94 protein-coding genes and 4 pseudogenes (1 of these 98 running past the window's edge) are annotated in these 115343 nt (G+C 62.6%); 48 read left to right on the forward strand and 50 right to left on the reverse strand.

From position 1 onward, the window contains the following. Positions 1-484: 484 nt before the first annotated feature. The 3 genes from L6D64_RS14705 to L6D64_RS14715 all read left to right on the forward strand — a co-directional run bounded on the left by L6D64_RS14705 (position 485) and on the right by L6D64_RS14715 (position 3349). Positions 485-694 (forward strand): hypothetical protein, encoded by a 210-nt coding sequence (locus L6D64_RS14705; protein WP_176508874.1) that lies wholly within the window; start codon positions 485-487, stop codon positions 692-694. A 189-nt stretch (positions 695-883) separates the two neighbouring features. Continuing rightward, on the forward strand, positions 884-2038 hold the full coding sequence (locus tag L6D64_RS14710) for a hypothetical protein (protein ID WP_176508873.1): 1155 nt from the start codon (positions 884-886) through the stop codon (positions 2036-2038). A 150-nt stretch (positions 2039-2188) separates the two neighbouring features. Continuing rightward, complete coding sequence (locus tag L6D64_RS14715) at positions 2189-3349, forward strand: AlbA family DNA-binding domain-containing protein (RefSeq protein ID WP_176508872.1); 1161 nt, start codon at positions 2189-2191, stop codon at positions 3347-3349. A gap of 190 nt (positions 3350-3539) precedes the next feature. On the opposite strand, the gene L6D64_RS14720 is transcribed toward L6D64_RS14715, so the two are convergent. Next, positions 3540-3755 carry a helix-turn-helix domain-containing protein gene (locus L6D64_RS14720; protein ID WP_176508871.1) on the reverse strand — a complete coding sequence of 72 codons (216 nt, stop codon included), beginning with the start codon at positions 3753-3755 and terminating at the stop codon, positions 3540-3542. Positions 3756-3788: 33 nt separating this feature from the next. On the opposite strand from L6D64_RS14720, the gene L6D64_RS14725 reads away from it, so the two are divergent. Beyond that, positions 3789-4049: a hypothetical protein gene (locus L6D64_RS14725; RefSeq protein WP_236192484.1), complete on the forward strand. Its 261-nt coding sequence runs from the start codon at positions 3789-3791 to the stop codon at positions 4047-4049. Positions 4050-4080: 31 nt separating this feature from the next. Then, positions 4081-4278: a hypothetical protein gene (locus L6D64_RS14730; protein ID WP_236192485.1), complete on the forward strand. Its 198-nt coding sequence runs from the start codon at positions 4081-4083 to the stop codon at positions 4276-4278. Between the two features lie 414 nt (positions 4279-4692). Here the strand turns inward: L6D64_RS14730 and L6D64_RS14735 are convergent, their stop codons facing one another. After that, positions 4693-4830 (reverse strand): hypothetical protein, encoded by a 138-nt coding sequence (locus tag L6D64_RS14735; protein ID WP_176508870.1) that lies wholly within the window; start codon positions 4828-4830, stop codon positions 4693-4695. Positions 4831-5121: 291 nt separating this feature from the next. Here L6D64_RS14735 and L6D64_RS14740 point away from each other — a divergent pair, with 291 nt between their 5' ends. Together L6D64_RS14740 and L6D64_RS14745 are read left to right on the forward strand one after the other, a co-directional pair. Further along, positions 5122-5325: an MbcA/ParS/Xre antitoxin family protein gene (locus L6D64_RS14740; protein WP_176508869.1), complete on the forward strand. Its 204-nt coding sequence runs from the start codon at positions 5122-5124 to the stop codon at positions 5323-5325. A 114-nt stretch (positions 5326-5439) separates the two neighbouring features. Beyond that, positions 5440-6270, forward strand: a complete 831-nt coding sequence (locus L6D64_RS14745) for a hypothetical protein (protein ID WP_176508868.1) — start codon at positions 5440-5442, stop codon at positions 6268-6270. A gap of 310 nt (positions 6271-6580) precedes the next feature. Here L6D64_RS14745 and L6D64_RS14750 read toward each other — a convergent pair whose 3' ends face one another. Continuing rightward, entirely contained in the window at positions 6581-11227 is a 4647-nt protein-coding gene (locus L6D64_RS14750) for a PIN domain-containing protein (protein ID WP_176508867.1), read from the reverse strand. A gap of 496 nt (positions 11228-11723) precedes the next feature. Between L6D64_RS14750 and L6D64_RS14755 the strand changes: the two genes are divergently transcribed. From L6D64_RS14755 to L6D64_RS14765, 3 genes are all read left to right on the forward strand, one after another. Further along, entirely contained in the window at positions 11724-12056 is a 333-nt protein-coding gene (locus tag L6D64_RS14755; protein WP_176508866.1) for a hypothetical protein, read from the forward strand. Further along, positions 12046-12315 carry a hypothetical protein gene (locus tag L6D64_RS14760; protein ID WP_176508865.1) on the forward strand — a complete coding sequence of 90 codons (270 nt, stop codon included), beginning with the start codon at positions 12046-12048 and terminating at the stop codon, positions 12313-12315. Before L6D64_RS14755 ends, L6D64_RS14760 begins: the two co-directional genes overlap by 11 nt. A gap of 1219 nt (positions 12316-13534) precedes the next feature. Then, a complete protein-coding gene (locus tag L6D64_RS14765) occupies positions 13535-14329 on the forward strand; it encodes an OBAP family protein (RefSeq protein WP_176508864.1) in 795 nt (264 codons plus the stop codon). A gap of 15 nt (positions 14330-14344) precedes the next feature. Here the strand turns inward: L6D64_RS14765 and L6D64_RS28555 are convergent. Together L6D64_RS28555 and L6D64_RS14770 are read right to left on the reverse strand one after the other, a co-directional pair. Beyond that, a pseudogene (locus L6D64_RS28555) lies at positions 14345-14449 on the reverse strand (hypothetical protein); the annotation flags it as partial. 2 nt (positions 14450-14451) lie between these two features. Beyond that, a complete protein-coding gene (locus L6D64_RS14770; RefSeq protein WP_176508863.1) occupies positions 14452-14901 on the reverse strand; it encodes a tautomerase family protein in 450 nt (149 codons plus the stop codon). Positions 14902-14976: 75 nt separating this feature from the next. Here L6D64_RS14770 and L6D64_RS14775 point away from each other — a divergent pair, with 75 nt between their 5' ends. Both L6D64_RS14775 and L6D64_RS14780 read left to right on the forward strand, forming a co-directional pair. Beyond that, a complete protein-coding gene (locus L6D64_RS14775) occupies positions 14977-15966 on the forward strand; it encodes a GlxA family transcriptional regulator (RefSeq protein ID WP_176508862.1) in 990 nt (329 codons plus the stop codon). Positions 15967-16041: 75 nt separating this feature from the next. Beyond that, a complete protein-coding gene (locus tag L6D64_RS14780; protein WP_176508861.1) occupies positions 16042-16584 on the forward strand; it encodes an AAA family ATPase in 543 nt (180 codons plus the stop codon). A 45-nt stretch (positions 16585-16629) separates the two neighbouring features. Here the strand turns inward: L6D64_RS14780 and L6D64_RS14785 are convergent, their stop codons facing one another. Beyond that, entirely contained in the window at positions 16630-17442 is an 813-nt protein-coding gene (locus L6D64_RS14785; RefSeq protein WP_371870321.1) for a hypothetical protein, read from the reverse strand. A 630-nt stretch (positions 17443-18072) separates the two neighbouring features. Between L6D64_RS14785 and L6D64_RS14790 the strand changes: the two genes are divergently transcribed. The 6 genes from L6D64_RS14790 (at position 18073) to L6D64_RS14815 (ending at position 24277) form a co-directional block, all read left to right on the forward strand. After that, complete coding sequence (locus L6D64_RS14790; RefSeq protein ID WP_176507205.1) at positions 18073-19092, forward strand: ABC transporter substrate-binding protein; 1020 nt, start codon at positions 18073-18075, stop codon at positions 19090-19092. Positions 19093-19128: 36 nt separating this feature from the next. Continuing rightward, positions 19129-20154 carry an aromatic ring-hydroxylating dioxygenase subunit alpha gene (locus L6D64_RS14795; RefSeq protein WP_176507206.1) on the forward strand — a complete coding sequence of 342 codons (1026 nt, stop codon included), beginning with the start codon at positions 19129-19131 and terminating at the stop codon, positions 20152-20154. Positions 20155-20220: 66 nt separating this feature from the next. Then, a complete protein-coding gene (locus L6D64_RS14800) occupies positions 20221-21075 on the forward strand; it encodes an ABC transporter ATP-binding protein (RefSeq protein WP_176507207.1) in 855 nt (284 codons plus the stop codon). A gap of 85 nt (positions 21076-21160) precedes the next feature. After that, positions 21161-21889, forward strand: coding sequence for an ABC transporter permease (locus L6D64_RS14805; protein WP_176507277.1), 729 nt, complete (start codon positions 21161-21163; stop codon positions 21887-21889). 16 nt (positions 21890-21905) lie between these two features. Further along, positions 21906-23336 (forward strand): amidohydrolase family protein, encoded by a 1431-nt coding sequence (locus L6D64_RS14810; RefSeq protein WP_176507208.1) that lies wholly within the window; start codon positions 21906-21908, stop codon positions 23334-23336. After that, positions 23333-24277: a PDR/VanB family oxidoreductase gene (locus L6D64_RS14815; RefSeq protein WP_176507209.1), complete on the forward strand. Its 945-nt coding sequence runs from the start codon at positions 23333-23335 to the stop codon at positions 24275-24277. The genes L6D64_RS14810 and L6D64_RS14815 overlap by 4 nt, the downstream gene beginning before the upstream one ends. A gap of 109 nt (positions 24278-24386) precedes the next feature. Here L6D64_RS14815 and L6D64_RS14820 read toward each other — a convergent pair whose 3' ends face one another. From L6D64_RS14820 to L6D64_RS14845, 6 genes are all read right to left on the reverse strand, one after another. Next, the gene (locus L6D64_RS14820) at positions 24387-25703 is read right to left on the reverse strand and encodes a serine hydrolase domain-containing protein (protein ID WP_176507210.1); all 1317 of its coding nucleotides are present in this window, start codon (positions 25701-25703) and stop codon (positions 24387-24389) included. Positions 25704-25723: 20 nt separating this feature from the next. Further along, entirely contained in the window at positions 25724-27577 is a 1854-nt protein-coding gene (locus tag L6D64_RS14825; protein WP_176507211.1) for a DUF1302 domain-containing protein, read from the reverse strand. 174 nt (positions 27578-27751) lie between these two features. Further along, positions 27752-28186: an acyl-CoA thioesterase gene (locus L6D64_RS14830; protein ID WP_054886088.1), complete on the reverse strand. Its 435-nt coding sequence runs from the start codon at positions 28184-28186 to the stop codon at positions 27752-27754. Then, entirely contained in the window at positions 28187-29350 is a 1164-nt protein-coding gene (locus L6D64_RS14835; RefSeq protein WP_176507212.1) for an iron-containing alcohol dehydrogenase, read from the reverse strand. 43 nt (positions 29351-29393) lie between these two features. Next, a complete protein-coding gene (locus tag L6D64_RS14840; protein WP_176507213.1) occupies positions 29394-31181 on the reverse strand; it encodes an acyl-CoA dehydrogenase C-terminal domain-containing protein in 1788 nt (595 codons plus the stop codon). After that, complete coding sequence (locus L6D64_RS14845) at positions 31178-32416, reverse strand: 3-hydroxyacyl-CoA dehydrogenase (RefSeq protein WP_176507214.1); 1239 nt, start codon at positions 32414-32416, stop codon at positions 31178-31180. Before L6D64_RS14845 ends, L6D64_RS14840 begins: the two co-directional genes overlap by 4 nt. Before the next feature lie 100 nt (positions 32417-32516). Between L6D64_RS14845 and L6D64_RS14850 the strand changes: the two genes are divergently transcribed. Then, the gene (locus L6D64_RS14850; protein WP_176507215.1) at positions 32517-33416 is read left to right on the forward strand and encodes a LysR family transcriptional regulator; all 900 of its coding nucleotides are present in this window, start codon (positions 32517-32519) and stop codon (positions 33414-33416) included. Positions 33417-33518: 102 nt separating this feature from the next. Next, positions 33519-35477 carry an alkyl/aryl-sulfatase gene (locus tag L6D64_RS14855; protein WP_176507216.1) on the forward strand — a complete coding sequence of 653 codons (1959 nt, stop codon included), beginning with the start codon at positions 33519-33521 and terminating at the stop codon, positions 35475-35477. A 37-nt stretch (positions 35478-35514) separates the two neighbouring features. On the opposite strand, the gene L6D64_RS14860 is transcribed toward L6D64_RS14855, so the two are convergent. Continuing rightward, positions 35515-36852, reverse strand: a complete 1338-nt coding sequence (locus L6D64_RS14860; RefSeq protein ID WP_176507217.1) for a DUF1329 domain-containing protein — start codon at positions 36850-36852, stop codon at positions 35515-35517. Between the two features lie 148 nt (positions 36853-37000). Between L6D64_RS14860 and L6D64_RS14865 the strand changes: the two genes are divergently transcribed. Beyond that, positions 37001-37963 (forward strand): LysR family transcriptional regulator, encoded by a 963-nt coding sequence (locus L6D64_RS14865; RefSeq protein WP_099814091.1) that lies wholly within the window; start codon positions 37001-37003, stop codon positions 37961-37963. Here L6D64_RS14865 and L6D64_RS14870 read toward each other — a convergent pair. From L6D64_RS14870 to L6D64_RS14890, 5 genes are all read right to left on the reverse strand, one after another. After that, positions 37948-39258 carry an MFS transporter gene (locus tag L6D64_RS14870; protein WP_176507218.1) on the reverse strand — a complete coding sequence of 437 codons (1311 nt, stop codon included), beginning with the start codon at positions 39256-39258 and terminating at the stop codon, positions 37948-37950. The genes L6D64_RS14865 and L6D64_RS14870 overlap by 16 nt on opposite strands. 64 nt (positions 39259-39322) lie before the next feature. Continuing rightward, a complete protein-coding gene (locus L6D64_RS14875) occupies positions 39323-40486 on the reverse strand; it encodes an acyl-CoA dehydrogenase family protein (RefSeq protein WP_176507219.1) in 1164 nt (387 codons plus the stop codon). A 15-nt stretch (positions 40487-40501) separates the two neighbouring features. Further along, a complete protein-coding gene (locus L6D64_RS14880; protein WP_176507220.1) occupies positions 40502-42049 on the reverse strand; it encodes an AMP-binding protein in 1548 nt (515 codons plus the stop codon). A gap of 403 nt (positions 42050-42452) precedes the next feature. Beyond that, the gene (locus L6D64_RS14885; RefSeq protein ID WP_176507221.1) at positions 42453-43076 is read right to left on the reverse strand and encodes a dTMP kinase; all 624 of its coding nucleotides are present in this window, start codon (positions 43074-43076) and stop codon (positions 42453-42455) included. Positions 43077-43217: 141 nt separating this feature from the next. Then, the gene (locus tag L6D64_RS14890; RefSeq protein WP_176507222.1) at positions 43218-43970 is read right to left on the reverse strand and encodes an SDR family NAD(P)-dependent oxidoreductase; all 753 of its coding nucleotides are present in this window, start codon (positions 43968-43970) and stop codon (positions 43218-43220) included. A 103-nt stretch (positions 43971-44073) separates the two neighbouring features. Here L6D64_RS14890 and L6D64_RS14895 point away from each other — a divergent pair, with 103 nt between their 5' ends. Together L6D64_RS14895 and L6D64_RS14900 are read left to right on the forward strand one after the other, a co-directional pair. Next, positions 44074-44997: a LysR family transcriptional regulator gene (locus L6D64_RS14895; RefSeq protein WP_176507223.1), complete on the forward strand. Its 924-nt coding sequence runs from the start codon at positions 44074-44076 to the stop codon at positions 44995-44997. A gap of 198 nt (positions 44998-45195) precedes the next feature. Further along, on the forward strand, positions 45196-45738 hold the full coding sequence (locus tag L6D64_RS14900; RefSeq protein ID WP_176507224.1) for a hypothetical protein: 543 nt from the start codon (positions 45196-45198) through the stop codon (positions 45736-45738). A 40-nt stretch (positions 45739-45778) separates the two neighbouring features. Here L6D64_RS14900 and L6D64_RS14905 read toward each other — a convergent pair whose 3' ends face one another. The 3 genes from L6D64_RS14905 to L6D64_RS14915 form a co-directional block, all read right to left on the reverse strand. Next, positions 45779-46414 carry a hypothetical protein gene (locus tag L6D64_RS14905; protein ID WP_176507225.1) on the reverse strand — a complete coding sequence of 212 codons (636 nt, stop codon included), beginning with the start codon at positions 46412-46414 and terminating at the stop codon, positions 45779-45781. Between the two features lie 171 nt (positions 46415-46585). Then, on the reverse strand, positions 46586-47086 hold the full coding sequence (locus tag L6D64_RS14910; protein WP_176507226.1) for a peroxiredoxin: 501 nt from the start codon (positions 47084-47086) through the stop codon (positions 46586-46588). A gap of 93 nt (positions 47087-47179) precedes the next feature. Further along, complete coding sequence (locus L6D64_RS14915; RefSeq protein WP_176507227.1) at positions 47180-48673, reverse strand: aldehyde dehydrogenase; 1494 nt, start codon at positions 48671-48673, stop codon at positions 47180-47182. A gap of 302 nt (positions 48674-48975) precedes the next feature. Between L6D64_RS14915 and L6D64_RS14920 the strand changes: the two genes are divergently transcribed. Together L6D64_RS14920 and L6D64_RS14925 are read left to right on the forward strand one after the other, a co-directional pair. Then, on the forward strand, positions 48976-50355 hold the full coding sequence (locus tag L6D64_RS14920; RefSeq protein ID WP_176507228.1) for an APC family permease: 1380 nt from the start codon (positions 48976-48978) through the stop codon (positions 50353-50355). A 156-nt stretch (positions 50356-50511) separates the two neighbouring features. Continuing rightward, positions 50512-51699 (forward strand): MFS transporter, encoded by a 1188-nt coding sequence (locus L6D64_RS14925; protein ID WP_176507229.1) that lies wholly within the window; start codon positions 50512-50514, stop codon positions 51697-51699. Between the two features lie 46 nt (positions 51700-51745). On the opposite strand, the gene L6D64_RS14930 is transcribed toward L6D64_RS14925, so the two are convergent. Beyond that, positions 51746-52117, reverse strand: coding sequence for a hypothetical protein (locus tag L6D64_RS14930; RefSeq protein WP_176507230.1), 372 nt, complete (start codon positions 52115-52117; stop codon positions 51746-51748). Positions 52118-52547: 430 nt separating this feature from the next. On the opposite strand from L6D64_RS14930, the gene cprA reads away from it, so the two are divergent. Further along, on the forward strand, positions 52548-53696 hold the full coding sequence (gene cprA / locus L6D64_RS14935; RefSeq protein WP_176507231.1) for a cationic peptide resistance protein CprA: 1149 nt from the start codon (positions 52548-52550) through the stop codon (positions 53694-53696). A gap of 69 nt (positions 53697-53765) precedes the next feature. Here cprA and L6D64_RS14940 read toward each other — a convergent pair whose 3' ends face one another. The 8 genes and pseudogenes from L6D64_RS14940 to L6D64_RS14975 form a co-directional block, all read right to left on the reverse strand. Then, positions 53766-54731 (reverse strand): 2-hydroxyacid dehydrogenase, encoded by a 966-nt coding sequence (locus L6D64_RS14940; protein WP_176507232.1) that lies wholly within the window; start codon positions 54729-54731, stop codon positions 53766-53768. 17 nt (positions 54732-54748) lie between these two features. Continuing rightward, positions 54749-56033 (reverse strand): annotated as a pseudogene (locus tag L6D64_RS14945) (MFS transporter). Between the two features lie 63 nt (positions 56034-56096). Next, the gene (locus L6D64_RS14950) at positions 56097-57047 is read right to left on the reverse strand and encodes a sugar kinase (protein WP_176507233.1); all 951 of its coding nucleotides are present in this window, start codon (positions 57045-57047) and stop codon (positions 56097-56099) included. Then, a complete protein-coding gene (locus L6D64_RS14955; RefSeq protein WP_176507234.1) occupies positions 57040-57819 on the reverse strand; it encodes an AP endonuclease in 780 nt (259 codons plus the stop codon). The genes L6D64_RS14950 and L6D64_RS14955 overlap by 8 nt, the downstream gene beginning before the upstream one ends. 71 nt (positions 57820-57890) lie before the next feature. Continuing rightward, positions 57891-58913, reverse strand: coding sequence for a LacI family DNA-binding transcriptional regulator (locus tag L6D64_RS14960; RefSeq protein WP_176507235.1), 1023 nt, complete (start codon positions 58911-58913; stop codon positions 57891-57893). A 263-nt stretch (positions 58914-59176) separates the two neighbouring features. Further along, positions 59177-60415 carry a cytochrome c gene (locus L6D64_RS14965; protein WP_176507236.1) on the reverse strand — a complete coding sequence of 413 codons (1239 nt, stop codon included), beginning with the start codon at positions 60413-60415 and terminating at the stop codon, positions 59177-59179. A 12-nt stretch (positions 60416-60427) separates the two neighbouring features. Continuing rightward, complete coding sequence (locus L6D64_RS14970) at positions 60428-62212, reverse strand: GMC family oxidoreductase (RefSeq protein WP_176507237.1); 1785 nt, start codon at positions 62210-62212, stop codon at positions 60428-60430. A gap of 3 nt (positions 62213-62215) precedes the next feature. Then, positions 62216-62962: a gluconate 2-dehydrogenase subunit 3 family protein gene (locus tag L6D64_RS14975; RefSeq protein ID WP_176507238.1), complete on the reverse strand. Its 747-nt coding sequence runs from the start codon at positions 62960-62962 to the stop codon at positions 62216-62218. Positions 62963-63188: 226 nt separating this feature from the next. On the opposite strand from L6D64_RS14975, the gene L6D64_RS14980 reads away from it, so the two are divergent. Together L6D64_RS14980 and L6D64_RS14985 are read left to right on the forward strand one after the other, a co-directional pair. Then, positions 63189-64040, forward strand: coding sequence for a LysR family transcriptional regulator (locus tag L6D64_RS14980; protein WP_176507239.1), 852 nt, complete (start codon positions 63189-63191; stop codon positions 64038-64040). A 99-nt stretch (positions 64041-64139) separates the two neighbouring features. Next, the gene (locus tag L6D64_RS14985; RefSeq protein WP_176507240.1) at positions 64140-65135 is read left to right on the forward strand and encodes an aldo/keto reductase; all 996 of its coding nucleotides are present in this window, start codon (positions 64140-64142) and stop codon (positions 65133-65135) included. Positions 65136-65297: 162 nt separating this feature from the next. On the opposite strand, the gene L6D64_RS14990 is transcribed toward L6D64_RS14985, so the two are convergent. The 18 genes and pseudogenes from L6D64_RS14990 to L6D64_RS15075 all read right to left on the reverse strand — a co-directional run bounded on the left by L6D64_RS14990 (position 65298) and on the right by L6D64_RS15075 (position 88566). After that, positions 65298-66362 (reverse strand): lipocalin-like domain-containing protein, encoded by a 1065-nt coding sequence (locus L6D64_RS14990; RefSeq protein WP_176507241.1) that lies wholly within the window; start codon positions 66360-66362, stop codon positions 65298-65300. Beyond that, the gene (locus L6D64_RS14995) at positions 66352-68799 is read right to left on the reverse strand and encodes an ABC transporter permease (RefSeq protein ID WP_176507242.1); all 2448 of its coding nucleotides are present in this window, start codon (positions 68797-68799) and stop codon (positions 66352-66354) included. The genes L6D64_RS14990 and L6D64_RS14995 overlap by 11 nt, the downstream gene beginning before the upstream one ends. Further along, positions 68796-69455 carry an ABC transporter ATP-binding protein gene (locus L6D64_RS15000; RefSeq protein WP_176507243.1) on the reverse strand — a complete coding sequence of 220 codons (660 nt, stop codon included), beginning with the start codon at positions 69453-69455 and terminating at the stop codon, positions 68796-68798. Before L6D64_RS15000 ends, L6D64_RS14995 begins: the two co-directional genes overlap by 4 nt. A gap of 366 nt (positions 69456-69821) precedes the next feature. Further along, positions 69822-70595: an IclR family transcriptional regulator gene (locus L6D64_RS15005; protein ID WP_176507244.1), complete on the reverse strand. Its 774-nt coding sequence runs from the start codon at positions 70593-70595 to the stop codon at positions 69822-69824. Positions 70596-70663: 68 nt separating this feature from the next. Continuing rightward, entirely contained in the window at positions 70664-72121 is a 1458-nt protein-coding gene (locus L6D64_RS15010; protein ID WP_176507245.1) for an amidase, read from the reverse strand. Continuing rightward, entirely contained in the window at positions 72118-73428 is a 1311-nt protein-coding gene (locus L6D64_RS15015) for a citrate-proton symporter (RefSeq protein WP_176507246.1), read from the reverse strand. The genes L6D64_RS15010 and L6D64_RS15015 overlap by 4 nt, the downstream gene beginning before the upstream one ends. 82 nt (positions 73429-73510) lie before the next feature. Next, positions 73511-74686 carry a M20 aminoacylase family protein gene (locus tag L6D64_RS15020; RefSeq protein ID WP_176507247.1) on the reverse strand — a complete coding sequence of 392 codons (1176 nt, stop codon included), beginning with the start codon at positions 74684-74686 and terminating at the stop codon, positions 73511-73513. A gap of 142 nt (positions 74687-74828) precedes the next feature. Beyond that, on the reverse strand, positions 74829-75179 hold the full coding sequence (locus L6D64_RS15025; RefSeq protein WP_176507248.1) for a hypothetical protein: 351 nt from the start codon (positions 75177-75179) through the stop codon (positions 74829-74831). 392 nt (positions 75180-75571) lie between these two features. Further along, the gene (locus L6D64_RS15030) at positions 75572-76213 is read right to left on the reverse strand and encodes a hypothetical protein (protein WP_236192487.1); all 642 of its coding nucleotides are present in this window, start codon (positions 76211-76213) and stop codon (positions 75572-75574) included. Then, entirely contained in the window at positions 76210-76563 is a 354-nt protein-coding gene (locus tag L6D64_RS15035) for an AHH domain-containing protein (RefSeq protein ID WP_236192488.1), read from the reverse strand. Before L6D64_RS15035 ends, L6D64_RS15030 begins: the two co-directional genes overlap by 4 nt. A 72-nt stretch (positions 76564-76635) precedes the next feature. Beyond that, positions 76636-77787, reverse strand: a pseudogene (locus tag L6D64_RS15040) (RHS repeat-associated core domain-containing protein); the annotation flags it as partial. A 98-nt stretch (positions 77788-77885) separates the two neighbouring features. Next, entirely contained in the window at positions 77886-78317 is a 432-nt protein-coding gene (locus tag L6D64_RS15045; RefSeq protein ID WP_176507250.1) for an NTF2 fold immunity protein, read from the reverse strand. A 1-nt stretch (position 78318) separates the two neighbouring features. Next, positions 78319-80565: an RHS repeat-associated core domain-containing protein gene (locus L6D64_RS15050; protein WP_236192490.1), complete on the reverse strand. Its 2247-nt coding sequence runs from the start codon at positions 80563-80565 to the stop codon at positions 78319-78321. Between the two features lie 404 nt (positions 80566-80969). Beyond that, a complete protein-coding gene (locus L6D64_RS15055; protein ID WP_176507251.1) occupies positions 80970-81407 on the reverse strand; it encodes an NTF2 fold immunity protein in 438 nt (145 codons plus the stop codon). Then, positions 81385-85611 (reverse strand): RHS repeat-associated core domain-containing protein, encoded by a 4227-nt coding sequence (locus L6D64_RS15060; protein WP_176507252.1) that lies wholly within the window; start codon positions 85609-85611, stop codon positions 81385-81387. Before L6D64_RS15060 ends, L6D64_RS15055 begins: the two co-directional genes overlap by 23 nt. 4 nt (positions 85612-85615) lie before the next feature. Next, positions 85616-86077, reverse strand: coding sequence for a DcrB-related protein (locus tag L6D64_RS15065; RefSeq protein ID WP_054886857.1), 462 nt, complete (start codon positions 86075-86077; stop codon positions 85616-85618). A gap of 39 nt (positions 86078-86116) precedes the next feature. After that, complete coding sequence (locus L6D64_RS15070; RefSeq protein WP_176507253.1) at positions 86117-86704, reverse strand: hypothetical protein; 588 nt, start codon at positions 86702-86704, stop codon at positions 86117-86119. 11 nt (positions 86705-86715) lie between these two features. Further along, the gene (locus L6D64_RS15075; protein ID WP_176507254.1) at positions 86716-88566 is read right to left on the reverse strand and encodes a type VI secretion system Vgr family protein; all 1851 of its coding nucleotides are present in this window, start codon (positions 88564-88566) and stop codon (positions 86716-86718) included. Positions 88567-88833: 267 nt separating this feature from the next. Here L6D64_RS15075 and L6D64_RS15080 point away from each other — a divergent pair, with 267 nt between their 5' ends. The 16 genes and pseudogenes from L6D64_RS15080 to L6D64_RS15155 all read left to right on the forward strand — a co-directional run bounded on the left by L6D64_RS15080 (position 88834) and on the right by L6D64_RS15155 (position 109328). Beyond that, positions 88834-89859 carry a hypothetical protein gene (locus L6D64_RS15080; RefSeq protein ID WP_176507255.1) on the forward strand — a complete coding sequence of 342 codons (1026 nt, stop codon included), beginning with the start codon at positions 88834-88836 and terminating at the stop codon, positions 89857-89859. 71 nt (positions 89860-89930) lie between these two features. Further along, the gene (locus tag L6D64_RS15085; RefSeq protein ID WP_236192491.1) at positions 89931-90419 is read left to right on the forward strand and encodes a hypothetical protein; all 489 of its coding nucleotides are present in this window, start codon (positions 89931-89933) and stop codon (positions 90417-90419) included. A 47-nt stretch (positions 90420-90466) separates the two neighbouring features. Then, complete coding sequence (locus L6D64_RS15090; protein ID WP_176507256.1) at positions 90467-90784, forward strand: hypothetical protein; 318 nt, start codon at positions 90467-90469, stop codon at positions 90782-90784. A 47-nt stretch (positions 90785-90831) separates the two neighbouring features. Next, positions 90832-92970, forward strand: a pseudogene (locus L6D64_RS15095) (ImcF-related family protein); the annotation flags it as partial. Beyond that, positions 92967-93875: a type VI secretion system-associated protein TagF gene (gene tagF / locus L6D64_RS15100; protein ID WP_176507257.1), complete on the forward strand. Its 909-nt coding sequence runs from the start codon at positions 92967-92969 to the stop codon at positions 93873-93875. The pseudogene L6D64_RS15095 and the gene tagF, both read left to right, overlap by 4 nt. Continuing rightward, positions 93872-96364 carry a type VI secretion system membrane subunit TssM gene (gene tssM / locus L6D64_RS15105; RefSeq protein WP_176507258.1) on the forward strand — a complete coding sequence of 831 codons (2493 nt, stop codon included), beginning with the start codon at positions 93872-93874 and terminating at the stop codon, positions 96362-96364. The genes tagF and tssM overlap by 4 nt, the downstream gene beginning before the upstream one ends. Before the next feature lie 144 nt (positions 96365-96508). Then, the gene (locus tag L6D64_RS15110) at positions 96509-97027 is read left to right on the forward strand and encodes an Hcp family type VI secretion system effector (RefSeq protein ID WP_176507259.1); all 519 of its coding nucleotides are present in this window, start codon (positions 96509-96511) and stop codon (positions 97025-97027) included. Between the two features lie 95 nt (positions 97028-97122). Further along, a complete protein-coding gene (tssA, locus tag L6D64_RS15115) occupies positions 97123-98220 on the forward strand; it encodes a type VI secretion system protein TssA (RefSeq protein WP_176507260.1) in 1098 nt (365 codons plus the stop codon). Positions 98221-98328: 108 nt separating this feature from the next. Continuing rightward, positions 98329-100845: an excinuclease ABC subunit UvrA gene (gene uvrA, locus L6D64_RS15120; protein WP_176507261.1), complete on the forward strand. Its 2517-nt coding sequence runs from the start codon at positions 98329-98331 to the stop codon at positions 100843-100845. A 205-nt stretch (positions 100846-101050) separates the two neighbouring features. Beyond that, positions 101051-102805: an L-lactate permease gene (locus tag L6D64_RS15125; protein ID WP_176507262.1), complete on the forward strand. Its 1755-nt coding sequence runs from the start codon at positions 101051-101053 to the stop codon at positions 102803-102805. 353 nt (positions 102806-103158) lie between these two features. Then, complete coding sequence (locus tag L6D64_RS15130) at positions 103159-104808, forward strand: MFS transporter (RefSeq protein WP_176507263.1); 1650 nt, start codon at positions 103159-103161, stop codon at positions 104806-104808. Then, positions 104805-105947, forward strand: coding sequence for an HlyD family secretion protein (locus L6D64_RS15135; protein WP_176507264.1), 1143 nt, complete (start codon positions 104805-104807; stop codon positions 105945-105947). The genes L6D64_RS15130 and L6D64_RS15135 overlap by 4 nt, the downstream gene beginning before the upstream one ends. Positions 105948-106058: 111 nt before the next feature. Then, the gene (locus L6D64_RS15140) at positions 106059-106691 is read left to right on the forward strand and encodes a hypothetical protein (RefSeq protein ID WP_176507265.1); all 633 of its coding nucleotides are present in this window, start codon (positions 106059-106061) and stop codon (positions 106689-106691) included. A 322-nt stretch (positions 106692-107013) separates the two neighbouring features. Then, the gene (locus L6D64_RS15145; RefSeq protein WP_176507266.1) at positions 107014-108312 is read left to right on the forward strand and encodes an MFS transporter; all 1299 of its coding nucleotides are present in this window, start codon (positions 107014-107016) and stop codon (positions 108310-108312) included. Positions 108313-108422: 110 nt separating this feature from the next. Further along, positions 108423-108728 carry a hypothetical protein gene (locus L6D64_RS15150; RefSeq protein WP_176507267.1) on the forward strand — a complete coding sequence of 102 codons (306 nt, stop codon included), beginning with the start codon at positions 108423-108425 and terminating at the stop codon, positions 108726-108728. A gap of 48 nt (positions 108729-108776) precedes the next feature. Further along, positions 108777-109328, forward strand: coding sequence for a YbhB/YbcL family Raf kinase inhibitor-like protein (locus tag L6D64_RS15155; RefSeq protein ID WP_176507268.1), 552 nt, complete (start codon positions 108777-108779; stop codon positions 109326-109328). A 1-nt stretch (position 109329) separates the two neighbouring features. Here the strand turns inward: L6D64_RS15155 and L6D64_RS15160 are convergent, their stop codons facing one another. Next, positions 109330-110262 carry a LysR family transcriptional regulator gene (locus L6D64_RS15160; protein ID WP_176507269.1) on the reverse strand — a complete coding sequence of 311 codons (933 nt, stop codon included), beginning with the start codon at positions 110260-110262 and terminating at the stop codon, positions 109330-109332. 124 nt (positions 110263-110386) lie between these two features. Here L6D64_RS15160 and L6D64_RS15165 point away from each other — a divergent pair, with 124 nt between their 5' ends. Beyond that, positions 110387-110647 carry a DUF2790 domain-containing protein gene (locus L6D64_RS15165; RefSeq protein ID WP_176507270.1) on the forward strand — a complete coding sequence of 87 codons (261 nt, stop codon included), beginning with the start codon at positions 110387-110389 and terminating at the stop codon, positions 110645-110647. A gap of 1 nt (position 110648) precedes the next feature. Here L6D64_RS15165 and L6D64_RS15170 read toward each other — a convergent pair whose 3' ends face one another. Further along, positions 110649-111344, reverse strand: coding sequence for a tRNA (adenine(22)-N(1))-methyltransferase (locus tag L6D64_RS15170; RefSeq protein WP_176507271.1), 696 nt, complete (start codon positions 111342-111344; stop codon positions 110649-110651). A 140-nt stretch (positions 111345-111484) separates the two neighbouring features. On the opposite strand from L6D64_RS15170, the gene L6D64_RS15175 reads away from it, so the two are divergent. The 3 genes from L6D64_RS15175 to L6D64_RS15185 form a co-directional block, all read left to right on the forward strand. Beyond that, on the forward strand, positions 111485-111844 hold the full coding sequence (locus L6D64_RS15175) for a RidA family protein (protein ID WP_176507272.1): 360 nt from the start codon (positions 111485-111487) through the stop codon (positions 111842-111844). A gap of 59 nt (positions 111845-111903) precedes the next feature. Next, entirely contained in the window at positions 111904-114000 is a 2097-nt protein-coding gene (locus tag L6D64_RS15180) for a TonB-dependent receptor family protein (protein ID WP_176507273.1), read from the forward strand. Positions 114001-114209: 209 nt separating this feature from the next. Beyond that, positions 114210-115343 carry the 5' portion of a peptidase U32 family protein gene (locus tag L6D64_RS15185; RefSeq protein WP_176507274.1) on the forward strand. Its footprint extends 867 nt past the window's final position, so the window shows 1134 of its 2001 coding nt (coding positions 1-1134); it begins with the start codon at positions 114210-114212; its stop codon lies beyond the right edge, outside the window.

A 115343-nucleotide genomic window follows, 5' to 3' on the forward strand; every position in this document is an offset into this window, starting at 1 on the left:
AACTCTTCTCTCAGGCTCATGGTATCTCTCGCGTTCCAAGGCATGGTCGTATTCCCGGCAAATTTGCTTACCGGAAAGTGTCAACCATGTCCCCGTACACGTGTCCACCATGTGTCCGGTCCATACAGCTCTCAAATAAGAACTCCGTCCCGCAAAAAATTTTTATAGGGCAAAATCTGAAAATACTGCCAAATATGTGATGTCTGTCACAGTTTTCGGGGATTTTCTAACGTTGCCCTGGCCTTGGCTGCGGAGACGAAGGGCTGCCCGGTTCGTCAATCGAACACCGTTTCCTGGCGTATCTCGGAACGAGACTTCGTGGCTGGCGCATTGATCGATCAGCGATCCGGGGAGAGCGTCTACCGTGAAGTCTGGAGCGTTCCACTTTCAGCATTCCAGCCACGGCTTCCATGGAGATTCTGCACTGAAGCTGGGAAGCCGGTGGCTACAGAGCTCGCTTACCACGTTGTAGAGGGATGAGGTCATGAAGCGAACTTTACAGGGCATGGCTGAGGCTGGAGAACCGCTCCTCACGCAAGCGCTGTTGGCTATTCGAGCCTACAACCAGGCTGAGGCGCAAGGGCGCCCAGAAGAGGAGCTCAAGCGTCTTCGACTTAAAGCGGATCATCTGTATAACACGGTGATCAACTACCAATTGCATAAAACCGGTTGCCTCGATCAGACGGAGCACTGATGTTCAGACGCTGACCTCTCGGCGCTGCTGAGACGCTGTCGAGCACCATCTTCGACGTCGATCTGTAGGTAGCCTGAGAGGTTGTGTGAGCTCGAAATTACAAAAGAGTCCAGCTGGAGCACAAATGTACTCCAACGCCGATTCAGCTTGTCACTGACTGATCTCACATTGGTCACTCAAGGAAATTGCATGTACAAGATTGTCACGTATCCAGTCCGTGAGCTGTTCGACCGAGTCTGGACGACCCCGGTCTTGCAGTTGGCTCGGGAGATCGGCGTTTCGGATGTTGCACTGAGCAAAGCATGTAGGAAGGCCGGTATTTTGCTACCGCGTCGCGGGCATTGGGCAAAGACCGTCGAAAAGCGCCCTAAGAGGCCGACCCCACCCGACTCAGCCGAATCGATCACATTCAGGGTACTGGACAGGTCTGTGTTTCCGCCGACGCCGCCCAAAGCACCGGGCCGCCCCCATCCTTCAAAACTCAATGTGCCAACCAAGCTGACTGATCCGCACCCGCTCGTGCGTGAATGGCTTCAGGCTGTAAGGGCTGCCAAGGATTTTGAAGGGCGGGTGGAGCTGCGCCGCGTGCGTGTGCTGTACACCAGGATTTCGCGTGACATGGTCGATCGCGCCGCGCTGCTCTTGGACACCCTTATCAAAGACGCCGAAAAGAAGGGATGTTCCTGGGCAGTGGATGATCATAACCGCACGACGGTCACGTTCGATGGGGAAACTGTTTATGTGACGCTGCGAGAGCGTGTGACCAAAGCAGTGAAACCGCCGCCACCTGAGCAGAAGCATAAACGTCATCGCACTCGGGAGCCGGTGCTTTGGCTGGGGCCGAGGGAGATTTACCTGTATAGCTCGACTGGCGAATTCACCCTGATTGCCCAGGAAAAGCCTGACCTTGGATCACAATCATCTTGGACTGACAGTAAAACCGGTCAGCTTGAGAACAAGCTTCATCTGTTCTGCAATGGTCTCTCGAGGCTCATAGGGCGTATGCGGGCCTATCGAGCAAGCATTGAGGCAACACGCAGGGAATACGAGGAATCTGCTCGAATTCGTCGCGAGGCACTCATGGCTGCAGCGCATCAACGTAACCTGCAGAGGCGCTTGTTGGAGGATATGGAGCGGTGGGAGAAGTCCAAACGCCTTCGCGAGTTCATCGATGCCGTAGCAGCCGACGCCATCGGCGGTGGCGAGGAGAAAGGAAGCCAGACCTCAGCCTGGGTGGAATGGGCGAGGGCGCAGGTCGATTTGATCGACCCTGTTGGAAATCCAGCGACCACCTCGTTGGAGCCATGGGACGAATTGGTTCTTGAGTATCCGGCCAGAAAATAGGAAGGGCCCTGGTGACGTTGAGGCTACGGGTGAATGATGCCAAGGGGGCGAATAGGATGGTTGGGCCAAGGCGCAGGTATTTACCGCCTGGCTTTGGTTCTGAGCTCCGTGTTCAAATCGTGCTCACACCCATTTGACCCGAGGGTTTAGATGATCGACTTGCTTAACAGGCTGCGCTACAAGAGCGAGAGCACCGATATCGATTTCAAATCTGCCCAGTATCGTTTCAATGGCGGCTCGGAGGCTGATAAAGCGGAATTGCTCAAAGACATCCTGGCAATTGCGAACTCCTGGCGCGATGGCACAGGCTACATCTTGCTGGGATTCAAGGATCAGCGTCCCCATCCTGCCGCGGTGGTCGGCATTCAGGACAGCATTGATGACTCTCGGATACAGCAGTTCGTCAACAGCAAGGTAAAGCCTAAGCTGACGTTTCGCTACGAGGAGCATCTGTTTGAAGAGAAAACCATAGGTATCCTCATCATCCCAAAACAGCGTCGTCCGTTTTACCTTACAAGCCCGTACGGTAAGCTCAAAAGCAATGTGGTGTATGTCCGCCGGGGCAGCAGCACGGATGAAGCAGAGCCGATCGAAGCCATCGAAATGGCAAAAGAGGACGACGGTCGCGACGAGGTGAGCATCGAGCTTTCCCTAATGACGCCCCAGAACGAACCTCTTCCTCCCACCTTGGCACATACCTATCTGCAGTTCATCGAGAGGCTTCCAGATTTCAAAAGACAGCGTCAGCCGCGGGGCCCTTTCGATATGCCCGAGGTGATGGGTCTCGACAGGGGCAATCGTGATTTCTGGCGGGAGTATGGTAAATACTCTGAGGTTTTCAATGCGTGTATCGCGCTGCGATTCGTCATGACCAATCGATCCGGCATACAGCTGTCCCACGCCAAGCTCGAAGTGACGGTCGAGTCCGTCGACTCCCAAGCTTATGAAATGATCGCTTATCGCGATCTGCCCGATGAGCCGAAGTCCACCTGGAGCATTCCTGAGGTCGTCCCTGTAAACAGTCATTGGGGTAACTCGCAAGAAGCCCTGAGAATCGATGAAAGCGGCCCGACCCCCGCATGTCATATCCGCTTCGGTTCTTTGTTACCAGGTGAGCAGGGACGATCGGAGTTGCTCGCCATTCTTCCAAAAGGCCCTGGAAAATTACGCCTGCATATGCGTGTTTTGGGCAGCGAGCTGGCTAGTCCGATCGAAAGCTCCTACTTGATAGAGACCACAGGTGAGACTCTTCGCCTCGACTTTGAAGGCTACAGGCAATTTATTGTCGCACAGCAGACTGAGAGCTCATAGAGGAGTGCGTGCTTCCCAAATGGTCATGACATACGCTACAAGCCCACGCAAGCGCACTGGGTGGTGTTGCACGCAGGCTCCAGGACGTAGATAACCTGAGTAGTAAAGGGATGCCCGCTGCTAGGCGGGCAACAGAAATGTTGCCCGACATTGAAAAAGGCAGTGCGAGGAAAGGCAGGTCACGAGCACCTCAGCGCTCCGCTTTCTGCCAGATGTCATTCACGGTCGAGCGCGCAATACCAAGCATCTGCGAAATCTCCTTTTTCGACTTTCCGGCAGCCTTGGCCTCCAATACGGCTTGGATTTTCGCTGGGTCAGTGCGCCGCCCTGGCCGTTGAATAATCAGGACACCGTCCCGGTAGTGGTCTGAAAACTGCTGGGCGCTTACCTGGGCGTGAATGAGCACGCCGTATCAGGTCGCTTTCCAATGGAGTGAAGCATGTCCGACGTCAGCACCGTCACCGGGAAACTTGAGGTTGTGGGCCCTTCGAATGATAAGCCTGACGGCTCTGAATACACCTATCTGCGGTTCAGCCAGACAGATGGCGGCACCAAGCTGATGAAAAAAGTGGGCGTAGGGCAATTGATCGAGTCGTACCTTCGCCCTGGTATGGAAGGGCAGTTTTTTCTTCGTCAAACTTGGCCGGCTTGGGCACGTTCTGTTTGCAGTCAAAACTGCCGACGGGCAGCGAATTTATGAAGAAAATGGTTTTGCCAGCTGGATCAAAAAAATGCGCGTGAGCGCCTCTGTGCTGCTGCTTCTGTTCCTGCCCCTCAGTATTGTCGGCCTCTTGATGGGCGGGTATCTGGGGATCATTGTCCCGATCGTCTTCATCTACATCATGTGGAAGCTTGCCGTGTCCTTCCCCAAAGTGCTGAATGAAAAGTTTCTGCGGGGCCACCTCGACCGGCAAGGCTTTGCCGGCTGAAGAAACACAGGGCCTAGTGATGGGGCCGTTCCCCAGCACCGGATAGGCCGCATAAGAAGCAGAGGAGGGTGCCGGTGATTCCGGCCCGGCCTTCGTTTGAAGGCTCGCAAGATGCCCTTTGAGCCGGTTGCGTTCTCAAGTACTGATTAGCTTCATTGGATCGGCACCAAACCGTTCAGATGAATCGAGGACTTATTTTCGCATCGTGCGCGGCAGGTACTTCTTCACCACGCTCCTCAGGCTTGGATACCTGTGCGAATCAGCGGTTTTCTGGTTGGGGAGGGGAGCCATGCCTCTACGACTATGCAGACTGTACTGCGACGGAAGTCAAAGGAACCTTCGAATGGTCACAAGCATTGAGTGTGCTGCATCCTAATTTTATTACGGTAACTGTCGAGCGATCTCATCGAGCATTCATACCGTAACGCCATGCTCGTTGTGCTCGACGCGGATGAGGTGTGCAGAGGTTGCGCCTTCCTCACTATCAGTCAGTAGCACCTGCTGTTGCTGGCGGATGTGGATCAACGCTGCGGCGATCGCTTGCCTGAGCATTCGGGCTATCCATAACTTCCGGCTATATGCTCGGTTTGCGTGATTCCACTCAATGTCGTATAGTCAAATGATTGTAGCCTCTTCGGTGAGTTTTGACCGCCATGACTGGAGCCATTAATTCTGCAGAGCGGGGACGATCTCAATTTATCGCTTAATCGACGTCTCAAAGCTACCGGGTACTATGCGGGCATATAAATCTCCTTGCGCTGCTGGTCTTGGAACATGCCTGAACTTCATCAGTGCGCTATTCTCCCAAGAGGTGAATGCTCAAAGGTGAAAGAGTAGTTCTGCATGAAAATAGAAACAGATTTTGAGGAGCTCATTCGGCAACAGGCCGAGCAGGTGTTTGGCAGCAAATTTAAGGCGTATGTTTGGCTGACTCGCCCTCAGGTCGAGATCGGTAGCTTAAGTGCGCTGGAATGTGCAAGCAATGAGGTTGGATATCTGCAGGTAAAAGCGCTACTCGATCGACTACATCACGGTTATGCCTGTTGATGTACGTAGTGGTTTCGGCCTGGTAGACCCGATGGCTCAAAACTACATCCAACTCCAGCCATTAAGCTGTGCTTCGCACCATCTTAACTTTTCAGGCGAGGCCACCCGAACAGCATGAAACACACTGACTACTCTAACTTGCAAAACGAGTTATCTGCTACTGCACGCTCCTTGACCGAAGCCAGCTTGGGCTCCCTTTACGGTCGCAGCGACGTCGAGGCTAAAAATAGTGAGTGGGCCCGGTTTTGCTTGCGTCATCGGGCTGTAGAAGAAACTTTTGATACTGCCTTTGCTCGCGTTGAGCTTCCACAAATTGACGGGCCTACGGAGTTTCGCATTGCGGCCAGCTTTGCCGGTGGTAAACAAATGAGCTGTACGCTATTTATCCTCATGCTGGGCGATATCGTCCCGCTCCCCATTACCTCCTGCCAAGTGGGTACAATCACGACCTTGAGGGAGGGTTATGCCTTAATAATCCCTGCCCCTGATGACGTCAGGTGGACAGATGATGTCTGGCCTACCTCGATGGATAAACTACATGCCTTTGTTGCTAATATAACTAACTCGCCAGGATTTCTGCAGAGCTGGGTTATGGATGGAAACCGCGAGTCTAACAAATTGTTGATGTTGGTAGTGACCCGAGGCGATGTTTGCTACGGTTTTCTGTTGGGATCGCCAAAGACTGCAGGATATCGTCAGACTCGTGTGATCCCTATCTTCTTCGAGCAAGTTGGGGAATTCACATGCGATTCGTCCGTCCTGATCGAGCTAGCCCTCAATATCAAGAGCCTTGAGGCGCTACTCAGACATGCGCGACAATTACTGTCGGAGCCTAGTTCTGCACGGCAAGACTGCCATCTGCGTGATGCACTTGGTGAGCTGACTAATGCCCTGGAGAGGGGCGCCAATCGGTCTCATTCGCCCGATGTCGGCGCGACTCCTTAATATTGTCGAGCACTTTTAATGGCAGGCTCAGTGTATGGGGCGGGTGTGATTCTGTTGCGGACTCCAGCTGGATCCTTCCTATTTGAAGTGAGTTTAATTGTCAATAAGTTATGTGAGCGCAAGTTTCAAGCACCCTGAAATTAATGTGTCTTGTGTCTGAGATTATGATTTCCAGCGAGAATACCCATGCGAGCTTGAATGTCCGGCACAGCATAGAGAAGCACGATTATGTCTTGGTCATGCGCTACTTCCCGGTCTGCCTCGGTCGCAGCCCTCGATCCATCGTTCAAGAGCGCGACACATCAAAGGCTTAGCGATCTCCGGTTTTGATGTGGCCTGCCGGATCCATGGGATCATCACCTGACGGCGCCTCAAGCCTTACATTACCGGTTGCCTCGACCAAAATGCCTGCTTCGTCTGTGACAGTTTCAAGCTTCATAAGCGCCGTCAGGTAGCTACGGTTGTCATCATGCCGGTACGTCGGAGCTAATCTGGCGCAGACGTCATGAATTTCCAACGTGACCTGCTGGAGAGGGTGCTCGGCAGCGGCTTTAGCCGCTACCAGTTGCTGCTTGATACACGACAAATGTGGCGCGCCAAACCCTGGGATACGCTCGCTCAAACACTTCAGGCACCACTCAACGAAATTCGCTGGACAGTCAGCGTGTTGGAACAGCGGTTCGACCAGGTATTTGATGAGCTCCAGCATGGCGACGAATGTACAGCGCCCTGTGCTGAACATCTTGCTGACAAACTCCATAACCGTTATCGCTGCCAGGCCGAACACCACCCCAGGGAACACAAGGTACTGACGCAGACTGTTGATCCCGGCGTTCGCGAAGGCCACCCCCTGATCCATCATGGCGACAAGATCCGAAGAGCTGATCGAAATGAAGTGACGCCGGGCCATGATCATCCGGATGAGCGCGCGTGAATACTCAACGGAGCTCAACACCCCCTGGCGAACCATGCCCTTTAGTAACATTTGAGGCGAAGCAGCCGGAATATCGAGTGTTTGAGCAAGCTGGCGAAGCCTGCCATCGAGTGACAGCAGCCCCGCCTGATTCTCATGGCAGAGTGTCAGGCAAGCACGCTCTTGAGGATCGAGCACATCTTCCAGTCGTTGCAGGACAGGCGTCGGATCAACAGGGCCATACGCCGGTACGACGGTGCAAAAATTCGAGATGGCGACATCCATGCCTTCGAGGAACGCTAACTCCCGAGCATGAGCCTCCTCGCTTTCTTCATGGAAACCGAGCTGCCCTTCGTGTGAATACAAGGTGCCGCTTTTACGGAACACAGTCGCCGCCTCGATCTTGGCACGCAACGCCTGATGCGTATAGGTACTGACATACACCTGGGAGAGGTTGCCCAAGACATCTAGCAGCCCATGCGTGGCCAGCTCTGTCAGCATCGTGAGATCTACGACCCAAGTCGACCCTGCGAGCTGCCCAGGAAAGACATCATGGGCAAAGCCCGCATCCGAAGAGACCTGCAGCCAAGGGCCATCAGGAATCCATCCCCGCACAACATCAACAAAGTCGCGCCCTAGGTGCTTGGCCACCGCACCCAGGGTGATAGGGTGTTCCTCGTAGATTGCCAGTAGCTCGGTGACTTCCGTTCGCTGATGTTCGAGCTGCTCGATAAAGGCGGAGAAGTCCATGTCACCGTTCTCGTCCTCAGGAAGGGTCATGGACACAAGGCTTTTGCTAGGTGCGAGCGAATTCCTTATCACGCTGTGCGAAATTTCCAGCAGACGATGCTGGATGGAAGAAATCTGCTTGATCTCAAAATGCTGAGCACCCAGCAGGTTCTCTACGCTAGCGGTCTCGCCAGTACGCAATCCGATTAAACTCTCGGCGAGCGCAGAGTCTGCGGGAATAAATTCGGTTGAACTGTTTGGATAGCTGAAGCCCTCCAGATCGAGGGTGACCCGTCGAGGGCTGCCTTGCTGATCGACCAACACAATCGACGTCCCTGGCGCGATGACTGCCGGCGCGCGCTCGATATCGCGAAGTTCCTCTGCCATCTCTTGGGAGAGCGTCAGCATCACTTGAACGTGGGTAGCCGCAGCTTCGACGTCACCCTGAGCGCAGCGCATGGCCAGAGTGATCCGATCCAGCCCTTTCTGAACCTGGCCGTATCGCAGTTCAATGCCGGCCAGTTGCAGAAGCGTCTTAGCGCTGCCTTCGAGCAATACGGGGAGTTCCGCTACCAAGGCCTTGAAGTCCATGACACCTTCACACGCAGCCACGCGCAGGAACATCAATCGAAACCGGGCACTGTCAGGAGACTCTGCAACGTTGAGTTCCATGACTTCGCGCATTCGCGCCCAGTCACCCGCGCGGTTGTAGAGGAACAGCGCCTGCTCACGGGCATCAGCTGAGCTGCGCCAAGTGGCAGGCATGGATTGCAGAAGATCACGTGCTCTAGCCTGCCGACCAGTCAAGCTGTAGCAATGGAGTAAATCGACATGCAAGGGCGTGAAGGCGTCAACGGGAAGCAGCCTTTCAAGGATAACAACCGCTTCACCATGGCGCTGAGCTCTAATCATCGCCCGCGCACCGAGGGAAAGCTCTTGAGGATCTGTGGCGTCAGGTGCTAGCTGGGCTACCCGATCCACAAAGCGATTGGCAAGCTCGGCATCGCTCTCATAAGCGCGACTAGCAAAATACAGGTCAATGATGTCGCTGCTCTGGGGCGTGACACCTGCATGCTCCAGTTCCTTGCGAACCGTCTCGCAGTCACCAGCTTGCAGTGCCAGATCCCAGTGCAAATGCTGCAGCATGGTGGCGATTCGGGCCGCGACGTCCGAGTGCGTCCGTCGCGCGACTTCCTCACGAGCAAGCTGTAGCAGATCTGTCCGCGACTGCGCCATGCAAGCGTGGCCAAATCGCAGCAGGGCCTCGACCGGCAAGTCAGCAAGGTGAGCCAGGAATCGTTTCGTGACCTCCGCCCAACGGCTCAAATCACACAGGGCTTCGATCTCGACCCGAACCATGATGTCGGAAGCGAATACGCCTTTATGGTGGGCCTCTTGAATCAGCTGCAGGGCTTCATCAGCGCGCTGAAGCAGTACCATTGCATAGGCCAGGTGAGCGACCACATCACTCACCGTCTTGGGACTCTGCGCAGCCCAGAGCGTAGTGGCGCGATCATCAAAACGCGCCATGGCGTCCTGCAACACCTCTACATGCTCAGGCAACATCGACCGGCAATTGACCCGCACGGCATCAGCCGTGGCCAGTCGAATGGCGTAACGAAGGTAGCTTTCGTCGATAAAGAACGAGCTATCTGTCTTGCTCAGTGCAATGCGTATGACGCGAATAGCGCCTGCATCATCGTCACGTCCGGCATACGAGGACGCCACCAGTTGCCACGCCGCGGCCTTATCAATGAAGGCGCTGGGCACATCGGCCTCGTTCAGCTGTTCACCCGCGATGATGCGAGCGTTGGCCATCGCAGCCCAGACGATAAAGGACTCAGGAAAACGCTCGCTCAACGTTTCTCCGATCGCAACCGCCTGTGTAACCTGACCTCGAAGCATTTGGGCACGTATCGCCGCAGCGGCAATACGATCATCGGAATCACAAAGCTTGGCAGCATCGTCAAAATCGTCCGCCGCGTCTTCGTCCTCACCCAGGTGCCACTTCGATAATCCGCGAAGCAGATACCATCTGGCCTTTTGGTGATCATCGAACTCGTGAAGATCGCTCTCCAGAAGCTCCAGTTGCTTGAGGCAGTCCTGGAACCGGTGGGCCCGTTGCCATTCGGTAATCCGGTCGAGCTGTCGCGAGTAAGGCGAGACGGAAGTCGTGTCGCGCGCCGAAGGCAGCTCATCCGCGAGCAGCACTTTTTGCGAATTTTTTCCATCCCCAAGTAAGGGTCTGAGCGCGTCCAAGAGCGGTTGCAGCTTGCGGTGGGTCTCGGCGGCCAAGGGGAGGGCGCCCGCTTGGTCGACCAGCGAGCCGGGGCCGAGGTTATTACGTTTCGCAACTTGAACCGCCTGGTACCCCTCCCAGAGCGCTCGCGCTTGGCTGAACTCAAGGGCAAGTGCCCCCAAATGTCGCTCCGCCGAGTCCAAGGTAATCTCGCCGGCCACCCCGTTCAGCTCGGCGCAGGCAAGCTGGAGCGCGGCCCAGACATCTTTGCTGTCGCGCGAAGGGACGAACTTGCTGATCAGTTGCTTCTGGTTGTCGACTTCAACGGTGCGATCAGAATCCAGGTCATGCGATAGAAACTTGAGGTGCAGCGCAAACGGAAACAGCTCAACCTTGTCCACTTCGGCGCCTTTTTGTAACTCAACAGCGCGCCGAATCGCGGCGTAGGCCTTGCGGTTGCTTTCGTTGCTGAAGCCTTCGGCATGCACGCGCTTGTACCAGTCATCTGGCGTCCCGGAACTCACCGCAAAACGCACCACTTCCTGGGCAGCGTGCATGGCGGTGTTGCTGGAGGCGTGGTAGACGATCAGGATGTCATCAACGTTGCGCCGGAAGCCCGGCTTGCAGAAGTCTTCCCAGGCCAGACCCACGGACTCATTGAAAATGGGGTTGTCCGTCGGCTTCAGCGATCGCTTCATCTGCAACCGCTGGGTGGCGACTTGGCCGGTATCCGGATTCCAGAGATCGATTACCAGGTCATCGGTGTCGTGATCGAAAAGACGTCCCTGGAAGAGCAGGCGGGTGATCACGTAGCCATCGCGGGCACCCGGACACTGCGAGCCCAGGCACAAAGCGAGCAGGCGAACAGCCTGCACGCGGCGCTCGAATGAACCACCGCGATCGCCGGTGGATACGGGGCTTGCTACCTGTTTCCTGCGATTCTTGACTGGCTTTTCCGGCTTTTCCGGCTTTTCCGTCTTTGCTTGGGATTTCGCCGGGTTTTGGTCTGCTGTACTTGCCGGATTTTCTTGGGCTGACGCTACCCGTGGGGGCTGTTTCCTTGGAGCCTTGGCCATGCTTGGTTCGCAACGGTGATTGGACGCCTTATTTTACCGATCTGGGGGGCTGATGCGTAGAGCCTAGCAAGGGTAGCGTCAGCCTTACGATGTAGGTCGCAGATAACCCCGAGCGGGCAGTACTGCTCCAAAGAAGCTTGATTTAGGCATAAATTGGTGGTGCTGGCGGGTGTTTCTTCTCATTTAAGTAATCGGGCCCAGGTGCTAAGCATTTAGTCGTGAAAGAAACCACCAATAGATGACTAAAACGACGATTGTTGCCGATTTTGTGATGATAGGGGGCGGGGCAGCGGAGGCCTCATAGGCCTGCACAATGGTCTTGTGCGAGCTATCTCAGCCTTTATGAGCTGCCGCTATAAGCCACTGAAGCTACTCTGGGCCAGGAATGGGGCAGTTGCATTTGATTCAACAATCGTTCTTAAGAGCTGACAGGCGGCAGGGCATGCTCGCTTGGTGCGCTACAATTCGGAGAGGCACAAGAGGAGTCGACTCAGCGATGAATGCCGTGAACCGCCTCGAAGCGATCCGCCTCGCTCAGCAGCGCATAAGCGAACTGGAGCAGGAAATAAGTGTCCTTCAGAAAGGTGAGGGTGCCACGTCTGAGTCTAGTTTCTCAGAACAGCTCGCCAAGCTGATGAAGAGATACAGGATCAGCGCGGAGGAGGTGATTGCGCTTCTGATGGCCAGGGGAGATCTGGATCAACGTGCGCTCAGCTTGACCACAGTGCTCAAGCTCCATTACATCCTAGGCCTGCTGGACGTGGAGGCGTCTCACAGCTCGGAGAAGCCTTTCCGGATAAGGGGATGGGTGAACGTCAATGTCCAGTAAGCGCAACCGAGCTCTGAATGGGCTGGTAAGAGAGGGCTTTTTCGACGTAGAAAGCGTTGCGCGCCTGTTCGACATCAACGGTGCAATTGCCAAGGAATATGGTAATGCATGTGCAGAGTTAGCGGAGCCTAGGGTTGCCAGCATGGTGCGTTTCTTGGCAGACCTGGACAGTTTGGCAAAACAGCATAATGTAACGGCGAGGGAAATCATCCTGTTACTGGATGCTGACTATTTTAAGCGAAAGAAAAATCAAGGATAGGCGGGGCCGCTATCAGTGCGGAAAAAAATAACTCGACTAAATATTCATTTAGTCGAGTTGGGTCGCGCACTCACAAAAAAGAAGGGCAGTTTGGTACTTATTGCTCGGCAATGCAACCGACTGTCTTTATCCAAGGGCTCTCTGATTTCTAGAGTTATCGGTGGATGGTGGATGGTGACACACTCAAGTGTTCAGGCGGCCTGGAATGGAGCCTTGAGGGTACAGAATGCTTGGCGTGAACCTGCTGCTCCAGCCAGAATCAGCGGGTGGAATGACTGAGACAGAGCCATACGGCGCGATGATCTTGACTGATTTTCTCGTTTATTGAATGAGCAAAACGCGCCTGGCTGAGGGGTTATCAAGGTTAAATGAAAGCATCTATTGGGATTGATCTGGGCACTTAGGCTACTGAATGCTCGTGGCGCCTGTGCAAATCAGAGCCTAATGCGATTGGGCAAACCCAGCTAAACAATAATCTCATGCTTTATTTTCCCTTGGATAATCATGAGCTGCCTGAAACGGATTTCACTGATATTGCCTGTTGGGAACCGTACAGGATTACAGAGCAATCGCGGTCACTGGAAACCATCGCGTCTAAATTTCTTCTTGATGCTGTGAGTTCAAAATTTCTTCTGATTTCACAGATCCGACCTCTGGTCAGAAAAAAGGAGTCCGCGACGGTGTTTGTGTTGTTATCAATGAGTAAGCCTACGTAGGCTTCGCAAGTTATCAGAAATATCAAATCCCCAGGCACAGTTGCTCAACGCGGGACTGCTGCAACGCGGAGACGCAAATCAACACCTCACAGACGAGATTGGTCGCGCTAAGAAGCAAGCTTGTACCCATGGCATCAGTTGACAGATGTGTTGAATGGATCTAGCGGCTGCGAGAGTAATCCGAGCAGCAAGATGGATCGGAATGAGGCAGAAAAACGGCGTAGGTCGATTTACTTCCGAAATTAGGGTCAGAAAGGCTTCCGTGTACTGATAGCGTGTGGAGCAAGGCCTGAACACTGACTCAGGAAATACAGCCTGGCTTTGTTTTGAAATCTGCCTGACCCACGTCCCGCTCGCTGCATACGAATGTGCGCATAATGCATATTATGTTAAATGACGTAATGCGCTTAAACGGGTTGGAGCAAATCCAGCCATTCGTCCATTGATCTGTCCGCTTGCCCGCCCTGGGTTGTCCTCTAGGAACAACAGCCAGAGACACGCTCATGCGCCACTTAATCAAATCGATATCCCTTCCCCTTACCTGCACTGTGCTGTGGGCTTGTTCCGCTGCCGAGACGAAGTCGCCTGTGGAGGCTCCAGGCAGGCCCGAGTCGGCTAAAACGCAACTGCTTGAGGCCGGCACTGCGACGCTGCAATCCAAGCCACCCATTGAAGCAATCAACGCCTATCTGGATGGCTTTCACTTCTACAACGGCCACCCGGATGTGCAGATGGAGGCTCACCACTATTGCTCAATTCTGAATGAGGATGTCATTCAGTGCGTCATCTTTGACGGCAACACCAAAGGCGCCAAGATCATGGGTGTCGAGTACATCATCGATGAGCAACTCTTTGCTTCGCTGCCGGCCAAGGAAAAGGCGCTGTGGCACAGCCATGGCTATGAGGTCTCCTCTGGCCAGTTGATCGCTCCAGGCATACCCGCACCTGCCGAGCATGCCCTGATGGAGCGCCTGGCACATACCTATGGCAAGACATGGCACACCTGGCATACCGACCAGGACAAAGCGCTACCTGTCGGTATGCCGCAATTGATGATGGGCTTCACCGCCGATGGCCAGGCTGACGCGGCGATGGTCGAGCAGCGCAATCGGCGCTTGGGCGTGGATACGTCCAGGAACAAGGCGCAGCGGGCCGATATTCGAATACCGGCACGTGATCCCGGCGCGGATGGTTGGCAGCATGGCAATGTCATTCAAATCACCGATCCAACCGGTGCTCACCTGCACCGGCCCGCGGCATCGACACCAGAGAAAACAAACGGTCGCTCCAGCCGGTAGCGGGACGCGCTGGCGTCAGGCCTTGCTCAACTCGCCGATCTTCTCCAGCCGTGCACGCACGATGTTGCGGCTGATGTTCAGCAGCTGAACCAGCGACCGTCCGTTCTGGTAAATCGATCCTGTTAATTGCGAGCGTGATGAAGATGTTCAAACCCTACCTTTGCCTCGAAGTCAGCAAGGTTCATGACCGCCCCGTTTGCGCCCCAGGTGCCGTCCGCTACGTCCTGTATGACGATTGAAGTGGCCACTCGTTGGCCGAGCTCATTACCCAGGCTGCAGCGGATCGCTTTATCGAGCTGCCCGACGTAGCGCCTGCGCAAATCAGGCGTGAGTACGCCCGCGGGGACCAGCACGGTTGCGTAGCAGGGCACCACGTGCTCAGGCTGCAGCCCGCCGCATGTCCAGGCACCGGGCTCGACCGCCTCGACGATTACCCAGCAGAAGAATCTCGTTTCCGGGCGATTGGGGATGCCCTCGACCTCGACGGCGACATCCGTAACGCCTTGAGCGAGCCGCTGACGAAGGTCGGGGTCAATGATCGGTGCCGGGAGCTTGATGGTGATTTGAGGCATTGCATTTCTCCGTTTCGAAGGTTGCATTAGGCCTTGGTCGGCCCTACCATCCCAGTGTCCGATCAGGCATTTTTCATGCGTATCCAGCCACCGCTCGATTTCACCCTGGTGATACTTGAGAAGGCGTTTGCTTCCAGCGTATCGCTCACCCTCGACATCCTTTCGACTGCGGCTCGGCTATGCGCACGCGCCGGCGTGCCTGAACCTTCGTGGAGGGTTTGCTCCCCCTCGTCGAGCCTGGTGGAGTTGAGCAACGGCATGGTCGTCAACGCACAAGCCCTCCCCTCGCCCCAGCTCACTGACGCTTCCGTTTGGCTTGTCCCAGGCCTGGGGCTGGCAGACCCTGACGAAGTGTTTTCAAGGATCAGTCAGCCAGACGCCTTGCAGGCAAGCCAAGCCATTGCCCGGCACGCCAAGCGCGGCGGCCTGATCGCGGCATCCTGTTCTGCTGTGTTCCTGCTGCACCAGGCAGGTGTGCTCGCGGGTCGCCAGGTGACCGTTTCATGGTGGCTTGCCCCGTTACTGCGTACCGTGAATCGGCAGTGCAACGTCCAGCCCCAGCGCATGCTGATCGAGGACGGTAACCTGATCACAGCAGGCGCGGCCATGGCCCAGGCGGATCTGGTTCTGTACCTGTTACGCCGGCGATACGGCGTGGAGATGGTCGATAAGGTTGCGCGTGTACTGCTCCTGGATGCTCGAGATGCCCAAGCCCCCTACGTCGCCCATGGCCTGTTCAGCGACGGCAACGACCTCATCGCCCGGATCATTGCCCTGGTCGAGGAGGCGCTGCCAGACGTGCCCAAGGTTACGGAGCTGGCCGCACGGTTGGCACGGTCGGAGCGCACACTTGCCCGCCAGGTCAAAGCGGCGTGTGGGCGCAGCGTTCAGGACGTGATCCAGAGTGTGAGGCTTGAGAAAGCTCGACGCCTGCTCGCGGGGTCGCGCATGAGCGTCGACGACATCGCATCGCAGATCGGCTATCGAGACGCTACGGCCCTTCGCCGTCTGATGCTGAAATACACCGGGACAACGCCCAGCCAGTTCAGGCCACGCCAGCGCTGACGCAGTTGACCGCGTCGCCCGTTGCCGTAGAATCGCGCGCCCGAAATTCCAATCTGCCTGCGAGAGGGAGCTTCAGTGCAACGGGTGATGATCATTGGCCAGCCAGGGGCCGGGAAAAGTACCCTGGCGCGCAGGCTTGGCGAGCGCACAGGCTTGCCGGTCGTGCATATCGACACGATTCATTGGCAGCCAGGGTGGGTCGAGCGCAGCCGGGACGAAAAGACCCGTCTTTGCCATGAGGTCGAGGCCCGTGAGCGCTGGATCTTCGAAGGTGGGCATTCGACCACCTGGAACAGCCGGCTGGCCCGCGCTGACCTGTTGATCTGGATTGATCGCTCGGCGCCGCTTCGATTCTGGCGCGTCCTGCTCAGAACGCTGTTGAACCGCGGTCGATCCCGGCCCGACTTGCCGGCCAACTGCCCGGAATTGCTGGCCAACCTGCCGGCGTTTTTCAGGTTCATGTGGCAGACGAAAACCTCGTCGCGCGAGGCGATGAAGCGATTCGTGGCAACGGCCCCATCGGGCTGTCGCGTGGTTTGCCTGCGGACCAACCGGGATACCGACCTTTTCCTCGCGACGCTGGGCACGCAGCCTGACCAGGTCAAGCAGGATCGTTAGATCCCGGCGCGCGCTTGTCTGGCGGCAAGCGCGTGCCAGTCGGCGTTAAAAATGCGCTTTGAACAATACACTCAGCGCATTCTGGTCGGTTGGAAACCCGTGGCTGTCCTCGATCCCATATTTGTCCGACCAGTAATCCCATTCCACCCCTGCGTATAACCGCTTGGCCGTGTACCCCAGCGCCTTGCCGACGTCGTACTTGATCTGCGGGTTGAAGTGAAAACTCTTGGCCACGTAGTTCGAGGTGCCTTTGCGCCCGACGTCATTCACATACCATTCAAGGTACCCGTCAAACAGAATGTCAGAACGGCCCAACGGGAGGGTCATCGCCCAGGTCGGATTGATCTGCCACTGCCCCGCTGCCTTGCCGGTGATGCCATCGGGCTTGCGATAGTAGGTGTTGAGCGAGAAGCGATCGAACCCTGGCAGCAGCAGGTCCACCGCTGGCCCAAGCAGGTATCGGCGAATGCGCCCCTCGCCACGCTCGTAGGTGGCGGCGATCAGCACATCCTTGATCACGCCGTAGCGCAGGTTGTGCCCGCTGATCTTGCCCAGCGACAGCCGCGGTGAAAATTCCCCGTAATAGGTATAGCCCTCGCTGCCGGACAATCCGTTCGACCATTTGTTGTCGACGAACAAGAACACATCACCCCAGGTCCAGCCGCTGGCATGTTCGTAGGTGATGGTTTGCTGGATGTCGTTGCCGGTGCCATCGACCTTGTAGTTGTGGCCGTAGAGGTAACTGAGGCTGTTGTCGCTCCACATCAGTGGAGCGGCCTGGGCGGTGGCAGTGGCCAGGCTGCAGAGCGGCAGCAAGCCGTGGCAGAACCAGGCGAGAGGGTTGAGTTTCATGGGCATCCCTTGGGTCGAGGTCGGTGAGGGTTACCGGCAAGGGATAACGGACAGACCTCGTCTCTGGCCACGCAGCAACGCATGGCGCCACCCTTGCCGGGTGCGCGGCATAAAGCCGCCAGAGCAATGTCCCGTGCCTGGTTTGGGCACTGACCGCTTCTACTCAGGCCTCCCCTTGCAGGGCGCGTGCCAGTCGATCGAATACAGCTGACGGTACCGATTGTGGCCAATCAAGGCTGACAATGAATACCATCGCCACTGACATTGCAGCACCTTATTGGCGCTGTCAGCCGCCTGCATGCACCGTTGCGGCCCACTGCCCTGCCCCGGCGGCATGCGCCAAGCCGCCATTGGCCGGGAATGAGCGGCTGGTGAAAGCTGGCACGCTTCTGGCTAATCAGACTTCCGAGTAGAAGCGGTCAGTGCCCGAACCAGGCACGGGACATTGCTCTTGCGCCCCTGACCGGGCGTACATCCGAGTGGATGATTGCACGCGGGCTGTCGGCCCTGGGCAAGAGAGCAGCGTCGACCGTGAACGCTCGCTCTCCTCCCGTTGCATTGCTTCTCCACTCGGGCTTCTCGCCGAGGGGCCAGCCAGGCCCCCCGACGGATTTCGAATCGAGGTGGAGAACAATCATGAAAAACCGCTTTGGCTTGACTCAACCGCTTCGCTCTTTGCTGGCAGGGCTCGGTGTGCTGCTGGCGGGCGCGCCACCGGCCATGGCCGGCGATCAGGTCGTGCTGCTGACCTCCTGGTACGCCCAGGCCGAACAGGGAGGCTTTTACCAGGCACTGGCCGAGGGCTTGTACGAGAAAGAAGGGCTGGAGGTGACCATCCGCATGGGTGGCCCGCAGGTCAATGGCATGCAGTTGCTGGTCAGCCGGCAAGCCGACTTCATCGTCAACTACGACCTGCAGATCCTCAAGAGCGTGGAGCAAGGCCTGCCGGTGGTGGCGGTGGCCGCACCGTTTCAGGGGGACCCGCAGGGCTTGATGACCCACGCCGACGTCTCCGGCCTGGACGGGCTGAGCAACAAGCAGGTCCTGGTATCGACTTCCGGCCAGCAGACCTGGTGGCCCTGGCTCAAGGGCAAGTACCAGCTGCAGGACAGCCAGGCCCGCCCTTATACCTTCAACCTGCAGCCCTTCCTGGCCGGTGCCGACACCACCCAGCAGGCCTACGCCAGCTCAGAGCTGTTCCAGGCCATCAAGGCCGGTCAACAGCCCAACTTCTTCCTGTTCGCCGATGCCGGTTACCCACCCTACGGTTCAACCGTCGCCACCCGCCAGGACCTCATCGAGCAGCATCCACAGCGCGTCGCGGCGTTCGTGCGCGCCTCGCTCGAGGGCTGGAAGCGCTATCTGGACAACCCCGCCGCAGGCAATGCGCTGATCAAGCGTGACAACCCCAACATGACCGATGAGCTGCTGGCCTGGGGCGTCTCGACCCTCAAGCAACACCAGTTGCTGACCCGCGGCGACGCGGCTGTCCGCGGCATTGGCACCATGAGTGACGCGCGCTGGCAGGCGACCCGCGATTTCATGGTCGAGGCTGGCCTGCTTGGCGCTGGCGCGCCCTGGCAGAAGGCCTACACCACACGCTTCGTGCAGGACCTCCATGTGTTGCCCGACAGCAACCAGGCTGCCAGCCGCTGACCCGTTCAGGCACTTGAAACCCTAAGGAACCGAATCATGTTGGTCACCAAACAACCCGTATTGCGTCGCTTCTGGTACGCCCTTCTGCCGATGTCCGCCCTCGACGACGGGCCAAAGCCCTTCACCCTGCTCGGGGAAGCCCTGGTGCTGTGGAAGCGCCCCGACGGCACGCCGGTAGCCATGCGCGACCGCTGCTGCCACCGCACCGCCAGGCTGTCCAAAGGCTTTGTCAGCGAAGACGGCAACATCGCCTGCGGCTACCACGGCTGGGAGTACGACTGTACGGGCGCCTGTGTGAAGATCCCGCAGAACCCGACAGGTGCAATCCCTGCCGGGGCAGCCGTCAAGGCTTACCACTGCCAGGCCCGTTACGGCTATGCCTGGGTGGCCCTGGACGATCCGCTGCAGCCGATCCCCGATTTCCCCGAGGATGGCGCCCCCGGTTACCGACGCATCTTCCAGTTCTACGAAGAATGGAAAACCAGCCCGCTGCGGGTCATGGAAAATTCATTCGACAACTCGCACTTCTCATTTGTGCACAAGGCCAATTTCGGTTTGTTCGACCAACCGCAACCGGCCAGCTACGCGTTCCGCGAAACCGACTACGGTTTCGAAGCCGAGACCCGCGTGCCAGTGCGCAACCCCGAGGCTAGCTTCGCCATCACCGGCAGCCGTGCGCCGATCACCGAGCGCCACCTGGTCAACCGCTATTACCTGCCGTTCTCGCGACGCTTCGGTTGCATGTACCCGGAGAGTGGCATCCATCACATCATCTACAACTGCGCCACGCCGATCGATGACGGGCGCCTGATGCTGGTGCAGTGGCTGTACCGCAATGACAGCGAAGCACAGTGCTCGACCCAGGCGCTGATCGACTGGGACGCGGCGATCACCGCCGAGGACCGCGACATTCTCGAGGCCACTGACCCCGACGCCTGCGTCGATACCCGTCGGCGCGTCGAGCTGCACATGCCCTCCGACAAACCCGGCCTGGTGATCCGCCGGCAATTGCTGGGCCTGCTCGAAGCCCATGGCGAAAGCGAAGTGTTCGCCAGCCATTGAATGCCGTTCAGCGCCCCGGTGCGCCGGGGCCTCTGCCACCGCACATAGCCAAATGGGAACGCGCCCATGTTGATACAGACCCTGTCCGAAGCCGACGCCGGCCCACAGGCACGCTTGCCTGCCGATACCATAAGCGCCGAGACGCCGCTATACGCCAACCAGGTGGAAAAGACCTACAGCAATGGTACCCACGCCTTGCGCCGCGTCAGGCTGGCGATCCAGCGCGGCGAGTTCGTCTCGTTGCTGGGCCCCTCCGGTTGCGGCAAAAGCACGTTGTTGAAGATGTTCGCCGGCCTTGAACAACCCTCCGCTGGCCATGTGCGCTGGTGGGGTAAAGAGACGCCCGAGCGCGCCCCGCAGGGTGATGGGACAAGCCAGCGCCTGGCGATGGTGTTCCAGGAAGCCACCTTGATGCCGTGGGCCAGGGTGCAGGACAACGTGCGGCTGCCCCTGGACCTGGCGGGTGTGCCTCGCGCGCAAAGCCAGCCCAGGGTGCAAGCGGCGCTGGAACGGGTTGGCCTGGGGGCATTCGGCGCCGTTTACCCGCGCGAACTGTCTGGCGGCATGCAGATGCGCGCATCGATTGCCCGCGCACTGGCCACCGAGCCCAACCTGCTGTTGATGGACGAGCCGTTCGGCGCGCTTGACGAATTCACCCGCAACAAACTCGACAGCGACCTGCGCCGCCTCTGGGCGGAGCGCGACCTGACGGTGGTGTTCGTCACCCATAGCATCTTCGAAGCGGTCTTCCTGTCGTCGCGGGTGGTGGTGATGGGCGCCCGCCCCGGTCGGGTCATCGCCGATGTCGCCATCGAAGGTCCGCTGGAGCGCGACGAGGCCTATCGGACTTCGCCGGCCTTCATCGCCCAATGTGCCCACCTGTCCCGGCTGCTGGCCCAGGCCAACAGCGAGCACGCCTGAGAACCACGCCATGAACAGACTACCCGCTCCCTGGCTACGCCACCCCGGCGTACTGCGCATCGTTTTACCCCTGCTGGTCGGCGCCGTGCTGCTGAGCCTCTGGCAACTGGCATGCATGGCCTGGCAGGTACCGGCCTACCTGGTGCCCTCCCCTGCGGACATCGGCCGCACCCTGGTCAGCGATGGCCCGCTGTTGCTGGGCGCGCTGTGGATGACCCTGAAGATCACCTTCCTGTCGTTCGGCCTCGCCGTGGTCATCGGCACCCTGGCGGCATTCCTGTTCGTGCAGAGCCGCCTGGTCGAAGCCAGCCTGTTCCCCTACGCCATCCTGCTGCAGGTGACGCCCGTGGTAGCCATTGCGCCGTTGATCATCATCTGGTGCAGCGACACGACACTGGCGCTGGTGATCTGCGCCACCCTGGTGGCGGTGTTTCCGATCATTGCCAATACCGTGCTGGGGCTGCGTAGCGTCAACCCCGGCCTGCTCAACCTGTTCCGCCTCAACCGCGCCAGCCGCTGGCAGGTGCTGCTGCGCCTGCGCATTCCCAGCGCCCTGCCGTGTTTCTTCGCCGGCCTGCGAATTGCCAGCGGCCTGGCCCTGATCGGCGCGGTGGTCGCCGAGTTCGTGGCCGGCACGGGCGGCAGTGGCGCGGGGCTGGCTTACCAGATCCTGCAGGCGGGCTTTCAGCTCAACATCCCACGCCTGTTCGCCGCCCTGGTGCTGATTGCCCTGACCGGCGTGGCGCTGTTCAGCCTGATGGCCCTGCTGGCTCGCCTGAGCCTGCGCCACTGGCACGAAAGTGAACTGGGTTAAGCCCATGGAGAACCCGATGAAGCATCCAGACAGCTGGCTGATCCGTAACGCCAGCGCCATTCTCACCGGCCTGCGCGGCGCCGCAGCGCGCCATGCCGGGCCCGATATTCGCATCACCGACGGGCGCATCGCGGCCCTCGGCGCCTTGCAGCCACAACCCGGCGAGCACGTGCTCGATGCCACCGACTGCGTCGTCTACCCGGGCTGGGTGAACACCCACCACCACCTGTTCCAGTCGCTGCTCAAAGGCATCCCGGCAGGCATTGATCAGAACCTCGGCGCCTGGCTGGGCGCCGTGCCTTATCGTTACCGCGGGCTGTTCGACGAGCACAGCTTTCGCCTGGCCGCGCGCATCGGCCTGGTGGAATTGGCCCGCTCCGGCTGCAGCACGGTCGCCGACCATCATTACCTGTACCTGCCGGGCATGGCGTTCGACAGCGCACAGATCCTGTTCGAGGAAGCCCAGCAGCTGGGCCTGCGCTTCGTGCTGTGCCGCGGCGGCGCGACTCAGGTGCGCCAGGCCGAGGGGCCGACGAGCGCAGGGCCGGAAACCCTTGGGCAGTACCTGGACGACGTCGAACGCCTGGTCCGCACCTACCACGACAGCGCCGCCGATGCCTGGCGCCGCGTGGTGATGGCGCCGACCAGCCCGCCCTATTCGATGCCACCCGAACACCTGCGTGAAACGGCCCGCACTGCCCGCAAGCTGGGCATCCGCCTGCACAGCCACCTGAGCGAAACGGTGGAGTACCAGAACGAAGTCCAGCGCCGCCATCAATGCTCGCCCGTTGCCTTCTGCGCCGAACACGAGTGGCTAGGGACCGACGTCTGGTTCGCTCACCTGGTCAAGCTCGGTAGCGAGGAAATCCAGCTGCTGGGCGCAACCGGCACCGGTATCGCCCACTGCCCGCAGAGCAATGCCCGGTTGGGCAGTGGCATTGCCGATATCGTCGCCCTGGAAGCGGCGGGCGTGCCGATTTCGATGGGTGTGGACGGGGCGGCGTCCAACGAAGCCTGTGACATGATCAGCGAAACCCATGCCGCCTGGCTGATGCAACGCGCCAAGGGTGGCGAGCGGGCATTGCCCGGCTACGCCGGTGGCACAGGCGAAGGCGGCGCGCAGTCCGCCAGCGTTGAAGACGTGGTGCGCTGGGGCACGGCTGGCGGGGCCCAGGTGCTGGGGCTCGAAGCGCTGGGTACCGTGCAGGTCGGCATGGCGGCCGACCTGGCGCTCTACCGGCTGGACCAGCCCCGCTACTTTGGTTTGCATGACCTGGGTATTGCGCCAGTGGTCGGTGGTGGGCGGCCGACCTTGCGGGCATTGTTGGTCGGCGGCCAGTTGCGGGTGGAAAACGACACGCTGCCCGGCATCGACCTCGCCGAACTGGGCCACCAGGCGCGTGAAGCCGTGGTGCGCCTGCAACGGGCAGCGGGGGTACGGGCATGAGCTGGGTACCCTTGCAGGTGCGAGCCCTGCGCCTGGAAGCCGAAGATGTGCTGGGTATCGAACTGGGCGTTGCCGGTGGCGGTCCGCTGCCCTTCAGCTGGGCTGCCGGCGCCCATGTCGATCTGCGCCTGGGCAACGGCCTGGTCCGCCAGTATTCGGTGATCAGCCTGCCCGAAGACGACCACCTGAACCTGGCGATCAAACGACAGCCCGCTTCCCGGGGCGGTTCGCAATGGCTGCATGAGCAGCTGCGCCTGGGCGCCTGCGTCGAAGTCGGCAAGCCGCGCAACCTGTTTGCCCTGCAGCCAGGCAGCGGCCCGGTGATCTTGCTCGCCGCAGGCATCGGTATTACGCCGTTGTTGCCCATGTACCGGCAATGCCAGCGACAGGGCCGCGCGGTGCGCCTGCTGTATTTCACCCGCCACGTGCACGGGGCACCGCTTGTACCGCGTCAAGGGCCACAACCAGAAGTGTTCCCGGGCCTGCGCGCTGCGCAGATCCAGGCGTACCTGGCTGAGCACCTGCCCGCCTGGCAGCCTGGCGCCAGCCTGTATTGCTGTGGGCCTGCCGGCTTCATGAGCAGCGCCGAACAGATCGCCCTGGCCCTTGGCTGGCCTGCCACGGCGCTGCACCGTGAACACTTCAGGCCTGCCGAGGTGCCAGCCCAGGCTGATGGCAGCTGTGTTCTGGTGCTCCAGCGCAGTGGCCTCGAGGTACAGCTTCGCGCCGGCGAAAGCCTGGTGCAGGCTGCCGCGCGAGCCGGGGTGGAGCTGCCTGTTTCCTGCGGCATGGGCATCTGCGGTGCCTGCGTGTGCCGGGTCGTCGAGGGTGAGCCGTTGCACCGTGACGACTGCCTGAGCGAGGCCCAGCGCAGCAGCGGCGAATGGATCGCACCCTGCGTCTCGGGGGCTCGCAGCGCTCGCCTGGTGCTCGACGCCTGACCGCGCCCAGCTGCGCTGATGGCCGGTGCCATCCACCGCGGCACCTGCTTCGCGGGTAAACCCGCTCCTTCAGAGGGCGCGTCGCGAGGAGCACTGTTTGACGCACTGTTTACGAAAGGGCCGCCAACACTGCGCTCACCATGCTGTTGAAGGTGATCGGCGAGTCCACGACGCGCGCAGGGGCTTTCACTTGCTCGTCGGCTCGCGTGCCGCGCCGGGCCTGATCGACAGTGGCCGACAGCTTGACGATCACCAGTTCGCGGCGGGGGTTGATGTAGATTTTCTGCCCGAAGCGCCCGCTTGCTTCGACCGAGCCGTCGCCGTCGTTTTTCTGGAACCAGTAATTGCGGTAGCCATAGCCAGGGCGGACGGGGCCGAGGTTGCCTTGGGCAAAGACCGCCGGGTCCGCAGGCTGGAAGGTGCTGTGCACCGCCTGGTTGAAGCTGTCGCCCTTGGCCTCGCGGGCCAGTTCGCGGCGCACCAGTTCGGCGAAGCGAGCGGTGTCGCGCAGGTTGCAACTGATGCCGCCACTGGCCATCTCGGTGCCAAGCGGGTCGACCTGCACGTAGGCATCGTCCTCGGCGAAACGTGACCACAGGCGCTGCTCGACCAGTTGCGCCCAGTTCAGCCCGGTAATGCGCCGCAATGCCCAGGCCAGCGCTTCCGGCGAGCCGTTCTGGTAGAAGAAAGGTGCATGACTGCCTGGGTTCGGCGCCTGCTGCACCCGCAGCAGGAAGCTGTAGATATCCCCGGGCATGCCCTCAGCCCGCGGTATCAACCCGGTGGCGGCAAACAGGCCGAGGTCCGGCGGCATCTGTGCTGGGTATTGCACCGCCACCTGCATGTCGAGGTTGGCCTGTACGGTCGCCTCGCCAAACGGCGTGCCGCTCAGTTCCGGCACGTAATGCGCCAGCGTGCGCTGCGGGTCCAACGCCCCCGCGGCGATCAGCTGGGCAGCAATCAGGCCGGTGACCGACTTGGTCATCGACGCCCAGATATGCGGCTGGCCAGGTTGGAAACCTTCAAGATAGCGCTCGTACACCACCTTGCCGCGGTGCAGCACGATCAGCCCGTCGGTGCTGGTCTGCTGCAGGTAATCGGCCAGCGTCAGCGCTTGCTCGCCAGCATCGAAGGTAACCTGGTCGAGCGCCGCCCCGCTGCCTTCGGTCAAGACCAGCGGTTTAGCCGCACGGCCGATGGCACGGGTCGGCGACACCTCGCGGGCATGGCGCATCGACCAGCGCAAGTAGGGTGGCTGAAAGGCATTGGCCTGGGTCACACGCGACTCCGGCGCTGGAGGAAAGCCTTGCATCACCCCCTGCCCGGGTGGTGCCGCCACGGCCAGGGCTGGAGCCAACGCCCCTGCCAGCATCAGGGCAAGGCCGGGCAGGTTGGGCGTTGGGTGCTGCAGAGTGCGCTTGGTCATGGTCCTGCTCCTTGGTTGCATCAGAAATTGGCGCCCACGCTGAACGCCACATAGTCACGGTCACCGCGGGTGCCGTAGTCGCCGTCGAGGTAGTCGGTATAGGCCAGGCTTGCCCAGTACTGGCTGGCCAGGCTGAGGTCCACGCCCAGGCTGATCGAGCGCGAGCCTTCGTTGAAAGCCGAGCCGTCGGCGGGTGAGTAACCCTTGACGTCATGGGCCCAGCCAAGATTCGGGCGAATATCAAGGCCCGGAACAAGGGTCGGGTAGCTCCAGGTTGCACGCAGCCGGTAACCCCACGAAAAGGGCGTTACGAAACCTTCGCCATTGCAGTCACCCGGGCTTTTCGAGATCGCCAGGCACAGGCTGTTGTCAGCCAGTTCACCGTTGCCGTAGGCACCGGAGCGACCGTAGCGCGGGCCGAAGCGCCCCTCCAGCCCGCCGACGTAGGTAGCCCCTGCCTCGCCCATCAGCACCAACTGGTTGGCGCCCATGACCTGGCTGAAGGTCTGCACGGCCGACACCTGGGCCTGGGTCACCTCCTTGCGCCGGTAGCCGTCGAATGGGGTGTTGTCGGTCGCAGGGCGCAGGCCATCGGCGTTCAGCGGGCTGCGTCCGGGCGCATTGAGCAACGATTGCAATATATCGTTGCCGTTGAGTTGTACCGGCATGTTCGGGCGGTAACTCAGCTCACCTTGCACCGCGGTACCGTTACGCAAGGTGGTGGCGAAGGTGACCCCGTACATGCGGATATCTTCGGGGTATTGCGCTCGATACTGCGATGTCCCCATGCGCAGGGCACCGGCCAGGGTCTGCCCGTTGCCGGATGCCAGAAAGGTACCGCAGTTGGCCAGCGCCACGCCGACATTGCCGCAGAGCTGCCTGGCGAAGCCGGTATTGGCGTAGTAGCGGCTGCTGACGGTCCCCACGTAGGGGAAGCGGCTGTGGTAATTGGCGGCGAACACGCCGAATTCGGTATCCAGTGGTTCGACGTACCAATGCATCGACAAGCCCCATTGGCCACTGTTGCGCGCATCCTGGTCCGCACCCCGGGGCACGCGCACGCCCTCCTCCGTGAGCATCACATCGAACGGAGCCAGGGCCTGTGCAACGGCCGGGTTGGTCACCATCTGCCCGCCGACATCGAGGCCCGTGCAGCCCTCAGGCATGAAGTCGTTACCGGAAAAGAACGTTGCGCAGTTGTCCAGCCGGGTCTGCTCCCAGTCCAGCTGATAGAAGGCGTCGAACGACAACGCCTGGTTGAGGTTCTGTGTGACATACAGCAGGTTGACCGGCGCCAGGGCGTCTTTCACCTCCGAACCGGGCCGCCGCAGCGCGGCCTGGTTGAACGGGTTGACGACATTCAGCCCACCCTGGATGAACAGGCTTTCGCCCCAATTGACCACCTGCTTGCCCAGGCGCAACGAACCGGGCTCACCGTCGATATCGTAGAGGGCATAGGCAAAGGCATCGAGCAGCTCGGCGCCAGCCGTTTTCGCCGATGCCTGACGGTTGTGGTCATCGATATCGACGGCCCGCTGGTGGTGGTCGCGCTGCGCGGTGTCATACCAGTAGGTGCCACGCAGGAACACGCCGACGTTGTCGCGGCGCAGCTCCAGGTCATGGGTGCCCTTGAACACCGCCGAAAACACGTCGCCTGCGCGGTAGTTGCGCCGCCCATCGTTGCCGTTGGCCGCCTGCAACTGCTGTTTGTCGGGGTTGGCGGTGCTCACGGCCGTACCGAACGACAGGGCCGAGTCGAAACGACCCTGCAACGGCCCAACGTCGAACTGCACGCCCGCAACGGGGCTGGCAAGCAGGCAGCACGCAGCCGCCAGCGGCGCACGGCGCCGGCAGAAGAGAAGGGTTGCGCTCACTCTTAACCTCTTTTGGTCTTATTAGAGAGGGAAATGATGGGTTCAGCGCGGACGCGCCGGCCGCCCAGGCCGGCGGTGTCGGTGACGAGGAGTATCAGGCAGGTTTGCCGACCCTCACAAATAGCGTCTTCAGATCAACGCCATGCCGATTCGTTATGGCGCGGGGTTGTGCCGTCAAACCGGCAGCAAGCGCTCATAGGCGCTGCGCAGCTTGGCCGGAATGGCAACCGGGCGACTGCTGCTGCGGTCGACGAACACATGGATGAATCGGCCTGCCGCACAGGCTTCAGGTTCACCCTCGACGAACACGGCCAGGGCGTATTGCACCGAACTGTTGCCCAGCCGCTCCACGGCAATGCCTACCTCGATGCGTTGCGGGAAGGCCACGGCGGCGAAATAGTCGCAGGCAGACCCTGCCACGTAGGCCACTACCGGGTCGCGGTGGACATCCAGGCCGGCATGCTCGATCAACCAGGTATTCACGGCGCTGTCGAAAAACCCGTAATAGACAACATTGTTCACATGCCCATACAGGTCGTTGTCGTGCCAGCGCGTGGTGATCGTCTGGAAGTGGCGATAGGCGCCGCGCAGCGGGCGCTCCCTGGCCATTCAGAACGCCGCCTGGTAAAGGGCCAGGGCATCGGCGAGGCTCACCTTGCGCGGGTTGTTGACCAGCAACCGTTGCTGTTGCAGGGCGTCCTCGGCCAACAGCGGCAGGCTGTTGCGCGGCACGCCGACATCACGCAACCGATTGGGCAGGCCGCAGCGGGGTGCCAGCTGTTCCAGCTCATCGATGAATTGGCTGCACAGCTGATGGGAGTCGCCAGGCACCAGGCGCTCGCCCAGCAGGGCTGGCGCCAGCGCCGCATAATCGGCAAAGGCTTCGCGCCGGTTGAAACGCATCACATGGGGAAGCACCAGGGCGTTGGCCAGCCCGTGCGGCACGTGGTAGCGCGCCCCCAACGGGTAGGCCAGCGCGTGCACTGCCGCCACCGGCGCGTTGGCGAAAGCCTGCCCGGCGAGGCAGGCACCGAGCAACATGGCCTGGCGCGCCGCCAGGTTGCCACCGTTATGCACCGCCTGGTCGAGGTTGCCGGCCAGCAGCGTCAACGCTTCGCGGGCCAACAGGCTCGATAGCGGGTTACGTTTGAACTTGCTGGTGGTGGCCTCGATGGCATGGACCATGGCATCGATACCGGTGGCAGCCGTGATTGCCGGCGGCAGGCCCAAGGTCCGCTCGGCATCGAGCAGCGCCAGGTCGGGCAACAGCAGCGGTGAGATCACCGCCATCTTGGCCGCCTCGCCCGTGGTGATCACCGCCACCGGGGTGACCTCCGAGCCGGTCCCGGCGGTGGTCGGCACCTGGATCAGTGGCAGGCGCTGGCCCCTGGCCTGGTCGATGCCGTAGACCGCCTCCAGCGGTTGGTCACAGCCCGGGTGTGCCAGCAGCGCCACCAGTTTGGCAACGTCCATCGAGCTGCCACCACCGAAACCGACAATCAATTCCGCGCCGATATGGCGCGCCCGCCCGACGGCGGCCAGCACGCAGGCATGGCTGGGGTCGGCGCTGACTTCGCTGAAAATCGCCACGCTCAGGTGCGCCTGGGTAAAGCCTGGCAACACATCATCGAGCATGCCCAGGTTGGCGATGCCCGGGTCGGTGACGATCAACACGCGGCGCACGCCGCGTTGCTGGCACAGCTGTGCCAGGCGGCCAACAGCGCCGGTTTCGCACAACAGTTGGGGGGTAGTGGCAAAACTGAATGGCTGCATGTGGGTGTTCCTCTTGTTCTTGTGAGTGAACAACGGCGCAAGGTCAGAACGCGAAGTGCGCCTGATCCAGGCTCATCAGGCACTGCGCGCCGCCGCGCAACGCCTCGCAGTGGGCAGTGGCGCGCGGCAGCACCCGCCGCCAGTAGAACGCCGCGGCCTGTTTCTTCGCCTGGTAAAAGGCACTGTCCTGGCTGCCGGCGGCCAATGCCGCACTGGCGGTTTCGGCAGCCCGCAGCCACAGGGCGGCCAGCACCACGTAACCCGAGTAAGCGAGAAAATCCACCGACACCGCACCGATCTCCTGCGGGTCACAGCGGCAGGCGTCGATGACCTCGGCACTGAGGTTTCGCCATTCCTGCAGGCGCTGGGCAACCGCCTGTGCCATCCCGGCCAGCGCCTCGGCGCGGCAGTTGCCGGCCGCATCGAGCAACTCATCGATCAGCAGGCGCAACTGCTCGCCGCCATCGCCAAGCAACTTGCGGCGAATCAGGTCCAGTGCCTGGATACCGTTGGTGCCCTCGTACAGCTGGGTGATACGGCTGTCGCGCATCAGTTGCTCCATGCCCCACTCGCGGATGTAGCCGTGCCCGCCGTAGAGCTGCACCCCCAGGCTGGCGACCTCCTGGCCGACATCGGTGAGAAACGCCTTGACGATGGGGATCAGCAAAGCCGCCCTGCGCCCGGCAGATGCCCGCGCCTCGGGCTGTGCGGCGCCGTGCTCCAGGTCCAGTGCCTGGGCGGCAAACGCCGCCAGCATTCGGCAGCCCTCGCTGAGGGTTTTCTGGGTCAGCAACATGCGCCGCACATCCGGGTGACAGATGATCGGGTCGGCCGCGCACTCGGGCGCCACCGGCCCGGCCAGGCTTCGCGACTGCAGGCGCTCGCGGGCATAGGCCAGTCCACCCTGGAACGCAGCCTCGGCAATGCCCAGCCCCTGCAAGCCGACCTGGAAGCGTGCATCGTTCATCATGGTGAACATGCAGGCCAGGCCCTGGTTGGCCTCCCCCACCAGCCAGCCGCGGGCGCCGTCGAAGTTCATCACGCAGGTCGCCGCCCCCTTGATGCCCATCTTGTGCTCCAGCGCGCCGCAGGCGACCGCGTTGCGCGCCCCCAGGCCACCGTCATCGCTACATTCGAACTTGGGCACCAGGAACAGGCTGATGCCACGCACGCCGGCCGGCGCATCCGGCAGGCGCGCCAGCACCAGATGGACAATGTTTTCGGTCAGGTCCTGGTCGCCGCCGCTGATGAAGATCTTGCTGCCGCTGATGCGGTAGCTGCCATCGCCCTGCGGCTCGGCACGGGTGCGCAGCAGCGCAAGGTCGGTGCCGGCCTGGGGCTCGGTCAGGCACATGGTGCCGGCCCATTCGCCGCTGACCAGCTTGCTCAGGTAGTCGCGCTTGAGCGCCGCGCTGCCATGCCGGTGCAAGGCCAGCACGGCGCCCTCGGTCAGGCCGGAATAGATACGGAACGACAGCGACGCGCCCATCAGCATTTCGTGGAAACAGGCCGCGACCATTTGCGGCAGGCCCTGGCCATCGTGCTCCAACGGGCCGGTCATGCCACCCCAACCCTGCTCCACATAATGTCGGTAGGCCTCGGGGAAGCCATCGGGCGTGCGCACGCCGCCTTGCTCCAGGCGGCAGCCTTGTTCATCACCCTGGCGATTGAGCGGAGCAACCACCTCGCCGGCAAAACGGGCACCTTGTTCCAGGATGCCATCGATGGTTTCGCGGTCCAGCTCATTGCCCAGGCGGGCACAATGCGCCGTCACATCGAACACTTCGTGCAGCACGAAGTGCATGTCACGCAGGGGGGCCCGGTAGTTCATGCGCGGCCCTCACGTACGTCGGCCAGCTGTTTGCCAGCTGCCACCAGATGCACCAGCAGGCCGGCTGGCCGCCAGTGTTCGCCGAACAGCCCTTGCAGGCGTTCGAGCCGCGCCAGCACCAGGCTCAAGCCTTGCTGGTCGGCCCAGCGCATCGGCCCGCCGACGGCGGCCGGGAAGCCATAGCCGTGCAGGTAGACCCGGTCGATGTCGGCGCTGCTGCTGGCTACAGACGCCTCGAGAATCCTGGCGCCCTCGTTGACCAACGCCAGCAGGCAGCGCTCGCGGATTTCGTCGTCGTCGATCTGGCGCCGGTGCATGCCCAGGTCCTGGGCGACCTTGAGCACCAACGCATCGACCGCGGGGTCGTGCTCGGCCTCCCGGCTACCCGGGGCGTAACGGTAGTAGCCCTGGCCGCTTTTCTGTCCGAAACGCCCTTGTGCGCACAGGGCATTGTCGACCTGGGCCAAAGGTGACTCCATGCCCTTGCCGGCCAACTGGCGCGCTCGCCACTCCAGGTCGATGCCGATCACGTCATACATGCGAAACGGGCCCATGGCCATGCCGAACGCCTGCAGTGCCTCATCCACCTGCCGTGGCGTTGCGCCTTCGAGCAGCAGCTTGCGCGCCTCGGCCACGTAGCTGGCGAGCATGCGGTTGCCAATGAAGCCTGGGCAATTGCCGGCCACCACCACTTCCTTGCCCATGCGCTGGCCGAGGGCCTGCGCGGCATCGAGCACGGCAGGCGAGGTACGCTCGCCGCGCACGACTTCCAGCAACTTCATGACATGGGCCGGGCTGAAGAAATGCAGCCCCAGCACCTGTTCTGGCCGACGGGTCACGGCTGCGATGGCGTCGATGTCCAGGGCCGAGGTGTTGCTGGCCAGGATGGCGTCGGCCTTGAGCGTACGGTCCAGGGTGCGGAAAATCTCCTGCTTGAGCGCCAGGTTCTCGTACACCGCTTCGATCACCAGGTCCACCTGCGCGAGGTCGTCAAAGGCGGTGACCTGGCGTACCCGCGCCAGGCAGGCATCGGCCTCGGCCTGGTCGATACGCCCCTTGGCCACCTGCTGCGCCCAGGTCTGCGCGAGCATTGCCAGGCCGGCTTGGGTGGCGCTGGGGTCGTTATCCAGCCACAACACCGCAAGGCCTGCTCGGGCCAGGCTGATGACGATACCGCGGCCCATGGTGCCGGCGCCGATCACCGCCGCCTGCTGAAGGGTGTAGGGAGTACTCACGGGTGACGCTCCTGATGGAGGTTGAGAAGGCATTTGCCTCACCCTAGTCAGGCGCCTACTATTTTTGAAATTGTCATTCTCCATCCCATGTATTTTTCGCATGAATATCGCCAACTTCGATCTCAACCTGTTGCGCGTGCTGGACATGCTGCTGCGTGAACAGAACGTATCCCGTGCTGCCGAGCGCCTGGCCCTGACCCAGCCAACCGTGAGCAATGCCCTGGCGCGCCTGCGCGACCTGCTGGGCGACCCCCTGCTGGTGCGCGTCGGCCGGCACATGCGCCCCACTCCACGGGCCTTGGCCCTTGAAGGCCCGATCCGTGCGGCCCTGCAACAGATCGAGCAGACCCTCGGCGCCGGTGACAGCTTCGATCCGCGGCTCAGCCACCGGCAGTTGCGTATCGCCCTCACCGACTTTGCCGAGCAGCTGTGCATGCCCGGCCTGCTGGCCACCTTGCAAACCCAGGCGCCCCATTTGCGCGTGGACGTGCAGCACCTGGCCCCCAGCCTGCCGGCCGAAGCCCTCGACCGTGGCGAGCTCGACCTGGTGCTGGGGCGCTTCGATGAGGTGCCCGCCCGTTACGAGCGGCGCCACTGGCGCAGCGAAACCCTGCACGTGGCCGTGCGCCAAGGGCACCCCGAGGTGGACGGCGCGCTCGATCTGCAGGCCTTCCTGGCGCTGCGCCACCTGTGGGTGCACGGAGGCCAGACCCGTGGCATGGTCGATCAATGGCTGGCCGAACAGGGCCTGGCCCGGCGCATCGCCTACACCACGCCCAACTACCTGCAAGCGGCGCACCTGGCCGCAAGCTCCGACCTTTGCGTGGTGCTGCCCACCGCCCTGGCGCGGCATTTCGCCCGGCTGCTGCCCTTGCAGGTATTCGACCTGCCCTTTGCCCTGCAGCCGTTCCAGCTGGAGCTGGTGTACCTTGCCCATCGCCAGCACGACCCGGCGCTGGCCTGGCTGGTGGCGCGCATCATGGAGGTTGGCGCCGGCTGAGCCATCGCATCGCGGCATGGCTAGCCATGCAAGAGTGGTATTGGTTGGTCGGCAAGCTCTGTCCTTAGAGTGATCGCCCTCGCAACCACAAGGACCCCGCCCATGCGCCTACGATCACTGCCCTGCCTGCTGGCCCTGGCCCTGCCCTTAGCGGCGCTGGCCGAGGGGCCGGCCAAGGACGCCACCGAACTCACCCGCCAGAGCAATCAGCAATGGCTGCAGCGCTTGCCCTTTGCCGACCGCAGCGACTTCGACAATGCCCGCCGGGGCCTGATCGAGGCCGTCGATCAGCCCGTGGTCAATGCCGATGGCAAGCCCGTCTGGGACCTGCAGCGCTACGCCTTCCTCAACGGCGAGGCGCCGGCCACCGTTAACCCCAGCCTGTGGCGCATCGCCCAGCTCAACAGCATTGCCGGTCTGTTCAAGGTCACCGACCGCATCTACCAGGTGCGTGGCCTGGACCTGGCCAACATGACCCTGATCGAAGGCGAGCATGGCCTGATCGTGATGGACCCGCTGCTGTCGGTGGAAACCGCCAGGGCCGGGCTGGCCATGTACTTCCGCCATCGCCCGCAACGGCCAGTGGTCGCGGTGATCTACACCCACCCGCACGTCGACCACTTCGGCGGTGTGCGCGGGGTGATCGACGAGGCGCAGGTCAAGGCCGGCGAGGTGCAGGTCATCGCCCCGCAGGGGTTCTTCGAACATGCCGTCAGCGAAAACGTCCTGGCTGGGCCTGCCATGAAGCGCCGCGCCCAGTACATGTATGGCGCACCGCTGCCACGCGGGCCACGCGGCCAAGTGGATGCCGGGCTGGGCAAGGGTGTACCGGCCAACGCGACGGTCAGCCTGATTGCCCCGACCCGGCTGATCGAGCAGCCTTTCGAGACCCTGCGCATCGACGGGGTCGATATCGAATTCCAGCTCACCCCGGGTACCGAAGCGCCCGCCGAGATGAACCTGTGGTTGCCCCAGTTCAAGGCCCTGTGCATGGCCGAGAACGCCTCCCACGTGCAGCACAACGTGCTGACCTTGCGCGGCGCCCAGGTGCGCGATGCCAAGGTGTGGGCGCACTACCTGGACCAGTCGCTGTTGCGCTATGGCGAGCAGGCCGAGGTGGTGTTCGCACAGCACCACTGGCCGACCTGGGGTGGCGCCGCGATCCGCGAATACCTGGCCGATCAACGCGACATGTACGCGTTCATCGACAGCCAGACCTTGCGCCTGATCAACCGTGGCCTTGGCCCCACCGAGATTGCCGCAGAACTGACCAGCTTGCCGCCACGGCTGGCGAGCAAATGGTACAGCCGCGACTACTATGGCTCGCTCAGCCACAACGTGCGGGCGGTGTATCAGCGCTACATGGGCTTCTATGACGGCAACCCGGCGACCCTCAACCCGCTGCCGCCGAGCGACGCCGGTGCCCGCTACGTCAAGGCCCTGGGCGGTGCCGAGCGGGTGCTGGCCCTGGGCCGTGAGGCCTATGACGCGGGCGACTACCGCTGGGTGGCGGAGCTCACCCGCCACCTGGCGTTCGCCGAGCCCGACAACCGCGCGGCGCGCGAGCTGCAGGCCGACGCCCTGGAGCAACTGGGCTACCAGAGCGAGAATGCCACCTGGCGCAACGCCTACCTGACCGGCGCACAAGAGCTACGCAACGGTGTCGCAGCAGCCGCCAGCAAGGGCGGCAGCGCCGACGACCTGGTGCGCGCCCTGACCCCGACGCTGTTCTTCGACTACCTGGGGGTACGCGTGGATGCCGCCAAAGCCGCCGCGCAGGACCTGACCATCAACTGGCATTTCACCGACCTCAACCAAGACTACGCCTTGACCCTGCGCAACGGCGTGCTTACTCACCGCGACCTCACCCGCCATGGGCAGGCCGATGTCGAGGTGAGCATGAGCAAGGCTACCCTGGACCGTATCGCCCTGAAGCAGACCGGCTTTCTCAAGGAAGCGACCATGGGCGATATCGACATCAGTGGCGAGCGGGTGAAATTCATGCGCTTCATGGCTGGGTTGGACGAAGCGGATGGGCGCTTCAATATCGTGACGCCCTGATCCGCCTGTGGCCGCTCACGCGCTCGGCAACGTGGTGTCAGCGCAGCCCTTGGCTGCGCAGTGCGCCGGGTGAGAAGTAAGACGCGCTGGTGCGCACATCGAAGGTGTAGGGCCTTGGCTGTTCGTTGGTCAGGCCCGACAGCTGGTAGCGGCCAGTGCGCAGGTCGTAGATCGCCTCCATGGCATTGACCAGCGCCTGCCCGGTGACATGGTAGTAGCTGTGGGCCTGCGCCGTGCGCCACAACCTGCCCTGGTGATCGAAGAAATCCGCCTCGACGATGGCCCAGCTGTCCTCGTCCAGGTAATAGCGCCGGCTGGCATAGATATGCCTGGCCCCAGGCTTGAGCGTACCCACCACTTCCCACACCCGATGCAGCTCGTAGCGCGTGGGTTGCGGGTTGACGTGGCCCGGGCCGATCAACGCCGCATAACCGAGCAGCGGCGATGCCAGGCGATAGCTGTTGTACGGCACGTGCAGGGCCTTCTTGCCCACCAGCGTCCACTGGTACAGGTCCGGCGCGCCATTGAACATGTCGCGGCTGTCGGCAGTGCGCAGGCCGGCCGTGCCCGGGGTGATGCTGTCATAGGCCAGTGCCGGGGCACGACGCACCCGCCGCTGGCTGCTGCTGTACAGCCACGACAGGCGTGGCTGCGCCACCTGGTCGAGGGTTTCGTGCAATACCACGGCATCACCGGCCAGGCGCGACGGCGCGGTCATACGGTAGCTCAGGTAATACAGCACATTGCCCGCCTGGCCATCCTGCAGCACGTCGGGGCGGGCGAAAGTCTGCTGCAGGCTGATCGTGGCGTAGCGGCCATCGCCACGCGGGGTAATGCTGTCCGAGGCCAGGCTGTAACTGCCGTTGCGTGGCCGGGTAAGGTGATTCCACAACACCTGCAAGCCATTGTCTGGCCGGGGAAAGGCCAGCACGCCAGAAAACCCCTGTACGCCATTGCCATCGTTGACCAGACGAGCATTCAGGGCATTGTGCCGGGCCCACTCACCCACTTGGGACGGCACCGCGACACTGCGGTGCGAGGGGTACACCGGCAGGCGAAACGACTGCGGGTAGCGCTTGAGCAAGGCCACCTGCCCCGCCGTCAGCTGATCCCGGTACTGGGTGTAGTTGCTCGCGGTGATCACATACAGCGGCTGCTCATCGGCATAGGGGTCCAGCGGCGTGCCATTGACCGCCAGCGACACCTGCCCTGCTTGCAGGCCGCCGCTCCAGGCCGGAATGCGGCCGTCGCTGCTGGCCCCGCGTTCGGCCCCCACCGGCGTCAGGTCGGCACGCAGCGGCGCAGCCCCGACGTGCAGGGCCAGGAAGCTGGCGTTGATGAGCAGGATGCAGCGCAGCAGGTCGGCAGGTTTCATCGGGTTTGCCTCTTTTTTTTGTGTTGTCGCGGCCAGGCTTGCCCTGGCCCGCCCTTTCGGGGTGATACTAGGAGCCGCGCTTCGAACCCCACAAATAACGTGTTCGGATACGTGCCATATCAGTTCGGCATACCTTGGAACCGCTGCAATGACCCTGAAACAGCTCCGCTACCTGATCGCCATTGTCGAAGCTGGCAGCTTCTCGTCGGCCTCGCGCCGCGCCTACATTGCCCAGCCGGCGCTGAGCCGACAGATCAGCCTGCTTGAAAGTGAACTGGAAATGCAGCTGCTCGACCGCCAGCACGACGGCATTGCCCTGACCGATGCCGGGCGCCAGCTCTACGAAGTCGCCCGCCAGGTGGTGCAGAAGCTCGATTCGGTGAAGGACGAGCTGAAATCCAGCCGCGGCGACCCCAAGGGCCAGGTGGCCATTTCCATCCCGGCCACGGCCGCCGACCTGCTGCTGCCGGAAATCGTCAGGCGTGCCGAACAGCGCTTCCCGGGGGTGTCCCTGACGGTGTGGGACGGCCTCAGCCGCGAAGGCGGCCAGGCCATCGAACTGGGCAAGGTGGACTTTGGCGTGGTGCCCAACGCCGAGGAGCTCGACCATGTCGAGGCCGAGCCGATCTTCACCGAGGCGCTGTACTGGGTGGGTGCATCAGCGCCGGGCGCACCCGACACCATCACCCTGGCCGAAGCCACCGCTACCCGCCTGGTGCTGCCGCCGCGGGCACTGCACTTGCGCCGGCGCATCGAGCAAGCCGCCATGGAAGCCGGCGTGCCCCTGAGCGCAGCCTACGAACAGCAATCGGCACCCGGTATCGCCAGCCTGGTACGCGCCGGCCTGGCGGCGACCATCAGCAACTGGCCGCCCCTGAGCGAACTGCTCGAACCCACGGCAGCACGGCGTATCGTCGAGCCGCGTATCAGCCGTACCATCGCCTTGGCACACTCACGGCACAAGCCCTTGTCGTTCGCCGCCGGCTGCCTGCGCGACCTGGTCCGCAGCGTGCTCATCGACCTGGTCAACAGCGGCCGTTGGCGGGGCGAACTGATCGGCAGGGAGGCCGAGCCGCTCGAGTCGGTGCTGGGTGTTCAGCTGGCGGTCTGAGCACGCGCCCGGCTGGCAACGGCATCCGCCTCACGCAAGCGCAACAGGGTGCGCTGGGGGTTCAAGGTCGCCAGGCCGACCAACCCGGCCACCAGCAACACTGCGCCGCATACCACGAAGCCTTGGGCATAGCCCGCCGGGTGTTCGGCCCCCGCGCCCTGCACCAGCAAGCCGGTCACCACCGGCGCAGCCAAGCCGGCCAGCGAGGCGATGCCGTTGCCCATGGCGAGAATGCCACCGCGCTGGGCTGCCGGGGTGAACTCGGCAAGCATCGCCGGGCCAACCGAATACATGACCAAGGCCAGCCCCCCACTGAAGGTCAGCGCCGCAACCCGCACCGCGGTGCTCAGCCCGGGCAGTATCAGCGAAGCCGACAACAGCCCGCCCAGTATCAGGCACACCGAAACGAACACGCCGCGTGCTACCCGCGAAGGGTGGCCACGACGCATCAGGCGCTGGGACAACCAGGCCAGCAGCAAGCTCAGCGGCGTGGTCACGACCACGAACATGACGAAGATGCGGCCGGTCTGCAGCGGGTCGATACCCAGGCCCACCTGCAGGTAACTGGGTACCCAGGTCAGGGTCAGGGCCAACGACCAGTTGGCGGCGAAGTGGCACAGGTAATTGCCCAACACACTGAGGTCGCTCAACAGTCTGCGATAAGGGACTGGTGCGGCTTCGGCCGGGTGCTGGCTGGCGCGCAGGCGTTCGAGGGTACCCTCCTGACCGAGCCGCCACCAGAGCAGGCACCAGACCAGGCCGATCAGCGCAAGGATGATGAAATTGGTCCGCCAGCCGTAGTGCAGGCTGACCCAGGGGATCATCGCCCCGGCGACCAGCAGCCCCATGGCACTGCCAGCGTGCAACAGCGCCACCGGCAGGTTGCGCCGGTCGTTGGGGAACCACTTGTACAGCGCATGGGTGGCGACCGGCGAGGCCGGCCCCTCACCGATACCCAGCAGTACGCGGCAGGCAACGATGGCCCACAGTGAGGTGGCGAACAGCATCGGTAACTGAATCAGCGCCCAGAACAGGCCCATGCCCAGCAGCAAGGTGCGGCTGGGGCGGCGGTTGGCCATGAAGCCACCGACCACGGCGGAGAGGGCAAAGAACCAGTGCAGGGCGCCGCCGATCAGGCCGAACTCGGTGGCCGTGAGGCCCAGCTCGGCGCTCATCGGCACCGCCACCAGGCCGATCACCACTTTGTCGAGAAAGTTGACCAGCATCAGCAGCGCCAGCAGCGCGGCCACCAGCCAGGCAGTTCGGGGGTTGGGCAGGGAAGAATGCGCAGTCATGGCGAGTACTCTTGTTATTGTTCTGGGGGTTGCCAAAAGGGCCGCCGCAGCGGCGGCCCATGGCTCAGGCAGGCATCAGCACGCCTTTGGCGATGGTGTTGCGCTGGATCTCGCTGGTGCCGGTGAGGATACGCATCATCCGCGTGGCACGGAAAATCCATTCCACCGGGTGGCCCTGCATCAACCCGGCGCCGCCATGCACCTGCACCGCCTTGTCGGCGATGCGGAAGGCGGCCTCGGACACGAACAGCTTGCACATCGGCGCCTGGGTGCGGATATCGCCGCCGGCGTCATTCACCTGTGCCGTGGCGTACACCATGCTGCGCGCCGCGTGCAGTTCGGTGGCCATGTCGGCGATCATGTGGTTGACCGCCTGGAACATGGCGATCGGTTGCCCAAACTGCTTGCGGCTGCGCGCATGTTCGATCGACAGGTTCAGGGCCAGCCCGGCCATACCCAGCAGTGTCGGGCAATGCAGCAGGCGGTTGAGGGTTATGCGCCCCATCGCCAGTTTGAAGCCCTGCCCGGGTTCACCGATCAGGTTGGCCGCCGGCACCCGCACCTGATCGAGCACGATGTCAGCGTGGGCACCGCCACCGGACATCACCGCATAGTCACTTTCGATTCGCACCCCCGGCGCCTTGAGGTCGACGAAGAACGCCGAGATCCCTTGCGCGCCCTGCCCTGGCCCGGTCACCGCCAGCAACACCGCGAGGTCGGCGTAAGTGGCGCCGGAGATGTACCGCTTGCTGCCGCTCAAGACATAGTGGTCACCGTCACGGCGGGCCTGCGTGGCAATGGCGGTCGCATCCGAGCCAGCCTCGGCTTCGGTCAGTGCAAAGCACACGGCTTTTTCGGCACGGCACACCGGTTTCAGAAAGGTCTCGACCTGGAAGGGGCTGGCCACCTTGAACAGATGGCCGACCCGCGGCGGCCCGGACAGCTCACCCAGTACATGCGGCGCGAGCATGGAGCCGGTGAGCACCGTTGCCTCCTTGACCGCGCACAGGTCGGCCACGTTGAGGCCGGCCCCGCCCATGCTTTCCGGCAGCATGATGGTGTACAAGCCTTGCTCGCTGGAGCGCTTCCACACCTCCTGCAGCACCGCCTGCGGATGCGGGCGCGCCCAGCTCAGCTGCGCCTGGCTTTCCAGCGGGCGAACCTGGTCGCGGACAAAACCCTCGATCGCTTCAATGATCTGTGCAGCCTTTGCACTTGGTTGATACATCTTGATGCTCCCTGGTCAGATACGACGTTCGCTGTGTTGCCAGTAGGTGTCCCGGACCAGGCGGCGCACCACCTTGCCATTGGGGTTTTTCGGCAGTTCGCTGACAAAATCGACGCCGCGCGGCTTCTTGAAACCGGCCAGCGCACGCCCGCACCGCTCGATGAGTTCGGCGGCCTCCAGCTGCGCCCCTGGCTTGAGCACCACCACCGCACGCACCGCTTCGCCCCACTGTGCGTCGGGCACGCCGACCACCGCCACCTCGAACACTTCGGGGAAGCCATGGATCACCTGCTCGACTTCGCTGGGGTACACGTTGAAGCCACCGGAAATGATCATTTCCTTCTTGCGGTCGACGATGAACACGTAGCCCTGGGCATCGACCGTCGCCAGGTCGCCGGTGAGGTAGTAGCCGTCACGCATGACTTCGGCGGTGAGCTCCGGCGCGCGCCAGTAGCCCTGCATGACGTCGGGCCCCTTGACCACGATTTCACCGACCTCGCCGGGCAGCACATCCTCGAACGCCTCGTTGACCACCCGCAGGTCGGTCTCGAAATAGCAACGCCCGCAGGAGGCCAGGCGCTGATAGTCGCCATCCTCCACCAAGTGGTCCTGCTCGGTCAGCACCGTCACCAGCGAGCATGTCTCGCCGGCGCCATAACCTTGTGCGAGGATCGGCCCGAACAGTTCGATGGCTTTTTTCACCAACGACGGCGCCATGGGTGCGGCGCCGTACATGACCAGCTTCAAGCTGGACAGGTCGAAGCGCTCGACGCCCGGATAATTGACCAGCCGGTTGATCATCGCCGGGACCAGGAACAACCGCGTCACCCGTTCACGCTGGATGGTCTCGAGCAACAGGCGATCGTCGTAGCGGTCCAGCAACAGGTTGCAGGCACCCACCGCCAGCAGCGGCATGATCTGCATGCCGCTGGCATGGGTGATCGGCCCGACGTGGGCCATGACGTCGCCCGGCGCGGAGCGCCGCGTGGGGCTGGCAATGCTCTTGCGCACCAGCGCCTTGCGGTTGCCGAACGACAGCATGGCGGCCTTGAGCACGCCCGAACTGCCGGAGGTGTAGTGCAGCACGGCCAGGGCGTCGTCGGCCGGGTCCAGGTGCAGCGCTGCTTCGCTGCCGCGCTCAAGCAGCGCGGCATAGCCCAGGTCGCCGCCCTCACCCTCCAGCACGATGACCTGGCGCAGCAGCGGCAACTGCTCGCGCCGCGTTGCCAAGGCCTGGGCAAAGCGGGCGTCGGTGATCACCGCGACGCTGCAGGAGTCTTCCAGTACCCGGACCACTTCGTCCACGGACAGCCGCGCATTGATCGGCACCTTGACCATCGCCGCCTTGTACAGCGCGACTTCCGCTTCGACCAGCTCCACGCGGTTGGCGGCGAGGATCGCCACATGCTCGCCCACGCTCACGCCCAACCTAGCCAGCCCTGAGGCCAGGCGGTTGCTGCGGCGTTCCAGCTGGGCGTAGGTCACACGGTTCTGACTGTCGGCCACGGCGATGTGGTCCGGCCAGTAGTGGGCACTGCGGGTGATGATCTTTCCAAGGTTCACGTTGTTGTTCTCGTCGACAGGAAGACATCGACGATGCTAAACAGCCGTGCACAGCCAGGCCTAATACAGGATTCAGATGCCGGCCATAGCGATATTAGCTGGCGTAAAGCTCCTGCCGACTCGCGCTGCCTGAGGTGCTGGCTATGGCCCCTGTACCGCCTTGCCCGCCGGGGCTAGCCAACGCACATTGCCCCAACAATGGGTACTGCACACCCAAGCCAAGGCGGCGCGGGCCATGGCGCAGAGGCATGAAGATGGCGACCGGAAACAGGCAGCAGCGGGCTTCGAGGAGCATTGCCGTATCACCCACTTTGTGGTGTTTCACCGGGCTACAGCAATTGCTGTTCCAAGGCTCAGGCAGGCGTGGCGCCAGGTACAACTTTTTTTGCAACGAGGAAGAATCTCAAGGACGCCGCGTGCCCAGCACGCGCTGGATCTCGGCAACCACCTGGCTGGTCGCCTGCGCGATCGTGCCTTCGTTGCGGCACAGCATCCAGCCATGCTCCGCCACCGCCCGCTCGAACGCGTCGGTACAGGCGATCTGTTCATCGAGTTTGTGGATCACCGTGCTGCCCAGCCCACGGGTGCGTGCCGCCGCCCTCGCCCACGACGTATCCGGTGAGGTGACAACCCCGACATGCAGGTCTGGCACCTGCACACTGCGCGCCCTGTTCATGTGCAGAATCTCGGCAAACGGGACTGTGCGGCGAAACGCGGCATCGGAGGGGTACCAGCGATCGATCAGGATGATGCTGTCCGCAGGTTGCCTGGGCAGCACGTGTCGGGAAATCCACGCACGGCTGTCGGCCAGGCGTGCACAGACCTCCAGCTCCAGGTCCTTGCTGGGGTTTCTCGCCAGCTGGTTAACCAGCGCCATGGTTGCACCCCGGAAGGGGTCGCTCTTCTTCTCGCAAAGGCGCACCACCTTGCGCTTGTCTTCCCGCAGGGCTTGGGTAATGGCCTCCAGCAGTGTGGTCTTGCCGGTGCCCTTCGGGCCATCTAGCGCAACAAATAGCGGACGTTTCATTCTTCGGTACGGTGGGCAGCTGGTCTGGATAAGGATGGTCATGATGCACTGAAAGCCAGCCACGGTCTCGCTTGTCAGCCTGATGGCGGTTTTCAGGCAGGAGTACAGGTGTACTCCGCCCGTGTTTCGCCTCGATGAGGCTCAGATCTGCGCCTGGCCACCGTCCACGAACAGCTCGGCGCCGTTGACGAAGCTGGCATCATCGCTGGCCAGGAACACCGCAGCATTGGCGATTTCGACCGGTTCCCCTACGCGGCCCAGCGGCACCTGCGCTGCCAGGTAATCGAGCAGGCCCTGCTGTTGCGCGGCATCCGGCCCGGCGAGGTCGACCAAGCCAGGCGTACGCGTTGCGCCCGGGCTGAGGGTGTTGACCCGGACCGCACGATCCTTCAGGTCAAGGATCCAGCTACGGGCAAAGGCCCGAACGGCCGCCTTGGAAGCCGAATACACGCTGAATGCCGCCGTGCCGGAGCTGCCGGCCGTGGAGCCAGTCAGGATGATCGACGCGTTCCGCGCCAGCAGCGGCAACGCCTTCTGCACGGTGAACAGCACACCCTTCACGTTACGGTCAAAGGTATCGTCATAGTGGGCTTCGGTAATGTCACCCAAGGGCAGCATGGAACCACCGCCAGCGTTGGCGAACAGCACATCCAGGCGCCCCTTTTCCTGAGCGATGCGGGCGTAGAGTTCGTCCAGTTGCTCCAGCCGGGTGGAGTCGACCGCAATACCGGTGGCATTGCCCACCTGCGCCACAGCCTTGTCCAGCTCCGCCTGGCGACGCCCGGTGATGTAGACATGGGCACCCTCCTCTGCAAAGCGTTTTGCCGTGGCCAGGCCGATGCCGGTGGTGCCGCCGGTGACCAGTGCGATCTTGCCTTCGAGTTTCTTGCTCATGGTGTTTCTCCCGTTGAGGTGGTGAGTTGCTGTAGGAGAAGCGTATCGACCTGCAGGTCTTTTCAAAATAGAATCCTTTGAAAGCCATCATTGCAGAAATGAAATGCCAAGAATTCCGGATTTCGAAGGCCTGGCGATGTTCGCCAAAGTGGCCGAAGAAGGTTCCTACGCCGCCGCCTCACGCGCCATGGGCGTTTCGGTACCCACCGTTTCGCGTGCCATAGCACGCCTCGAGGAACGGCTGGGTGCGCGCCTGTTCAACCGTACCTCGCGCCAGCTCTCACTGACGGAATTCGGCCAGCGCATGGTCGAGCAAGCCAGCGCGCTGTATCGCCAGGCTGAAGCAATGGAAAGCGAGGCCCAGGCGCTGTCGCTGCAGCCACGCGGGCTGGTGCGCCTGGCAGTGCCGATGTCCTTCGGCTTGCGTTGGGTTGCGCCGCTGCTGCCCGAGCTGCTGGCGCACTACCCTGAACTGGAAATCGACCTGCATCTGTCCGATTCAACCGTCGACCTGGTCGCCAATGGCTTCGATGCCGCCTTGCGCATCGCCGCCCTGCCCGACTCGTCGCTGGTGGCGCGGCGTATCTGTTCGGTCAGCCAGTACCTGTTGGCCGCGCCGTCGTACCTTGCTCGCCACGGTCAGCTCACGCACCCGCGCGAACTGGCTGGCCATGCCTGCATGAGCTATGCCTACCGCGCCCGAAGCCAGGTGTGGCGCTTCAACCACGACAACGGCAGCGAGCAGGACGTGACGCCCCGTGGGCCGCTGCGGGTGACCAATGCGGATGCCCTGATCGCCCCCCTGCTGGCAGGCATGGCGATTGCCGAGCTACCGGAATTCATGGCCGCCGAGTACCTGGCCGACGGCCGCCTTGTGCACCTTCTGCCCGAATGGCGGATGACCCAGGGAGGGTTGTACTTCGTGACCCCGTCCGCGCGCACCCGGCCGCGCAAGGTCCAGGCCCTGGCCGAGTTTTTCGTCGAGCGGTTGTCGAACCCGCAATGGCAATTGCAGCCGTCCGGGTAGCGTTGAGACGTTCTGCCGTACTGTACGTCAACTGTTGCCCCCCCTCCTTTCCAGGCACGGGTCTAATGAGGAGCACGGGGCACCGGCATCCGACCCGTGCTCATCGGAGCGTTCAGGCCTGCGTACATATCAAGCGCTTGATGGCACGGTGCCACTTATCGATAATCGCGCTCTTTTAATGACACGCAAGGATCCGCCGTGAACAAGCTTTACCTGGTTGCCCCACTCGTCCTGCTGCTGCAAGGCTGCGGTGTGACAATGGCCCGCTACGAAGCCAACTACCAGAACGTTCAGCAGTTGAAGCAGAACTCCCCCCTGCAAGCGGTGCGCGAAGCGCAAGTGCAGGCCGACGCCGGGCAAGGCTCGCTGATGGTGCGCCTGAATCCGATTTCTTCACCCGCAGGCAACATTCCGCTGCACATTCAGGCGGCCATCAATGATGAGCTTCGCCATGCCGGCCTGCTCGATCCCAAGGCCGATCGACAGCTGCAAGTGCAACTGGTGAAGAGCCAGCTCAACTCCGGCGTGGCCAACGGGCATGGCGAGCTTGCGGCGCGGTTCACCCTGCGCCAGGGCGACCAGGTGCTCTACGAGTCGACCAAGGACGTGACCCGTGACTGGGACAGCAGCTTCTTCGGGCCGATTGCGATCCCGACAGCGGCCAACAACTACAACCCGATGCTGCAGGCCTTGCTCAAGTCGCTGTACAGCGATCCGCAATTTGTACAGGCATTGAAGTAAGCAAAAAAAGAGCCGCGATTGCGGCTCTTTCTGTTTGGGCTCACACGCGCGGAATGCGTGTGTCGGCGGCCGAATATTTCAGGCGGTTGTTTTCCACCCAGGTCTTCAGCAATGCATTGACCTGGCGATTGAAGGTGTCGGTGACCGCCGCCTTCGGTGTATTGCCCACCAGCGGCAGGAACCAGATACCCATCCAGGTATTGATGGCGTCGTGATTCTGGTTCTTGGTGAGCAATGCGCCCTGCTCATCCAAGGTCTCCAGGCTCATGGTGTACTGGTCGGTGGCCATGGCGGGAATGACGGTCAAGGTCAGGCCACTGATAAAGGACAGCACCATCTGCCCGCCACTCGGCGCATGGTTGTAAACCTTCAGACGCAGGCTGTAGTCGCCTGGCTGCTTTTCGAATTCATCGAAGGTCACACGTCCGAACAAGCCCGACTCGTTGAAAGCGCGTTTGAGTTCCGGCTTGAGCATGTCACGGGCTTGCGGCATTTCGCTGGCCTTGGCGCCTTCCGGGTCACCCTGGAAAAAGTCGAAGTCCACGTAGACATTGGGTTTGTTGGCATAGCTGGCCATCGACGGCAGGTCGACGGGTGCCACCTCGTCCTTGGTGAAACTGGCGCAACCACCGAGGCTCAGGGCGAGGGCCAGGCCTATGACTTTTACACATTGCATTTCGACTTCCTTGAACATGACAGGGCACCCTTCGAGCGAAAGGCGGCCTGCATTCTAAGGAACTTTCAATGATATCAAAAGGCCTTCATCCTGAGAGAGCAGCGGATCAGAGCCCATTTGCACTCCGAACACGAGTATCACCCGGCAAGGCCTATTTGGCTCAGGCAGCCATCAGCGCACCACGGCCAGCAGGCTCGCCGCATCGCTGACCTCGAACTTGCCGGGCGCCTCCACCGCAATGTGCTTGACCACGCCATCGTCAACCACCATGGCATAGCGCTGCGAACGCCGCCCCAGGCCACGGGCCGAGAGGTCCTGGATCAGCCCCAGCGCCTCGCTGAACTCGCCATTGCCGTCGCCGATCATCTTCACCGCCTCACCCACCTGCAGGCTGTTGCCCCAGGCATTCATGACGAAGGCGTCATTCACCGAGACGCAGAGAATCTCGTCAACACCGGCCGCGAACAGCTCCGGCGCTGCGGCGACGTAACCGGGTACGTGGCGCTCGGAACAGGTGGGCGTGAAGGCGCCGGGCAAACCGAAGATCACCACCTTCTTCTGCTTGCAGCGCTCACGCACCGGGAACGCATTCGGTCCGATCGGGCAGGCGCCCTCGCTGTTGTTGTATTCGTACAGGGTGATGTCTGGCAGTTGCTCGCCGGGCTTGATCATCGTTGTCTCCTGGATACGTGAATGGCCGAGCTGCCATGATGCCGCAATCCACCCGGCCGGGTACACGGTGCACCCGGCGTGTACCTGCTTGTATCACCCGCGCAACTGATACCAGGTGGTCTTCAGCTGCGAGTACTTGTCGAACGAATGCAGCGACAGGTCGCGGCCAAACCCGGACTGCTTGCCACCGCCAAACGGCACGGTCACGTCCAGTGCATCGACGGTGTTCACCGACACCGTACCGGCCTTGAGCGCACGGGCAACCCGGTGCGCGCGATTCAGGTCATCGCTCCACACCGACGCCGCCAGGCCGTAGAGGCTGTCATTGGCCAGGCCAATCGCCTCGTCCTCGGTATCGAACGCACTGACCGCCAGCACCGGGCCGAACACCTCGTCCCGGGCCAGGCTCATGCGCTTGTCGACGCCGGCGAAGATGGTCGGCTCGATAAAGTTGTCCGAGGTGCCGATGGTCAGGCGTTGCCCGCCACAGACCAGCCGCGCACCTTCCTCATGGGCCTGGCCGATGGCCCGGGCAATGCGCGTGGCCTGCTCGGCGTCGACAATGGCACCCGCACGGCTGGCCGGGTCCAGCGGGTTGCCTGGTTGCCAGTGGCGGGCCTTGGCCTGCAGGCGTTCGATGAACGCGTCATGGATCGAGCGCTGCACATACAGCCGCGAGTTGGCCGAGCACACCTCGCCCTGGTTGAAAAAGATGCCAAAGGCAGCCTTCTCGGCGGCCAGGTCCAGGTCCTGGCAGTCGGCGAACACCAGGTTCGGGCTCTTGCCGCCACACTCCAGCCACACCTGCTTGAGGTTGGACTGGGCCGAGTACTGCATGAAGTACTTGCCGACCTGGGTGGACCCGGTGAACACCAGGCAATCGACGTCCGGGTGCAGGCCCAGTGCACGCCCTGCCGTTTCGCCAAGGCCCGGGACCACGTTGAGCACGCCTTCCGGCAGGCCGGCCTGCAGCGCCAGCTCGGCCAGGCGCAAGGCGGAAAACGGCGATTGCTCGGCGGGCTTGAGCACCACACTGTTGCCGGCTGCCAGCGCCGGGGCGAGTTTCCAGGCGGCCATGTCGAGCGGGAAGTTCCACGGCACCACCGCGGCTACCACACCCAGCGCTTCGCGGGTGATGGTGGCCAGGGCATTGGCGGCGGTCGGTGCAACCTGGTCGTAGAGCTTGTCGAGCGCCTCGCCATACCAGGCAAAGACATGGGCCGAACCGGGCACGTCGATGTTGTAGGCATCCATGACCGGCTTGCCCATGTTCAGCGAGTCCAGCAGCGCCAGTTCCTCGCGATGGGCCATGATCAGCTCGGCCAGGCGCAGCAGTACCTTCTTGCGCTCGACGGGCGCCATGCGCGGCCAGGGCCCTTGCTCGAACGCCTTGCGCGCCGTGCTGACGGCGAGGTCGACGTCGGCCTGGTCACAGGCAGCGACACGGGCGAGCAGCTGACGGGTCGCAGGGTTGATGGCGTCGAACGTTGCACCGCTGGCGGCCCCCAACTGGCGGCCGCCGATCGAGGCCTTGTCTGGCAGGCTCAGGCCTGCCGCGCGCTGTTGCCAGTATCCGAGATCGTACATACACACTCCTGACGACCGTCCCTGCGGTCCGATTGTTATGGGTCTGGCCAACATTCTTGGCCCAGCCACAGGCCCGGCGAAACCAGCTTTTTGTTGCCCCTTGCAGAGGAAAATGCTCGCCAGCGACGGGCGCCAGGGTTTACGCGACCGGCGCGCAATGCTCCCCCCAAAGGGTGATTTCGAGGCCTCATCGAGTGTGGGAGCATTCGAGCCGCGCCATTCCAGCCCCACCCCAACGCCCTTACCAGTAGCGAGCCCGCTCGCCTACTGCAGCTTCCTGCATCCCATTTCAGGAGTCAGCCATGCATACAACAACAACTACAGCCCAGCCCCATCACCCTCAGCCTGCGTCAGCCAGCAACCCTTCAGGCCGCTTCAGAAAGTCCATGGGCATGACCGCGCTGGTCCTGTTCGGCCTCGCCTACATGGTCCCGCTTGCCGTCTTCACCACCTATGGCCTGGTCACCCAGATGACCAAGGGCCACCTGCCCATCGCCTACCTCCTCACCCTCGCCGCCATGCTGCTGACGGCCTACAGTTACGGCCGCATGGTCCAGGCCCATCCCTACTCCGGTTCCGTCTACACCTACACACGCAAGGCGTTCGGCAGCCATTTCGGCTTTATCGCCGGCTGGACCTTGCTGCTCGACTACATCTTCCTGCCGCTGCTCAGCTACCTGTTGATCGGCATCTACATGTCCGAGTACTTCCCCGCCATCCATGCCTGGGTGTGGGTGGCCGGGTCGATCGCCCTGGTGACCTTCCTCAACCTGATCGGCATCGAGTCGATCACCCGGGTCAACTGGGTCCTGGTGGTGGCTCAGCTGGTGTTCATCGTGGTGTTCGTCGCGCTGTCGATACGCCACATGGATAGCCAGGCTGCGCCGGTGTCGCTGCTGGCGCCGTTCCATCATGAAGGTTTCAGCGTGCCACTGGTCATGACCGGCGCGGCGGTGCTGTGCCTGTCGTTCCTCGGCTTCGATGCGGTGTCGACCATGGCCGAGGAAACCAGCAACCCGACCCGGCGCATCCCGCAGGCGATCCTGGCGGTGTCGCTGATCGGTGGCCTGCTGTTCCTGGTGGTGTCGTACTTCGCGCAGATGGTGTTCCCCGACTGGGCCAGCTTCGCCGACCCGGATTCGGCGTCGGTAGACGTGATGCGCCGGGTCGGCGGCGAATACCTGGTGACGGCCTTCACCGCGACCTATGTAGCGGGCTGCTTCGCCTCGGCCATGGTGTCCCAGGCCAGCGTGTCGCGGGTGCTGTTCGCCATGGGCCGCGATGGCGCGCTACCGCGGATGTTTGGCCAGCTGGTGACCAGGAAGCGCGTGCCGGCGACGGCAATCCTGCTGGTCAGCCTGCTGTCGCTGGTGGCGCTGTTCATCACCTTGGACACCGTGGCCAACATGATCAGCTTCGGTGCCCTGTTCGCCTTTTCGGCGGTGAACCTGGCGGTGGTCAAGCACTACCTGGTGGACCAACAGTTGCGTGGAGTGCGCAATGGCCTGCTGTATGGTGCGATTCCGGCGCTCGGCTTCCTCAGCACGATCTGGCTGTGGACCAGCCTGTCGAGCATGTCCTTCGCCATAGGCTTGAGCTGGATGGGCGTGGGGTTCCTTTGCCTGTTCGGCCTGACCAAGGCCTTTCGGGTGAAGCTGCCGGAGTTGCACATGGCCGAGTGACGGGGTGCCTGTGTGTAGGAGCGGATTTATCCGCGATGCGCCGCGCGTGCGGCGCTCGATCCCCAGGCGCTGCAAATCCATCACCCAACCCCCTGCGCCGCCCCAAATGATATGATCCCTCATTAAACGTTTCAGCATGTTTCATAAGGGACCGCAATGTCTGTTCAGGAGTTACCGCCGCTCGCCACGACCAAGGCCAACGTCGGCAAGATGGAAGCTGCCATGGCGCTGGGCAGCTTCGCCATCGGCACTGGCGAATTCGCCATCATGGGCCTGATGCCCGATATCGCCAGCAACTTGCAACTGAGCGAGCCGCAAGTTGGCCATGCCATCAGCGCCTACGCGCTGGGTGTGGTGGTCGGCGCCCCGACCCTGGCCATCCTCGGTGCCAAGCTGCTGCGCAAGCACATGCTGCTGTGGCTGATGGCGCTGTATGCCATCGGCAACCTGGCCACCGCCTTTGCCCCGTCGTTCACCAGCATGGTGGCCTTCCGCTTCATCAGCGGCCTGCCCCACGGCGCCTACTTCGGCATCGCCGCCGTGGTGGCGTCGAGCATGGTGCCGAACAACCAGCGCGCCGGCGCCGTGGCGCGGGTGATGATGGGCCTGACCCTGGCGATGCTGCTGGGCAACCCGGTGGCAACCTTCCTCGGCCAGTGGTTCGGCTGGCGTTCGGCGTTCATCCTGGTCGGTACCATCGCCCTGTGCACCATCGCCCTGGTCTGGCGATACGTGCCGCAGCCCGACGATGAACCCCGCAGCGACCCGCGCAAGGAACTGCAAGCCTTTACCCTGCCGCAGGTATGGATGGCCTTGGGCATTGCCGCGATCGGCTTTGCCGGCATGTTCTGCGTATTCAGCTACCTGGCACCGACCATGCTGCAGGTTACCCAGGTGGCGCCGGAATGGATCCCCTTCGGCCTGGCCGCGTTCGGCGCTGGCGGTATCATCGGCAACATTGCCGGCGGCAAGCTGTTCGACCGCCTGCAGTTCCGCGCCGTGGGCATCGTGCTGGTGTGGTCGGCGGCGGTGCTGCTGTTCTTCAGCTTCGCCGCCCAGACGCTGTGGTCGGTGCTGTTGGGGATCGGCCTGGTCGGCACCATGATCGCCCTGGCCGCGCCGCTGCAGATCCGCCTGATGGACATCGCCCATGAAGCGCCAAGCCTGGCGGCCGCTTCCAACCATGCCGCCTTCAACCTGGCCAACGCCCTGGGCCCCTGGCTGGGCGGCATGGCCATCAGCGCCGGCCTGGGCTGGACCAGCACCGGTTACATCGGTGCTGCAACCGCCTTGGCGGGGTTGCTGATCTACCTGGTGGCACGCCGTATGAAGGGCGGGCACTGAGCCCCTTCACCGGCCTCTTCGCAGGCTTGCCGCGACGGGGCCGGGATCATCGCTGGGTAATACCCAGCAAGCGTTCCAGCGAGACCCTGGTCGACGGCGCCAGTTCGACTGCCTGCGCCGCACTGCCGTGCAATGCCTTGCCCACCATGTACAACGCCGTGACACAGTGCGGCGGCAGGTAGCCTTCGTTGCTCCAGGCATGCAGCTGATAGGCAAAGAACGCCGTTGCCTGGGGTTTGTTGGCGACCATGTCCTCGATGCGCGCCAATAGCGTCTCCGAGAGCTCCTCGCGCTCACAGGCCTCCGGGCTTTGCGACAAGGCGTCATTCATGCGTGCAAACAGTTCGCCCGCGCGCGGGCACATCAGCTGTATCGCGCAGCTCCTCAACTGCTGTTGCGGCGTAAACGTCAGCGGCATTTTGTCTGGCACTCCCGTCATCCTAAAGAGATAGCACGTAAGGGTGGGAGTGTCGTGATATCGAAAAAGTGGCACCGCTGTGAAAATAAATTTTTGCAGCGGTCAATGGATCGCCTGCGGCATCGCGAGCTGTGCTCGCGGCGGGGTCTTTTTCGGGCCTGTCAATATCCCAGAAGCGAAGGTATTTTTCACATTCTTCTCACTGCTTGACAACACACCCTGTGTCAACTTTGCATGGCGCATCCTCTGTTTAACCAGGCTCCAACTTTCATTAACTTTTGTTTCATATGAAACCCGCATTTCGTTAATTGCCACCCCCTGTCAAACCGCCTGACAATCGCCTCCGCTCCGAGCTGAACGCCAGTCCCTGCGCGCTCCAGGCACGAGCTCAAACCTCGATAACAGCCAATAAACTTTTCAGAGGAAGTTTATGAACGCGCCTGCCCCACACATTAACTTCGACCTTCACGAACATATACTGCTGACCGGTGCCACCGGGTTTCTTGGCGGTTCGGTAACGGCCCAACTGATTGCCAACGGCCGTAGCGCCAACCTGTGTTTCCTGGTGCGCGCCGACAGCGCTGAGCAAGGCCTCGAACGCCTGCGCGGCAACCTGCGCCAGCATGGCGTTGCCGAGCGTGACTGCCTGGCCCTGCGCGCCGACCAGATCATATGCGGCGACTTCCTCGATACCCGTTGGCTGGCAGACGCCACACCCCGGCTGATGCAAATCGATCGGGTGATCAACTGCGCGGCGGTGGCCTCGTTCTCGAAGAACCCGAACATCTGGCCGGTCAATGTCGAGGGCACCTACGCCTTCGCCGAAGTGATGAGCCGCTCGACGCGCCTCAAGCGCTTCCTGCACGTGGGCACGGCGATGAGCTGCGGGCCGCAACGCGAATCGCCGATCAGCGAGTCCTGGGAGTTCCCGGCTGCCGAGCAGCAGTTGGTCGACTACACCGCCTCGAAGGCCGAAATCGAACGACGCATGAGCGAACAACTGCCGCAACTGCCGTTGGTGGTGGCGCGCCCGTCCATCGTGGTGGGCCACCGCACCCTGGGCTGCCAGGCCTCGGCGAGCATCTTCTGGGTGTTCCGCATGGGCTTTGCCCTGGAGAGTTTCACCTGCGAGCTGGACGAACAGATCGATGTGATCCCGGTGGACTACTGCGCCGAAGCACTGATCGGCCTGACCCTCAAGCCACGCCTGGAGCACAACCTGTACCACATCTCCGCCGGCCATCAGGCCGCTTGCACCTTTGCCGAGATTGACCAGGCCTTTGCCCATGCCAATGGCGCGGCGCCCGTGGGCGAACGTTACCGCAAGGTCGATGTCGATGACCTGAAGAGCCTGGCGCAGGACTTCGAAGCGCGCATCGGCCCGGCCAACCCACGCCTGGTTTTGCGCGCCCTGCGCCTGTACAGCGGCTTCGCCGACCTCAACTACCTGTTCGACAACAGCCGTTTGCTTGAAGAAGGCATCGCCGTGCCACCGCGGTTCACCGATTACCTGGATGTATGCGTGAAATCGTCCAGTGGTGTGAGCATCGCCACCCAGATGCAGTGGGATTTCAAATAAGCCACCCATGCCGAGCATGACCCGGCCCACCTGTGGGAGCGGGCATGCCCGCTCCCACAGGATTCGGCGTTACTGCACGTTGACCAGGTTCGGCGGACGCTGGCCTGCCAAGGCGCTTAGCAGGTTGTCCACCGCACAGCGCGCCATGGCCTCCCGCGTCTCATGGGTCGCTGAACCGATGTGCGGCGTCGCCACCACATTGTCGAGCTGCAGCAGCGGCGAATCGGCAGCCAACGGCTCGCGCACGAAGACGTCCAGCCCTGCCCCGCCAATCCGCTTCTGTTGCAGCGCCTCGATCAGGGCGGTCTCATCCACCACCCGCCCGCGGGCAATGTTCACCAGTATCGCCCCGGGCTTCATCAACCCCAGCTCGCGGGCGCCGATCAGGCCCTCGGTCGTGGCACTGAGCGGTACCGTCAGGCACACATAGTCCGACTCGGCCAGCAACCCATCCAGGCTGCAGTAACGCGCCCCATGGCGTGCCTCCACTTCTGGCTTGGCGCGCGAGCTGTGGTACAGCACACGCATGCCGAAGCCGGCCGCGCCCCGCCGGGCCAATGCTTCACCAATGCGCCCCATGCCAACGATCCCCAAGGTCTTGCCGTGCACATCGGTGCCGAAGTGCGCCGGCCCCAGGCTGGCCTGCCATTTCCCCGCACGCACCCAACCGGCCAGCTCCACCACCCGCCGCGCGGTGGCCAGGAGCAGGGCGAAGCCGGTATCGGCGGTGGTTTCGGTGAGCACGTCCGGGGTATTGGTCAGCATCACCCCGCGGCGTGTCAGGTCCGCGATGTCGTAGTTGTCGACGCCCACCGACACGCTGGCAATCACCTCCAGTTGCGGTGCCAGGTCGAGCAGTTCACCGTCCAGGCGCAAACTGGCGCCCAACAGGCCATGCGCCCCCGGCAAGGCATCGCGCAGACGCGCCAGGCCATCCGCAGCACGGGTGTCCACCCAGGTCACCTCCACCTGTTCCTCCAGCTTCGCCAGCAAGGCGTCGGACAGGCGTTTGTACAAGACGATGCGTTTCTTCATGGTTGCTTCCTATTGGCTCATGGCCAGGCGTGGGCCGCCGCGCTTGGCCCGGCCTGAGGTCTGTGAGGTTTTCAGTACTGCGGTCAGCGCCACTGCCGTCAGCAGCGCCCCCGACATGAACAGGTAGGAGGCACCCGGGCCGCCAGTGGCGCCGTTCAGGTAGCCCACCAGCCAAGAGCCACCAAACGAACCCAGCGCGCCCATGCTGTTGATCAGCGCCATGGCCCCGCCGGCCACGTTGCTCGGCAGAATCTCCGGCACGATGGCGAAGAACGGGCCATAGGGTGCGTACATGCAGGCACCGGCAAGCACCAGCAGCGCGTAGGACAGCCAGAAATGCTCGGTGCCCAGCGCATAAGAGCCGTAGAACGCCACGGCAGCGATCAACAGCGGTGGCCAGACGAAACGCTTGCGCTTCTGCAGGCGGTCCGAGGCCCACGACACCCCGACCATGGCCAGCACCGCCGCCATGTACGGCACCGAGGCCAACCAGCCGGCCTCGACGATATCGACATTGGCTGCCTGCTTGAGAATCGACGGCAGCCACAGTACGAAGCCATACACACCGATGCTCCAGCAAAAGTACTGCAACGACAGCACGATCACCTGCGGCGAGCGGAATGCTTCGCGGTAGTTCTTCACCGGTTTGATGCCAAGCTGTTCGGCCGCCAGGGCCTGCTCCAGGCTGGCCTTTTCCTGTTCGCTCAGCCACTTCACCTGAGCTGGCCGGTCATCCACCAGGCGCCACCAGATAAAGGCCCAGAGCACCGCCGGCAGGCCTTCGATGATGAACATCCAGCGCCAGTCGAAGTGCTTGATCAGGTAGCCCGAGACCACCGACATCCAGAGGATGGTCACCGGGTTGCCCAGCATCAGGAAGGTGTTGGCCCGCGAGCGCTCGGCGCGGGTGAACCAGTGGCACAGGTACACCAGCATGGCCGGCATCACCGCCGCTTCCACCACGCCGAGCAGGAAGCGGATGGCAATCAGCAGGTAGACGTTACTGATCATCCCGGTCAGGGTCGCCAGGCCGCCCCAGAGGATCAGGCTGACGAAGATCAGTTTCTTCACGCTGCGCTTTTCGGCGTAGATCGCGCCGGGCACCTGGAAGAAGAAGTACCCCAGGAAGAACAGCGCACCCAGCAGCGAAGACAGCACGGGGGTGATCTTCAGGTCGTCGGCCATCCCCGAGGCCGCGGCGAAGCCGTAGTTGGCGCGGTCCAGGTAGGCCAGGCTGTAGGTGATGAAGACGATCGGGATGATGTACCACCAGCGGCGTGGTGCGAGGCGAGTCGATTGCATGAAACGTTCTCCTGAGCTTGTTGTTTTTGTCGCAACAGGGCCGGCTTGCCGGCGTTCAGCGGTTCAGGCACTTCTGCGCAGTTCGTGCGCTTGCAGTTGGTGACGGTGTGGCAGGCCTTCCATGTCGCCACGTGATTGCACGGCGCGGCTGCCGCACCAGTTGCCGCGCGCCACCGCGTCGGCCAGCGGGCGGCCTTCGAGCAGCGCGCTGACCACGCCGACGGCGAAGGCATCGCCGGCCCCCACGGTGTCCACCACCTTGGCCACCGGCACCGGGGCAACCTGCCCCGCGGCATGACGCGTGCGGTAATAGGCACCCGCATCGCCAAGCTTGATCACCACGTGCTCCACCCCCTGGTCGAGGTAGAAGGCAGCGATGTCGGCGGGCGTGTGCTGGCCGGTCAACGAACGGCCTTCTTCCAGGCCCGGCAGCACCCAGTGGGCCTTCACGGCCAGGGCGTTGATCTCACGAATCATGGTCGCGCGGTCAGGCCACAATGACGGGCGCAGGTTCGGGTCGAAGGACACACTGCGCCCGGCCTCGCGCATGCCGTCGACCAGGGCATGGGACAGTGCCCGGCAGCTGGCCGACAGCGCGGGCGGAATGCCGGTGGCATGCAGGTGGCGGGCCTGCAGCAATGCCGGGTCGAGCAGCGCAGTGGAAAGGCGGCTGGCGGCGGAGTCGCTGCGAAAGTACTCCACAACCGGGTCGCTGCCATCATCGCAGCGGCTTTTCAGCTGAAAGCCCGTCGGGCGGCTGCCATCGACTTCGACGCGGCTGCAATCCAGGCCCTCCTGACGCAGGCTGGCCAGCACGAAGCGCCCCAGCGAGTCATCGCCCACGCGGCTCAGCCAGCGCACGCGAAAGCCCAGCCGGGCCAGGCCGATGGCCACGTTGCTGTCGGCGCCGGCAATACGCTTGCCAAAGCGGCCAACACTGGCCAGGTCGCCGGTCTGTTCGGCAACGAACATGGCCATGGTTTCACCGAAACACAGCACGTCATGCTCAAGCATGGCTCACCTCCTCGCCCAGCCCCAGCCTGGCCAGGTTGTGCACCTGGGCGCGGGTCAACGCCAACAGGTCATCGCCTACCAGCGGGTATTCGACCGCACGCACCAGCCCGGGGCTCAATTCATCGAACAGCGCCTCCCAGGCCAACAGGTCGGCCGCCTTGGGCGGTACCGCGTGCAAGCGGCCATCGGCGCCTTGCAGCACCGCCTTGCAGTGCACGTAGCGCACCCAGCGGCCGAGCTGGCGAGCGGCCTGCAGCGCCGACTCGCCCTGCCATTGCCAGTTGCCGATGTCGAAGGTCATGCCCAGCGGCAAGGCCCAACCTTGTGCGTGCTGGAAGAACCGCAGCAGCGGCTCGATGCGCCCGCCTTGCGGGGTCTGGTCATTTTCCACCAGTAGTACCGGGTTACCCTCGCGCAGCAGCGCCTGCAAGGCACCGACATCGCATTGCTCATGGTAGTGCCCAAGCGAGACCTTCAGCGCCACGGCGCCCAGGGCCTTGGCCAGCGCCAGCTTCGCCGGCAGCTGCGGGGCTGGCTCGCCTTGCGCCGTCCATAGCTCCAGCGGCGAGGAGTACAGGCACTCAAGGCCCGAGGCGGCGATCGCTGCCGCAAGCGCGGCCGTGTCGGGTGCCTCGTCGAACAACTCTTCGCGCAGTTCGATGCGACTGACGCCTGCAGCCGCCAGCAGGTCGATGAAGCCCATCTGGCCACGCTGCCGCACAAGGCTGGCGCCGTAGCTCGAGAGGCTGATGGAAACGGGGTTCTCATGCATTGTTGTTGTCCTTATGAAACCGGTTTCATTTTTTTGCTTGCAGCCATGCGGGCAGCCCGGCTGCCCGCAGGTTATCCGTGGGCTTGAGTGGAACCTCGGGTGATCAACTGCGCCTTGAAATCGATGCGTCGCGGTGCATCGCCACTGCCGCGCAGGCGTTCGAGCAGGCACTCGAACGCGGCCACGCCAATCCTCTCGGTAGGCTGGGCCAGGGCAGTGATGCCGCTACCGACCAGGGGGTACCAGTCCAGTTCGTCGAGGGCAATCAGGCCCACGTCAGTGAACAGCTTGCAGCCGGAATCGTGCAGGACCCGGGTAACCGCCAGGGTGGCCACGCCATTGAAGGTGAAGATCGCCTGCGGGCCGTGGCCCTTGCTGGCCAGGAAGGCACCGAGCTTGGCCGGCAGGCCGGTATCGACCTCCAGCAGTTGCTGGCGCATGCCGTTGCGGTTGCTGATCGACGCGGTGAAGGCTTGCACCCGCTCCAGGCGCGAGCTGGTGCCATCCAGCGGTTCGGTGACCGCGAGAATGTCGCGGTAGCCTTGCGCCTGCAGGTGGTCCAGGGCCTGTTCGATGGCATCGGCGTTGTCCAGGCCGACCAGGTCGACCTTCAACTCCGGGAGTTGCCGGTCGACCAATACCATGGGGATGTCGCGATGGAGGTTGAGCAGTTCGCCGGGGTGGCGGCCGAGCGTGTTCACGATCAGCCCTTCGACGTTGTACGACTGCAGGGCCGTCAGGTGGTGGCGCTCTTGCTCGTCGTCACGGTTGGTGTTGCACACCACCAGGCTGTAACCGTGCTGGCGGCAGGCGGTTTCCACGCCATGCATCACGGCCACTGAATAGGGATTGAGAATGTCGGCCACGAGCATGCCGATCAGACGCGTCTGGCCACGCTTGAGACCGCGGGCCATCTGGTTGGGCCGGTAGCCCAGGCGCTCGATGACCTGTTCCAGGCGCTTGGCGGTGGCCTCAGCCAGCAGCTGGCGATCACCGCCGATGTAGCGCGAGACCGTGGCCTTGGAAACCCCGGCTACACGTGCCACTTCGCTGATAGTCACCCGCTCGCGGGGACTGGAGGGTGAATCGGTCATTGCGGGTCCCTTGTGATTGTTGTCGGTGACAGCGAATGAAACCGGTTTCAATACAGCAAAACCTTGCGCGTTCGTCAACCTCCCATTGATCGGAAGTGTCACAGGGAGCATGAGACAAGGCAACAAGTATGCGCCCCAACCCATTGATATAGATGTTAAAAAGGATACAGAAACGTGTGGGAGCGGGTTTACCCGCGAATGCGTCATCGAATCCAGCATCGCATTCGCGGGTAAACCCGCTCCTACAGGGTGATGCAGTGCGGCTACCGAAGGTGTTTCACCTCAGCGGCGCTGACTGCGCTGCCCTGGTTACCCCAGCTGGTGCGAATGAAGTTGACCACATCCGCCACTTCCTGGTCACTCAGGCGCCAACCGAACGCCGGCATGGTGAAGTTCGACGGCGCCGTCTGCGTGGTCGGCACGGTCCCGCCCGCCAGCACTACATGGATCAGCGAGGTGGCATCGGCCGTCTGCACCACCGGGTTGCCCGCCAGCGCCGGGAACACCTGGGTATAGCCATGGCCATCGGTGCGGTGGCACGCCGCGCAGTTGTCGATGTACACCGACGCCCCCGGTTTGCTGTCGTCACCCTGCCACAAGGCCTCGGCCACCTGCTTGTCGTACACGTGCGGCGTGTCGTTCGGATCGCTTGGCGGCAAGGTCTTCAGGTACCGGGCGATGGCGGTCAGGTCGGCATCGCTCAGGTGCTGCATGCTGTGCTCGACCACATCGCTCATGCCACCGAACACCGCGCTGCGGTCACTGCGGCCAGTCTTGAGGAACTGCACCAGCTGCGCCTCGCTCCAGCTGCCCAGGCCGTCCTTGTGGTCGCCACGCAGGTTCTTGGCGATCCAGCCCTCCAGCGGCGCACTGCCGGCCAGGAACTGCTCGCCATCCGCAGGGCTCAGCGCTTTCTCCTGCATTGTCAGGGCGCGCGGGGTGTGGCAGGCGCCACAGTGGCCCAGGCCTTCGACCAGGTAGGCGCCACGGCTGACCACCGGGTCCGCCCCCGCCGGCGCCTGCCAGGCCTTCACCTCAGGGGCGAACAGCCCGCGCCAGATCGACAGCGGCCAGCGCATGCTCAGCGGCCAGGGTATATCGGTCGGTTTGTTGGGCTGCGCAACCGGTTCGACGCCTTGCATGAAGTACGCATACAGCGCCTGCATGTCGTCGTCGCTGACCCGCGCATAGGACGGGTACGGCATCGCCGGGTACAAGGTGCTGCCGTCCTTGGCGATGCCTTTGCGCACGGCCCGGTCGAAGTCGGCGAAGCTGTACTGGCCGATGCCGCTGGCGTCCGGGGTGATGTTGGTGGAGTACACCGTGCCGATCGGGGTTTCCATCGGCAGCCCGCCGGCAAAGGGTTGGCCGCCCTTGGCGGTGTGGCAGGCCACACAGTCACCGGCGCGGGCCAGATATTCCCCTTTCTTCACCAGGGCCTCGTCGGCCTGGGTGGCCATGGTAGCGCCCAGCAGCAGGGTGGCGATCAACAGGTTCTTCATGTTCATCGCTCCTCAAGCCTGGACCAGCGGGCCGGGGTTCTTCAGGTACTGCTCGCGGATCGCCCGGGCCGACCAGTAGGTCAGCGCCGCCACCAGGCCAGTGGGGTTGTAGCCCAGGCCCTGGGGGAATGCCGAAGCACCGGGGACGAACACGTTGTACACGTCCCAGCTCTGCAGGTAGCGGTTCAGCGCGCTGGTCTTCGGGTCGTTGCCCATGATTGCGCCGCCGTTGAGGTGGGTGGTCTGGTAGCTGGCGGTGTTGAAGTGTTCCTTGACCTTCTTGCCGAGCACGGCGATCGACTTGGGGTTCATCGCCTGGGCGATCTTGCTCAGCTTGTCGACCATGAACTGGTTCATCCTGATGTCGTTTTCCTGCCAGTCGAAGGTCATGCGCAGCAGCGGCTGGCCGTAGGCGTCGCGGTAGGTCGGGTCGAGGTCGAGGTAGTTGCCGCGGTACGACTGGTGCGCACCGTGGGCGTCCATCGACACCTGGTGGGTGTAGTAGTCGGCCGTGGCCTTTTTCCAGGCGCTGCCCCAGGCCGGGGTGCCCGGTGGCGTGCCGCCTCCGGCGATCGGCCGGGTGCCGGCCTGGTTGACCCACATAGGCGAGCCACCGACGAAGCCATGCGGGCCATGGTCGAAGTTGTCGGCGTTGAAGTCGTCGATGGCCACGCCGTTGCCGCCGGCACCGATGAAGTTGTTGGTGTAGGTATCCTTGTCGAAGAACGCCTTGACCGTGCCCATGTTCTGGTAGGCGAAGTTGCGCCCGACCACGCCTTCGTTCTTGACCGGGTCGTAAGGCTTGCCGATGCCGGACAGCAGCATCAGGCGCACGTTGTTGAACTGGAAGGCGGCGAGGATGACGATGTCCGCTGGCTGCTCCACTTCGCGGCCCTGGGCGTCGATGTAGGTCACGCCGGTGGCCTTGCGCTTGCTGTCGTCGAGGTTCACCCGCAGCACATGAGCATTGGCGCGCAACTCGAAATTCGGCACCTGGCGCAGGGCCGGCAGGATGTTCACGTTCGGCGAAGCCTTGGAGTACATGTAGCAGACGTAGCCGCTGCAGAACCCGCAGAAGTTGCACGGCCCCATCTGCGCGCCGTACGGGTTGGTGTACGGCCCGGAGGTGTTGGCCGACGGCAGGTTGTAGGGCTTGTAGCCAAGGCTGGCCGCGGCCTGTTCGAACAGCTTGGCCGACACCACGTTCTTCTGCGCCGGCAGGGGGAACGGGTTGGAACGGTCAGGCGCGTAGGGGTTGCCGCCCTTCCCTTCGCCCACCCGCTTGCCATTGACGGTCCAGGCCTGGCCCGAGGTGCCGAACACCTTCTCGGCGAAATCGAAGTGCGGCTCGAGCTCCTCGTAGCTGACGCCGAAGTCCTGGATGGTCATGTCTTCGGGGATGAAGCGCTTGCCGTAGCGTTCCTCGTAATGGCTGCGCATGCGCAACTCCATCGGGTCGACCCGAAAGTGCACGCCTGACCAGTGCAGGCCCGCACCGCCAACGCCCTTGCCCGGCAGGAAGGCGCCAAGCTGGCGGTTGGGCAGCGCGACATCGTTGACGCTGTGGCGGATGGTCACGGTCTCTTTCGATACATCGACGAACAGCTTCTTGCGCACGCTGTAGGTCAGCTCGTCGATCACCTGCGGGTAGCTGCCATCCGGGTAGGTGTCCTGCATCGGCCCGCGCTCCAGCGCCACCACCTGCAGCCCGGCTTCAGTGAGCTCCTTGGCCATGATCGCGCCGGCCCAGCCGAAGCCGACGATCACCACGTCAGCCTTTTTCATTGCATTGGCCATGCCTTACGCCCTCTCGCCGCGAATCGAAACTGCCGGGAACGGGTACGGCTCGTTGCGCTCGACCCAATCCATGAAATCTGCCCGGGCGCCCGGGAAGCCGATCTGCGTCCAGCCGACCATCCCCTTGTTGCCGCCGTGAATCGGGTCGCAAAAGAAGCCTTCGCGGGTGTTCTGCACCAGCAGGCTGAAGAACACCTTGGCCGGCAGCTGCTCGAAAACGATCTCACCGGCTTCGATCTTGCCGAGTATCTTGTCTTGGGTAGCGCTATCTTGCTCGGCAAAGGTTTTACCGCTGGCGTTTTTGCACCAGGCCTGCGCGGCAGCGATGCCCAGGCGGTAGATCTGTTGCGGGCTGAGTTGCAGCTGGTAGCCGAGCTCCGGGGCGGCATCGGCCTTGAACGGGCCTTGCATGTACCACTGGGCGCCCGTGGCGTAAGGGGTGTTCATCTGGCGGTCGATGAATTCGGCAGCGCCCGCTTCCAGTGCGCCGGGGCCGAGTTCGTCGGCCGGGATGATGCGCGACACGGCCGCTTGCACGAAGGCCCATTCTTCGGCGGTGAAGAAGGTTGGCTGATAGTTGCCTGGCGGTGGCGTGGCCGGCACCTTGCCGTGCAAGAGATCGTCGCGCACCGGCTCGGCCAGCAGCTGGCTGGCACCGAGGCCGGTACTGGCCACGGTGACCACCGGGATCAGGGTCAGGGTCTTGCGCAGGAAGTCCCGGCGCGGATTGTCGGGGGCATGCTCAGGCATTTCGGGTCCTCATCAGCATAGGGGCGGCCTTGGGTTGCGCCATCTGGTGTCCCGGCCTGGGCCGGAAAAGCCGCGTAATCTAGCGGGTTTGGAAATCTTTTGAAACCGGTTTCACTGGATGCGTCAATCTGGTCATTGACATACCCGTTCTGATAAAGCGGCACTGCTCGACGACTGTCGATCGCGCAAAGGCCGTATCATGGCCGCTCTACTTCAGAGGCCCGCCATGTTCGACTGGGAAGATCTGCGCCATTTCTCCGCCTTCATCAGCACCGGCTCGCTGTCCGCTGCGGCCAGGCAACTGGGCGTCGACCACGCCACCGTGGCCCGGCGCATAGCCGCGCTGGAAGCCGCCTTGAACCTCAAGCTGGTCGACCGCCGCCCCAGGGCCTACGCGCTGACCGACGAAGGCCGCCGGGTCGGCGAATACGCCGAGCAGATGACCCAGTCGTCTTTCGCCCTGGAGCACTTTGCCAATGCCGGCCAGCAGCAGGTCGAAGGCGAAGTGGTGCTGGCCGCCCCGCCCGCGCTGCTCGGCAGTATCATCGCCCGGCACCTGGCTGCGCTGTTGCAACGCTACCCGCAACTGCGTCTGAAGCTGGTCGGCAGCAAATCGCGAGCCTCACTGGCCCGCCGTGAAGCCGATATCAGCATCAACCTGGCCAGGCCCACCGAGCCGACGCTGGTCGCCAGCCTGCTGGGTTATCTGGATTACCGCTTGTACGCCGCCCCCGCCTACTTGCGCAGCACGGGCACGCCACGCTACATCGGCTACGACGAATCCCAGGCCAAGTCACCGCAGCAGCAGTGGCTGCTCAGCCAGACCGGCAACCAGCCCTTGGTGTTGCAGAGCAACGACCTGCGCATCCAGGCCCAGGCGGCTGCCGGCGGGGTCGGTATCGCTTGCCTGCCGGCGTTCATGGCGCAGGAGCATGGCCTGGCGGTCGCCGGCAAGGATGAACAGACCATGAGCATCGAGATCTGGCTGGCCGTGCACGAGGATGTACGCAACACGCCGCGCATCAAGGCCGTCACCGACTTCCTGCAGCAACAGGTCAAACCGCTGTTGCGCTTGTGAATTTATGCGGATTGCGCCTGCACCGATTCGGGATTTCCGCAGCCAGCCATCACCGCTAAGCTTCCCTGCGTCGCACAACCGATCACTGAGGAGCAGCGGATGCAATACGTCAAACTGGGCAACACCGGCCTGGACATCTCCAAACTCTGCCTGGGCTGCATGACCTTCGGCGAGCCGGACGCCGGCACCCACCCCTGGACCCTGGGCGAAGCCGACAGCCGCCCGATCATCCGCCACGCCGTCGAGCAGGGCATCAACTTCTTCGACACCGCCAACAGCTACTCGGCCGGCACTTCGGAGATCATCCTCGGCAAGCTGCTCAAGGAATTCACCCGCCGCGACGAGACGGTGATCGCCACCAAGGTGTTCTTCCCCGCCAACATGTGGGAAGGCAGCACCCGCCCCAACGAGCAAGGCCTGTCACGCAAGGCCATCATGGCCAACATCGACGCCAGCCTGACCCGCCTGGGCACCGATTACGTCGACCTGTACCAGATCCACCGCTGGGACTACCACACGCCCATCGAAGAGACGATGGAAGCCTTGCACGACGTGGTCAAGGCCGGCAAGGCGCGCTACATCGGCGCGTCGTCGATGTATGCCTGGCAGTTCGCCAAGGCCCAGCAAGTGGCGGCCAGCAACGGCTGGAGCCGCTTCGTGTCGATGCAGAACTACCTCAACCTGATCTACCGCGAGGAGGAGCGCGAAATGATCCCGCTGTGCCTCGACCAGGGTGTCGGCCTGATGCCATGGAGCCCGATGGCCCGCGGCCGGCTGACCCGCCCCCATGGGCAGCAGACCGAACGCACCCGTACCGACATTTCCGGGCAGTCATTCTATGAAAAGACCGAAGTGGAAGATGGCCGGGTGATCGACGTGGTCGAGCAGATCGCTGGCGAGCGCGGCGTGCCGATGGCGCAGGTGGCGTTGGCCTGGGTGCTGGGCAAGCGTGGGGTGTCGGCGCCGATTGTCGGGGCCTCGAAAGTGGCGCAGCTGGATGATGCGATTGCGGCGTTGGCGTTCCAGCTGAGCGCCGAGGAAATCGCCCGGCTGGAAGCGCCCTATGTGCCGCATGCGGTGACCGGGTTCAAGTAAGCCTGCATCAACACGCGACGAACGGAGTACGTCTGTACTCCTTTCGGGCTGGGGCATGCCGATGCCACTCCCACAGGTACCGTGCAGCTCTCCGACCTGAGGTGATCCCTGTGGGAGCGGCTTTAGCCGCGAAGAGGCCATCAGCACCCATACATGACTAAGCTAATACCCCGTCATCTCCAGATACCCCCGCCCAGGCGCACTGCCCGTCACCCGCACCGGCCCTTCCCAATAAGGAAATCGGGTGCCCATCCAAGCCTTGGTCTGCACCGCCTCGACTTGCACATCCACCTGTACCGAAGGCAGTTGAACTCGCCAGCGTGTCGGCACGCGCTTGCCGTTGTCCTGCTCGGTCCAGGCCAGCGGCGTCAGCTCGACCTCAGCCCCCTGCAGCGCCCGTACCTGCCCGTCAGGGCCAACCCAGGTGCCGGCCCGGTACGGCTGCCCCCGGTCTTCACGCACCTGAAACAGCATCAGCTTGGCGCCACTGCCCAGGTGCAGCGAAAACCAGTCCCAGCCACTTTGCCCAGCCGCCAGCGGCTGGCTACTCCACTCCCGGTCAAGCCAGGCCTGCCCGGTTACCGCAATGCGCTGCCCATCCCGCTCGACTTCGCCGCTGACCTGGTAGAACGGCTGGCTGTAATAGTACGAAGCCTGACCTTTACCGGACTTCTCGCTGTAACCCCGATCGCCGTGCAGCACCAGCGGCTTGTCGCTGGCCAGGGTCAGGTCATAGCCAAATCCCTGGCCGCTGGCACGCATCTGCAAGCGGTGGATGCTGTCATCGCCTTGCAGCGACCAGTCGTTGATCCAGGCCCGGAACGGCCCGGTTTCGACGCCGGCCTGGCCAATGCCGCCACGTGCCAGCGTTTCGCCGACCTGGTGGCCGCTCGGGTCGGTCAGGGCAGCGTGGCCCATCCACAGGTTGGGGCTGTTCCAGCCGTGGGTCTCGGGGCCGGGGCGCAGGGCTGAGCGGAACAACGTCCATTGCACGCCCCAGTCACGGCCCTGGGCATCACGCAGGTTGGCCGTGACGTACCACCATTCGATGCGATAGCCATCGTGGGCGCCGTGGTCGCGTGGGAACTCCAGCGAGGTGTTGCGGGTAACCTGGTTGAACGCTGCCGCCTCGGCGCCGAGGCCGGCATAACTCCTGGCTGGTGGCGCAGGGGCGTCACACCCGGCCAGCAGCAGGCAGGCCAGCAACAGCCCGGCTTCAACCTTCATCGGCGAACCGCCGCAACAATTCACTCGGCTGGCGCCGCGCCAGTTGCCACAACGGCCAGGCGCTGGCCAGCAGGCTGGTGAGCACACCGAGTGCGGCCAGTTGCACAAGTTGGCTGGCAAACACGTGCCAAGGCAGCCGCCAGCCGAATGCCTGTACATTCACCACCGCCACCAGGCACCAGGCCAGCAGCAGCCCGAGGGGGATTGCCAGCAGCACGGTGAAACCGCTGAGCATCAGCGTCTGGCCCAGGCTCAGCCAGGCCAGCCAGCGGCGCGGCACACCCAGCGCCCACAGCGGTGCCAGTTGCCCCAGGCGCTGCTGGCCCAGTGTCAGCTGACTGATGAACAGCGCCACGCCAGCGACGCCGAGGGTGAGGCTGTTCAGGGCGGCGGTGACGGCGAAGGTTCGGCTGAAAATCTGCGTCGACCAGGCTTTCAGGCTGGACTGCTCGACCACTTGTGATTCGTCCAGGCCGAAGCGCTGCTGCAAGGTGTCCTTGACCGACGCAATCTGCCCGGGCCGGATCAACAGGCTCAAGCCACTCAGGCTGGCCGTCGTCGCGCGCTGGCGCAGCCAGTCGGCATTGACCAGCACATGCCCTTTCGGGTTGCCATAGTCGGCGTGAATGCCCACCACCCGCATGCCCTGTGGTGGGTCGCCCGGCAGCTGCACTTCATCCCCGATGCCCACGCCCAGGCGACGCGCCAATTGTTCGCTGAGCATGGCGCCCTGCCCGCTGGCCAGCTGCTCCCACGCCTTCGGCGCCTGTTCCAGCAATGGCCAGTGGCTGCGGTAGAACGGCTGGTCGATCACCCCTTGCAGCTGCACCGGCCAGTGCTGCAGGCGCCATTCCACTCGCCAGCTGGGCAGCACAGCGCTGACGCCGGGGTCATCCTGCAACTGCTGGTAGATCTGCAGCGCCTGAATGCTGTCGCGTGGCGTGACATACAGGTCTGCGGCCAGACGCTGGTCGAGCCAGCCAACGAAGGTGCGGCGGAAACCTTCGGTCATGCCACCCACTCCCACGCTGGCGGCCAATGCCAGCAGCAATGCCATCAGTGCCAGGCTCAGCGCCGGCAATTGCTGACGGCTGTCGGCGACGAACCACTGCGCCAGTGGCCGCCGGGTATGCCGTGCCAGGCCAGCGAGCAACAGGGCCAGCGTGCCCGGCAACAACAAGGCGGCCGCCAGCAGCAGCGCGGCTAGCAGGGTGAAGGCACTGGGCAGGCTGTTGCCGAAGTAACCGCAGCCCAAGGCAATGACCGCAAGCACTGCGCCAGCCATTGCCTGACGCTTCAGCCAGGGCACCTGGGCCAGGCGCCAGGCCTGAGGCTGAGCCAACGCCAGCAAGGGCAACCGCGCTGCACGCAGCAGGCTGTCGATGCCGGCCAGCAAGGCGCCGAGCAGGCTCACACCTAGGCCCATCAGCCACCAGTACAGCGGCAGATGCAGATGCCCCGAGACTTGGGCGCCGTACAGGCCGCGCAGGCTGGAAGCAAAATCGGGCAGCAACAGCGCTGCCAGCAGGTAGCCCGCCGCCACACCGGCAAGGCCACCGACTACGGCGAACATGCCCAGCTCAAGGGCCAAAGCCGCCATCAACACCTTCAGGCTGACACCACACGCGCGCAAGGTGCGCATCAGGCCCCGCCGCTGCTCCAGCGCCAGGCCGATGGCCGCATGGGCGATGAACAGCCCGACCACGAATGCCAGCAGGCCGAGAGCCGTCAGGTTCAGATGAAAGCTCGCGGTCAGGCGTTGCAGGTCGCTGTCATCGTCCGCTGGCTGTACCTTCAAACGGTCGGCGAGCGCCTGCGGCAACGGCTGGTCGGTGTCGCTGACCAGCCGCGACAGCTGCCCCGGCGCATCGAGCAAAGCCTGGGCCACGCCGATATCGACCAGCATCACGCCAGGTGCCAGTTGTTTATTGAGCATCAGCGGCGGCAAGGCCTGGCCATCGATCGTGCGCCGCTTGCCCGTCAATTGGCGCAAGGTGTCCGCGCCGACCCAGGCTTGCCCGGGTGTGCCGATGAACGTCTGCAAGTTGAAGCTTGCCGGGTCGGCACCCGCGACGGCCATACCCGGCAGCAGGCTCAGTGGCTCGATGCCGATCAACCTGACGGCAACGGCTGGCTCACCGGCCAGGCGCAAGCGCCCCTCCAGCACTGGCGTCACTTGCCAGCCTTGCCTGCGCAGTTGCACATAGAGCGCCTGGTCGAAACGCTGCCCATCGCGGGCGACGAACTGCACGTGCGCCGCCCCGCTCAGCACGGCGCTGGCCTGGGCATAGTCGCTGCGCGCCTGGGTGTTGAGGGCCTGCACGCCGGTCCACAACGCCGTCGCCAGCCACAGGCCGGTGAAAATGCCGAGGCACTGCAAACGGTGGCGCCACCAATGGCTGCCCAGCGCCTGCAGGGCGATCAGCAGGTTGTTCATGACCCTTGCACCCGCCCCTGATGGAGCACGCAACGGTGCTGCAGGCAGGCGGCCAGGCGCGGGCTGTGGGTGACCATCAGCACACTGCTGCCCGCCTCGCCGACCAGTTGCAGGAGCAAGGCCAGCACTTCGTCGCTGCTGGCTTCGTCTAGGCTGCCGGTGGGTTCGTCGGCAAGTAACAGCGCCGGCCGGCTGGCCAGGGCCCGGCCGATGGCGACCCGTTGCTGCTGGCCGCCGGACAACTGCTCCGGGTAGCGATCCAGCAACGCCATCAAACCAAGGCGTTCGGCCAGATGGGCCAGCCATTGCCGGTCGTGGCGCTTGGCCAGGCGCGCCTGCAAGGCCAGGTTGGCCGCCACGTCGAGGCTGCTGATCAGGTTGTACTGCTGGAACACCAGGCCGATGCCCTCGCGCCGCCAACGGGCCAGGGCCGCTTCGCCCTGGCCGTGCAAGGGTTCGCCGTCGATGAGGATGCGGCCGCTATCGGCACGGTCGAGGCCGGCGACCAGGTGCAGCAAGGTGCTTTTGCCGCTGCCGGATTCGCCCATCAGCGCCAGGCTGCTGCCACGTGCCAGGGACAGGTCGACGCCGCGCAGGACCTGGAGCGGGCCTTGGGCGGTGGGGAACGACTTGTGCAGGTGCTCGATGAGCAGCATGGGCCTGACCTTTTTGAGGGTAATTACACATCTCATGGATGGCGGCAAGGGGTATGGCTTGAGGGCGGTAGCGCCTATGAGATCGAGCGCCGCCCGCGCGGCGCATCGCGGGCAAGCCCGCTCCCACATTTGTTTCGGGACAGTTACTCCTGTGCCGCCAACAGGACCCGCCTTGGTGCATGACTTTACACCGATGAAAAACAGTAGCGCCCACCCCAATATTGAAAAGGAACAAACAGAGCGGTCCCTGTTGGCTTCACAGGAGAGATTGGCCCGAAACAAATGTGGGAGCGGGCTTGCCCGCGATGCGCCGCGCGGGCGGCGCTCGATCTCGAAACCACCAAAAATCTACCGCCAAATAAACCCCTAACCCACCAACGCATGCTGCACTTCCCCCACAGTCGCCGCCAGGCTGTCCAGGTGCAGGCTCAACACCTGTTCCACCGGTGCCTGGTCCAGTGGCCAGTGCAAGGCAATGCTCCCGGCCAGCTGCCCCTGCACCCTGACCGGCAAGGCAATCGCCCGGATCAGGAACGGCAAGCGCACCGGATACTCCCAATACCCCTCGGTGCGCTGCCCGAACCCCTTGTGCGCATCCCCTTCCAGGCCACGCATCAGCTCTTCGCCGCACACCCGCTCATGCCGGGCCAGCCGCTGCACCTCATCGACCGCCAGCTCCTTCAGGCACGCCCGCCCCATCGCCGAATGGAACAGGCTGGCATGCTGGCCGACGATCTGGCAGTTGTTGGGATAACGCTTGCGCAGCACCTGCGGAATGGCGCTTTCCATCACCTCCAGCCGCTCGCCGTCGAAACACGACAGGTCGACTACCAGCCCGGTGCGCTCGCTCAGTTCCAGCAGCAACGGCGCAGCGCTTTCCACCAGCTGGCGCTTGAAGCGCTGCTGGCGGTCGCCGAACAGGCGGCGTGCGCACAGTCGGTACCGCCGGTCGCTGAGCCCGCGGTAAACCCAGCCCTGCTCCTGCAAGGTGGCGAGCATGCGCGAGGCCGTGGCCTTGGGCAGGCTGGTGAGGTAATGCAGCTCTTCCAGCCCCAGGGCCTGATGCTCGCCAAGTAATTCGACGATGGCCAGCGCACGCTCCACCGAACGCACGCCGCCGCTGTCTGTCGCTGTGCCCATGGATCCGACCTCCCTGTCTGTGCGTGGATGGTCATCATGCCCAGCAAGATACGGGCCGGGCCAGCCCCTTAGCGGGCCAAGAGGCTGGGCGGCGGGCGCCGTTCCACCCAGCGGGTCAGCTGTTCATGAGCGTAGGCCAGCTGCAGCACGGCATGGTCGGCCTGGGCCGGGCCTATGATCTGCAGGCCTGTCGGCAGGCCCGCGGCATTGAAACCGACCGGCACGCTCATGCTCGGCAGGCCGGCCAGGGTTGGCCCGATCACCACTTCCATCCAGCGATGATAAGTGTCCATGGTCCGCCCCCCGACCTCCTTCGGCCACGCCTCGGCTGCGTCGAAAGGGAACATCTGGGCCGAAGGCAACAGCAGGAAATCGTAACGCTCGAACAGTTTTTGCAGAGCCTGGTACCACGCGCTGCGGTCCAGCGACGCCTGATAGACAGTGGCGGCCCCGAGTTGCAGGCCACCCTCCACTTCCCATTGCGCCTCGGGCTTGAGCAGCGCCCGCTTGCCTGGGTCGGCATAGGCCGCTGCCAGGTTGCCGTGCACCAGGAAGTGGCGGTGAGTCAGCCAGCATTGCCACAACCGGGCCTGATCGAACGCCGGCTGGCAGGCCTCGACATCGCAGCCGAGCTCGGCGAAATCGGCCAGCGCCGCTTCGCACAAGCCCAGCACGCCGTCTTCCATCGGCAGATAGCCGTCGTAGTCACCCAGCCAGCCGACCCGTGCGCCTTTGAAATCTCGCTGCAGCCCGGCCGCAAAATCCCGCCTACCGTCATTGAGCGACAGTGGCACCCGCGCATCATGCCCGGCCTGCACCGTCAGCAAACGGGCGACATCGGTGACGCTGCGCCCCATCGGCCCTTCGGTGGCCAGCTGCTGCAGGAACAGCTCGGGCGTCGGCCCATAAGGCACCCGCCCCAGCGACGGGCGCAGGCCGAACACGTTATTGAACGCCGCCGGGTTGCGCAGCGACCCCATCATGTCGCTGCCATCGGCCACCGGCAGCAGGCGCATGGCCAATGCCGCCGCCGCACCGCCGCTGCTGCCACCCGCCACGCGGCTGTGGTCATAGGCATTGGTGGTGGTGCCGAACAGCGTGTTGTAGCTCTGCGAGCCGAGGCCGAATTCCGGCACGTTGCTCTTGCCGACGATGATCGCCCCACTGGCCCGCACCCGCGCCACGCTGATGGCGTCGTGTGCCGGCACCTGCCCGGCGAACAGCGGCGAGCCCAGGGTGGTGCGCAGCCCGGCCGTGGCGGCCAGGTCCTTGATCGCCTGCGGCATGCCATGCATCCAGCCACGGGACTGGCCACGCGCCAGTTCGCGATCGCAGGCCTCGGCCTCGGCCAGCAGGTCTTCACCAGCGCGCAGCGATACCAGCGCATTGACCTGCGGGTTGCAGCGCTCGATATGGCCCAGATAAGCCTGCATCACCTCGCGGCACGCCACCTGGCGGGCATGGATGGCCCGGGACAGGGCCTCGGCGTCGAGGGCGACGATCGGGTCGATAGCTAACGCGTTCACGGTTTCACTCCCAGGTTGTAGGCGGCGGCCTTGCCGGCGCGCGGTGCTTCTTTCAGGCAATAGGTGCCGAGCAATGTCAGCAGGCAGGCGAACAGCACGTAGAACGATGGCGCCACCGGGGTGCCGAGCACCTTGCTCAGCCAGGTGACGATCAGCGGGGCGAACCCGCCGAACACCATCACCGCCACGTTGTAGGCCACCGACACCCCGGTGGAGCGCACTTCGACCGGGAACTGCTCGGCCAGCGCGGTCGGCGCGGGGCCAAAGAAGCCGCCAATGGCGCTGCACAGCAGCAGCTGCATCACCAGCAGGCGCTCGATCGACGGCGCCGCAGCCACCCACACATACAGCGGGTAAACCATGACGAAGAACGCCAGGGTAAAGGCCATCAGCACCGGCCTTCGGCCGAGCCGGTCCGACAGGGCGCCGGCCAGCGGAATCACCACGGTCATCAGGCCGACGGCCAGCATCTGCACCAGCAGCACCTGGTCCAGCGGCAGGCCAAGATTCTTGTGGGCGAAGGTCGGCATGTTCACCAGCACCACGTAGAACGACACCGTCGCGCCACTGGCCAGGCCCATCGACACCAGCAGGCTGCGGCGCTGCTCGCGCAGCACCTGCCACAGGCTCGGCGCCCGGCCCCTGGCCTGTTTGCGCGCTTCCAGGAACTCCTCAGGTTCTGCCATATGCTTGCGAATCCACAGCCCCACCGGGCCGATCAGCAAGCCGAGCACGAACGGGATCCGCCAGCCCCAGCTGTCCAGCGCCTCGGGCGTGCACAGGTGAGTGACCAGCGCCACCATCGCCGCGCCGGAGAACACCGCCAGGCACTGCCCCACCAGCTGCCACGAGCCATACAGGCCCTTGCGCTCGGCCGGCGCGCTCTCTACCAGAAAGGCCGTGGCGCTGGCGTATTCGCCACCGGTGGCAAAGCCCTGCAGCATCCGCGCTACCACGATCAGCAACGGCGCCCCCATGCCAATGGCCAGGTAGTTCGGTGCGAAGGCGATCATCGCAATCGACACCGTCATCAGGCGGATGATCAGCTGCATCGCCGCCTTGCGCCCCTTGCGGTCGGCATACACGCCCAGCAACACCCCACCCACAGGGCGCATGAAAAAGCCCACGCCGAAGGTGGCCAAGGCCATCAACAGGGAGCTGTATTCATCGTCCGAGGGGAAGAACTGGCGGGCGATGATACTCGCCAGAAAGCCGTACACGATAAAGTCATACCACTCCAGCGCATTACCGATGATCGCCGCCACCACTTGCCGGGTACGCGACGCGCCTGTATTGGAAATCTGCATGCGGAACACTCCATTCAGGTTCAAGTGATCGCCCAGGCGCAGCCGCGCCCGGGTTCCAGCGGCAGTCGTCAATACAGCCAGGTCAGGCCGGCTTGAGCCAGCTCTCGGCCAGCGCACCCCAGTAGGCGGCGCCGGTCAGCAGGATGTCGTCGTTGAAGTCATAGGCCGGGTTGTGCACCATTGGCCGCTGCACCCCATTGCCGATGAACAGGTAGGCGCCGGGGCAGCGTTGCAGCATCCAGGCAAAGTCCTCGCTGCCCATCAGCTTGCGGGTGTTGCCATCGACCTTGTCGGCGCCCAGCAGCGCTTCGCCGACCTGTTGGGCAAAGGCGTTTTCTGCAGCATGGTTGACCAGCACCGGGTACGCCGGCCGGTGCTCGATGCTGGCCGTGCAGCCAAAGCTCTCGGCCTGGCTGACGATGATCGCCCGCACCCGCTCCAGGGTCTGCGCCCGCACCCGAGCATCCAGCGCCCGCAGGCTCAGGCGCAGCAGCGCCTGTTGCGGAATCACGTTGGCCGCCTCGCCCGCCTGCAGCGCGCCGACCGTGACCACCGCCGCCTCCTGGGCATCGATGTTGCGCGCCACAACCGTCTGCAACGCCATCACCACACTGGCCGCCGCCACCAGCGGGTCGACCGTCAGGTGCGGCATCGAACCATGCCCGCCAACGCCCTCGAGGGTGACGGTCAGCAGGTCCTGCGAGGCCATCATCGGCCCCTCGCGAAAGCCCAGGTGGCCTGCCGGCAGCCCCGGCATGTTGTGCATGCCGAACAGTGCGTCACAAGGGAAGCGCTCCAGCAGCCCATCGGCGAGCATCGCCTCGGCCCCGCCCTGGCCCTCCTCGGCCGGCTGAAAGATCAGCGTCAACGTGCCATCGAACTGCCGTGTAGCCGCCAGGTAGCGCGCCGCCCCCAGCAACATGGTGGTGTGGCCGTCGTGGCCGCAGGCGTGCATGCAGCCTTGGTGGCGGCTGCTGTAGGCGGCACCGGTTGCCTCGTGGATCGGCAGCGCGTCCATGTCGGCGCGCAGGCCCAGCTTGCGCGGGCTGCTGCCGTTGCGCAGTACACCGACCACACCGGTCTTGCCGATGCCGGTGTGCACCTCATAGCCCCACTGCTGCAGCAGCGTGGCGACCAGGGCCGAGGTGCGGCTTTCTTTGAAACCGAGTTCGGGGTGGGCGTGGATATCGTGGCGGATGGCGTGCAGGTCGCTGGCCACCTCGTTGAGCCAGGCCAGGATGTGCTGGTGTTGCTGCATGGGGAATCTCCTCGCGCGGGTGGAGCCCGTTCTTGTTGTTCGCTTTGAGATCACGACGGGGAAGGCAGGTCGTGCTAGGCGACAGATAAACGCGAGTGGCGAGGGAGTACAAACGAATGTGGTTCCGCGTAGTGGAACCACCTTAGAAGAGGTGATTGTAGAGTGCGTAACCGCCCGCCAGTACCCAGAGGCACAAGATGATCATCGACAGGCTCCGTCCGTCATAGATATGACTCCACGGCACCACATGGACCAGCTTCTCAGGCGGTACGCTTTTCAGGTAACGGTGGCGGATGATGAAGTAGAGGATGCTGATCACGGGGTAGATGAAGATGGCGATCATCGCGGCACGCAGGCCACCCACAAGCGCCAGGAACGCTGGAGTGAACAGGTAGGCGCACTTTACCCAGAAATCCATTTCCACGAGGTGGTCGTGGACCTCATCGCCGGGGTGCGGTGGTTTTTTCTTGCGTTTCGTCGTCCTTGCGAGCATTTGAAACTCCATTGAATTCAGATCAAATCGATCACTAAACGATCCAGCATAGGCATCAATTCTGACAGAACGGCTTCATCACCCTCTAGGCACCTAAGTTGACCCCAGAATACTTTAGCATCATGACCTACTGCATTCATTTAAGGGGCTTTATTTAAAAGGCCGCTGGATACTAGAAAATAACACCTTCTTAGATGGGGCCCAGTTAACCCCTGCCTCTCGATAGCCTTAATACGAACAGTGCTTTTTTCGGGATGACTTACTATTCCGCAAAGTTTATAGCGGTAAATAAAATCCAAATCAGCATCTGGAGACAAGCTATCTTTAATTACCCGTGCAACCAATATTGGAGTAACTATCAGATAGCTCGATGAGCTTTGCGACAGTGCTAGCTATAGCTCGTCAAAGTCTGACCATGGATCATACCTATAATTTTCATCCACCGGAACGAATGAAATTCCTTTCAATTCCTTCCCAGCCGATTTAAATCTATCACTGCAAAAAATCTGCAGCGCTTCCTGACAACGAAATATATCACTTTTTATACCTGGCAAAACCACAAACGAATCTATCTTTTCAATAGTAACCTCGCCGGGATATAATGGACTCGCAATGACACTTCCGGTTTCTAAGTCCTTCGCAGCCTCATAGATAGATGACGCCTTGTCTAAAACAGGCAAGCTTTCACCCGGCAAGAAAATAAAATACTCATCTTTTCTGACCTTATCGCCAAGTGATATATCGAGAGGAATAGCCCTGTAGCGCGCACCTAATAAATCACAAACCCCCAAAAACTTTCGCGAAACATACGTCACGCTAACCTGATAAAAATCGAAATCCAGAATATCGATATCAATACTCGAATCCGAAAGAGCAAGATGATATGAATTTTTTATTTCCAACTGCTCAGGATGACATTCATAGGGGGACCACTCAAATCTATCGTGATTAAAAAAACCCGTCAAATTATCTGGGCACCCCGCATCCGCACAGTTATACTGCATTGCATAAAACTTATTTGCTTCAAGACTCATAACAATCGCCCCGTGATTGCATCCACAATAAATTTATTCGCTTCAAGTCCCTCTCTAGCGAAATTTTGAATCTTCCCAATACCCAAGGCTAGTTGCGTATCAGAAATAGCTCCTGCCTCGAAGTATGAATTTAGCTTAGCCACTTTCGCTTCATCTACAGCTGTATACTTACCGTGATTTGACCAATGCCCAGGCAAATTAATTCGCTGCGTTAGTGTTTTGCTGCCAGGTAGAAATATTCCGTTTGACGCCCCACCCCCGTTGAAGCCCATAGACTTAAGTCTGTCAAACATTCTAGCGAACTGTGGATTGCTCAGGACCTCCTCCGGAATCAGGTGATGGTTCGCCATCCCATCTCCTTTCCTGGCCCCCATGCTATTACCCAACTTCGTCGAGCACCATCCCAACGGGTCGATTTCTTAAGCAGGATTTGCAGCGTATGAATAGACGTTAGTACCACCTGCAAGCCCTATCGGATCTTGCGACAGAAACCGTCCTACCTCAGCGTCGTAAAAACGGAACGTATTGTAGTGAAGCCCTGTTTCAGAGTCGAAATATTGCCCTTGAAAGCGCAGACTCTGATCGACTTCCCTAACGGCCAACTGCTCTACAGAACCCCACGAACGATACGACGCCTGCCAAACAATCGTGCCATCACTGCCCGTCAGTTCCAGCGGCGTACCAATCTGGTCGGTATGGAAGTAGTAGAGTTTCTGCTCTTGACCCTCAGCCTGATCTACCCGCGCCAACGGCGCATAGCTACCCGGCTCATACACATACAAGATGCTCCGCCCTGGCGTCTCCTCCCGCAGCATCCTCAAGCCTTGCCACAGGAAGCGCTTCTGCTCGACTACGCCGTTGATTTCCGCCTGCTTGGCTACCCGCCGCCCGAGGCTGTCATACCGGTACTGCGCGGTACTCTCCAGCTTGCCATTGACCACTGTTTCCGCCCGAACCAGCCGGTTCTCGCAGTCATAGGTAAAGGTCTGCAGCTTGCTGTGCCCCGAGCGCTTCTCGATCAGGTTGCCCCAAGGGTCGTAGCGGTACTCCTAGTCCCGCCACTGCCTGATCCGGTTGTCCCTGACCTTGTCAAACTGACGGGCATTGAAGTCCAGGCGGTTGGCTGCCGGGTCGTAGCGGAACTCTTCGCTGCCCACCAGCGAGCCGGTATCGCGACTGCGCAACTGGCCGTTGGCTTCGTACTCGTACTTGATCTCGCCCCGCAGCTTGTCGAGGGTGCGCACCAACTCTCCAGCCGGGTCGTACTGGTAACGGCGGTGAATCGGGTTGTAGGCATGGTCCACCAGCAAAGAGGTGTTGATGCCGGTGTTGTGCACCTGCGAGAGCTTGTCCGCGGGCAAGGTCGAGGCGAACTGCCAGGCCTTGCGTCCCATCGCATCGTAGCCAAAGCAGTTGGTGAGCTTGCCCTGGGTGCGGTAGACCTCACGGTGCAGGTCATCACGCTCCATATCGCTGATCACCTGCCCGTCCAGGTTCAACTGGTGCAGGTGCCCGCTGCCGTAGTACAGGTGCTTCAGCTTGCGGCCATCCGGCAGGGTCAGTGTGGTCAGATGCTGAGGACATCTCACTCATAGTCCACTGCACCGCTTGGCTCAACTCCTAAGTAAGTCCTCCGGGCAGGTCGCTGTTCAGCAATGGCAACTTAGCAGATTCACAATGGAGCACGGCGCCACTTTTCATCAAAACTCAATATTTCTTTCTTTTTTACTTTCCACTCACCCTCTTTAAGTATCAAGTGAATTTTCGAAGTTGTTTCAGCGCCTTTGACTTGCTGAACCTGCACGGTTAGACCTTTTTCATCGCCGCCCAGGACTTTAACTTCATCGACATCAGGATCGTAGGTTGCAGGCTTTGTGCAGCCTAAATCTATAAGGCGACCGTAATTAAACTTGTCCCTCATAACATACTTACTAAGGATCAACTCTAATTTCTGCGCATATTCCTCCTTTAACTTTGGATCATCAACTCCTTCACTGAGGGCTTGTTTTCGCCTATCAAAAAAATCTACCTCCCATACTTTCATCTCTTCCATGAACGCGACAAGAGCTTTCGGCACATCTTCTGAAATATTTTTTCTTGACATATTAATTTCCAAAAATTCCCTCAAGTATTTTTTCACCCTGATGGAAAACATCATAGGTTATAGATGTGGGGCGGGTACCACCGTTACCATATATGAAGTTTAGTTCAACATCCACAGCGCCTTTTTTCTGAACCAAGTTTGCAACCTGAGATTCGAAAGCTCTGAATTGGCCACGATTTATGCCTTTTAATTGAGGGAAGACGCCATCTTTCCCTCCGGAACCACCTAAGAGCTTACCAATGATGTGTCCAGCATCATCATCGGAATTGCCCATCATTCTGGCCCATGCTCTCGAGGACTGATTGGTTGCCGTGCCAGACTTCAGATCACCTTTTGTGATTGTAGCAGTCGCTTTCAATGGCTGACCCGCCACTCCCCTTGTGACATTGGTCGTGACACACCATCCTAATGGGTCAAGCCAACCAGTCGAGCTAGGTGCGTAACTATATAGGTTGAATCCTCCAAACAAACCAATTGGATCTTGTGTGATAAATCTCGCGAGAGCGGGATCATAATAGCGGAACGTATTGTAGTGAAGCCCTGTTTCAGAGTCGAAGTACTGCCCCTGGAAGCGCAGATTCTGCTCCACTTCATCGACAGCCAGATGTTCCACTGCCCCCCACGAACGATAGCTCGCCTGCCAAACGATCTGCCCGTCGCTATCCGTCAGTTCCAGCGGCGTACCAATCTGGTCCGTATGGAAGTAATAAAGTTTCTGTTCTTCCCCTTCCGCCTGGTCTACCCGCGCCAACGGCGCATAGCTACCCGGCTCATACAGGTACAGGATGTTCTGCCCAGGCGCCTCTTCCCGCAGCATCCTCAAGCCTTGCCACAGGAAGCGCTTCTGCTCGACTACGCCGTTGATTTCCGCCTGCTTGGCTACCCGCCGCCCTAGACTGTCATACCGGTACTGCCCGGTACTCTCCAGCTTGCCATTGACCACTGTCTCAGCCCGAACCAGCCGGTTCTCGCAGTCATAGGCAAAGGTCTGCAGCTTGCTGTGCCCCGAGCGCTTCTCGATCAGGTTGCCCCAAGGATCGTAGCGATACTCCTGGTCCCGCCACTGCTTGATACGGTTGTCCCTGACCTTGTCAAACTGACGGGCATTGAAGTCCAGCCGGTTCGCCGCCGGGTCGTAGCGGAATTCTTCGCTGCCTACCAGCGAGCCGGTATCCCGACTGCGCAACTGGCCGTTGGCTTCGTACTCGTACTTGATCTCGCCTCGCAGCTTGTCGAGGGTGCGCACGAGTTCTCCGGCCGGGTCGTACTGGTAACGGCGGTGAATCGGATTGTAGGCATGCTCCACCAGCAACGAGGTGTTGATGCCGGTGTTGTGTACCTGCGAGAGCTTGTCGGCAGGCAAGGTCGAGGCAAACTGCCAGGCCTTGCGCCCCATCGCGTCGTAACCGAAGCAGCTGGTGAGCTTGCCCTGGGTCCGGTAGACCTCACGGTGCAGGTCGTCGCGCTCCATATCGCTGATCACCTGGCCGTCCAGGTTCAACTGGTGCAGGTGCCCGCTGCCGTAGTACAGGTGATTGACCTTGCGGCCATCCGGCAGCGTCAGCGTGGTCAGGTTGCTCAGCGGGTCGTACTCGTAGCCCAGTGTCCCATCGGGCGTGATCTCTTGGGTCAACCGCCCCAGCAAGTCGTAGGCGTACTCCAGCTTTTCCTTGGTCACGCCAAGCTGCTTGCCGATTCCGCTCGGGTGCCGCTCGATGCTCAGTAACCGGTCACCGTCGTCATAGGTGAACCGCTGCTCAGCATCGCGATTGAGCTTGGCGATCAGGCGACCAATGGTGTCGCGCTCGAACAGCGTATGCCGCTCCGGGCGCTCGGCGTTTTCGCCGTAGCCGATTTCATCCAGCCGGACCAAATGACCACCGACGTTGTAGCTGAAGCGCCGGGTCAGGTTATCCACCCGCACTTCCTCGCTCAGCCGGTCCGAGGCGTCGTAGGCAAAGCTGTAGGTCGCGTTGTTCTCGTTGACCAGCGCGGTCAGGCGCACGGCCTTGTCATACTCGTAGCGAACCCGCTGGCCCTTGGCATCTTGACGGCTGCTCGGCAGGCCGCGCGCGGTGCGCATCAGGCGGATGGTCTGGCCCTTGCCGTCGGTGTGGCTGAGCACCTGGCCGTAGACGTTATAGGTAAAGGTTTCGGCGGTGCCGTCCGGGTGAGTGATGCGCAGTACCTCGCCGTCCGGCTTGCGCTTCACCGAGGTGGTCTGGTTCAGCGCATCGGTCACGGCCACCAGGTGATGGCGCTCGTCATAGCGGTAATAGGTGCTCTTGCCTGAGCAGTCCTGGTAGCGCTCGACCTGGGCCAGGGTGTTCCACCACAGGTACTTGGACTTGTAGGTCGCATCGATGATGGTGTGCGGCAGGCCATCGTCGCTGTTGGGGTACTGAGTCTTGTGGCCAGCGGGTGGATTTCATCGATCAGGCGGGAGAATTTGTCGTAACTGAATCTCAGGTTTTGCTGTGGGAAAGGTTAAAACGACGAAAAAATCAATGCGAAGGCCCCCAAGTATTAATCATCAAAATCGAGGGGCGAGACGACTGAGTCAAAGTTGGCAATCGCCTCTAAACATTTCTTATTAAAGAACCCCAGCAACACCAAACTTTCCTGAAACCAAACCGAGCTTTGAATCAATTCTCAGACATAAGTTTTTTGCCATTTTTGCCCATGCTGCAAGTCCCGACCTGAAATCATAAATTCACCATCACTTACAACAAAGTTCAATCGAAACGCAGCAGCCAGACCTTTCGTCTTTCTTATAATAACACTAACCTTTTTTTCACTTCTATCGATTACCTCGATCCGATCATTTACCTCATCGTATTCAGGATATCGACCACAAACCAAATTTTCTACTCTGTCGTAATTTCTCCCGCCTTCAAGCACATACTGGCGAAAAATCTTCAAAAGGTCCTTACGCATGGTTTCCTCAAGCTCCGTTTCCGACAAGTCACCATCAAAGGCGTCGATGCTTTTTTGATAGTATGCCAGTTCCCAGTTATACATTTCATGCATAAACCCCTTCAGAACCTTGCCAAACTCTTCATCCAGATCAGTTGCTGAATATTTTTCCATCTACGAGATCCCCATTCCTGAACACATTATAAATTACTTTTGTTGGCCTTGTGCCACCGGCACCGTATTTAAATACGAGCTCGACATCAACAGGCCCATTATCGAAGACGTCTTTTGCGATTTGTTTTTCAAAATCCCTAAACAAGCCACGATTGACTTTAGACAGCTGAGGGAACACTCCTTCCTTCCCTCCGGAACCTCCTAAGAGCTTACCAATAATGTGTCCAGCATCATCATCGGAATTGCCCATCATTCGGGCCCAAGCCCTTGAGGACTGATTGGTAGCCGTACCTGTTTTTAGGTCATTTTTCGTGATAGTAGCAGTTGCCCTCAAGGGCTGGCCTGCCGCTCCCCTTGTCACATTAGTGTTGACACACCATCCTAAAGGATCAAGCCATCCCGTGGAATTAGGAGCATAACTGTAAAGGTTGAAACCGCCCAGTAGCCCGATAGGATCCTGAGTGGTAAACCGGGCCACCTCAGGGTCATAGTAACGGAAGGTATTATAATGCAACCCCGTTTCAACATCTCGGTATTGGCCCGGAAACCTTAGATTCTGCGTGATCTCTTGAATCGTTAGGTTCTCTATTGCCCCCCACGAACGATACGAAGCCTGCCAAACAATCGTGCCATCACTGTCCGTCAGTTCCAGCGGCGTACCAATCTGGTCGGTATGGAAGTAGTAGAGTTTCTGTTCTTGACCCTCAGCCTGGTCTACCCGCGCCAACGGTGCATAGCTACCCGGCTCATACAGGTACAGGATGTTCTGCCCAGGCGCCTCTTCCCGCAGCATCCTCAAGCCTTGCCACAGGAAGCGCTTCTGCTCGACTACGCCGTTGATTTCCGCCTGCTTGGCTACCCGCCGCCCGAGGCTGTCATACCGGTACTGCCCGGTACTCTCCAGCTTGCCATTGACCACTGTTTCCGCCCGAACCAGCCGGTTTTCGCAGTCATAGGCAAAGGTCTGCAGCTTGCTGTGCCCAGAGCGCTTCTCGATCAGGTTACCCCAAGGATCGTAGCGATACTCCTGGTCCCGCCACTGCTTGATCCGGTTGTCCCTGACCTTGTCAAACTGACGGGCATTGAAGTCCAGCCGGTTCGCCGCCGGGTCGTAGCGGAACTCTTCACTACCCACCAGCGAGCCGGTATCCCGGCTGCGCAACTGGCCGTTGGCTTCGTACTCGTACTTGATCTCGCCTCGCAGCTTGTCGAGGGTGCGCACCAGTTCTCCGGCCGGGTCGTACTGGTAGCGGCGGTGAATCGGGTTGTACGCGTGCTCCACCAACAGCGAGGTGTTAATGCCGGTGTTGTGCACCTGTGAAAGCTTGTCGGCAGGCAAGGTCGAGGCAAACTGCCAGGCCTTGCGCCCCATCGCGTCGTAACCGAAGCAGCTGGTGAGCTTGCCCTGGGTGCGGTAAACCTCCCGGTGCAGGTCATCACGCTCCATGTCGCTGATCACCTGCCCGTCCAGATTCAACTGGTGCAGGTGTCCGCTGCCGTAGTACAGGTGGTTCAGTTTGCGGCCATCCGGCAGGGTCAATGTGGTCAGGTTGCTGAGGGCATCGTACTCATAATCCAGCGCGCCGCTCGGGCTCAGCTCTTGTGTCAGTCGGCCTAAAAGGTCATAGCTGTAGCCGAGCTTTTCCTCGGTGATGCCCAGCTGTTTGCCAGTAGGCGTCGGCTGGCGCTGAATGCTCAGCAAGCGGTCAGCGTCGTCGTAGGCGAAGTCTTGCCGCGCATCGCGGTTGACCTTGGCCAGTAACCGGCCAATGGCGTCGCGCTCGAACAGCGTGCTGCGCTCGGGGCGCTCACCGTTTTCGCCGTAGCCGATTTCGTCCAGCCGGACCAGATGCCCGCCAGCGTCGTAAGTAAAGCGCCGGGTCAGATTGTCGACCCGCACTTCTTCGCTCAGGCGGTCCGATGCGTCGTAGGCGAAGCGGTAGGCTGCGCTGTTTTCGTTGACCAGCGCGGTCAGGCGCAGGGCCTTGTCGTACTCATAGCGTACCCACTCGCCCTTGGCATCCTGACGGCTGCTCGGCAGGCCACGTGACGTGCGTTGCAGGCGGGTGGTCTGGCCTTTGCCATCGGTGTGGGTCAGCACCTGGCCCAGGGTGTTGTAGGTAAAAGTCTCCGCAGTGCCGTCCGGGTGGTTGATACGCAGTACTTCGCCGTCCGGTTTGCGCTCCAGCGAGGTGGTCTGGTTCAGTGCATCGGTCACTGCGACGAGGTGCTGACGCTCGTCATAACGGTAGTAGGTGCTTTTGCCCGAGCAGTCCTGGAAACGTTCGACCTGGGCATAGGCGTTCCACCACAGGTACTTGGATTTGAAATTGGCATCGACGATTGTGTGCGGCAGGCCGTCATCGCTGTTGAAGTACTGGGTTTTGTGGCCCAGCGGGTCGATCTCGGTGATCAGGTTGCCTTTGTCGTCGTAACGAGACTGCCAGACGCTACCGTCGGGGAAGCGGGTTTCGGTGACCAGTGGTGTAGCAAGGTGATACTTGTAGGTGATCTTGCGGCCCAGTGGGTCGGTTTCCTCGATCAGCCGGGAGAAGTCGTCGTACTTGAGCGCCAGGTGGTTGCCATCGGGCAGATCGATGCCGATCAGGTTTCCGGTTGCGTCGAAATCCATGCCGTAGCGCTCACCGCCGAAGTCGCGACTGGCGATGACGCGTTTGTCTTCGTTGTACTGGATTTCCAGTTCGCGGCCCAGCACGTCGGTTGCCCAACTGGTGCGTTTGGCCGGGTCGTAACGGAAGTGATAATGCTCGCCGTCGCTGGTCCAGTGCTCGGCCACCCGTGGTTTGCCGCCCTGGGTTTCCCAGCGGTACTCGCAGATCAGGCCCAAGGCATTGCTGTGCCGGATCATGAGGTGTTCGGCATAGCTGAAATGGCGAACAGAGTCGCCATTGCGGTTGATCACTTCAGCGAGCTGGCCGTTATCGTCATAGCGGTAGCGCACCAGCGTTTCGACAGCGGTGTCATCGACCACGCGCTTGACGTCCGTCAAACGCCCAAGCGGGTTGTCATAGTGCAGGTGGACACGCACGGCCCCTGGCGCGGTGATATCCGTGAGCCGCCCTTCGGCGCTGTAGGTAAAGTGCAGGTAATGGCCCAGCGCATTTTCCAGGCGCTGCAAAGGCACACGGGTATTGCCGTCCGGTACTTCACCAAAGTAGAAGAACAGGTTGTCGAGCGTCTGCAGAAGATAGTGGCCGCCCTCGGTACGCACGAGGTGGATGCGCTCGTTGGGATTGTAGATGCTTTCGCCTGGCTCCAGATCGACGAATGGGACGCTGCGCCCCTGGTTGTCGGTTAGATAGACGAACCCGCCGCTACGACGCAGGCTTTGCTCCCAAGGCAAGATCCAGCCCTGGCCCAGTGCACTGTCGACGGTAAGGTCGCTGGCATAAAACCGCGACCACTCGATAGGCATCAGGCCAGGCAATACGAAGTCTGTTTCATTGGCCAGCAGTTTGCGGCCGGTGGTCATGTCCACCGGATTACCGGTAAAGCCCTCGATCGCCCGACCAACAGCTGGGCCGATGATGAAGCGCCCTGCGAGATAGCTGGCTGCAATGGTAGCGCCGGTCTGAAGTGCACACGGGCCAGCGGCCTTGAGGCCGGCCTGAAGCCCCAGGCGGCCGACCGCCAGTACCGATCGCCCCATCGAGGCAACGATCATCAACACATCGACGGTGACGCGTAGCCATTCCGGTACTTCATCATCCACGGGCAGGTACCGCTGAGTACCGCCACCGATGTAGACGTTGTTCGAACCGCCCGATATCTTCGCGCCGCACGTCAGCTTGTCACCTTTACGGGCCGCTGCAACGCCATTGATGAATACGTTGCTGGAGCCTTCTGCAACCAGTACCGGCGCCGGATGCTTGTCACATTTGGCGGTACTCAATGTGGCGTGGGCCGCATTGCGATTGTTGATGAATACATCTGTCGAACAACCGGGCAGCTCTATCTGTCCAGCGGGCGAACTGAACATCGAGCCTATCTTCTCGCCCAACATTGGCAGCATGCCGGCACCGATACCGATCACCGCCCCCAGCAAGAAGCCGCCGAGGCCGGCGGTGCAGATGGTGAAGGCAGCAGCCGTAGCGATCGCCAGGCCAATCACTGCCCCAGCAAGAAAACCTGCCAGGGCACTGGTGTGTTCAATCTCGTCGTGCAGCCGCGCAGCCTCGAACATAGGTTCAACCCTGCGTGGTGTTTTCTGGGGAGCTTGGTTGGCGTGGTTCGAAGCTGTTCAACAGCCCAAGCCAACTGTCGTTCTGCTTGCCATCGAAGTCGGCCTGACTGGTCGTGGAGAACACCAGAATGCGCCCAGGCGCGACCTCGAAAGCCGCCTGCCGTTGATAGACCGGCCTGCCATCCTTGAGGTAGTAGCCATCGACCTGAATACCTGCCTGGGGCTGGCTGGAAGACAGGCTGGCGGGCTTCTTGCCGAGGATGGTGTAGCCGCGCAATTTGGATGCGATCAGCTTCACCTGACGCTCGATATAGGCCTTGAGGTCCTCCCCGGGCATCAGGTTGTCACGCGAGAGCGTAATGTTCAGCGGGGCTGGGATACTGTCTCCCAGGATAAACATGTTGACTGTTCGATCCTGGAAGCCTTCCGGCAACGTGATAGATCCTTCCTGCAGCTGATAGTCCATTGTCTGAATGTTCCATGAAAACGTGAAAAGATTTGAACCTTACTGAGCGGTCATACCAGCCAGCATGGCGTCGAATGCGATGAGCCAATCGGCCAGTTGTGGTTGGTCCGGGTTGATTACCGTAGACACGTTCAGCCACTGCCGTTTGTTGCCGTCTGCAGAAGCGATGATCGTGCACACGGCGCGACCGTGCCGGCGCTCCTGGCCTGCATTGAACTGGTAGTCGAGGCTGATCGCAGGGTGGCCAGCCAACAAGGCTTCGGCTTGACGCACCGGGATCAGTTCTGCATGTCGCTCGCACAGTTTTTTGATAAACAACTCGACCGCATTATCAAGTTCAAGCCCATCAGGCGCAGGGCGGCGGCGGGCGCTGAATTGCACATGGCAACCGGCAAACTCCAGCGTGGTGTCGATATCACGAAAAGCGAAACCTTGAGGCATGAGCATGTTCAAGCCTGCAATACGCAATGCGTTCTGCTCTGCCTCCATCAGCAGTGGCTGTGGCGGTGGAGCAGCCTCTACCGTAGCTTGCGCCTCAATGCGCGCTTCCTCGGCCTGCTGCCGGGCAAGCGCCTCGGCGGCCTCTCGCCTCTGCGAGAGCCTGTCGTAGATGTTTCCCCTGATCATCACGCTACGCCCTACTCGTTGATGTCGACCCGGTCACCTTTGACAAAGGTGTTCTTGCCCAGAATGTCGATGCTGTCTGCTTCGATGGTGATGCCGTCCGGTTTGAGAGTTATCTTGCTAGTGCCGACCTGGAGCAGGATGCTCTCTTTGGCGCTCACCTGGATGAACTTGTTGTCCACCTGCAAGGTGTAAGCCCCCTCCTTGACGTTCACCACCGTATCTTTCTTGATGATTTCCGTGTGCGCCCCACCGACCGTGATCGTCCGGTTGTTCCCCACATCATGGGTCTCATCCAGCTCGATCTCGGTATCCATGTTGCGCTCGGCGTGCATGATGATCTGCTCGGCGCCGGCCTTGTCCTCGAAGCGGAAGAAGTTGGCGGTACCGCCATCACCCTTCATCGAGCGGGTCAGGAAACCGCTCTGGGTCTTGTTCGCCGGCAGCGACCATGGCGGGGTATTGGTGCTGTTGTACAGGCTGCCCATGATCAGCGGGCGGTCCGGGTTGCCGTCGAGGAAAACCACGACCACTTCGTCGCCTACGCGTGGGATCAGAATACTGCCGAAGCCACCGCTGGCACCGGATTGGGCCACGCGTACCCAGCAGGAACTCTGGTCGTTGAACTCGCCATTGCGGTCCCAGTGAAACTGCAATTTCACCCGGCCCAGTTCATCGGTGTAGATCTCTTCGCCGGGAGGGCCGACGACGATGGCTGTCTGCGGCCCGCTGATGCCCGCCCTGGGCGTGTTCAATGCAGGGCGGAACGGAATTTTCCGGCGAATGCAGCTGAAGCCGTTGCGGTAACCTGCTTCACCCTCGTTGGTGTAGTTGTTCTGCCCCCAGTGGGTAACCGAAAGCAGCAGAAACTGCCGGTCATCCGGGGCATCATTGTCGTGATCGTAATGCTGGCTCAGTTCAAAGTAGTGGCCAGGCTCCATGGCGCGACAGTTGCTCTCGCCATGGAACGTCTTGCCGTCCACTTCCATCGCCTCCAGCCGACGCCGCGCCTTGCGCACGCCTTCATCGGCGTCGGCGTAGCCGTAGAGGCCTTCGTATTCGAAGACTTCGTACTGGCCGACCTCGCCCTGCTGGTTGACGGAATTCAACTGCACCAGGTGCGGGTTGCCCGGTTGCTTGTAGTCGAACGATTTCAAGGCCAGGCGCGTTGGTTGCATCCGCCGCGCGGAAGACCATTTGGTGATCGAGTCTGCGGTTTCGGTGACTGAAGCACTGTGGTAACGAATCAGCGGTTGGCGCTCGAGCTGCGGAAGCATGCTGCTGTCATCGCTGATGATCATGCGATGGCCTTCCTGGGAATGCTCGAAGGTGAAAAACAGCCCTTCCTGCTCGAGCAAGCGCAACACGAAGTTGAGGTCCGATTCCTGGTACTGGGTGCAGTAGCTGATCGGTTTGAGCGGCTGGCTCAGGCGGAACTCGTACTCGGCCAGGGTCAGGTAGTACGCAAAGACGTCCTTGACGATTTGCTCGGTGGTTTTGTCCTGGAATATACGCGAGTCGCGGCGACGGCTGAGGATCCATATCCACGGCACGAGTTCGGCAGTGTAATTGGCAATGCCGCCGTCGGCACCCGTATGAACGAAGTCCGACACGTGCGCACTGATATAGCGTGTGCTGCCATCAGCCAGCGCGATCCCTACCGTCACTTTCTTGCCGATGAGCTTCTTCAGCTCGATGCGCGCATCCTGGGAAATCAGCTGTACCTGAAAACTGAACAGCTCCGAAATCGCCTCGCGGCCGCTGAAGCTCAGCAGTTGCAGTTCTTGTTCGGGAGGCAACGGCGAGTCGAAGGTAAACAGACGTTGATGCTGCGTAAGGATCGATTCGAGGGCGTCCGTAATCATGTCAATGCATCCTGCACCAAGCTGGAAATCTTCCAATGAAAACGTGCTTGACCGAGGCTGTCAAATGATGGCGATAAGCCAGATGCCATCAAGCTGACGCCAAAATGCCTCTACGAGAAGCGGCACCGCGGGCTGTGGAGCAGTCGGCGCTTTCTCGATTAATTACATCGTATTGTGTCCATTGGTTTGATCTGCCGGACATCAGCGGTGTAGGCTCCTTGCGCCCAGCCATGAGGCATTACACTGCGAATTTCAGGGAGAATCGCCATGAGCGTGAGTGAAAACCAACTCAGCCAACTGGACCGGGAGATGGATCAGAATCACCGTGAGATGGTGATCATGTCGATCGAAGACTTCCATGCGCAAGCCCAGTTCGCCCAGCGAACACACGGCGCAACGCAGGCTCCGCAAGTGTGCCCGCGCACCCAGGGCCACATGCTCGCCGGCACCTGGCAGGACGTGAAATCCACTTACAACGGCCTGCCCCACACCTTCGTCAATACGACCTGGGGCGTGCCCACGGCCATGGCCGCCTGGGATCTGAAAAACACTGCCGCTTTCATTCGCGACATGAACGGGCTGGGCACGAAAGTCCGCTACACCGTACGCAACGGCAAGCAGTACGTGATCCTCACCGGCTACCCAGGCTTGCGCAAGACGCTCAACGCGCCCCGTTATGGCATCCAGAACGCCAAGTTGGTCAGTATGGGCATCGGCAAGTACGGTGTGCGCGGTTCGTCCATCAAAGGCTTCAAGTTGTCCTGTTATGTGGCCGTCGCCATTGAAGTCGCAGAATGGGTATTTGCCGACGAGCATGTCATGAGCGACCTGTTTGGCGGTATTGGCGTTGAGCTGATCAAGGCCGGTATCGCCTCGGCGCTCGGCTACGCTGCTGCACTGGCGGCTGGAGCCCTGTTCACGGCAGCAGCCGCTCCGGTCATTGCCGGTGCACTCGTGGTCTTCGCCGTGGGCCTCGGGCTGAACGCACTGGACAACCATTACGGCATCAAGAATGCGGTGAAGGCCGGCCTGCGTTATGCAGTGGACCATATCGAGGCAATCCACAAGACGATCACCGAGATCAAACCGGGCGACTTGCGGCGCTACGCCGAGCAAACTGCCGCCAACATCGCCGGCAGAATTGCCGACGAACTTTACGACGAGGCCAAGTCTTGGGTCATTCGCAAGCTACGCCCCGACGGGCTCGATCTGCCAAGCTGGCCGAGCGCCCCCAAGCTGCCGTCGATGCCCTCCCTGCCATCGCTGCCCACGTTCAACCTGCCTAAATTCTGACGATGAATACACGCTCTTCACAGATGCCCGCTGGGCTTTCGCCCCTCAAGATCAGGCTGCTGGCTATCGGCATGATCATCGCCATGCTGTCGGTCGCGGCCTTCTCGGTCTACGCCTACATCAACTACCTGTTCCCACTGTACGGCAGGCTGCTACGTGGCGCGCCTGTCGTGGAAACGCCTTACCTCGCGTTCGGCCTGCTCATGGCACCGCCGGGGGTGGCAATTCTGCTGGTTGGTTGTGCGATATGTGCCTGGACAGGGAAAAAATTCGACCCACCGGCAGGCTCACGGCTGCACCGCTTCCAGACACTGATGTTCGGCCTTTCGCTGAAGACGCTGCTCTACGTCGTCCCTGCCGTGATGATTTTGACCACACTTGCGCTGCTTGGCAGAGGCTATTCACCCTGCTCGAAGCTGCTGATTTCGGGCTCTGCCTGGCAGCTGTTCTGGGTCAACGATGAACGCGTGTGTTTCAAGCCGGATCACTACATCAACGATAACTGGCCATGCAAGGTTATCGATGGCAAGGACGTTTGCGTACAGGTCGATGGCCGCTGAACTGACCTGATCGCTCAGCTTTTGAAACCGCCCAACCAGGGCTGAACATGAATACCGAAACCCTCAAACAGAAGTCTCTGAAGCTGCGCCTGATCATCGACAGCATGAAGGCGCAGGATCCTGCCGCGATGAAGCTGAGCGTCGCACTGGGACCACTACTGAAGGCGGCAGATCAGGAGCGCATCCGCACTCCAATGGAGTGGCGTAACATCCCCGGGCGCTACCTGTTCACCGAAGAAGGGCTGCAGCAGTATGCCGATCTCGAGCACGCTTTCGCCGAGTTCCGCATCGAGCTGACGGGAGGCGAGCCCCCTACCCTGCGCAAGCTCAAAGCGCGCATGGGGGAGAAGCCTTCGCAGGGATGACGGACGGGCAACCTTGCCCTCCCTTTCAACGCGCACCCAATGACCTCACCTTCGCCAGCGGCATCAACCAGGCGCTGGAGTTCACCCCGGCGCCGCAGCCGAAGAAGCGCAATGGCAAGCCATTGGCGCCGGCTGTCGCCGCCAGGGCACAGGCTGCGCTGGGCAATACCCGCGTCGGCGCCTACGCCGCCAAGGTCAACCTGGCCACCGCCAGCGATGCTGCGGAAGTGTCGGCCACCACTGGCGGCCTGTCGCTGTCCGAGGAAATGCTCGGACGCCTTGACGAGCAGCAAGTGGCGTCGATCATCGACGCCTACAACACCCTCAAGCTGTACCTGCTGCTGACCGAGCCCCAGGCTCATCCGGATCCGGCGTTCGTCGCTGCCAACCTGCACCAGGCCTGGGCCAGCGCTGCCGGTGAAGGCACCCCGGCCGATGCCGGTGTGATCGAGGAGAACGCCCCGCTGTATGTGCAGCTGCTGGAACAGGGCGAGGCACCGTCGTTGCCACGTAACGAACAGCTGATCAACGAAACCCGGGAAAACCTCAAGTCGTTCATGATCTCCAGCTCGCTGGTCGATCGCGAATACCTGCGCCTGCAGCTTGAATCGAGCCGCCAGTTCCCAGCGCTGAGCCTCAACGACCTGGTGCCGCAACCGGGCCGCGCACTGCTGTACGGCTCCGCTGGCGTACCGGCGATCTACACTCGCCAGGGCTGGGACACCTTCGTCAAGCCCGAGCTGATCAAGCTGGTGTCGGGCAACCTGCGCAACGAGTCGGACTGGGTTCTGGATGGCGAAGGTGGCGACGCCATCGTGCAGAAGGCCAACTTCGTTCGCGAGTTCATGACCCGCTACAAGCGTGACTACACCCAGGCCTGGTACAAGATGGTCAGCAGTGTCGGCGTGCGCCCCTTCGCCGACCTGGCCTCGGCCACCCAACAACTGGGCCTGCTCAGCGACGTGCAGAACTCGCCAGTCAAGAACCTGCTGGCGGCCGTCAATGACAACACCCAGTGGGACCTGCCGGTCAAGGCTGCCATCCCGACGCCGGGTGCCACCCGCGAGGACGGTTTCTGGAGCAAGGTCACCGGCCTGCTCGACAACAAAGACGCCCTCCCCGTCAACGTCGCTCCCGTCCTGCCGGCGGTCGATGACGGCAGCCTGGCCAAGCGCTTCGAGCCCGTGGCGCGGGTGTTCGCCGCGAACAACGCCGAGGGTGCCGACAGCACCATCATGGACCGTTACCTGGCCGCACTGCGCAAGCTGAAGGTACGCATGAACAACATCCAGCGCTCGCAGGATGTCGGCAAGAGCAGCAAGCAGCTGATCAGCGAAACGCTCGAGGGCCAGCCAAGCGAAGTGACCACCGTGCGCAACTATGTCGAGAGCAGCGTCGATACCAGCCAGGACGGCCTGTCGCGCTCGCTGCAGGGGCTGTTCAGCCTGCCGATCCAGTATGCCTGGGCGACGCTGCGCGACCCGGCCGGACAGCAGATCGCCAAAGCCTGGGCGCAGCAGATCGCCAAGCCGTGGGAGCAGGTCATGGCGCACCGTTACCCGATTGCCGGCGGCAGCCGCAACGAGGCGTCGGTTAAAGACCTGCAGCGTTTTGTCGACCCGGACAGCGGCCTGCTGCCGGCCTTCAAACGCAACGAAATCGGCAACCTGGCCGGCGGCGAAGGCCTGGGCGTGGGCGATGGCAAGGCACCGGCGCTGGTCAGGCCGGGCATGCTCAACAGCATCGACAAGGCCAGCTCGGTGGGCCAGGTGATCGCCAGCCTGTCAGACCGTGACAACGGTTTCGAGATCATGCTCGAACCTTCGGCCAGCTTTACCGACATCGTGTTCACCCTCGATGGCCAGGAACAGCACTACCGCAACGGCCGCAGCAGCTGGAACCGCTTTGCCTGGCCTGGCACCAGCAATGCCCCGGGCGCGCGCCTGGACGTGGTCACCCTGAGCGGCGCACGGGTCACCGTGTTCGACTTCCCTGGGCGCTGGGGCCTGCTGCGCATGAACGAAAGCGCCCGGGTCGAAGACCTCGACGGTATCCAGCAGCGCTTCAGCTGGAACACCGCCAACGGCCGCGTGAGCCTGCTGGTGCGTAACTTCGGCGGGGTCAAGCTGACCGACCTGGGTGACGTCAAGGCCCTCAGCGCCCTCAACGACAGGGGCGCGCAATGATCGGATGCTTCGGCAAGCTCCCGTCGAGCGCGGACTTCGTCAGCCTGCATGGGGCGGCGGAGGAAGTCTGCGAGTTCGACGCCTGGCTGCAGTCCTCGCTGGCGGCCATGCGCCACCGCGAAGACTGGCAGGCGTTGTTCGACGCATTGCCGAGGTGCTTCTTCAACTACCGTGCACGCAACGGCAACTGGCTGCTCGGTGGCCTGCTCAGCTCGCGTGACACCAGCCAGCGGCGCTATCCGTTCTTCATCTTCCAGCTGCTCAAGGGCGAGGAAGGTACGGCGTTGCTCAATCCGTTCACCCTGGGTGAGCTGTTCAGCGCGCAGATCAAGCCATTGCTGCAGGAGGCGGTGCAAGGCGCCGACAGCGCCGGCCTGTTCGAGCGGATCAAGGCCCTGCGCCCGCTGCAGGCTCAGGACCTCGATCTGTTCCGCCGGGTGCACGCCAAGTTCCTGCACGACTTCAGCTTTGCCGATGTCGCCCGCGCCTTGCACGGTTCCTGGCCAAGCTTCGACAGCGCCACTGCGCTGGCGCGGCTGCAGGCCAGCCACACCGCGCTGCATGCAGACTTCGACGGCGGCCTCGAACTGCCGCTGCCGGCCGAGCGCGGCCTGAAGAACCCCACGGCCGACCTCTGGCTGACCTGGCTGACGCGCATGAGCGGCCACCCGAGCGTGCCAGCGGTGAGCCTGCTGGCCGACGACTTCATGCACCCACGGCTGTATTGCTTCCCGTCGCGCCACACCAGCAGCGCTTATCGCCTGCTCAGCGGCTGCGCCGACGCGCATCAGCACCTGGCGATGCTTGGCCCGCTGGCGGCGGCACCGCGCAAACATGACTATGACCGACCTCTTGAACACGTCATCGACCAGTTCGTCGATGCGCTGGATGCGACGCCCGTATGAACAAGATCAAGTACTACTGCCTGCGTTACCAACCCTACCTGCTGGGGGTCGCGTTCTTCCTGGCGATCTTCCTGGTCTGGGCCATCGGCCGCGCCCTGGGCTTCGCCTCGCTGCACAGCCTGCTGGCAGGTATCGGCGTGTTCCTGCTGCTGTCGGCGGGCTATGTACTGCTGCTGTACCGGGGTGCCGGCCAGCACCACAACCTCGAAGGCCTGCTGCGCGACGACGCCGACCAGGCCGTGCTCAATGCCACCCCGGCCGACCGTGAAGAAATCAGCCTGCTGCGCGAGCGCCTGCTGCAGAGCATCGAGCGCCTGCACAGCAACAAGCCGCGTGGCACCGCCGCCAAGGATGCGCTGTATACCCTGCCCTGGTACCTGGTAATCGGCCAGCCGGCCGCAGGCAAAAGCACCATGATTCTGCAATCGGGCCTGAACTTCCCCTATGCCGAGCGCGAAGGTGCACGGGTCTCGGGCCTGGGTGGCACCCGAAACTGCGACTGGTTCTTCAGCTCCGAAGCGGTACTGCTGGACACTGCCGGGCGTTACATGAACAGCCCCGAAGAAGCCGGCAAGTGGCGCGGCTTCCTGCAACTGCTGCGTCAACATCGCCAGCGCCGCCCGCTCAATGGCCTGATCGTCAGCGTCAGCATCGCCGACATCCTGCACGGTTCGGCCGAAGACCAGGAACGCGTGGCCAAACGCCTGCGCGAACGCATTCAGGAAAGCTGCGCACTGCTGGAAGTGCGCCTGCCGATCTACCTGGTGTTCACCAAGTGCGACCTGATCCCCGGCTTCACCCCGTTCTACCGCCAGCTGGACGATGCCGCACGTGGCGAAGTGATGGGCAAGACCTTCTCGCACAAGGGTTACGAGCAGGCCGATTGGGGCCAGCGCTTCGGCAGGGCGATGGACGAGCTGACCGGTTACTGGCAGCAAGTCGCAAGCCAGCAGCTGGTGCAGCAGGACATCCAGGTGACCCGGCAGAATGACGCCGCCTACCGCTTCCCGCTGGAGCTGGCTGCGCTCAAGCCGCGCCTGCAACGGTTCGTCGACAGCCTGCTACGAGCCAACCCTTACCAGAATGCGGAAATGCTCCGCGGCTTCTATTTCACCGCAGCGCTGGAGGCTGACGAAGCCCGCTGGGGCAGCCACGGCCAGCAGGTGGCCGAACGTTTTGCCCTGGAACACGACGCCAACGCCGCCGGTACCGGCAGCCACCCCGCGCCACTGTTCATCAACAGCCTGTTCCGCAAGGTGATCATCCCCGACCAGCACTTGGTGGCGCTGTACACCAGCAACCACCGCGAACGCCGGCGCAAGGCCGCCTGGGTGGGCGCGGCCAGCCTGGCGGGCCTGGTGCTGTGCAGCCTGTGGGGCTGGTCGTACCTGAACAACCGCGCCACGTTGGCGAGCATCTCCGGCGAACTGGCCCAGGCCAAGGCCGAAGACAAGGCTGCCAGCGGCCAATACACCGCCTGGCGCAGCCTTGACCGCCTGCGTTTCTGGACTGCGCACTACTACCAGCAGCACCATGAACAGGGCGTGCCCCTGGGCATGCGGCTGGGCCTGTACCATGGCCATCAGGTGGAGCCGATCCTGCGCACCCGCTACTTCGCCACCCTGCAGAACGTGATGCTCAAGCCCACGGCCGACAACCTCACCCGCACCCTGTACCTGCTGACCACGCTCAAGGTCTACCAGCGCAACGCCCGTGAGCTGCAGCCGGTGAGCGGGGTCGACAGCGTCCAGGTCGAAGCGCTGCCGCATGACAACCGCGCCCAGTCGATCGCCGACTTCGGCAAGGCGACCCTGGACACCTACGTGATGCTGTCGCCAGCCCAGCGCGAGAAGGCCGACCCGGCATTCCTCAAGGCGCGCCTGCCGGACTACTGGTACCCGGCCATCGCCCGCCAGACTGGCAAGAGCATGGCGGCGGCCAGCAGCGAAGGCGGCAACCAGGACTACCTGTACGCCAGCCGCCAGATCAACTTCTACAGCGACCAGATCCGTGAGCCGGACGTGCCACGCATCCTCGAAAACGCCTTCCTGATGTCCAGTTCGCGCAACTACATCGACAGCCTGCGGGCCCAGTCGCTGCGCTCGATCGAGACCATCACGCTGGAGTCCGACACGCTGTTCGCCTTTGGCCGCGCCGACTTCCAGAGCCTGAAGAACGAAGGCCAGAACCAGCTGAGCGCCATCGCCAGCAAACTGCTCAATACCCCCAACATCGGCAAGATCGTCATTTCTGGCCACGCCGACCAGCTCGGCGACAGCCAGGGCAACCTGCAGGTGTCCAGGCAACGGGCACAGACCATTCGTACCTACCTGGTCGGCAAGGGCGTGCCCGCCGAGCTGGTGGTGGCCCAGGGTGAAGGCAGCCGCAAGCCGCTGGTCAACTGCGACATGCAACAGCCACGGGCGCAGCTGATCAAGTGCCTGGAGCCCAACCGAAGGGTGGAAATCGAAGTGCGCGGGCTCAACTGAGGCCGCGTCGCAAGAACCGGCCACCCGGGCCTCACAGGAGGAGGCCCGGAGGGCGGCAAGCTACCTCTGCCGACGTGTTCGGCGAGGTCAAAACCAAGGGGTGCATGAGCAACCCTTCAAATGATGTTAATGGAGAGTTTCACAATGGCTTTTGACGCGTATATCCAAATCGACGGCATCCCAGGCGAAGTACTGGACGACAAGCACAAGGACTGGATCGAAGTGCTGGGCTACGAGTACGGCGCCACCCAGGCCACCTCGGCGACCGCCAGCTCCTCCGGCGGTGCGTCCTCCGAGCGTGTTGCCCTGAGCGACTTCAAGATCCGCAAGGCAGTCGACAAGGCTTCGGCCAAGCTGTTCGAACACTGCTGCACCGGCAAGCACATCGCCAAGCTGAAGCTGAACGTCAACCGTGCCGGTGGCGACAAAATCACCTACCTGACCATCGACATGGAAGAAGTCGTGGTGTCGTCGGTCAAGTTCGTCGCCGGTGGCAACCAGAACGGTGAAGACAAGTCGGTAAGCGACCTGCCGATCGAAGAGATCAGCTTCAACTTCGCCCGCATCAAGACCACCTACACCCAGCAGAACCGCACCGACGGCCAAGCTGGTGGCAACATCGTCGGTGGCTGGGACCGCACCAAGAACAAAGTGTTCGCTTAAGTACTTGCTTGCCCATGGGCCGCGCAGGCGGCCCATGTTCCGCAGCGTGCCGGCTGGCCCGGCGCGCTGCTTCCCTCCCCTGACCAGAGTGTTTTATGCCTGAAATCCTCAATGACCTTTCGCTGGCCGAGCTGGCCGCACCGATCGACGGTGGCAGTGGCGAAGACTTGAGCTTCTCTGCCTTGTTCGACCAGATCAAGGAGGCGCGCCGGGCAGACCCTGACTACCTGACCCAGGGCGACTGGCAGACCGACCTGAAAACCGCCGACTGGGAACAGGTCATCGCCCTTTCGGCCCAGGGGCTGGCGCAACAGAGCAAGGACCTGATGCTGGTCGCCTGGCTCTGTGAAGGCCTGGCCCAACGCGAGCATTTCGAAGGCATCAGTTTCGGCCTGGAGCTGACCGAACGTATCCTCGACACGTTCTGGGACAGCGTCTATCCGTCGCTCGAAGACGGCCTGGAGGAGCGCGCCGCGCGACTTTCCTGGCTCAAGACCACGCTCACCGACATTGCCGGTGGCTTGCCCATTACCCAAGGGCAGAATTTTGGCGTGCTGCGCTATGACGAATCACGCCATGTAGAAAACCTCGCCTTGCAGAACCCCAAGGCGATGCAGACCGCGCTGAACGAAGGCAAGATCAATGCCGAGATCTTCCAGCGCTCGGTCGCCCTGAGCGATACCGAGCATTTGCGCGCCAAGGCCTTGCAGATTGCCGCCAGCCTGCAGGCCTGCAACCGCCTGCAGGCTTGCACCGACCGCCTGTTCGGCCACGAGGCGCCCAGCTTCGCCAGCCTCGCCGACATGCTGTCGCGTGCCAGCCAGCTGGCCGAAAAACTGCTCAAGGACCGCGGCGTCGAACTGCACCCGGTTGTCACCCCGGCCGCAGAACCCGTCGCCACCGTTGCCCCCTCCAGCGAAGCAGGTGAACCGATGAACACGCCCGTCCAGGCCACCGCGCCTGCGCCCATGCGCACCACGCCCCTGACCCGCGACGAGGCCTTCACCATGCTCGCGGGCATTGCCCAGTTCTTCAAGCAGAGCGAGCCGCAAAGCCCGGTGCCCTACCTGATCGAACGCGCCATCAAGTGGGGCAACATGCCGCTGGAAGGCTGGCTGAGCGATGTGATCAAGGACAGTAACGTGGTCGATAACATCCGCGATGTGCTGGGTACCCGCGAGCCCAGGTCCTGACCTCGCGCCAGGCTTGCCGGCCTCTTCGCGGGTAAATCCGCGAAGAGGCCGGCACAGCCACCGAAAATGCTGCTACCTTGGGCGTTACTCATTACCAAGGACCGCCCCATGTCGCCCCGCCAGCCCACTTCCACCGGCTTCATCCGCGTCCGTGGCGCCCGCGAGCACAACCTCAAGAACATCGACGTCGACATCCCCCGCGACGCCCTGGTGGTGTTCACCGGGGTGTCCGGCTCGGGCAAGTCTTCGCTGGCCTTCTCCACCCTCTACGCCGAGGCCCAACGCCGCTACTTCGAATCGGTCGCCCCCTATGCCCGGCGCCTGATCGACCAGGTCGGCGTGCCGGATGTCGATGCCATCGAAGGCCTGCCCCCGGCGGTGGCCCTGCAACAGCAACGCGGCACGCCCAGCGCGCGCTCGTCGGTGGGCAGCGTCACCACGCTTTCCAGCTCGATCCGCATGCTCTACTCACGCGCCGGCAGCTACCCGGCCGGGCAGCCGATGCTGTACGCCGAGGACTTTTCGCCCAATACCCCGCAAGGCGCCTGCCCCGAATGCCATGGGCTGGGCCGGGTCTACGAGGTAACCGAGGCGACCATGGTCCCCGACCCGTCGCTGACCATCCGCGAGCGTGCGGTGGCAGCGTGGCCGATGGCCTGGCAGGGGCAGAACCTGCGCGACATTCTGGTGACCCTGGGCTATGACGTCGACATCCCCTGGCGCGACCTGCCGCAGGAGCAGCGCGACTGGATTCTCTACACCGAAGAAACGCCCACCGTGCCGGTGTACGCAGGCCTGACGCCAGCGCAGACCCGCGCCGCACTCAAGCGCAAGCTGGAACCGAGCTACCAGGGCACCTTCAGTGGTGCCCGGCGCTATGTGCTGCATACCTTCATGCACTCGCAGAGCGCACAGATGCGCAAGCGCGTGTCGCAGTACATGCGCCCCAGCCCGTGCCCGCTGTGCCAGGGCAAGCGGCTCAAGGCGGCGGCGCTGGAGGTGACCTTTGCCGGCCGCGACATTGGTGAGCTGTCGCGGCTGCCGTTGCAGGCACTGGCCGAGGTGTTCCGCCAGGTTGCAGCGCCGGGCTATCTGGAGCAGCACGACGACAACCTGACCCTGGAAAAGCGCCTGGCCGCGCAACGCATCGCCCATGAACTGCTGGAACGTATCGACACCCTGATCGACCTGGGCCTGGGCTACCTGGCACTGGAGCGCAGCACGCCGACACTGTCGTTCGGCGAGCTGCAACGCCTGCGCCTGGCCACCCAGCTCAACTCGCAGCTGTTTGGCGTGATCTACGTCCTTGACGAGCCTTCCGCCGGCCTGCACCCGGCCGACAGCGAAGCGCTGTTCGAGGCCTTGCAGCGGCTCAAGCAGGCGGGTAACTCGGTATATGTAGTGGAGCATGACCTGGACACCATGCGCCGCGCCGACTGGCTGGTGGACGTCGGCCCCGCTGCCGGCGAGCATGGCGGGCAGATTCTCTACAGTGGCCCGCCGGCCGGCCTGGCGCAGGTCGAAGCCTCGCGTACTGCCGCCTACCTGTTCGCCGAGCAGCAGCGCCATGCGCGCACGCCACGCCAGCCACACGACTGGCTGGTGCTGGAAGGCATCACCCGCAACAACCTCGACAACCTCAGCGCCCGCTTCCCGCTGGGCTGCTTCACCTCGGTCACGGGTATTTCCGGTTCGGGCAAGTCGAGCCTGGTCAGCCAGGCCCTGCTGGAGCTGGTCGGTGCCCACCTCGGTCATGCCGGGCAGAAGGCCGAGGCTGACGAGCAAAGCCTTGAAGACGAGCCCGAGCAATACAGCGCCGGGCGTGTCACTGCCGGCCTCGACAGCATCAGGCGGCTGGTGCAGGTGGACCAGAAGCCGATCGGCCGCACGCCACGCTCCAACCTGGCAACCTACACCGGGCTGTTCGATCATGTGCGCAAGCTGTTCGCCGCCACCGAACAGGCCAAGGTCCGCGGTTTCGATGCCGGGCGTTTCTCGTTCAACGTGGCCAAGGGCCGTTGCGAGCACTGCGAGGGCGAGGGCTTCGTCAGCGTCGAACTGCTGTTCATGCCCAGCGTCTACGCGCCCTGCCCGGTCTGCCACGGCGCTCGCTACAACCCCGAGACGCTGGCGGTGAGCTGGCAAGGGATGAACATCGCCCACGTGCTGCAACTGACGGTCGAGCAGGCGCTGGAGGTGTTCGCCGAGCAGCCGGCGGCACGCCGTTGCCTGCAGGTGCTGCAGGACATCGGCCTGGGCTACCTGCGCCTGGGGCAGCCGGCGACCGAGCTCTCCGGTGGCGAGGCGCAGCGGATCAAACTGGCCACCGAGCTGCAGCGCGTGGCCCGGGGGGCGACCTTGTACGTGCTGGACGAACCTACCAACGGGCTGCACCCGCAGGATATCGACCGCTTGCTGGTGCAGCTCAACCGCTTGGTCGATGCCGGGCACAGCGTGGTGGTGGTCGAGCACGACATGCGTGTGGTGGCGCAGAGTGACTGGGTGATCGACATCGGGCCGGGAGCCGGGGATGCCGGGGGCCGGGTGGTGGCCAGTGGTACGCCTGATGGGGTGGCTGGTTGTGAAGACAGCCGGACTGCCGAGTTTCTTGCTCGAGCCTTGTAGCGCCTATGCCGGCCTCTTCGCGGGGCAAGCCCGCTCCCACAAGTATTTCGCTACCCTCAGAGTATGTGCAGATCCTGTGGGAGCGGGCTTGCCCCGCGAAGAGGCCGGCGCAGGAGAAAAATTCCTTCCTATACTTCCCTTGGCATCCTTGCGTGCCGACTGCCCAAAATCGCAATACCTCACATAACAACAACCGAGGTGGCAAATGGTCTGGCAGCAAATCTACGACCCGTTCGCAAGCCCCGTGCTCTCGACGCTCATGGCCGCCGTACCGGTGGTGGTGATGCTGGCGGCATTGGCCTTCTTCCACATCAAAGCGCACATCGCCGCCCTGCTCGCCCTGGGCTCGGCGCTGCTGATCTCGATCTTCGCCTTCGGCATGCCGGCCAGCATGGCAGGCTCGGCGGCGTTGTACGGCGCGGCCAACGGCCTGCTGCCGATCGGCTGGATCGTGCTCAACATCATCTTCCTGCACCGGCTCACCACCGAGAACGGCTCGTTCAAGGTGCTGCAGGATTCGCTGGCGCGCATCACCGACGATCGCCGCCTGCAACTGTTGCTGATCGCCTTCTGCTTCGGTGCGTTCTTCGAGGGTGCTGCCGGCTTCGGCACGCCAGTGGCGGTGACCGGGGCGATCCTCATCGGCCTGGGCTTCTCGCCGCTGGCGGCGTCCGGGCTGGCGTTGATCGCCAACACTGCGCCGGTGGCATTCGGCGCGCTCGGCACGCCGATCATCACCCTGGCCAAGGTCACCGGGCTGGATGAAATGGAACTGTCGGCCATGGTCGGTCGGCAACTGCCGTTCTTTTCGGTGATCGTGCCGTTCTGGCTGATCTGGGCCTTTGCCGGCTGGCGCAAGATGCTCGAAGTATGGCCGGCGATCCTGGTGGCCGGGGTGACGTTCGCAGTGCCGCAGTACCTGGTGTCGAACTTCCACGGGCCGATGCTGGTGGACGTGATCGCCGCGCTGATCTCCATGGCCTGCCTCACCGGCTTCCTGCGGGTGTGGAAGCCGGCCAGTGTGCATACCTCGGCGGCGCTCACCGGGCGGGTCGACAATTCCAAGGTCGAAGACGACGGCAAGGCCGCTGCCGCGACGACCTTCACCCAGAGCGGGCAGCGCAGCGTGTTCAAGGCCTGGTTGCCCTGGATCATCCTGACCGTGTTCGTGTTCGCCTGGGGCACGGCGGGCTTCAAGAACCTGTTCGACACCCGCCCGGCACTCGACCCGGCCAGCGGCGCGGCGATGCTCGACCCGCAGGGCAAGCCACTGCGTGAAGCCAACCCGGTGTTCGCCCCGGTATTCACCTTTGACTCGATCCACCAGCAGATCGAAAAAATGCCACCCGTGGTGCCCGCACCGAAGAAAGAAGACGCCCAGTACAAGTTCACCTGGTTCACCGCCACCGGCAGCGGCATCTTCCTCGCGGCCATCCTCGGCGGGCTGTTGATGGGGTATTCGCCGCTGGAGCTGGGGCGGCAATACCTGCGCACGCTGTGGGTGGTGCGCTATTCGCTGATCACCATCGTCGCGATGCTGGCGCTGGGCTTCCTCACGCGCTACTCGGGGCTGGACGCGACCATGGGTTTGGCGTTTGCCGCCACGGGCATCTTCTACCCGATGTTCGGTACCCTGCTCGGTTGGCTCGGCGTGGCGCTTACCGGCTCGGACACGGCCTCCAACGTGCTGTTCGGCGGCCTGCAGCGGGTGACGGCGGAGCAGTTGGGGCTGAGCCCGGTGCTGATGGCGGCCGCCAACAGCTCCGGTGGGGTGATGGGCAAGATGGTCGATGCGCAGTCGATCGTCGTGGCCTCCACCGCGACCCGCTGGTATGGGCATGAGGGCGAGATCCTGCGGTATGTGTTCTTCCACTCGATCGTGCTGGCGGTGCTGGTGGGTTGCCTGGTGACCTTGCAAGCCTATGTGGCGCCGTTCACTGCGATGGTGGTGGGCCATTAGGGGTAGGTCTTGAGTTTGTCAGCGCCTGGGAGATCGAGCGCCGCCCGCGCGGCGCATCGCGGGCAAGCCCGCTCCCACATCTGTTTCGGGCCAATCACTCCTATGAGGCCAACAGGGACCGCCTTGTTGGCATGTCGATGCATCTCGGTGGACGCTGAGGCCGCCCCACCTGTCTCCAGTCATGCTCCAAGGCGGATCCTGTTGGCGGTACAGGACAGATTGGCCCGAAACAGATGTGGGAGCGGGCTTGCCCGCGATGCGCCGCGCGGGCGGCGCTTGATCTCACAGGCGCAATAAATCTCAAGGCGAACACCTGTTTCCACACCCATACCCCCTCAAGTACAGTCGGTGCCATGGACAAATACACCCCACGCCAGTGGCTCCCGCACGAGAAGCCCAGCCTCCCCGGCTCCCCTTCCACGCCCCTGCACACGCCGGCCAAGCGCCTGGCGTTCGGCGTGGTTGGCCTGCTGGTGGCGATTACCGGTGGCCTGGGTAACGCACTGGTCACCGCCAACCTGGTATTCCTGCAAGGCGCGCTGGGCGCGACCAGCGCCGAGATGGCCTGGTTGCCGGCGGCCTATGTGATGACCAACGTGTCGATCAACCTGCTGCTGGTCAAGTTTCGCCAGCAGTTCGGCCTGCGCGCCTTCACCGAGGTGTTCCTGGTGCTCTACGCCCTGGTCACCTTCGCCCACCTGTTTGTCAACGACCTCAACTCGGCCATCGCCGTGCGCGCCGCCCATGGCATGGTCGGCGCAGCGCTCAGTTCGCTGGGCCTTTACTACATGATCCAGGCATTCCCTGAACGCTGGCGGCTCAAGGCCATGGTGCTGGGCCTGGGTGCCTCGCAATTGGCCCTGCCGCTGGCGCGAATCTTCTCCGAAGACCTGCTGCAGATCGCCGAATGGCGTGGGCTGTACCTGTTCGAACTGGGCCTGGCACTGGCTGCGCTGGGCTGCGTGTTGCTGCTCAAGCTGCCGCCCGGTGACCGCTTCAAGACGTTCGAGCCGCTGGACTTTCTCACCTTTACCTTGATGGCCGGCGGCGTCGCCCTACTGTGCGCCGCGCTGTCGCTCGGGCGTATCGACTGGTGGCTGGAAGCGCCCTGGATCGGCGTCGCCCTGGCCGCTTCGATCGCCTTGATCTTCACTGGCCTGGCGATCGAGCATAACCGCCAGAACCCGCTGCTGATGACACGCTGGCTGGGCAGTGGCGCGATCATCCGCCTGGGCTTGTGCGTCATCCTGATCCGCATGGTCACCTCGGAGCAATCCACCGGCGCCGTGGGCTTTCTGCAGCTGCTGAACATGGGCAGCGAGCAGATGCGCTCGCTGTACTGGATCATGCTGCTCGGCGCCGTGGCGGGCCTGGCCACCAGCGCATTGACCATCGATCCCAAGCACCTGGTGATCCCGCTGTTCATCTCGTTGCTGGCGATGGCCACCGGGGCGTTCATGGATAGCAGTTCAAGCAACCTCACGCGCCCGGCACAGATGTACTTCAGCCAGTTCCTGCTGGCCTTCGGCAGCACCTTCTTCCTCGGCCCGTCCATGGCCCTGGGCATCAGCCACGTGCGTGCCAACCCACGCAACCTGGTGAGTTTCTCGGTGCTGTTCGGCATCTGCAACAACCTCGGCGGCCTGATCGGCGCAGCGCTGCTGGGCACCTTCCAGACCTGGCGCGAGAAGTTCCACTCCAGCCACCTGATGGACCGCCTCAGCTACCTCGAACCGCTGGTCAATGCCCGCGTGCAAAGTGGCGGCGCCGGTTACGCCGGGGTCCTCGCCGACCCGGCATTGCGCAGCGAGGCCGGCATGCGCGTACTGGCCAGCGCCGCCACCCGCGAGGCCAACGTGATGGCCTACAACGATGTGTTCGTACTGATCGGCAGCATCGCCGTGCTGACCATGATCTGGATTACCCTTCGCGGCTCCTGGCTATGGTATGTCGCCCGCCAGGTTGCTTCATCCGACTCCACCCGCGGTACTGCCCACCGATGACCGAACAAACCCGCACCACGACCACCACCGCCATCGCCGAAACCCCGGAAGGCAGCACGCCGCCCAGCGAACCGACCAGCCCGGTACGCACACGGCGGGTGCGCATCCTGTCCTCGATCAGCTTCGCCTGTGTGGCCCTGGCCGGCATCCTGCTGGTGCTCTACGCCTGGAACCTGCCACCCTTCAGCAGCACCATCGAAAGCACCGAAAACGCCCTGGTCCGCGGCCAGGTGACGATCATCGGCCCGCAGCTGAGCGGATATGTCGTCGACGTGCCGGTGCATGACTTCCAGTTCGTCAAGGCCGGCGACCTGCTGGTGCAGCTGGACGACCGCATCTACAAACAGCGCCTGGCCCAGGCCATCGCCCAACTGCAACAGCAGCAGGCCGCGCTGGCCAACAACCTGCAGCAGCGCAACAGTGCCGAAGCCACCATCGCCCAGCGCCAGGCGGCGATCGGCGATGCCGCGGCCCAGGCGACCAAGGCCAAGGCGGACCTCGGCCGCAACCAGGCCCTGGTCAGCGATGGTTCGGTGTCGCGCAGCGCGCTGGACCTGGCCCGCGCCAGCGAGGCTGCCGCCGTCGCCAGCCTGGCCCAGGCCAAGGCCGCGCTGGAAATCGCCCGACAGGACCGGGAAACGGTGATCGTCAACCGCGCCTCGCTGGAGGCCTCGGTGGAAAACGCCAAGGCCGCCGTCGAACTGGCCCGCATCGACCTCGACAACACCCGCGTCACCGCCCCGCGTGACGGCCAGCTGGGGCAGATCGGCACGCGCCTGGGGGCCTACGTCAACTCGGGCGCGCAACTGATGGCGCTGGTGCCCGATACCCTGTGGGTGATCGCCAACATGAAGGAAACCCAGATGGCCGACGTGCGTATCGGCCAGCCGGTGAGCTTCACTGTCGATGCCTTGAACCACCTGAAGCTGTACGGCCATGTGCAACAGATTTCGCCGGCCACCGGCTCGGAGTTCGCCCTGCTGCAGGCCGACAATGCCACGGGCAACTTCGTCAAGATCGCCCAGCGCATCCCCGTGCGTATCACCGTCGACCCCGACCAACCGGATGCTGCGCGCTTGCGCCCGGGGATGTCGGTGGTGGTCAGCATCGATACCCGGGAGCCGCAAGGGCATCATTGAGCGCCGCTTTGTGAACCCTGTCCAGATGCCGTACTGCCATGATTGCGCCGCTCTAGCCCGTGGGTTCTAATGCCGCCCACCGGTTAACTTGCCTCCCAAGGACGCATGATCATGTACAGGACGATCGCACCGCTGGCGCTGCTGGCCACCCTGGCCGGCTGCTCGGACACCCACAACGCCAACGAGGCCAATTTCCGCAAGGCGGCCCAGGCTTACCTCGACACGCAGTATCCCCATTGCTTCGTGGTCACTGACTTCCCCGCCAAGACCCAGGACTTCGACGTCACCGGCACCAACAAGGCGCTGCATGCGCTGGCCGGGGTCGGAATCGTCAGCGAGAAGGAAATCGCTCGCGTCGAAGTACCGGAGCGCCTGTGGCAGCCGGCCCGCACCGATATCTACTACGCCTATGACCTCACCGAGGAAGGCCGCAAGTACTACAAGGCGGGTGCGCAGAAGATGCTCAACGGCCAGACCCGCGGCGGGCTGTGCTTCGGCAAGGCCGAGGTCACGGCGATCGAGCAGTTCAGCGAGCCGGGCCAGATGAGGGGGCACACCGTGTCCGATGTGACCTATGCCTACAAGGTCACCGGGCTGCCTGACTGGGCGGCCAATGACCAGGTCAGGGCCAACATCCGTGATCTGGGTAATGCGCTGGCGACCCATCAAACGCCGGCGCGGGAAAAGCGCGTGATGGTGCTGACCAACAACGGTTGGGTGCACGAACGGCTGTTCGAGCAATAGCCCTGCGGCGTCTCGTCGCAGGCCCTGGCCCCTTGGGCAAATCGGTCGCAAGCCGTAGAATCGCGCTTCCTTTTCGCCCGTCGCCTTGAACGGTGGCAACCGGCAGCAACGACAGAGTCCAGGCCTGAGCACATGACGCCCATGTGAACTAGGCTCAACCGACCCCGCCTGGCCCGGCTCTTTCAGGGCCCAGCGGTTGAGTCTTGCCCAGGTCGCATCCAGCCCAGGCACATCCGTGCACCTTCCTCTGCCCTCGACGGGGCGACCTGGCGTGCGCGCTCGAAAAGGCGTTTTCCGACCGCCACTCCAACTTGAGGTACGTATGTCTCCGCGTTTGCTGGCCATGGCGCTGGCGCCCCTGCTCGGGCTGTTCATCATTGCCCTGGGCAACGGCTTCATGTCTTCCCTTACCACCCTGCGCCTGGACGCTGCCGGCGAATCGGCAACGACCATCGGTATCGTGTCGTCGACCTATTTCATCGGCCTGACCCTCGGCGCCATCTTCAACGACCGGCTGATCCTGCGCATCGGCCATATCCGCGCCTACACCAGCTTCGCCTCGCTGATCGCCGCGACCATTCTGCTGCAGGGGCTGTTCTATGACGCCACCTGGTGGTCGGTGCTGCGCCTGATCAATGGCTGGGCAGCCGTCGGCGTGTTCCTGGTGATCGAAAGCTGGCTGCTGCTGGCCGGTGACGCGAAGATCCGCGGGCGCCTGCTGGCGCTGTACATGATCGCCTTCTATGGCGCCGGTGTGATCGCCCAGGCCGGCCTTGGCGAGATCACCCACCTGGGCGACAGTGCCCCGTTCATGCTGGCCGGCATGCTCGCCGCGTTGTCGGTCCTGCCGATCGTGATCCTGCCACGGGTGTCGCCGCTGCTGGACCAGGTCGAGCCGCTCAAGCCCCGCCAGCTGCTGGGCGTGGCCCCGTCGGGGCTGGTCGGCTGCTTCGGCTCCGGGGTGGTGATTGCCGGCATCTACGCGCTGCTGCCGCTGTACTTGCAGCGCATCGGCCTGGATGTCGGTGAAGTCGGCAACATGATGGCCTGGGTGATCCTCGGCGCCATGCTGCTGCAGTACCCGGTGGGGCGCTGGTCGGACCGCAAGGACCGCCAGGATGTGCTGATCGCCCTGGCTGCGCTGTGCATGGTGCTGTCGCTGGTCACGGTGTTCCTGCCTTCGGATTCGGCCCTGCTGCCGGCCGTGATGTTCCTGCTCGGTGGCGGCGTGTTCGCGCTGTACCCGGTGGCCGTCAGCCATGCCGCCGACCGCGCTCCGTCCGATGCCCTGGTGCCGATGATCCAGGGCCTGCTGCTGATCAACTCGCTGGGCTCGGCCATGGCGCCGCTGGCCATCTCGCCGGCGATGACCGAATTCGGCGAAGTGGGGCTGTTCTGGGCCTTTGCCGTGGTCAACCTGGGGATGGTGTGCTTCTTCCTCTGGCGTCGCGGCAAGCGCCCGGCGGCAGAGCACCCGGCACCGTTCACGGCGTCGACCACGTTCTCGCCGACCGGCGCGGAACTGCGGGTGACCGAGGACCTGATGCATGCAGCGCAGGAGCATCCGCCGCTGGAACCGGTAACGCCCCCTGCGCCGAGTGCGCAGCCAGAAGCCAAGTAATGCAAGGGCCGCAATCGCGGCCCTTTTTTCGACCGCCCGTCGCCCGTCGGGCACCCTGCCCGCCTCGACGAGCCAAACGAATGACAGATCATCCCTCCAGGAGACGTGCCATGATCCGCATTCACTCGCTGTTGCTCGCCCTTGCCTTGGGCACCGCCGCTGCCACCAGTTACGCCGCCACGGACACGACCCATACCGACAGCCATCCGCAAACCGACCAGCGTGGCGGCAAGACTGCGGGTGAAGGCAGCAGCGTCAACAGCCCGGGCAGCGGCCGCGCCAATGACAGCAGCGACACCGGCAGCAACTCGGACGCCGCCGATGGCGCAGCCGGTGGCTCCAACAGCACCGGCGAGGCCACGGGCTCAGGCGCCGGGAGCACCGGGGGCAACGCCGAAGACCAGGACAGCCGCTGACCCTCAACTGGTCTACACTGCGGCGCATGGCCCTGCCGAGGAATCGCCATGAACCTCATACCCTGGCTGCTCGCCGCCTTGCTGCCCTGCACTGCCCTGGCTGCCGGTGGCGACTCTGCCGCACTGTCGATCAGCTCGTCGTCCTTCACCGATGGCGGTGTCATCGGCCTGCAGCAGGTCGGCCCGGACCCCGCCTGCGGCGCCGGTGAGGGGCGCACACCGCAGTTGAGCTGGAAGAACCTGCCTTATGGCACGCAATCACTGGCCCTGGTGATGTTCGACCCGGACGGTGGCAAGGGCGTGGGCGTGGTGCACTGGGTCGCCTATGACATCGACCCGGCGCTCAATGGCCTGGAGGAAGGCACCGGCTGGAAGACCAGCGAGGCGCTGATCGTCGGGCGCAACTCGCACGGCACCATGACCTATCGTGGCCCTTGCCCACCGGCCGGGGACAAGCCTCACCACTATGCACTGACCCTGATCGCCACCGACCTGCCGCTGGGCACCTTGCCGCAGGAACTGGATCGCGGTGGCTTGATGGAGTTGCTCAAAGACCATGCGCTCGGCGCGCAGAGCCTGGTCGGCCGTTACGGTCACTGATTCATCGCCAGAACCGGGGGTCGTCGACAATGCGCTCATGGCTCGCGAACAACCCCGGCAACTGTTCCTTGAGGTAGTCGATCCAGGTCCGCACCTTGGCATCCAGGTAATGCCGCGACGGGTAAATCGCATACAGCGCATTCTCACGTAAGCGGTACGGCGCCAGTAACCGCCGCAGGCGCCCCTGCTCGATGGCCTGGCTGGCGGTATAGAACGGCAACAGGCCAATGCCCATGCCCAGTTCACTGGCCACCAGCATGGCGTCGGCGACGTTGGTCAGGAAGCTGTCACGCGGGGCGATCACGCACTGGTCCAGGCCTTGGGGGAATACCCAGTCACCTTCATGCATCGGGTAAGCCATGCGCAGGCAGCGGTGCTCGTGCAAGTCTTGCGGCCGCTCGGGCACGCCATGGGCTTCAAGGTAGCTGGGCGCCGCACAGGGGATGCTGAAGATGGTGCCCAGCGGCACGGCAATCAGCTGCGAATCGGGCAAGGCCTCGTCCACGGTAATCACCACGTCGTGCCCCTCGGCCAGCGGGTCGGGGTTGCGCTGGGACAGCGTCAGCTCGATGGCCACTTCCGGGCACAGCGCGTTGTAGCCGGCCACCAGCGGCATCAGCAACAGGCCCAGGCCATGCGGGCAGTGCAGGCGCAGGCAGCCTCGTGGCGTGAGGTGGGCACCGCGTGCTTCGTCCACGGCCTCGTCTGTCAATGCCATGATCTGCCGCGCCCGCTCCAGAAAGCGCTCGCCCGCTTCGCTCATCCGCAAACGCCGGGTGGTGCGATGCAACAGGCGGGTCTGCAGCTGGTTCTCAAGCTCCGCAACGATGCGCGACACCTGTGCCGCAGAAATATCGAGGGCATTGGCGGCAGCGGCGAAACTGCCGCACTCCACCACCCGGGTAAAGGTACGCATTGCGTGCAGCATGTCCATGGCGCCGGGCTCCTTCAGCACTCTTATTCGTACGTTGCAGGCAGGAATCTATCACGACTTAGCCCATTTATTGTGCATCACCATTGAATACATCATTGGTAAAACATTGAAAAAGGAGCCTGCCATGAAACGTTCGATTGCTTTTGTCGCCCTGTCTGCCGCCCTTGCTTCGTTCGGCGCCTTCGCCGATGCGCCGGCCAGCCGGCCCGTCGCCAGCCACTATGCATACGGCATGCCGCTGGATGTGGCCAAGGTCATCTCGATCACCCCGGCCAGCAACGCTGCCGACTGCCAGGTCGGTACCGCGCACATGGTGTATGTCGACCATCAGGGCCAGAAGCGCGAAATCGACTACCGCGAAATGGGCAACTGCTCGCAGCAGTGAATCAGCCCAGCACCTCGTTGATCCAGCCAATCTGCCGGGCGAAGTCACGCAGCTTCTCCTGCGGGATGGCCCCGCGGGCACGCTCGAAGTTGGCCAGGCTCTGCTGCTTCTGACGCAGCATGCGCTGCCACTTGGTCAGGAAGGCCGGGCTTTTCTCACGCATCAGCAGCGGCCCGAAATACAGCTCTTCGGCACTGTAGGCCACCGCGTCGGCGGGTTCGGCCACGATGATCTCGTAGTCGAAACGGTTTTCCCGCAGCAGCTCTTCGTCGACGATCCGGTAACCGTTGTCCATCAGCCAGCCGCGCAGCTCACGCTCATCGCCATTGGGCTGCAGAATCAGCCGCTCGCGGCCATTCAGGCGCGCCTTGCCACGCTCGAGAATCTCGCACATGGTCTTGCCACCCATGCCGCACAGGCTGATGGCGGTGATGCGGTCGCTGGCCTCGATGGCCTCCAGGCCGTCGGCCAGGCGTACGGTGACGGTGTCCGTCAGGCCGTTGCGGCGTACGTTGCGCTGGGCCGAGGCATAGGGTGTCTGCGCCACCTCACCGGCCACCCCGGCTTCGATCACGCCACGCAGCGCCAGTGCCACCGGCAGGTAACCATGGTCCGAGCCGATATCGGCCAGCCGCGCACCCTGCGGCACATGCGCCGCCACACGCTCCAGGCGCATCGATAATGTCTGTTCGTTCAACTCCGGCCCCTTGCTCGACAATCGGCGGCGATTCTGACTGCCAGGGCGGGTTAATTCAATGCATAAGCGCCCGTCGGCTCGACCCTCGCGACAGGCTCGCGTAGGCTTGCCGCTTTCCTTCCGTAGCAAGGCGAACCTACATGGCAGATCTTATCTACACACCGGATTCCGACGCCGAGTCCATTTCCTCCGACGTCGCTGAGTACAACGGTATCCTGGTCACTACGCAGATCCCGGCCGATCTCGATGCCGACATCACCGGCCAGAGCGAAAGCACCCTGCAGGCCCTGAAAGACGCCCTGGAAAAGGCCGGCAGCGGCATGGACCGGGTCATGCACCTGACCATCTACCTGACCGACATGGCCGACCGTGCTGCCTTCAACGAGGTGTACCAGCGTTTCTTCAGCAAGCCGTGGCCAGTGCGTGCTGCAGTTGGTGTGGCTGCACTGGCCTACCCAGAGATGCGCGTCGAAGTGACCGCCATGGCCGCCAAGCGCTGATTGCCGTTTTACCGGCTCCGCCTCCAGGCGGAGCCTTTTTCTCGAAAGCAGGACGCTGCATGCAATTCCCCCCTTTTCGCCGCAAGGCCCTGATCGTCTTGCTGCCTGGCCTGTGCCCACTGGCCCAGGCCGAACCGGCCACCCCCTTCAATCTGCTGGAACCGGTGGTGGTCACCGGCACCTACGCCCCCAACCCGAGCTTCGACCTGCCCTACTCCATCGATACCGTCGAGCGCCAGCAGATCGCCGATGGCCAGCTGGGCGTCAACCTGTCGGAAGCGCTTAACCGCGTACCTGGCCTGGTGGTGCAGAACCGCCAGAACTACGCCCAGGACCTGCAGATATCCTCGCGTGGCTACGGCGCCCGCTCGGCCTTCGGCATCCGTGGCATCAAGCTGCTCAGCGACGGCATCCCGGCCAGCACCCCGGATGGCCAGGGCCAGGCGGCCTCGTTGAACCTCGACGTGGCTGACCGCATCGAAGTGCTGCGCGGCCCGGCGTCCGCCATCTATGGCAGCAATGCCGGCGGGGTGATCCAGATGTTTTCCCGCGAGGGTTCCGGCCCACCCAAAGTGGGCGCCGAAACCACCTTCGGCAGCGATGGCTTCAACAAGAACCACCTCTACAGCGAAGGCGGCAGCGAACAGGCCGGTTTCCTGGTCGATGCCTCGCGCATGGACACCGACGGCTACCGCGACCACAGTGCCGCCCGCCGCGACCAGACCTTTGCCAAGGTCCACGTCAAGCCCGATGAAGACAGCCGCCTGGCGCTGATCTTCAGTACCCTGGAGCAGAACGGCACCGAAGACCCGCTCGGCCAGACCTGGGACGCCTACAAGCACGACCCACGCTCGGTGGCAGCACGCGCCGAGGAGTACGACACGCGCAAGAGCATCCACCAGCAACAGGTGGGCATGAACTACGAGCGCTACTTCGGCGAGGCGACCCTGCAGTTCAACCTGTATGGCGGCAAGCGCAGCGTGATCCAGTACCTGTCGATTCCCAGGGGCACGCCGGCGAACAACCGCGGCGGCGGCGTGGTCGACTTCGACCGCGAATTCCATGGCGGCACCCTGCGCTGGATCCAGCCGGTCAGCGCCGCCCCCGGCAACCTGACCCTGACGTTCGGCGCCGACTACGACCGCAGCAGCGACGACCGCCGTGGTTTCCAGAACTTCAGCGGCGACACCCTGGGCGTCAAAGGCGAGCTGCGCCGTGACGAAAAGGACACCGCTACCAGCCTCGACCCGTACCTGCAGGCTCACTGGGAACTGGACCGCTGGACCGTGGATGCCGGCCTGCGTCACAGCAGCATGGAGATGGAGGTGGACGACCACTTCCTGGCCAATGGCGATGCCAGTGGCTCGAAGAAATACCAGCGCACCACGCCGACCCTGTCGGTGATGTACGCCTTCACCCCCGACTTGCATGGCTACATCAGCGCCGGCAAGGCCTTCGAGACGCCGACCCAGGCCGAGATGGCCTACGCACCGGGAGCCCTGGAAGGCTTCAACTTCGGCCTGAAACCGGCCACCAGCACGCAGTACGAACTGGGCCTGAAGATGCGCCCGGACCCACGCACGCGGATCAACGCGGCCGTCTTCGAGATCCGCACCCAGGACGAAATCGTGGTTGCCGCCTCGACCGATGGCCGTACCAGCTACCGCAACGCCGGCAAGACCCTGCGCCGCGGCTTCGAGCTGAGCGTGCAGCGTGAACTGAACCCACAGTGGCAGGCCAACCTGGCCTACACCCTGCTCGATGCCACCTATGACGAGGCCTTCACCCAGGGCACCACGACCATCGACAAAGGCAACCAGCTGCCCGGCGTGCCGCGCAGCAGCCTGTTCGGCGAGCTGGTGTGGAAGCCGCGTGACGGCATCAGCATGGGGCTGGAGGGGCAGTACCGGAGCAAAGTGTATGTCGAGGACACCAACGATCAGCACCCGGCACCGGGTTATGCGGTGTTCAACTGGCGCACGCAGTTCCAGCAGCAGGTCGGGCCGTGGACCTTCCACCAGCTGGTGCGCCTGGACAACTTGCTCGACCGGCAATATGTGGGGTCGGTGATTGTCGGCGATGGCAATGGCCGGTATTACGAGGCGGCGCCGGGCAGGTCCTGGTATGCCGGGGCTGGGCTGGAATACCAGTTCTAAGCCTTTGGGGCTGCTTTGCAGCCTTTTCGCGGGTAAACCCGCTCCCACAGGACTTCCTGAGGCCTTGAGCCTGTGCAGTACCTGTGGGAGCGGGTTTACCCGCGAAGGGCCGGTACAACCTGCACACCTCTCGGCACCCAAAGGTGCCAGCCAGGCATTTCACCGCTACAATGCCGCCCTAAACCGTGACAGCCCGAACCTATAACGACATGTCCCTTCCCAAGAACCACCTGGAACTGCTCAGCCCTGCCCGTGACGTGGCCATCGCCCGCGAGGCGATCCTGCACGGCGCTGATGCCATCTATATCGGCGGCCCGAGCTTCGGCGCGCGCCACAACGCCTGCAACGAAGTCAGCGATATCGCCGAACTGGTCGAGTTCGCCCACCGCTACCATGCACGCGTGTTCACCACCATCAACACCATCCTTCACGACAACGAGCTGGAACCTGCACGCAAGCTGATCCACCAGCTCTACGATGCTGGCGTCGACGCGCTGATCGTCCAGGACCTGGGGGTGATGGAGCTGGATATCCCGCCGATCGAGCTGCATGCCAGCACCCAGACCGACATCCGCACCCTGGAGCGGGCCAAGTTCCTCGACCAGGCCGGTTTCTCCCAGCTGGTACTGGCCCGCGAGCTGAACCTGCAGCAGATCCGCACCATCGCCAGCGAAACCGACGCGGCCATCGAGTTTTTCATCCACGGTGCGCTGTGCGTGGCCTTCTCCGGCCAGTGCAACATCTCCCACGCCCAGACCGGGCGCAGCGCCAACCGGGGTGACTGTTCCCAGGCCTGCCGCCTGCCGTACACCCTGAAGGACGACCAGGGCCGCGTGGTGGCGTTCGAGAAGCATCTGCTGTCGATGAAGGACAACAACCAGACCGCCAACCTGGCCGATCTGGTCGATGCCGGCGTGCGCTCGTTCAAGATCGAAGGCCGCTACAAGGACATGGGCTATGTCAAGAACATCACCGCCCACTACCGCAAGCAACTCGACGCCATCCTCGAAGGCCGCCCGGAACTGGCCCGCGCCTCCAGTGGCCGTACCGAGCACTTCTTCCTGCCCGACCCGGACAAGACCTTCCACCGCGGCAGCACCGACTACTTCGTCACCGAGCGCAAGGTCGACATCGGTGCCTTCGATTCGCCAACCTTCACCGGCCTTGCGGTCGGCGTGGTAGAGAAAGTCGGCAAGCGTGACCTGCAGGTGGTCACCGACGTGCCGCTGACCAACGGCGACGGTCTCAACGTGCTGGTCAAGCGCGAGGTGGTGGGCTTCCGTGCCAACATCGCCGAGCCGCGTGGCGAGTTCGAGGAAGACGGCCACAAGCGCTACCGCTAT

It is taken from the genome of Pseudomonas urethralis (assembly GCF_021602465.1).
Lineage (GTDB): Bacteria > Pseudomonadota > Gammaproteobacteria > Pseudomonadales > Pseudomonadaceae > Aquipseudomonas > Aquipseudomonas vlassakiae.

Excerpts from the sequence above, each read along its gene's own strand:
- L6D64_RS15005 (WP_176507244.1), bottom strand. The coding sequence starts at position 70,595 with ATGGGCACAGCGACAGACAGCGGCGGCGTGCGTTCGGTGGAGCGTGCG.
- tssA (WP_176507260.1), top strand. The coding sequence starts at position 97,123 with ATGCCTGAAATCCTCAATGACCTTTCGCTGGCCGAGCTGGCCGCACCG.
- L6D64_RS14800 (WP_176507207.1), top strand. The coding sequence starts at position 20,221 with ATGTTGATACAGACCCTGTCCGAAGCCGACGCCGGCCCACAGGCACGC.
- L6D64_RS15080 (WP_176507255.1), top strand. The coding sequence starts at position 88,834 with ATGAGCGTGAGTGAAAACCAACTCAGCCAACTGGACCGGGAGATGGAT.
- L6D64_RS15015 (WP_176507246.1), bottom strand. The coding sequence starts at position 73,428 with ATGCAGATTTCCAATACAGGCGCGTCGCGTACCCGGCAAGTGGTGGCG.
- L6D64_RS14820 (WP_176507210.1), bottom strand. The coding sequence starts at position 25,703 with ATGACCAAGCGCACTCTGCAGCACCCAACGCCCAACCTGCCCGGCCTT.
- L6D64_RS15150 (WP_176507267.1), top strand. The coding sequence starts at position 108,423 with ATGATCCGCATTCACTCGCTGTTGCTCGCCCTTGCCTTGGGCACCGCC.
- L6D64_RS14745 (WP_176508868.1), top strand. The coding sequence starts at position 5,440 with ATGAAACACACTGACTACTCTAACTTGCAAAACGAGTTATCTGCTACT.
- L6D64_RS14815 (WP_176507209.1), top strand. The coding sequence starts at position 23,333 with ATGAGCTGGGTACCCTTGCAGGTGCGAGCCCTGCGCCTGGAAGCCGAA.
- L6D64_RS14995 (WP_176507242.1), bottom strand. The coding sequence starts at position 68,799 with ATGAACAACCTGCTGATCGCCCTGCAGGCGCTGGGCAGCCATTGGTGG.
- L6D64_RS15035 (WP_236192488.1), bottom strand. The coding sequence starts at position 76,563 with ATGGCGAACCATCACCTGATTCCGGAGGAGGTCCTGAGCAATCCACAG.
- L6D64_RS14850 (WP_176507215.1), top strand. The coding sequence starts at position 32,517 with ATGAATATCGCCAACTTCGATCTCAACCTGTTGCGCGTGCTGGACATG.
- uvrA (WP_176507261.1), top strand. The coding sequence starts at position 98,329 with ATGTCGCCCCGCCAGCCCACTTCCACCGGCTTCATCCGCGTCCGTGGC.
- L6D64_RS15125 (WP_176507262.1), top strand. The coding sequence starts at position 101,051 with ATGGTCTGGCAGCAAATCTACGACCCGTTCGCAAGCCCCGTGCTCTCG.
- L6D64_RS14865 (WP_099814091.1), top strand. The coding sequence starts at position 37,001 with ATGACCCTGAAACAGCTCCGCTACCTGATCGCCATTGTCGAAGCTGGC.
- L6D64_RS14860 (WP_176507217.1), bottom strand. The coding sequence starts at position 36,852 with ATGAAACCTGCCGACCTGCTGCGCTGCATCCTGCTCATCAACGCCAGC.
- L6D64_RS14965 (WP_176507236.1), bottom strand. The coding sequence starts at position 60,415 with ATGAAGAACCTGTTGATCGCCACCCTGCTGCTGGGCGCTACCATGGCC.
- L6D64_RS14755 (WP_176508866.1), top strand. The coding sequence starts at position 11,724 with ATGAATGCCGTGAACCGCCTCGAAGCGATCCGCCTCGCTCAGCAGCGC.
- L6D64_RS14890 (WP_176507222.1), bottom strand. The coding sequence starts at position 43,970 with ATGAGCAAGAAACTCGAAGGCAAGATCGCACTGGTCACCGGCGGCACC.
- L6D64_RS14730 (WP_236192485.1), top strand. The coding sequence starts at position 4,081 with ATGCGCGTGAGCGCCTCTGTGCTGCTGCTTCTGTTCCTGCCCCTCAGT.
- L6D64_RS14705 (WP_176508874.1), top strand. The coding sequence starts at position 485 with ATGAAGCGAACTTTACAGGGCATGGCTGAGGCTGGAGAACCGCTCCTC.
- L6D64_RS15165 (WP_176507270.1), top strand. The coding sequence starts at position 110,387 with ATGAAACGTTCGATTGCTTTTGTCGCCCTGTCTGCCGCCCTTGCTTCG.
- L6D64_RS14875 (WP_176507219.1), bottom strand. The coding sequence starts at position 40,486 with ATGTATCAACCAAGTGCAAAGGCTGCACAGATCATTGAAGCGATCGAG.
- L6D64_RS15070 (WP_176507253.1), bottom strand. The coding sequence starts at position 86,704 with ATGATCAGGGGAAACATCTACGACAGGCTCTCGCAGAGGCGAGAGGCC.
- L6D64_RS15020 (WP_176507247.1), bottom strand. The coding sequence starts at position 74,686 with ATGCAGCAACACCAGCACATCCTGGCCTGGCTCAACGAGGTGGCCAGC.
- L6D64_RS14920 (WP_176507228.1), top strand. The coding sequence starts at position 48,976 with ATGCATACAACAACAACTACAGCCCAGCCCCATCACCCTCAGCCTGCG.
- L6D64_RS14840 (WP_176507213.1), bottom strand. The coding sequence starts at position 31,181 with ATGAACTACCGGGCCCCCCTGCGTGACATGCACTTCGTGCTGCACGAA.
- L6D64_RS14795 (WP_176507206.1), top strand. The coding sequence starts at position 19,129 with ATGTTGGTCACCAAACAACCCGTATTGCGTCGCTTCTGGTACGCCCTT.
- L6D64_RS14950 (WP_176507233.1), bottom strand. The coding sequence starts at position 57,047 with ATGCTTGAGCATGACGTGCTGTGTTTCGGTGAAACCATGGCCATGTTC.
- L6D64_RS14960 (WP_176507235.1), bottom strand. The coding sequence starts at position 58,913 with ATGACCGATTCACCCTCCAGTCCCCGCGAGCGGGTGACTATCAGCGAA.
- L6D64_RS14775 (WP_176508862.1), top strand. The coding sequence starts at position 14,977 with ATGCGTATCCAGCCACCGCTCGATTTCACCCTGGTGATACTTGAGAAG.
- L6D64_RS15030 (WP_236192487.1), bottom strand. The coding sequence starts at position 76,213 with ATGAGTCTTGAAGCAAATAAGTTTTATGCAATGCAGTATAACTGTGCG.
- L6D64_RS15130 (WP_176507263.1), top strand. The coding sequence starts at position 103,159 with ATGGACAAATACACCCCACGCCAGTGGCTCCCGCACGAGAAGCCCAGC.
- L6D64_RS14990 (WP_176507241.1), bottom strand. The coding sequence starts at position 66,362 with ATGAAGGTTGAAGCCGGGCTGTTGCTGGCCTGCCTGCTGCTGGCCGGG.
- L6D64_RS14750 (WP_176508867.1), bottom strand. The coding sequence starts at position 11,227 with ATGGCCAAGGCTCCAAGGAAACAGCCCCCACGGGTAGCGTCAGCCCAA.
- L6D64_RS14810 (WP_176507208.1), top strand. The coding sequence starts at position 21,906 with ATGAAGCATCCAGACAGCTGGCTGATCCGTAACGCCAGCGCCATTCTC.
- L6D64_RS15000 (WP_176507243.1), bottom strand. The coding sequence starts at position 69,455 with ATGCTGCTCATCGAGCACCTGCACAAGTCGTTCCCCACCGCCCAAGGC.
- L6D64_RS14925 (WP_176507229.1), top strand. The coding sequence starts at position 50,512 with ATGTCTGTTCAGGAGTTACCGCCGCTCGCCACGACCAAGGCCAACGTC.
- L6D64_RS14940 (WP_176507232.1), bottom strand. The coding sequence starts at position 54,731 with ATGAAGAAACGCATCGTCTTGTACAAACGCCTGTCCGACGCCTTGCTG.
- L6D64_RS14895 (WP_176507223.1), top strand. The coding sequence starts at position 44,074 with ATGCCAAGAATTCCGGATTTCGAAGGCCTGGCGATGTTCGCCAAAGTG.
- L6D64_RS15175 (WP_176507272.1), top strand. The coding sequence starts at position 111,485 with ATGGCAGATCTTATCTACACACCGGATTCCGACGCCGAGTCCATTTCC.
- L6D64_RS15140 (WP_176507265.1), top strand. The coding sequence starts at position 106,059 with ATGTACAGGACGATCGCACCGCTGGCGCTGCTGGCCACCCTGGCCGGC.
- L6D64_RS15045 (WP_176507250.1), bottom strand. The coding sequence starts at position 78,317 with ATGTCAAGAAAAAATATTTCAGAAGATGTGCCGAAAGCTCTTGTCGCG.
- L6D64_RS14915 (WP_176507227.1), bottom strand. The coding sequence starts at position 48,673 with ATGTACGATCTCGGATACTGGCAACAGCGCGCGGCAGGCCTGAGCCTG.
- L6D64_RS14725 (WP_236192484.1), top strand. The coding sequence starts at position 3,789 with ATGTCCGACGTCAGCACCGTCACCGGGAAACTTGAGGTTGTGGGCCCT.
- L6D64_RS14870 (WP_176507218.1), bottom strand. The coding sequence starts at position 39,258 with ATGACTGCGCATTCTTCCCTGCCCAACCCCCGAACTGCCTGGCTGGTG.
- L6D64_RS14970 (WP_176507237.1), bottom strand. The coding sequence starts at position 62,212 with ATGGCCAATGCAATGAAAAAGGCTGACGTGGTGATCGTCGGCTTCGGC.
- L6D64_RS14735 (WP_176508870.1), bottom strand. The coding sequence starts at position 4,830 with ATGCTCAGGCAAGCGATCGCCGCAGCGTTGATCCACATCCGCCAGCAA.
- L6D64_RS14790 (WP_176507205.1), top strand. The coding sequence starts at position 18,073 with ATGAAAAACCGCTTTGGCTTGACTCAACCGCTTCGCTCTTTGCTGGCA.
- L6D64_RS14710 (WP_176508873.1), top strand. The coding sequence starts at position 884 with ATGTACAAGATTGTCACGTATCCAGTCCGTGAGCTGTTCGACCGAGTC.
- L6D64_RS15075 (WP_176507254.1), bottom strand. The coding sequence starts at position 88,566 with ATGATTACGGACGCCCTCGAATCGATCCTTACGCAGCATCAACGTCTG.
- L6D64_RS15155 (WP_176507268.1), top strand. The coding sequence starts at position 108,777 with ATGAACCTCATACCCTGGCTGCTCGCCGCCTTGCTGCCCTGCACTGCC.
- L6D64_RS14855 (WP_176507216.1), top strand. The coding sequence starts at position 33,519 with ATGCGCCTACGATCACTGCCCTGCCTGCTGGCCCTGGCCCTGCCCTTA.
- L6D64_RS15060 (WP_176507252.1), bottom strand. The coding sequence starts at position 85,611 with ATGTTCGAGGCTGCGCGGCTGCACGACGAGATTGAACACACCAGTGCC.
- L6D64_RS15135 (WP_176507264.1), top strand. The coding sequence starts at position 104,805 with ATGACCGAACAAACCCGCACCACGACCACCACCGCCATCGCCGAAACC.
- L6D64_RS14905 (WP_176507225.1), bottom strand. The coding sequence starts at position 46,414 with ATGCAATGTGTAAAAGTCATAGGCCTGGCCCTCGCCCTGAGCCTCGGT.
- L6D64_RS14955 (WP_176507234.1), bottom strand. The coding sequence starts at position 57,819 with ATGCATGAGAACCCCGTTTCCATCAGCCTCTCGAGCTACGGCGCCAGC.
- L6D64_RS14980 (WP_176507239.1), top strand. The coding sequence starts at position 63,189 with ATGTTCGACTGGGAAGATCTGCGCCATTTCTCCGCCTTCATCAGCACC.
- L6D64_RS15055 (WP_176507251.1), bottom strand. The coding sequence starts at position 81,407 with ATGGAAAAATATTCAGCAACTGATCTGGATGAAGAGTTTGGCAAGGTT.
- L6D64_RS14835 (WP_176507212.1), bottom strand. The coding sequence starts at position 29,350 with ATGCAGCCATTCAGTTTTGCCACTACCCCCCAACTGTTGTGCGAAACC.
- L6D64_RS15065 (WP_054886857.1), bottom strand. The coding sequence starts at position 86,077 with ATGGACTATCAGCTGCAGGAAGGATCTATCACGTTGCCGGAAGGCTTC.
- L6D64_RS14765 (WP_176508864.1), top strand. The coding sequence starts at position 13,535 with ATGCGCCACTTAATCAAATCGATATCCCTTCCCCTTACCTGCACTGTG.
- L6D64_RS15160 (WP_176507269.1), bottom strand. The coding sequence starts at position 110,262 with ATGGACATGCTGCACGCAATGCGTACCTTTACCCGGGTGGTGGAGTGC.
- L6D64_RS15180 (WP_176507273.1), top strand. The coding sequence starts at position 111,904 with ATGCAATTCCCCCCTTTTCGCCGCAAGGCCCTGATCGTCTTGCTGCCT.
- L6D64_RS14885 (WP_176507221.1), bottom strand. The coding sequence starts at position 43,076 with ATGAAACGTCCGCTATTTGTTGCGCTAGATGGCCCGAAGGGCACCGGC.
- L6D64_RS14740 (WP_176508869.1), top strand. The coding sequence starts at position 5,122 with ATGAAAATAGAAACAGATTTTGAGGAGCTCATTCGGCAACAGGCCGAG.
- L6D64_RS15110 (WP_176507259.1), top strand. The coding sequence starts at position 96,509 with ATGGCTTTTGACGCGTATATCCAAATCGACGGCATCCCAGGCGAAGTA.
- L6D64_RS15145 (WP_176507266.1), top strand. The coding sequence starts at position 107,014 with ATGTCTCCGCGTTTGCTGGCCATGGCGCTGGCGCCCCTGCTCGGGCTG.
- L6D64_RS14715 (WP_176508872.1), top strand. The coding sequence starts at position 2,189 with ATGATCGACTTGCTTAACAGGCTGCGCTACAAGAGCGAGAGCACCGAT.
- L6D64_RS14930 (WP_176507230.1), bottom strand. The coding sequence starts at position 52,117 with ATGCCGCTGACGTTTACGCCGCAACAGCAGTTGAGGAGCTGCGCGATA.
- L6D64_RS15025 (WP_176507248.1), bottom strand. The coding sequence starts at position 75,179 with ATGCTCGCAAGGACGACGAAACGCAAGAAAAAACCACCGCACCCCGGC.
- L6D64_RS14785 (WP_371870321.1), bottom strand. The coding sequence starts at position 17,442 with ATGCCCATGAAACTCAACCCTCTCGCCTGGTTCTGCCACGGCTTGCTG.
- tssM (WP_176507258.1), top strand. The coding sequence starts at position 93,872 with ATGAACAAGATCAAGTACTACTGCCTGCGTTACCAACCCTACCTGCTG.
- L6D64_RS14760 (WP_176508865.1), top strand. The coding sequence starts at position 12,046 with ATGTCCAGTAAGCGCAACCGAGCTCTGAATGGGCTGGTAAGAGAGGGC.
- L6D64_RS14830 (WP_054886088.1), bottom strand. The coding sequence starts at position 28,186 with ATGGCCAGGGAGCGCCCGCTGCGCGGCGCCTATCGCCACTTCCAGACG.
- L6D64_RS14985 (WP_176507240.1), top strand. The coding sequence starts at position 64,140 with ATGCAATACGTCAAACTGGGCAACACCGGCCTGGACATCTCCAAACTC.
- L6D64_RS14975 (WP_176507238.1), bottom strand. The coding sequence starts at position 62,962 with ATGCCTGAGCATGCCCCCGACAATCCGCGCCGGGACTTCCTGCGCAAG.
- L6D64_RS14910 (WP_176507226.1), bottom strand. The coding sequence starts at position 47,086 with ATGATCAAGCCCGGCGAGCAACTGCCAGACATCACCCTGTACGAATAC.
- L6D64_RS15085 (WP_236192491.1), top strand. The coding sequence starts at position 89,931 with ATGATCATCGCCATGCTGTCGGTCGCGGCCTTCTCGGTCTACGCCTAC.
- cprA (WP_176507231.1), top strand. The coding sequence starts at position 52,548 with ATGAACGCGCCTGCCCCACACATTAACTTCGACCTTCACGAACATATA.
- L6D64_RS15090 (WP_176507256.1), top strand. The coding sequence starts at position 90,467 with ATGAATACCGAAACCCTCAAACAGAAGTCTCTGAAGCTGCGCCTGATC.
- tagF (WP_176507257.1), top strand. The coding sequence starts at position 92,967 with ATGATCGGATGCTTCGGCAAGCTCCCGTCGAGCGCGGACTTCGTCAGC.
- L6D64_RS14770 (WP_176508863.1), bottom strand. The coding sequence starts at position 14,901 with ATGCCTCAAATCACCATCAAGCTCCCGGCACCGATCATTGACCCCGAC.